This window comes from Pseudomonas sp. LS2P72, assembly GCF_054897865.1.
Genome location: NZ_CM142708.1, coordinates 5,251,000 through 5,365,645, shown reverse-complemented (window position 1 = coordinate 5,365,645; position 114,646 = coordinate 5,251,000). Strand labels below are relative to the sequence as shown.

At 59.0% G+C, this 114,646-nt stretch carries 102 protein-coding genes, 4 tRNA genes, 2 pseudogenes and 1 riboswitch (2 of these 109 running past the window's edge); of the genes and pseudogenes, 70 read left to right on the top strand and 38 right to left on the bottom strand.

Annotated elements, in window-relative coordinates; genetic code table 11:
• The 3 genes from ACYZUA_RS24675 to ACYZUA_RS24665 all read right to left on the bottom strand — a co-directional run.
• On the bottom strand, nt 1-629 hold the 5' portion of the coding sequence (locus ACYZUA_RS24675) for a ribonucleotide-diphosphate reductase subunit beta (RefSeq protein WP_008034875.1). 622 nt of this gene lie to the left of the window's left edge; 629 of the gene's 1,251 nt are visible here — the first part of the coding sequence; the start codon lies at nt 627-629; the stop codon falls past the left edge of the window.
• Nucleotides 630-1,146: 517 nt separating this feature from the next.
• Complete coding sequence (locus ACYZUA_RS24670; RefSeq protein ID WP_461960965.1) at nt 1,147-1,422, bottom strand: hypothetical protein; 276 nt, start codon at nt 1,420-1,422, stop codon at nt 1,147-1,149.
• Nucleotides 1,423-1,611: 189 nt separating this feature from the next.
• Nucleotides 1,612-1,875: a DUF2790 domain-containing protein gene (locus tag ACYZUA_RS24665; RefSeq protein WP_461960964.1), complete on the bottom strand. Its 264-nt coding sequence runs from the start codon at nt 1,873-1,875 to the stop codon at nt 1,612-1,614.
• Nucleotides 1,876-2,289: 414 nt separating this feature from the next.
• On the opposite strand from ACYZUA_RS24665, the gene acs reads away from it, so the two are divergent.
• The 7 genes from acs to argR all read left to right on the top strand — a co-directional run bounded on the left by acs (nt 2,290) and on the right by argR (nt 10,193).
• On the top strand, nt 2,290-4,245 hold the full coding sequence (gene acs, locus ACYZUA_RS24660) for an acetate--CoA ligase (protein WP_461960963.1): 1,956 nt from the start codon (nt 2,290-2,292) through the stop codon (nt 4,243-4,245).
• A gap of 698 nt (nt 4,246-4,943) precedes the next feature.
• The gene (locus tag ACYZUA_RS24655) at nt 4,944-5,717 is read left to right on the top strand and encodes an ABC transporter substrate-binding protein (RefSeq protein WP_008154331.1); all 774 of its coding nucleotides are present in this window, start codon (nt 4,944-4,946) and stop codon (nt 5,715-5,717) included.
• Nucleotides 5,718-5,808: 91 nt separating this feature from the next.
• Entirely contained in the window at nt 5,809-6,498 is a 690-nt protein-coding gene (locus ACYZUA_RS24650) for an ABC transporter permease (protein ID WP_008154330.1), read from the top strand.
• Entirely contained in the window at nt 6,495-7,193 is a 699-nt protein-coding gene (locus ACYZUA_RS24645) for an ABC transporter permease (RefSeq protein ID WP_461960962.1), read from the top strand. The genes ACYZUA_RS24650 and ACYZUA_RS24645 overlap by 4 nt, the downstream gene beginning before the upstream one ends.
• 1 nt (nt 7,194) lies before the next feature.
• Entirely contained in the window at nt 7,195-8,307 is a 1,113-nt protein-coding gene (locus ACYZUA_RS24640; RefSeq protein ID WP_461960961.1) for a M14 family metallopeptidase, read from the top strand.
• Between the two features lie 27 nt (nt 8,308-8,334).
• Complete coding sequence (locus ACYZUA_RS24635; protein WP_046042317.1) at nt 8,335-9,099, top strand: ABC transporter ATP-binding protein; 765 nt, start codon at nt 8,335-8,337, stop codon at nt 9,097-9,099.
• 113 nt (nt 9,100-9,212) lie between these two features.
• Nucleotides 9,213-10,193, top strand: coding sequence for a transcriptional regulator ArgR (gene argR, locus ACYZUA_RS24630; protein WP_033056741.1), 981 nt, complete (start codon nt 9,213-9,215; stop codon nt 10,191-10,193).
• A gap of 31 nt (nt 10,194-10,224) precedes the next feature.
• Here argR and ACYZUA_RS24625 read toward each other — a convergent pair whose 3' ends face one another.
• Nucleotides 10,225-15,090 carry a dermonecrotic toxin domain-containing protein gene (locus tag ACYZUA_RS24625; protein ID WP_461960960.1) on the bottom strand — a complete coding sequence of 1,622 codons (4,866 nt, stop codon included), beginning with the start codon at nt 15,088-15,090 and terminating at the stop codon, nt 10,225-10,227.
• Between the two features lie 287 nt (nt 15,091-15,377).
• On the opposite strand from ACYZUA_RS24625, the gene ACYZUA_RS24620 reads away from it, so the two are divergent.
• From ACYZUA_RS24620 to astE, 7 genes are all read left to right on the top strand, one after another.
• Nucleotides 15,378-16,598 carry an aspartate aminotransferase family protein gene (locus tag ACYZUA_RS24620; RefSeq protein ID WP_461960959.1) on the top strand — a complete coding sequence of 407 codons (1,221 nt, stop codon included), beginning with the start codon at nt 15,378-15,380 and terminating at the stop codon, nt 16,596-16,598.
• Between the two features lie 228 nt (nt 16,599-16,826).
• On the top strand, nt 16,827-17,846 hold the full coding sequence (aruF, locus tag ACYZUA_RS24615) for an arginine/ornithine succinyltransferase subunit alpha (protein ID WP_008154316.1): 1,020 nt from the start codon (nt 16,827-16,829) through the stop codon (nt 17,844-17,846).
• An 84-nt stretch (nt 17,847-17,930) separates the two neighbouring features.
• Entirely contained in the window at nt 17,931-18,956 is a 1,026-nt protein-coding gene (astA, locus tag ACYZUA_RS24610; protein ID WP_008154313.1) for an arginine N-succinyltransferase, read from the top strand.
• The gene (gene astD / locus ACYZUA_RS24605; RefSeq protein ID WP_461964107.1) at nt 18,953-20,422 is read left to right on the top strand and encodes a succinylglutamate-semialdehyde dehydrogenase; all 1,470 of its coding nucleotides are present in this window, start codon (nt 18,953-18,955) and stop codon (nt 20,420-20,422) included. Before astA ends, astD begins: the two co-directional genes overlap by 4 nt.
• A gap of 300 nt (nt 20,423-20,722) precedes the next feature.
• Entirely contained in the window at nt 20,723-22,069 is a 1,347-nt protein-coding gene (astB, locus tag ACYZUA_RS24600) for an N-succinylarginine dihydrolase (protein WP_461960958.1), read from the top strand.
• Between the two features lie 20 nt (nt 22,070-22,089).
• Nucleotides 22,090-22,377, top strand: a complete 288-nt coding sequence (locus tag ACYZUA_RS24595) for a topoisomerase II (RefSeq protein WP_461960957.1) — start codon at nt 22,090-22,092, stop codon at nt 22,375-22,377.
• 12 nt (nt 22,378-22,389) lie between these two features.
• Nucleotides 22,390-23,400 (top strand): succinylglutamate desuccinylase, encoded by a 1,011-nt coding sequence (astE, locus tag ACYZUA_RS24590; RefSeq protein WP_461960956.1) that lies wholly within the window; start codon nt 22,390-22,392, stop codon nt 23,398-23,400.
• A gap of 145 nt (nt 23,401-23,545) precedes the next feature.
• Here astE and ACYZUA_RS24585 read toward each other — a convergent pair whose 3' ends face one another.
• A complete protein-coding gene (locus ACYZUA_RS24585; protein WP_461960955.1) occupies nt 23,546-24,055 on the bottom strand; it encodes a 6,7-dimethyl-8-ribityllumazine synthase in 510 nt (169 codons plus the stop codon).
• Nucleotides 24,056-24,170: 115 nt separating this feature from the next.
• Nucleotides 24,171-24,341, bottom strand: a riboswitch (FMN riboswitch).
• Between the two features lie 195 nt (nt 24,342-24,536).
• Between ACYZUA_RS24585 and ltaE the strand changes: the two genes are divergently transcribed.
• From ltaE to ACYZUA_RS24550, 7 genes are all read left to right on the top strand, one after another.
• Nucleotides 24,537-25,541: a low-specificity L-threonine aldolase gene (gene ltaE / locus ACYZUA_RS24580; RefSeq protein WP_461960954.1), complete on the top strand. Its 1,005-nt coding sequence runs from the start codon at nt 24,537-24,539 to the stop codon at nt 25,539-25,541.
• 146 nt (nt 25,542-25,687) lie between these two features.
• A complete protein-coding gene (gene alaS / locus ACYZUA_RS24575) occupies nt 25,688-28,312 on the top strand; it encodes an alanine--tRNA ligase (protein WP_461960953.1) in 2,625 nt (874 codons plus the stop codon).
• 91 nt (nt 28,313-28,403) lie between these two features.
• Entirely contained in the window at nt 28,404-29,645 is a 1,242-nt protein-coding gene (locus ACYZUA_RS24570; RefSeq protein WP_461960952.1) for an aspartate kinase, read from the top strand.
• A 187-nt stretch (nt 29,646-29,832) separates the two neighbouring features.
• Nucleotides 29,833-30,021, top strand: coding sequence for a carbon storage regulator CsrA (gene csrA, locus ACYZUA_RS24565; RefSeq protein WP_002554426.1), 189 nt, complete (start codon nt 29,833-29,835; stop codon nt 30,019-30,021).
• Nucleotides 30,022-30,083: 62 nt separating this feature from the next.
• A tRNA-Ser gene (locus ACYZUA_RS24560) sits at nt 30,084-30,174 on the top strand.
• A gap of 107 nt (nt 30,175-30,281) precedes the next feature.
• Nucleotides 30,282-30,358: transfer RNA gene (locus ACYZUA_RS24555), tRNA-Arg, on the top strand.
• 71 nt (nt 30,359-30,429) lie between these two features.
• Nucleotides 30,430-30,506 (top strand) — tRNA-Arg (locus ACYZUA_RS24550).
• A 19-nt stretch (nt 30,507-30,525) separates the two neighbouring features.
• Here the strand turns inward: ACYZUA_RS24550 and ACYZUA_RS24545 are convergent.
• Entirely contained in the window at nt 30,526-31,044 is a 519-nt protein-coding gene (locus ACYZUA_RS24545) for a cell envelope protein SmpA (RefSeq protein ID WP_461960951.1), read from the bottom strand.
• Nucleotides 31,045-31,364: 320 nt separating this feature from the next.
• On the opposite strand from ACYZUA_RS24545, the gene mgtE reads away from it, so the two are divergent.
• Nucleotides 31,365-32,807, top strand: a complete 1,443-nt coding sequence (mgtE, locus tag ACYZUA_RS24540; RefSeq protein ID WP_461960950.1) for a magnesium transporter — start codon at nt 31,365-31,367, stop codon at nt 32,805-32,807.
• Nucleotides 32,808-32,912: 105 nt separating this feature from the next.
• On the opposite strand, the gene ACYZUA_RS24535 is transcribed toward mgtE, so the two are convergent.
• A complete protein-coding gene (locus ACYZUA_RS24535; RefSeq protein ID WP_003178899.1) occupies nt 32,913-33,239 on the bottom strand; it encodes an Arc family DNA-binding protein in 327 nt (108 codons plus the stop codon).
• Nucleotides 33,240-33,349: 110 nt separating this feature from the next.
• Between ACYZUA_RS24535 and ACYZUA_RS24530 the strand changes: the two genes are divergently transcribed.
• Together ACYZUA_RS24530 and phnN are read left to right on the top strand one after the other, a co-directional pair.
• Nucleotides 33,350-33,505, top strand: coding sequence for a hypothetical protein (locus ACYZUA_RS24530; protein WP_461960949.1), 156 nt, complete (start codon nt 33,350-33,352; stop codon nt 33,503-33,505).
• Nucleotides 33,506-33,625: 120 nt separating this feature from the next.
• The gene (gene phnN / locus ACYZUA_RS24525) at nt 33,626-34,198 is read left to right on the top strand and encodes a phosphonate metabolism protein/1,5-bisphosphokinase (PRPP-forming) PhnN (protein WP_461960948.1); all 573 of its coding nucleotides are present in this window, start codon (nt 33,626-33,628) and stop codon (nt 34,196-34,198) included.
• On the opposite strand, the gene ACYZUA_RS24520 is transcribed toward phnN, so the two are convergent.
• Nucleotides 34,173-34,352 carry a PA3371 family protein gene (locus tag ACYZUA_RS24520; protein ID WP_123368741.1) on the bottom strand — a complete coding sequence of 60 codons (180 nt, stop codon included), beginning with the start codon at nt 34,350-34,352 and terminating at the stop codon, nt 34,173-34,175. The two genes, phnN and ACYZUA_RS24520, sit on opposite strands and share 26 nt — an antisense overlap.
• A gap of 21 nt (nt 34,353-34,373) precedes the next feature.
• Entirely contained in the window at nt 34,374-34,607 is a 234-nt protein-coding gene (locus ACYZUA_RS24515) for a hypothetical protein (RefSeq protein WP_461960947.1), read from the bottom strand.
• Nucleotides 34,608-34,898: 291 nt separating this feature from the next.
• Here ACYZUA_RS24515 and ACYZUA_RS24510 point away from each other — a divergent pair.
• A tRNA-Arg gene (locus ACYZUA_RS24510) sits at nt 34,899-34,975 on the top strand.
• A 124-nt stretch (nt 34,976-35,099) separates the two neighbouring features.
• Here ACYZUA_RS24510 and ACYZUA_RS24505 read toward each other — a convergent pair.
• From ACYZUA_RS24505 to ACYZUA_RS24495, 3 genes and pseudogenes are all read right to left on the bottom strand, one after another.
• On the bottom strand, nt 35,100-36,464 hold the full coding sequence (locus ACYZUA_RS24505) for a lysozyme inhibitor LprI family protein (RefSeq protein ID WP_461960946.1): 1,365 nt from the start codon (nt 36,462-36,464) through the stop codon (nt 35,100-35,102).
• Between the two features lie 158 nt (nt 36,465-36,622).
• A pseudogene (locus ACYZUA_RS24500) lies at nt 36,623-36,807 on the bottom strand (hypothetical protein); the annotation flags it as partial.
• A gap of 5 nt (nt 36,808-36,812) precedes the next feature.
• Nucleotides 36,813-38,135, bottom strand: a pseudogene (locus tag ACYZUA_RS24495) (PAS domain-containing sensor histidine kinase); the annotation flags it as partial.
• Between the two features lie 207 nt (nt 38,136-38,342).
• Here ACYZUA_RS24495 and ACYZUA_RS24490 point away from each other — a divergent pair.
• The 4 genes from ACYZUA_RS24490 (at nt 38,343) to ACYZUA_RS24475 (ending at nt 43,522) form a co-directional block, all read left to right on the top strand.
• Entirely contained in the window at nt 38,343-39,947 is a 1,605-nt protein-coding gene (locus tag ACYZUA_RS24490; protein ID WP_461960945.1) for a response regulator, read from the top strand.
• On the top strand, nt 39,944-40,636 hold the full coding sequence (locus tag ACYZUA_RS24485) for a sensor histidine kinase (protein ID WP_461960944.1): 693 nt from the start codon (nt 39,944-39,946) through the stop codon (nt 40,634-40,636). The genes ACYZUA_RS24490 and ACYZUA_RS24485 overlap by 4 nt, the downstream gene beginning before the upstream one ends.
• A 202-nt stretch (nt 40,637-40,838) precedes the next feature.
• Nucleotides 40,839-42,080: a glutamine synthetase family protein gene (locus ACYZUA_RS24480; protein ID WP_461964105.1), complete on the top strand. Its 1,242-nt coding sequence runs from the start codon at nt 40,839-40,841 to the stop codon at nt 42,078-42,080.
• A gap of 71 nt (nt 42,081-42,151) precedes the next feature.
• The gene (locus ACYZUA_RS24475; RefSeq protein WP_461960943.1) at nt 42,152-43,522 is read left to right on the top strand and encodes an MFS transporter; all 1,371 of its coding nucleotides are present in this window, start codon (nt 42,152-42,154) and stop codon (nt 43,520-43,522) included.
• 71 nt (nt 43,523-43,593) lie between these two features.
• Here the strand turns inward: ACYZUA_RS24475 and ACYZUA_RS24470 are convergent, their stop codons facing one another.
• The 4 genes from ACYZUA_RS24470 to flgA form a co-directional block, all read right to left on the bottom strand.
• The gene (locus tag ACYZUA_RS24470) at nt 43,594-44,340 is read right to left on the bottom strand and encodes a flagellar brake protein (RefSeq protein ID WP_461960942.1); all 747 of its coding nucleotides are present in this window, start codon (nt 44,338-44,340) and stop codon (nt 43,594-43,596) included.
• A 91-nt stretch (nt 44,341-44,431) separates the two neighbouring features.
• A complete protein-coding gene (locus ACYZUA_RS24465; protein ID WP_123368748.1) occupies nt 44,432-44,899 on the bottom strand; it encodes a flagella synthesis protein FlgN in 468 nt (155 codons plus the stop codon).
• A 48-nt stretch (nt 44,900-44,947) separates the two neighbouring features.
• On the bottom strand, nt 44,948-45,274 hold the full coding sequence (gene flgM / locus ACYZUA_RS24460) for a flagellar biosynthesis anti-sigma factor FlgM (RefSeq protein WP_008147951.1): 327 nt from the start codon (nt 45,272-45,274) through the stop codon (nt 44,948-44,950).
• A gap of 166 nt (nt 45,275-45,440) precedes the next feature.
• Nucleotides 45,441-46,202, bottom strand: a complete 762-nt coding sequence (gene flgA / locus ACYZUA_RS24455; protein WP_461960941.1) for a flagellar basal body P-ring formation chaperone FlgA — start codon at nt 46,200-46,202, stop codon at nt 45,441-45,443.
• 82 nt (nt 46,203-46,284) lie between these two features.
• Between flgA and ACYZUA_RS24450 the strand changes: the two genes are divergently transcribed.
• The 6 genes from ACYZUA_RS24450 to flgE all read left to right on the top strand — a co-directional run bounded on the left by ACYZUA_RS24450 (nt 46,285) and on the right by flgE (nt 51,398).
• Entirely contained in the window at nt 46,285-47,217 is a 933-nt protein-coding gene (locus ACYZUA_RS24450) for a chemotaxis protein CheV (RefSeq protein ID WP_283181327.1), read from the top strand.
• A 46-nt stretch (nt 47,218-47,263) separates the two neighbouring features.
• The gene (gene cheR / locus ACYZUA_RS24445; protein ID WP_074879171.1) at nt 47,264-48,091 is read left to right on the top strand and encodes a protein-glutamate O-methyltransferase CheR; all 828 of its coding nucleotides are present in this window, start codon (nt 47,264-47,266) and stop codon (nt 48,089-48,091) included.
• 362 nt (nt 48,092-48,453) lie between these two features.
• A complete protein-coding gene (gene flgB, locus ACYZUA_RS24440; RefSeq protein WP_461960940.1) occupies nt 48,454-48,861 on the top strand; it encodes a flagellar basal body rod protein FlgB in 408 nt (135 codons plus the stop codon).
• A 3-nt stretch (nt 48,862-48,864) separates the two neighbouring features.
• Nucleotides 48,865-49,308, top strand: a complete 444-nt coding sequence (gene flgC / locus ACYZUA_RS24435) for a flagellar basal body rod protein FlgC (RefSeq protein ID WP_461960939.1) — start codon at nt 48,865-48,867, stop codon at nt 49,306-49,308.
• A gap of 16 nt (nt 49,309-49,324) precedes the next feature.
• On the top strand, nt 49,325-50,047 hold the full coding sequence (flgD, locus tag ACYZUA_RS24430) for a flagellar hook assembly protein FlgD (RefSeq protein WP_461960938.1): 723 nt from the start codon (nt 49,325-49,327) through the stop codon (nt 50,045-50,047).
• Between the two features lie 31 nt (nt 50,048-50,078).
• On the top strand, nt 50,079-51,398 hold the full coding sequence (gene flgE / locus ACYZUA_RS24425; protein ID WP_461960937.1) for a flagellar hook protein FlgE: 1,320 nt from the start codon (nt 50,079-50,081) through the stop codon (nt 51,396-51,398).
• A 244-nt stretch (nt 51,399-51,642) separates the two neighbouring features.
• On the opposite strand, the gene ACYZUA_RS24420 is transcribed toward flgE, so the two are convergent.
• Nucleotides 51,643-54,537 carry a ribonucleoside-diphosphate reductase subunit alpha gene (locus tag ACYZUA_RS24420; protein ID WP_461960936.1) on the bottom strand — a complete coding sequence of 965 codons (2,895 nt, stop codon included), beginning with the start codon at nt 54,535-54,537 and terminating at the stop codon, nt 51,643-51,645.
• Between the two features lie 739 nt (nt 54,538-55,276).
• Here ACYZUA_RS24420 and ACYZUA_RS24415 point away from each other — a divergent pair.
• Both ACYZUA_RS24415 and ACYZUA_RS24410 read left to right on the top strand, forming a co-directional pair.
• The gene (locus ACYZUA_RS24415; protein ID WP_461960935.1) at nt 55,277-55,990 is read left to right on the top strand and encodes a response regulator; all 714 of its coding nucleotides are present in this window, start codon (nt 55,277-55,279) and stop codon (nt 55,988-55,990) included.
• Entirely contained in the window at nt 55,987-57,597 is a 1,611-nt protein-coding gene (locus tag ACYZUA_RS24410; RefSeq protein ID WP_461960934.1) for an ATP-binding protein, read from the top strand. The genes ACYZUA_RS24415 and ACYZUA_RS24410 overlap by 4 nt, the downstream gene beginning before the upstream one ends.
• Nucleotides 57,598-57,738: 141 nt before the next feature.
• Here the strand turns inward: ACYZUA_RS24410 and ACYZUA_RS24405 are convergent, their stop codons facing one another.
• Together ACYZUA_RS24405 and ACYZUA_RS24400 are read right to left on the bottom strand one after the other, a co-directional pair.
• The gene (locus ACYZUA_RS24405; protein ID WP_461960933.1) at nt 57,739-58,464 is read right to left on the bottom strand and encodes a 4'-phosphopantetheinyl transferase family protein; all 726 of its coding nucleotides are present in this window, start codon (nt 58,462-58,464) and stop codon (nt 57,739-57,741) included.
• A gap of 211 nt (nt 58,465-58,675) precedes the next feature.
• Nucleotides 58,676-59,467, bottom strand: coding sequence for a dienelactone hydrolase family protein (locus ACYZUA_RS24400; protein ID WP_461960932.1), 792 nt, complete (start codon nt 59,465-59,467; stop codon nt 58,676-58,678).
• Nucleotides 59,468-59,612: 145 nt separating this feature from the next.
• On the opposite strand from ACYZUA_RS24400, the gene ACYZUA_RS24395 reads away from it, so the two are divergent.
• From ACYZUA_RS24395 to ACYZUA_RS24380, 4 genes are all read left to right on the top strand, one after another.
• The gene (locus ACYZUA_RS24395) at nt 59,613-60,215 is read left to right on the top strand and encodes a hypothetical protein (protein ID WP_461960931.1); all 603 of its coding nucleotides are present in this window, start codon (nt 59,613-59,615) and stop codon (nt 60,213-60,215) included.
• A gap of 173 nt (nt 60,216-60,388) precedes the next feature.
• Entirely contained in the window at nt 60,389-61,066 is a 678-nt protein-coding gene (locus ACYZUA_RS24390) for a response regulator (RefSeq protein WP_046046505.1), read from the top strand.
• Nucleotides 61,063-62,409: an ATP-binding protein gene (locus tag ACYZUA_RS24385; protein WP_461960930.1), complete on the top strand. Its 1,347-nt coding sequence runs from the start codon at nt 61,063-61,065 to the stop codon at nt 62,407-62,409. The genes ACYZUA_RS24390 and ACYZUA_RS24385 overlap by 4 nt, the downstream gene beginning before the upstream one ends.
• 505 nt (nt 62,410-62,914) lie before the next feature.
• Nucleotides 62,915-63,277, top strand: coding sequence for a DUF6124 family protein (locus ACYZUA_RS24380; protein ID WP_461960929.1), 363 nt, complete (start codon nt 62,915-62,917; stop codon nt 63,275-63,277).
• 227 nt (nt 63,278-63,504) lie between these two features.
• On the opposite strand, the gene ACYZUA_RS24375 is transcribed toward ACYZUA_RS24380, so the two are convergent.
• A complete protein-coding gene (locus ACYZUA_RS24375) occupies nt 63,505-64,527 on the bottom strand; it encodes an AraC family transcriptional regulator (protein WP_461960928.1) in 1,023 nt (340 codons plus the stop codon).
• Nucleotides 64,528-64,866: 339 nt separating this feature from the next.
• Between ACYZUA_RS24375 and ACYZUA_RS24370 the strand changes: the two genes are divergently transcribed.
• Both ACYZUA_RS24370 and ACYZUA_RS24365 read left to right on the top strand, forming a co-directional pair.
• A complete protein-coding gene (locus ACYZUA_RS24370; protein WP_074879147.1) occupies nt 64,867-66,201 on the top strand; it encodes a dicarboxylate/amino acid:cation symporter in 1,335 nt (444 codons plus the stop codon).
• A gap of 144 nt (nt 66,202-66,345) precedes the next feature.
• Nucleotides 66,346-67,527, top strand: a complete 1,182-nt coding sequence (locus ACYZUA_RS24365) for a CaiB/BaiF CoA transferase family protein (RefSeq protein ID WP_461960927.1) — start codon at nt 66,346-66,348, stop codon at nt 67,525-67,527.
• Nucleotides 67,528-67,666: 139 nt separating this feature from the next.
• Here ACYZUA_RS24365 and ACYZUA_RS24360 read toward each other — a convergent pair whose 3' ends face one another.
• Together ACYZUA_RS24360 and ACYZUA_RS24355 are read right to left on the bottom strand one after the other, a co-directional pair.
• Nucleotides 67,667-68,161, bottom strand: a complete 495-nt coding sequence (locus ACYZUA_RS24360; protein ID WP_033055255.1) for a SprT family zinc-dependent metalloprotease — start codon at nt 68,159-68,161, stop codon at nt 67,667-67,669.
• 159 nt (nt 68,162-68,320) lie between these two features.
• A complete protein-coding gene (locus ACYZUA_RS24355) occupies nt 68,321-68,923 on the bottom strand; it encodes a Yip1 family protein (RefSeq protein WP_095132452.1) in 603 nt (200 codons plus the stop codon).
• A 467-nt stretch (nt 68,924-69,390) separates the two neighbouring features.
• On the opposite strand from ACYZUA_RS24355, the gene ttcA reads away from it, so the two are divergent.
• Complete coding sequence (gene ttcA, locus ACYZUA_RS24350) at nt 69,391-70,215, top strand: tRNA 2-thiocytidine(32) synthetase TtcA (protein WP_461960926.1); 825 nt, start codon at nt 69,391-69,393, stop codon at nt 70,213-70,215.
• A gap of 131 nt (nt 70,216-70,346) precedes the next feature.
• Nucleotides 70,347-71,021 (top strand): DNA-3-methyladenine glycosylase I, encoded by a 675-nt coding sequence (locus ACYZUA_RS24345; protein WP_056743285.1) that lies wholly within the window; start codon nt 70,347-70,349, stop codon nt 71,019-71,021.
• 99 nt (nt 71,022-71,120) lie between these two features.
• Here ACYZUA_RS24345 and ACYZUA_RS24340 read toward each other — a convergent pair whose 3' ends face one another.
• The 3 genes from ACYZUA_RS24340 to arsC are packed head-to-tail and all read right to left on the bottom strand — an operon-like array spanning nt 71,121 to nt 72,494.
• Nucleotides 71,121-71,546, bottom strand: a complete 426-nt coding sequence (locus tag ACYZUA_RS24340) for a DUF2069 domain-containing protein (RefSeq protein ID WP_461960925.1) — start codon at nt 71,544-71,546, stop codon at nt 71,121-71,123.
• A gap of 1 nt (nt 71,547) precedes the next feature.
• On the bottom strand, nt 71,548-72,144 hold the full coding sequence (gene wrbA, locus ACYZUA_RS24335) for an NAD(P)H:quinone oxidoreductase (protein ID WP_461960924.1): 597 nt from the start codon (nt 72,142-72,144) through the stop codon (nt 71,548-71,550).
• A complete protein-coding gene (arsC, locus tag ACYZUA_RS24330) occupies nt 72,141-72,494 on the bottom strand; it encodes an arsenate reductase (glutaredoxin) (RefSeq protein WP_461960923.1) in 354 nt (117 codons plus the stop codon). Before arsC ends, wrbA begins: the two co-directional genes overlap by 4 nt.
• A 114-nt stretch (nt 72,495-72,608) precedes the next feature.
• Between arsC and ACYZUA_RS24325 the strand changes: the two genes are divergently transcribed.
• The gene (locus tag ACYZUA_RS24325; protein ID WP_461960922.1) at nt 72,609-73,076 is read left to right on the top strand and encodes a TlpA disulfide reductase family protein; all 468 of its coding nucleotides are present in this window, start codon (nt 72,609-72,611) and stop codon (nt 73,074-73,076) included.
• Nucleotides 73,077-73,306: 230 nt separating this feature from the next.
• On the opposite strand, the gene ACYZUA_RS24320 is transcribed toward ACYZUA_RS24325, so the two are convergent.
• The 3 genes from ACYZUA_RS24320 to ACYZUA_RS24310 all read right to left on the bottom strand — a co-directional run bounded on the left by ACYZUA_RS24320 (nt 73,307) and on the right by ACYZUA_RS24310 (nt 75,215).
• Nucleotides 73,307-73,711 (bottom strand): META domain-containing protein, encoded by a 405-nt coding sequence (locus ACYZUA_RS24320; RefSeq protein ID WP_046046491.1) that lies wholly within the window; start codon nt 73,709-73,711, stop codon nt 73,307-73,309.
• Nucleotides 73,711-74,145, bottom strand: a complete 435-nt coding sequence (locus ACYZUA_RS24315; protein WP_461960921.1) for a hypothetical protein — start codon at nt 74,143-74,145, stop codon at nt 73,711-73,713. Before ACYZUA_RS24315 ends, ACYZUA_RS24320 begins: the two co-directional genes overlap by 1 nt.
• Before the next feature lie 77 nt (nt 74,146-74,222).
• Complete coding sequence (locus ACYZUA_RS24310; protein ID WP_461960920.1) at nt 74,223-75,215, bottom strand: 2-hydroxyacid dehydrogenase; 993 nt, start codon at nt 75,213-75,215, stop codon at nt 74,223-74,225.
• A gap of 115 nt (nt 75,216-75,330) precedes the next feature.
• Here ACYZUA_RS24310 and ACYZUA_RS24305 point away from each other — a divergent pair, with 115 nt between their 5' ends.
• Nucleotides 75,331-76,434, top strand: coding sequence for an IS110 family RNA-guided transposase (locus ACYZUA_RS24305; protein WP_461959558.1), 1,104 nt, complete (start codon nt 75,331-75,333; stop codon nt 76,432-76,434).
• 470 nt (nt 76,435-76,904) lie between these two features.
• Here ACYZUA_RS24305 and ACYZUA_RS24300 read toward each other — a convergent pair whose 3' ends face one another.
• Nucleotides 76,905-79,658 carry a response regulator gene (locus ACYZUA_RS24300; RefSeq protein WP_461960919.1) on the bottom strand — a complete coding sequence of 918 codons (2,754 nt, stop codon included), beginning with the start codon at nt 79,656-79,658 and terminating at the stop codon, nt 76,905-76,907.
• Nucleotides 79,659-79,872: 214 nt separating this feature from the next.
• On the opposite strand from ACYZUA_RS24300, the gene ACYZUA_RS24295 reads away from it, so the two are divergent.
• The 10 genes from ACYZUA_RS24295 (at nt 79,873) to ACYZUA_RS24250 (ending at nt 90,668) form a co-directional block, all read left to right on the top strand.
• Nucleotides 79,873-80,595 carry a response regulator transcription factor gene (locus ACYZUA_RS24295; protein ID WP_461960918.1) on the top strand — a complete coding sequence of 241 codons (723 nt, stop codon included), beginning with the start codon at nt 79,873-79,875 and terminating at the stop codon, nt 80,593-80,595.
• Complete coding sequence (locus ACYZUA_RS24290) at nt 80,582-82,012, top strand: histidine kinase sensor domain-containing protein (protein ID WP_461960917.1); 1,431 nt, start codon at nt 80,582-80,584, stop codon at nt 82,010-82,012. Before ACYZUA_RS24295 ends, ACYZUA_RS24290 begins: the two co-directional genes overlap by 14 nt.
• 184 nt (nt 82,013-82,196) lie before the next feature.
• Complete coding sequence (locus tag ACYZUA_RS24285) at nt 82,197-83,219, top strand: PDDEXK nuclease domain-containing protein (protein ID WP_461960916.1); 1,023 nt, start codon at nt 82,197-82,199, stop codon at nt 83,217-83,219.
• Nucleotides 83,220-83,327: 108 nt separating this feature from the next.
• Nucleotides 83,328-84,230: a cysteine synthase CysM gene (cysM, locus tag ACYZUA_RS24280; RefSeq protein ID WP_461960915.1), complete on the top strand. Its 903-nt coding sequence runs from the start codon at nt 83,328-83,330 to the stop codon at nt 84,228-84,230.
• Nucleotides 84,230-85,582, top strand: a complete 1,353-nt coding sequence (gene rlmD / locus ACYZUA_RS24275; RefSeq protein WP_461960914.1) for a 23S rRNA (uracil(1939)-C(5))-methyltransferase RlmD — start codon at nt 84,230-84,232, stop codon at nt 85,580-85,582. The genes cysM and rlmD overlap by 1 nt, the downstream gene beginning before the upstream one ends.
• Before the next feature lie 123 nt (nt 85,583-85,705).
• Nucleotides 85,706-87,949, top strand: coding sequence for a GTP diphosphokinase (gene relA / locus ACYZUA_RS24270; RefSeq protein WP_461960913.1), 2,244 nt, complete (start codon nt 85,706-85,708; stop codon nt 87,947-87,949).
• Nucleotides 87,950-88,081: 132 nt separating this feature from the next.
• A complete protein-coding gene (gene mazG / locus ACYZUA_RS24265; protein ID WP_461960912.1) occupies nt 88,082-88,915 on the top strand; it encodes a nucleoside triphosphate pyrophosphohydrolase in 834 nt (277 codons plus the stop codon).
• 28 nt (nt 88,916-88,943) lie between these two features.
• A complete protein-coding gene (locus ACYZUA_RS24260; RefSeq protein ID WP_461960911.1) occupies nt 88,944-89,486 on the top strand; it encodes a DUF2058 domain-containing protein in 543 nt (180 codons plus the stop codon).
• A 230-nt stretch (nt 89,487-89,716) separates the two neighbouring features.
• Nucleotides 89,717-89,968 (top strand): hypothetical protein, encoded by a 252-nt coding sequence (locus ACYZUA_RS24255; RefSeq protein ID WP_461960910.1) that lies wholly within the window; start codon nt 89,717-89,719, stop codon nt 89,966-89,968.
• A gap of 58 nt (nt 89,969-90,026) precedes the next feature.
• Complete coding sequence (locus tag ACYZUA_RS24250; RefSeq protein ID WP_461960909.1) at nt 90,027-90,668, top strand: hypothetical protein; 642 nt, start codon at nt 90,027-90,029, stop codon at nt 90,666-90,668.
• 57 nt (nt 90,669-90,725) lie between these two features.
• Here ACYZUA_RS24250 and ACYZUA_RS24245 read toward each other — a convergent pair whose 3' ends face one another.
• The 7 genes from ACYZUA_RS24245 to ACYZUA_RS24215 form a co-directional block, all read right to left on the bottom strand.
• A complete protein-coding gene (locus ACYZUA_RS24245; RefSeq protein WP_461960908.1) occupies nt 90,726-90,914 on the bottom strand; it encodes a hypothetical protein in 189 nt (62 codons plus the stop codon).
• Nucleotides 90,915-90,984: 70 nt separating this feature from the next.
• Nucleotides 90,985-91,260 (bottom strand): hypothetical protein, encoded by a 276-nt coding sequence (locus ACYZUA_RS24240; protein WP_461960907.1) that lies wholly within the window; start codon nt 91,258-91,260, stop codon nt 90,985-90,987.
• Nucleotides 91,261-91,317: 57 nt separating this feature from the next.
• On the bottom strand, nt 91,318-92,538 hold the full coding sequence (gene fabB / locus ACYZUA_RS24235; RefSeq protein ID WP_150657112.1) for a beta-ketoacyl-ACP synthase I: 1,221 nt from the start codon (nt 92,536-92,538) through the stop codon (nt 91,318-91,320).
• 11 nt (nt 92,539-92,549) lie between these two features.
• Entirely contained in the window at nt 92,550-93,065 is a 516-nt protein-coding gene (fabA, locus tag ACYZUA_RS24230; RefSeq protein ID WP_008148022.1) for a 3-hydroxyacyl-[acyl-carrier-protein] dehydratase FabA, read from the bottom strand.
• Between the two features lie 247 nt (nt 93,066-93,312).
• A complete protein-coding gene (locus ACYZUA_RS24225; RefSeq protein WP_461960906.1) occupies nt 93,313-95,214 on the bottom strand; it encodes an ATP-binding protein in 1,902 nt (633 codons plus the stop codon).
• A complete protein-coding gene (locus ACYZUA_RS24220; protein ID WP_461960905.1) occupies nt 95,211-96,143 on the bottom strand; it encodes an ABC transporter substrate-binding protein in 933 nt (310 codons plus the stop codon). Before ACYZUA_RS24220 ends, ACYZUA_RS24225 begins: the two co-directional genes overlap by 4 nt.
• A 1-nt stretch (nt 96,144) precedes the next feature.
• Nucleotides 96,145-98,268, bottom strand: a complete 2,124-nt coding sequence (locus tag ACYZUA_RS24215; protein WP_461960904.1) for a TonB-dependent receptor plug domain-containing protein — start codon at nt 98,266-98,268, stop codon at nt 96,145-96,147.
• A 196-nt stretch (nt 98,269-98,464) separates the two neighbouring features.
• On the opposite strand from ACYZUA_RS24215, the gene ACYZUA_RS24210 reads away from it, so the two are divergent.
• The 5 genes from ACYZUA_RS24210 (at nt 98,465) to ACYZUA_RS24190 (ending at nt 102,676) form a co-directional block, all read left to right on the top strand.
• Nucleotides 98,465-99,490 carry an NAD(P)H-dependent glycerol-3-phosphate dehydrogenase gene (locus tag ACYZUA_RS24210; RefSeq protein ID WP_056743259.1) on the top strand — a complete coding sequence of 342 codons (1,026 nt, stop codon included), beginning with the start codon at nt 98,465-98,467 and terminating at the stop codon, nt 99,488-99,490.
• 31 nt (nt 99,491-99,521) lie between these two features.
• A complete protein-coding gene (locus ACYZUA_RS24205) occupies nt 99,522-99,869 on the top strand; it encodes a DUF4389 domain-containing protein (protein WP_461960903.1) in 348 nt (115 codons plus the stop codon).
• The gene (gene sixA, locus ACYZUA_RS24200; RefSeq protein ID WP_309676260.1) at nt 99,866-100,318 is read left to right on the top strand and encodes a phosphohistidine phosphatase SixA; all 453 of its coding nucleotides are present in this window, start codon (nt 99,866-99,868) and stop codon (nt 100,316-100,318) included. Before ACYZUA_RS24205 ends, sixA begins: the two co-directional genes overlap by 4 nt.
• A gap of 214 nt (nt 100,319-100,532) precedes the next feature.
• Nucleotides 100,533-102,200: an AMP-binding protein gene (locus ACYZUA_RS24195; RefSeq protein ID WP_461960902.1), complete on the top strand. Its 1,668-nt coding sequence runs from the start codon at nt 100,533-100,535 to the stop codon at nt 102,198-102,200.
• Between the two features lie 32 nt (nt 102,201-102,232).
• Nucleotides 102,233-102,676 (top strand): hotdog fold thioesterase, encoded by a 444-nt coding sequence (locus ACYZUA_RS24190; protein WP_461960901.1) that lies wholly within the window; start codon nt 102,233-102,235, stop codon nt 102,674-102,676.
• A 19-nt stretch (nt 102,677-102,695) separates the two neighbouring features.
• Here the strand turns inward: ACYZUA_RS24190 and ACYZUA_RS24185 are convergent, their stop codons facing one another.
• On the bottom strand, nt 102,696-105,704 hold the full coding sequence (locus tag ACYZUA_RS24185; RefSeq protein ID WP_461960900.1) for an RHS repeat-associated core domain-containing protein: 3,009 nt from the start codon (nt 105,702-105,704) through the stop codon (nt 102,696-102,698).
• A gap of 213 nt (nt 105,705-105,917) precedes the next feature.
• Between ACYZUA_RS24185 and ACYZUA_RS24180 the strand changes: the two genes are divergently transcribed.
• From ACYZUA_RS24180 to pyrF, 6 genes are all read left to right on the top strand, one after another.
• Nucleotides 105,918-106,724, top strand: a complete 807-nt coding sequence (locus ACYZUA_RS24180; RefSeq protein WP_461960899.1) for an alpha/beta fold hydrolase — start codon at nt 105,918-105,920, stop codon at nt 106,722-106,724.
• Nucleotides 106,721-107,575, top strand: a complete 855-nt coding sequence (locus ACYZUA_RS24175) for an alpha/beta hydrolase (protein ID WP_461960898.1) — start codon at nt 106,721-106,723, stop codon at nt 107,573-107,575. The genes ACYZUA_RS24180 and ACYZUA_RS24175 overlap by 4 nt, the downstream gene beginning before the upstream one ends.
• Nucleotides 107,576-107,625: 50 nt before the next feature.
• On the top strand, nt 107,626-108,285 hold the full coding sequence (locus tag ACYZUA_RS24170) for a glutathione S-transferase family protein (RefSeq protein WP_150657102.1): 660 nt from the start codon (nt 107,626-107,628) through the stop codon (nt 108,283-108,285).
• 8 nt (nt 108,286-108,293) lie between these two features.
• Nucleotides 108,294-109,100: a DUF4892 domain-containing protein gene (locus tag ACYZUA_RS24165; RefSeq protein ID WP_461960897.1), complete on the top strand. Its 807-nt coding sequence runs from the start codon at nt 108,294-108,296 to the stop codon at nt 109,098-109,100.
• 68 nt (nt 109,101-109,168) lie between these two features.
• Entirely contained in the window at nt 109,169-110,224 is a 1,056-nt protein-coding gene (locus ACYZUA_RS24160) for an AI-2E family transporter (protein ID WP_461960896.1), read from the top strand.
• Nucleotides 110,225-110,641: 417 nt separating this feature from the next.
• The gene (pyrF, locus tag ACYZUA_RS24155; RefSeq protein WP_166675900.1) at nt 110,642-111,340 is read left to right on the top strand and encodes an orotidine-5'-phosphate decarboxylase; all 699 of its coding nucleotides are present in this window, start codon (nt 110,642-110,644) and stop codon (nt 111,338-111,340) included.
• A 90-nt stretch (nt 111,341-111,430) separates the two neighbouring features.
• On the opposite strand, the gene ACYZUA_RS24150 is transcribed toward pyrF, so the two are convergent.
• The gene (locus ACYZUA_RS24150) at nt 111,431-112,447 is read right to left on the bottom strand and encodes an NADP-dependent oxidoreductase (protein ID WP_461960895.1); all 1,017 of its coding nucleotides are present in this window, start codon (nt 112,445-112,447) and stop codon (nt 111,431-111,433) included.
• 235 nt (nt 112,448-112,682) lie between these two features.
• On the opposite strand from ACYZUA_RS24150, the gene ACYZUA_RS24145 reads away from it, so the two are divergent.
• A complete protein-coding gene (locus ACYZUA_RS24145; RefSeq protein WP_150657097.1) occupies nt 112,683-113,444 on the top strand; it encodes an SDR family oxidoreductase in 762 nt (253 codons plus the stop codon).
• Between the two features lie 183 nt (nt 113,445-113,627).
• Nucleotides 113,628-114,646 carry the 5' portion of an aminotransferase-like domain-containing protein gene (locus tag ACYZUA_RS24140; RefSeq protein WP_461960894.1) on the top strand. Its footprint extends 373 nt past the window's final position, so the window shows 1,019 of its 1,392 coding nt (coding positions 1-1,019); the start codon lies at nt 113,628-113,630; the stop codon falls past the right edge of the window.

The window sequence follows — 114,646 nt, the reverse complement described above, 5'->3', positions numbered from 1 at the left end:
AAGATCTCGCCTTCATCCATGGCCAACGATTCGATGCAGTACTGGTAGGCGTGGGTGTGGATCGCCTCTTCGAACGCCTGGCGCAGGATGTACTGGCGGCATTCCGGGTTGGTGATCAGGCGGTACACGGCCAGCACCAGGTTGTTGGCAACGAGGGAGTCGGCGGTGGAGAAGAAGCCGAGGTTGCGCATGACGATGCGGCGTTCGTCGTCGGTCAGGCCTTCCGGGTCTTTCCAGAGGGCGATGTCGGCGGTCATGTTGACTTCTTGCGGCATCCAGTGGTTTGCGCAGCCGTCCAGGTACTTCTGCCAGGCCCAGTCGTACTTGAACGGGACGAGCTGGTTGAGGTCGGCGCGGCAGTTGATCATGCGCTTTTCGTCGACCGCCACACGGGCGGAGGCGCCTTCGAGTTCGGCGAGGCCTTCGGCGATGTCGAGGTTGTCCAGGGCAGCTTTTGCACGGGCGATTGCGGCGGAGTCGGACGCGGTTACAGCGCGGGCTTCTTGAGCCGCGACGCCACCAGCGGTGTCGAGGCGGTCCATGTTGGCTTCAGTTGCGTGCCCGGCGTTGGCGCCTTTTACAACGGTTTCGCCGCTGTCTTCTTTGTCGAATTCGTCCCAGCTCAGCATGACGTGTCGTCTCCTGCGTGAGGGCCAGATGCCCGTGTGAAAACTGATAGGTTGGTTTTTCACACGGCCGTACTGGCCGCGTTGGATAGCGTTTTTTGCAGCGGTACACGCAGGCAAATAAACATAAATTTGTACGGGGTTCCGAGAGCCTCTGACGGGCGCAGAAATCGGTGAGGATTTCGGCGTGGGCTTCAGACTGGCTGTTATCCCTGTAAGGGAATATTGCAGGCCCGTTAAGGCGGCATTATAGGGAAATTTTTGCAGCCGTGGTGGGGCGAATCCGCGCATGGAGCGGTCGAGAAGGAGGGTTTTTCGGTCGGAGCGAGGGTTTACAGGGCTTTGGCTGGATGTCGCGAGTGAAGATTTTTTTTCATAAATTTTAGCCAGCCATTTTTTTGTTCAAAAAACAGCCAGAAAATCGCCTTTTTCACTATATGTTGTGTTTTGAGTCACTTTTCGATGCCCCCAGACACAACTAAGCCCGGCCGAAGCCGGGCTGTAAAGTCACGCTTGATGATCAGCTGAGGCGAGCTGCACCCACGTGATCTGCACCATCAGCAGCGACTTTGGCAGCGCCGGTGCGATCAAAACCGTCAGAAGCGAGTTTGGCAGCGCCCGTGTGGTCGGAGCCATCGGAGGCGAAAGACGCCGAACCGGTATGGTCGTAACCGTCAGAAGCGACAGCCGCTTGCGTGGTGTAAGCAGCCGAGCCAGTGCGGTCGTAGCCGTCAGCGGCGAAGGTGTTAGCGGCCAGGACAGAGAGGGTCAGGGCGAGGATCAGTTTGGTTTTCATGGTAGTAGCTCCAGATTCGTTGGCGTTTTGTGCCTTGGGTGTGGAATTGATACTACGCCAGATAATTTGATTAAAAAGCGCAAATAAACGCTCAAACTAATCGAGTAAATCGATATGTAAGGTTCGGCGCTTCACCTGCCTTAAATAGCGGGCGGGTGGGTCGAACCTTGGGAGGGTGAGAGCGGGTGATTAGCCGTTAGAGCAGCCATTACCCATGATGCTGTAGCGAAGAATGTGGCGTTGGCCTTTGGAGTCGTCGTATTCCATTTTCGCCGGAACAACTTCGCAGACGTTCGGAATTTCGCTCATGGAGACAACTTTGGCGATGTCCAGGTGAGTGGAGTAAGTGTATTCCTCGATAGCGGGTTGCTGCTGCGCGACATCAGTCGGAACCTCGTCTGCCATGGCGGTTGCGCACAGGCTGCTGAGGGCCAGAACTAATAAAGCTTTCATTTCAGATTTACCTTTTAGAGGTCGAGTGGGGTCGCGCAACCTTTTTGGGGTTGCGTGTAGAACTTAAGTACTGGGTTTTGGATTAACTGCCTTCGTGGGGGCTGCAACTTGGTTAATCACGTTGCCTGGTTGGCGAGGCTGATTTTAGGCGTGGGGTTTACATTCATATAGGCGTGCTTTTGATAAACACTATTGGCAGATCCTGTAACAATCCCCGAAAAGCGACCTTTGGCTCGCTGATGAAGCCAATATCCTAAATGCTCAAAGCCCCTGAAATCACCGGCCTTGAGCGCCTCGGCGGGGTATAGCCACATTTTGTAGGGGCTTGTTACTACCATCGTCGAATGGTTCTATAGGCCCGGCCCGGCTACAACTGGGTCATACAAAAACAACTATTCCACCGAGGTAACAAAGATGAGTGCGGCTTCCCTGTATCCCGTTCGTCCCGAGGTTGCGGCCAATACGCTGACTGATGAGGCGACCTACAAGGCCATGTACCAGCAGTCCGTCGTTAACCCGGACGGCTTCTGGCGCGAGCAAGCCAAGCGCCTCGACTGGATCAAGCCTTTCACCACGGTGAAACAGACTTCTTTCGACGATCACCATGTCGACATCAAATGGTTCGCCGACGGCACCCTGAACGTTTCCTACAACTGCCTCGACCGTCATCTGGCCGAGCGCGGCGATCAAGTCGCGATCATTTGGGAAGGGGATGACCCTGCCGAAAGCCGCAACATCACCTATCGCGAGCTGCACGAACAAGTCTGCAAGTTCGCCAACGCCCTGCGTGGCCAGGATGTGCACCGCGGCGACGTGGTGACTATCTATATGCCGATGATCCCCGAAGCCGTGGTCGCCATGCTGGCGTGTACCCGGATCGGCGCGATTCACTCGGTGGTGTTCGGTGGTTTCTCGCCGGAAGCACTGGCGGGTCGGATCATCGACTGCAAATCCAAAGTAGTGATCACTGCCGACGAAGGTATTCGTGCCGGCAAGAAGATCCCGCTCAAGTCCAACGTCGACGACGCGCTGACTAACCCGGAAACCAGCAGCATTCAGAAAGTCATTGTGTGCAAGCGCACCGGTGGCGACATCAAGTGGAACCCGCATCGCGACATCTGGTTCGAAGACCTGATGAAGGTGGCAGGCAGTGTCTGCGCGCCGAAAGAGATGGGCGCTGAAGAAGCGCTGTTCATCCTTTATACCTCCGGTTCCACCGGTAAGCCGAAGGGCGTGCAACACACCACCGGCGGTTATCTGCTGTACGCGGCGATGACCCACGAGCGTGTGTTCGACTACCGCCCGGGCGAAATCTACTGGTGCACCGCCGACGTCGGCTGGGTCACGGGTCACACCTACATCGTTTATGGCCCGCTGGCCAATGGCGCGACCACGCTGTTGTTTGAAGGCGTGCCGAACTATCCGGATATCACCCGGGTGGCGAAGATCGTCGACAAGCACAAGGTCAATATCCTCTACACCGCTCCGACCGCGATCCGCGCGATGATGGCGTCGGGCAAGGCCGCCGTTGAAGGCGCCGATGGCAGCAGCCTGCGCTTGTTGGGTTCGGTCGGTGAGCCAATTAACCCGGAAGCGTGGGATTGGTACTACAAGAACGTCGGCCAATCCCGTTGCCCGATCGTCGACACCTGGTGGCAGACCGAAACCGGCGGCAACATGATGAGCCCGCTGCCGGGCGCTCACGGTCTCAAGCCGGGTTCGGCGGCACGTCCGTTCTTCGGTGTAGTGCCGGCGTTGGTGGACAACCTGGGCAACATCCTCGAAGGCGTGGCCGAGGGCAACCTGGTGATTCTCGATTCGTGGCCGGGCCAGGCGCGCACGCTGTATGGCGACCATGACCGCTTCGTCGATACCTACTTCAAGACCTTCCGCGGCATGTACTTCACCGGTGACGGTGCGCGTCGTGACGAAGATGGTTATTACTGGATTACCGGTCGCGTGGATGACGTGCTCAACGTGTCCGGCCACCGCATGGGCACCGCCGAGATCGAAAGCGCGATGGTCGCCCACCCGAAAGTCGCCGAAGCCGCCGTGGTCGGCGTGCCGCACGACATCAAGGGGCAGGGCATCTATGTCTATGTCACGTTGATCGGTGGCGAAGAGCCGAGCGAGCAGCTGCGACTTGAGCTGAAAAACTGGGTCCGTAAAGAGATTGGCCCGATTGCCTCGCCGGATGTCATCCAGTGGGCGCCGGGCTTACCGAAAACCCGTTCGGGCAAAATCATGCGCCGGATTCTGCGCAAGATTGCTACGGCTGAATATGAGGGGTTGGGGGATATCTCCACCCTGGCGGATCCGGGTGTGGTGCAGCATTTGATTGATGAACACAAGATCATGAACGTCGCGTAAGCAGCGTTCCGCATCATCCAAATCCCTCCAGGTGTTGAGCCTGGTGGGGTTTTTTTGTGGTCGTCGGTCGGTATCTTCGGTGTTATTGCGGGCCTCATCGCGGGCAAGCCTTGCTCCTACGGGCTGAGTCGTTCGCAATGTGGTAATCAGCCCAAACCCTGTAGGAACAAGGCTTGCCCGCGATGACGATCTGTACGGCGCCACATCAACAACGGCCAATAATTATCGGCTACTTCCGTAGGTTATTTCCCACTGTTACCCATCACCCTTCAAGTTACTGAATGTGTAACCGCTCGCGCCGATACGGGGCATTGGGAAACGTGAAGCCCCGTCATCGGGACCTCTCAGCCCCTGAAACAAATAAGACACAACGCTACGCTTGCCGGATTAGAAGGGTTTGCCAATAATAGGCCCGCAATTTGCAGCATAGATCGGTTCACTGTCTTTTGCTCTTGCATGAATTTGCAAGGCTGTCAACGCGCCCAGGCGGCTTTCTCGGTGCTTCTGTAATTAGTTGTCGCATTGAAGAAATATCGGCTTCGGGCCTGTCGTTAGAATGCCGATCACTCGCTCGTTGTTGCTCGCGTTGAAAAAGCGCGAGATTCCTACAACGCAGCACCGCTTTGCGGTTCCACTCATTCGCATATTGGGCTGTCGCTCACTCTGCCGTTTTAGCCCTTTACCGATGGAGTCCCAAGATGAAGAAACTCGTGCTGCTTGGCGCCCTGGCACTGTCCGTGCTGTCCCTGCCGACTTTCGCCGATGAAAAGCCTCTGAAAATTGGTATCGAAGCGGCTTACCCTCCGTTCGCTTCCAAAGCGCCGGACGGCAGCATCGTTGGTTTCGACTACGACATCGGCAACGCTCTGTGCGAAGAGATGAAGGTCAAGTGCGTTTGGGTCGAGCAAGAGTTCGACGGTCTGATCCCGGCACTCAAAGTGCGCAAGATCGACGCGATCCTGTCGTCCATGTCGATCACTGAAGACCGCAAGAAGTCCGTGGACTTCACCAACAAGTACTACAACACCCCGGCTCGCCTGGTCATGAAGGCCGGCACTCCAGTCAGCGACAGCCTGGCTGAGCTCAAGGGCAAGAACATCGGCGTGCAACGTGGTTCGATCCACGAGCGTTTCGCCCGTGAAGTCCTGGCCCCGCTGGGTGCCGAGATCAAGCCTTACGGTTCGCAGAACGAAATTTACCTCGACGTGGCCGCTGGTCGCCTCGACGGCACCGTGGCAGACGCTACGCTGCTGGATGACGGTTTCCTGAAAACCGACGCCGGCAAAGGTTTCGCCTTCGTTGGCCCGGCCTTCACCGACGTCAAATACTTCGGCGACGGCGTAGGTATCGCAGTTCGCAAGGGTGACGCGCTGAAAGACAAGATCAACACCGCGATCACCGCCATTCGCGAGAACGGCAAGTACAAGCAAATCCAGGACAAATACTTCGCCTTCGATATCTACGGCAAATAACACGTCCCGGCGACAAGTCCGAAATGGCGCAAGCAACAGGATCTCTGAGGTTTGCGCCATTTTTTCATCCCCCTTTTCGAGGACCTGAATCATGTTGAAAGGCTACGGGGCTGTCATCCTCGATGGCGCATGGCTGACGCTTCAGCTCGCCTTGTCGTCCATGGTCTTGGCCATTGTTCTGGGTCTGATCGGCGTTGCGCTGCGTCTGTCCCCGATTCGCTGGCTGGCCTGGTTGGGCGACCTGTATTCCACGGTGATCCGCGGGATTCCCGATCTGGTGCTGATCCTGCTGATTTTCTACGGTGGTCAGGACCTGCTCAACCGCGTCGCGCCGATGCTCGGTTTTGACGACTACATCGACCTGAACCCGTTGGCCGCCGGTATCGGCACCTTGGGCTTCATCTTCGGTGCGTACTTGTCGGAAACCTTCCGTGGTGCCTTCATGGCGATCCCGAAAGGTCAGGCAGAAGCCGGCATGGCGTACGGCATGAGCAGTTTTCAGGTGTTCTTCCGGGTGTTGGTGCCGCAGATGATTCGCCTGGCGATTCCGGGTTTCACCAACAACTGGCTGGTCCTGACCAAGGCCACCGCGCTGATTTCGGTGGTGGGCCTGCAAGACATGATGTTCAAGGCCAAGCAGGCGGCAGATGCCACCCGCGAGCCTTTCACCTTCTTCCTCGCAGTGGCGGCGATGTACCTGGTGATCACCAGCGTCTCGTTGCTGGCATTGCGTCACCTTGAGAAGCGCTACTCGGTAGGCGTAAGGGCGGCTGATCTATGATCTTCGACTACAACGTCATTTGGGAGGCCATGCCGCTGTACTTCGGCGGCCTGGTGACTACCCTCAAATTGCTCGCGCTGTCGCTGTTTTTCGGCCTGCTGTGCGCCTTGCCGCTGGGCTTGATGCGCGTCTCGAAAAACGCGGCCGTCAACATGAGCGCCTGGCTCTTCACCTATGTGATCCGCGGCACACCGATGCTGGTGCAGCTGTTTTTGATCTACTACGGTCTGGCGCAATTCGAAGCGGTACGTGAAAGCTTCCTCTGGCCGTGGCTGTCCAGTGCGACGTTCTGTGCGTGCCTGGCCTTCGCGATCAACACCAGCGCTTACACCGCCGAAATCATCGCCGGCAGCCTGCGGGCCACGCCGAATGGTGAGATCGAAGCGGCCAAGGCGATGGGCATGTCGCGCTACAAAATGTACAAGCGCATCTTGCTGCCATCGGCCCTGCGCCGGGCGCTGCCGCAGTACAGCAACGAAGTGATCATGATGCTGCAGACCACCAGTCTGGCTTCCATCGTGACCCTGATCGACATCACCGGTGCCGCACGCACGGTCAACGCGCAGTTCTACCTGCCGTTCGAAGCCTACATCACCGCCGGCGTGTTCTACCTGTGCCTGACGTTCATTCTGGTGAAGATGTTCAAACTGGCCGAGCGCCGCTGGCTGGGCTATCTGGCCCCGCGGAAGCACTGATATGGAACGCATCGATCATTCATTGCCGTGGAGCCACTTGGGCAGCGAGCGCCAGATTTCGGTGTTCCGCTTCGGCAGTGGCGAGCGCAAGGCTTACATCCAGGCCAGCCTGCACGCCGATGAACTGCCGGGCATGCGCACGGCCTGGGAGCTGAAAAAGCGCCTGACCGAACTCGAAGCCCAAGGCTTGCTCAATGGTGTGATCGAATTGGTACCAGTGGCCAATCCACTGGGCCTCGGTCAACTGCTGCAAGGCAGTCATCAAGGGCGTTTCGAGGCGGGCAGCGGCAAGAACTTCAACCGGGATTTCGTCGAGCTGAGCGCGCCAGTCGCCGCTGAGCTGAAAGGACACCTGGGCGATGATCCGCACGCCAATATTCAGCTGATCCGTCAGGCCATGAGCGATGTGCTCGCCGCATTGCCGCCAGCTACAAGTCAGTTGCAAGGCATGCAGCGCATTTTGCTCAGTCATGCCTGCACCGCTGACGTGGTGCTGGATCTGCATTGCGATGCCGAAGCGGCGCTGCACATGTACGCCTTGCCGCAACACTGGCCGCAATGGCGTTCGTTGGCTGCGCATCTGGACGTGAAAGTGGGTCTGCTGGCGGAAGATTCCGGTGGCAGTTCCTTCGACGAAGCCTGTTCGCTGCCGTGGTTGCGTCTGTCGCGTCTGTTTCCTGATGCGCAGATTCCCCTGGCCTGCCTGGCGACGACTATTGAATTAGGCGGTCAGGCCGATACCGGTCGCGCTGAAGCCTGCGCTTACGCCGAAGGCATTCTGGCGTTTCTCGCCGAGCAAGGCTTGATCAGCGGCGAGTGGCCGAAGCCTGCGCAGGACGCGTGCGAAGGCATGCCGTTCGAAGGCACCGAGTTACTGTTTGCGCCACACCCTGGCGTGATCAGTTTCTTGCGTAAACCCGGTGAATGGATTGAAGCCGGCGATGAGATTTTCGAAGTGATCGATCCGTTATCGGATCGGGTCAGCACGGTGTGTGCTGGTACGTCCGGGGTGCTGTTTGCCATTGAACGGCTGCGTTATGCCCAACCCGGTTTCTGGCTGGCCAAGGTGGCGGGGCGCGAAGCGCTGCGTCACGGGCGCTTGCTCAACGACTGACTGACTGTTTTTGTGAGAACCGACCGCATGTACAAACTTGAAGTCCAAGACCTGCATAAACGCTATGGCAGTCACGAAGTGCTCAAGGGCGTGTCCCTGAAAGCGGCGGCTGGCGATGTGATCAGCATCATCGGCTCCAGTGGCTCCGGCAAAAGTACCTTCCTGCGCTGCATCAACCTGCTGGAGCAGCCGCACGCGGGCAAGATTCTGCTCAACAACGAAGAGCTGAAACTGGTCGCCAACAAGGACGGCGCGCTGAAGGCGGCCGACCCGAAACAGCTGCAACGCATGCGTTCGCGCCTGTCGATGGTGTTCCAGCATTTCAATTTGTGGTCGCACATGACCGCGCTGGAAAACATCATGGAAGCGCCGGTCCACGTGCTTGGCATGTCCAAGGCTGAAGCCCGCGAGAAGGCCGAGCACTACCTGAACAAGGTCGGTGTGGCCCATCGTAAAGATGCTTACCCTGGCCACATGTCCGGCGGCGAGCAGCAGCGTGTGGCGATCGCCCGTGCGCTGGCGATGGAACCTGAGGTGATGTTGTTCGACGAACCGACGTCAGCGCTCGACCCGGAACTGGTCGGCGACGTGCTGAAAGTCATGCAGGCCCTGGCGCAGGAAGGCCGGACCATGGTGGTGGTGACGCACGAAATGGGCTTCGCCCGTGAAGTGTCGAACCAGTTGGTGTTCCTGCACAAAGGTGTCGTCGAAGAAAGCGGCAACCCGCGTGAGGTGCTGGTCAATCCACAGTCCGAACGTCTGCAACAATTCCTCTCGGGCAGCCTCAAGTAATCGCTCCCGTTACGCACCAAATTAGGTCATGCTGCGCACCGCGCGCCAGATGGTCTAATTTGGTTGCAGCCGCTTTCGGCTTCTAACAGTGTTTTCGTTTCGGATTGCCCGCCATGACTGCCCATCGAATTGGTTTCCTGATTTGGCCCAGCACTAAAGCACTGACGCTTGCGCTGGCTGAGGAGGCCTTGCGTGTTGCCCAGCGTGTGCATCCGGACGTTGTCTACGAACTGTCGTTTTTGCAGGCCGAACCGCCGACCGAAGGCGCCTGGCAATTGCCGGGTGAGCCGTGGGCCGGCAAGCTCGAAAACTTCCAGAAATTGTTTTTGCTCGCCGATGAGCCGCCGACCACACTCGCGCCGGCGCTCAGTAGTTCGCTGAAACAACTGGTGCGTGCTGGCTGCGTGATCGGTGGTTTGTCTGCCGGTGTTTACCCGTTGGCGCAATTGGGTTTGCTCGACGGTTACCGCGCTGCCGTGCATTGGCGCTGGCAGGACGATTTCACCGAACGCTTCCCGAAAGTCATCGCCACCAGTCATCTGTTCGACTGGGATCGCGATCGTCTGACCGCGTGCGGCGGCCTTTCGGTACTCGACTTGCTGCTGGCCGTGCTGGCCCGTGATCATGGCGCTGAGCTGGCCGGTGCGGTGTCGGAAGAATTGGTGGTCGAGCGCATCCGCGAGGGCGGCGAGCGCCAACGCATTCCGCTGCAGAACCGTCTCGGTTCCAGCCATCCGAAGCTCACGCAAGCCGTGTTGCTGATGGAAGCCAACATCGAAGAGCCATTGACCACCGACGAAATCGCCCAGCATGTGTGCGTGTCCCGTCGGCAGCTGGAGCGGATCTTCAAGCAATACCTCAACCGTGTGCCGAGCCAGTATTACCTGGAACTGCGCCTGAACAAGGCCCGGCAGATGTTGATGCAAACCAGCAAGTCGATCATCCAGATCGGCCTATCGTGTGGCTTCTCCTCGGGGCCGCATTTCTCCAGCGCCTACCGCAACTTCTTCGGTGCCACGCCGCGGGAAGATCGCAACCAGCGGCGCAGCAGCAGCCCGTTCGAATTGTCGTCGGTGCCCTCGGAGCGTGGGTGACAGAGCAGCCACGCCACCTGCTCAGGCTGATTTACTCCTCCATGTCGGAACCTTCAGAAGTCGAGATACCCATCTCTCCTCGATTGATCAGCTCTTCCACTCCAAAGTCCATGCCCGTTCGTTCGAAGTAATCGATCAGCCGTAGCAGGCTCTCCCCGGAAAACCGATTCCCTCGAAAACTGATGTTTTCAGCGATTTCCACCGGCAGTTCCAGCACGTCGCTGGGGACTTCGGTGATGGCGTTGCCACTGAGGTCGGCCCAGTCCAGCTCTGTCACTTGCAGCAGGCCGTGCGGTATTTCGGTGATACCGGTGTCATTCAGCAGTACGGTCGCGAGCTCCGTCATCTGACTCAGGTCAGGCGTTTGCCCCAGAGGGTTGTGGGCCAGATCGAGATAATCGAGGTGTTCCATTCCCGCCAGCGCACTTGCCGATTCCGCTGACAATCTGACGCGGCATTCAGGGAGTGACAGCGACCGCAGTTGACCCATCTTGAACACCGCATCGGGAATGTTGCCCAGATTACAGTCGCGCATTCTGAGGCTTTTGAGTTTGGGGAAAGAGTCCAGAAAATGCCCGGCGCGGGTCGTTCCGCCGGCGTTGCGTAACTCCAGCGATGTCACATGACTGAAGTCGGCGTTCAGGGTGGGCAGGTCGCCGTTGATGTGGGATTCGAAAACGAGTTCATAGGTGGGCTCCAGCGCCTCATTGAAATCATCGTGTTCGCTTTCATGCCGCCAGCACTGCTCCAGTGTCTGTTTGAACTGGTCGCGGTTCATGTGCTCGACAAGCTGTTGTTGGGCGGTGAACGGTTCGCCCGTCAACGGGTGTTGGGCCGGAAGGTCGGCAGTCCATACCGCCAGGTCGTTGCTCAGTTGTGCCAACTCCGCTTCAAGGTTTGTCAGCTCGATCCGGCCGTCTGCCAGTGTGCCTGCCAGTTCATAGACAAACTCGCTCGCCTGTTCGACCTCCAGGTTCGGGTACAGCGCCCTGACTCGGTTGATGTCCGCCTCTGGGGCATAGACACCCAAATCGTATGAGCTGTCGAAGTAGTGATGCTTGATCAGTTGTCGGGCGCTATCAGAAAGCGGATTGTGCGTCAGGTGTATTGCTTGTTTGGTGTACACCGGGCTTTCGAATAATTGCGAAGGCAGCTCACTGATCCTGTTGTGTAGCAGCTTGGCGGTATCAAGTCTGGGGTGGCGAATTACGCTGTCGGGAATGTCGGTCAGGCCGGTACGGCTCAGGTCCAGGTGAACAAGCTCAGGCATGGATTCGACACTGGGCACCATGGTGAACGGGTTCTGGTACAGATCCAGCATGACCAGCTTGTTCAATGAAGACAGTTTCGCCCAGTTGGCTGCATCGAACCTGATTCCGCAATCGCTTAACACCAGCGCATCAAGGTCCGTCATTCGAGGAATGGCTTCGGGGAGGGCGGTCAGGGAAAAGCGTTTCAAATCGAGGCGGCGCAAGCTGGTGAAGCGCTGAAGAAACTCGGGAACACCCTGCACAGCATGACTGCCTTCAAGGGACAGCAATGACACATGGGGGAAATCGGCCGTCAGCGTCGGTAGATCGCCAAGAATCGGCTGGGCAAATCTGAGTGCATAGCGTGGCGTGTCATCCGGACCATTGAAGTCCCGCTCTGATTGTCGGCGCCAGCTGCGCTGGATTTCCTGGGCCAGCAGCCTGCGATTGTGTCGAGCGGCCTGTCGTTCCAGTTCGCTCAGAGGGACCCGGGTTTGCGGGTGAATAGCGGGCGAATCATTTATCCAGATGTTCAGGTCCTGATTCAGTCGCGAGAGTTCGCTGGACAGGCGTGAGAGCTCCATGCGAGCGCCGTCGGGATGCGTTTGTAACTGTAGAACAACAAACTGGAGTTCCTCTGCGGAAAGGCTGGGATAAACCTCGCGAACACGGTCGTTGAGGGACGGCGTCGGGAAGTAACTGCGTCGGTATCCATCCGAGCCGCCAGGCAAGCGCATGGTCGTCGGATCGTAGAACGGTTTTCGATTGGGATTTTTTGCGAACAGCTTGCGTAGTGCCGGTTGGTTCAATGCATGTTCGGCGATGTGTAGCCTGAGTGACTGAGCATTTGCGATAGATGGGCTCAACGCATTGCGCTGTGCTTGCGGCAGCGCCTGAAAAAGTCCCTGATAAAAATCACCGGGCATCGATGCGCTGTCTTGATAAACCTGGTAAGTGCCGACTTCGGCGCGCACCAGTGTTTTCACGATCGGTGCATCGGGCGGACCAATGCTGTCGCGCACAAGTCCGTCATGGGCGTAATCCCTCACTTCAATACGCAGCTCGGCGGGAAAACCGGGCAGCGAACTCAGGCTATGTAAGGCCAGTCGATGGGTGTCGGTGTTGTCCAGAATGTCGGAATAAAGGCCTTCACAGGCTCGGGTTGCGCGCACGGCCTCCATGGCTTTTAGTGCTGCTTCCTTGAGCCGTTGGGGCGCGCGACCGTTGTGCAGCTGGCGTAACTCGGTCCCGGTTGCATTGCTTACCAGCTCTTGCGCGATATCGGTCGGCAATCCATGCACGTCGTCGAGCAGTCGCTGGACCTGCACGTTGTCGGTTTTCTCCTGCGCGCGATAGCGTGTATCGAACAGCGATTTGTGATGCTTCAGGGCAAGTTCGGCCGTTTGTTTTCTGAAGGCTTTCGTTTGGGTTTCCGGTGCCGGCATTGGCGTGTCGACAGGCCAATCGTCGTAGCTGGTCAGTAATTGATGTTGCAGGATCAGATCGGCCTTGCGATAGCGCTCGGGCTGGTCGCTGCCGATCTGTTCGATAAAAGTTTCAATGTCCCGGTTGATCCTGAAACGCTTGATCGTGTCTGTCAGCAGAGAAGGCGGACGATAATGTTCGACATGCATTTCGCGCACTACGTCGTCGTGGTAACCGCTGAACCGCAGGATCTGTTCGCGCTCGGCGCTGGTGAACGACTCGACACCATGGCCGAGGCGGCGCAGGACCTTTTCCCGGTCCCAGTCCAGCGGTTGCTCCAGTTCTGTTTGCCAGGCGCCGTGGTTGTTATGCAGTAGAGGCGGCTGATAGGCATCAGTTCGTTTCGGATGCTCAATCTGAAACGTGCCTGGCACGCGGTCGGGCTTCACGGCATACAGTTTTTCCTCCAGTGGCAGCAGCGTCTTGCCCTCGTATTGATAGAGGCCGAGATGATCGGGTTTTGCTCCTTCGGGCAAAATGAGTGCTTGTTCGTAAGGCTTGAGATCCGGCTTCCAGTAGCGGGTTTTTCCTTCGGGCGTTGTGACGGGTTTGAGTGGGTCGACAAGCGCAATAGCTTCACGAGAGAGCAGACCTCTGAGGGTCCTGGCAGCGATGGCGCCGCCCACCGCAAATGTTCCCACCTGAACCACCGTTTCGACGAACGTCATCAGATGCCCGAACGCTTCTGTTTTCAGCCCTTCAGCCAGGTCCACTATGCCTTCGAAGGTTTCGTCGAGTAATTGGTAGGCCATGTAGCCCAGCATCAATTCGCCGAGAAACGGGACGAAAGGCAGCGCAACGAACGTCGCGATTTCAAGGATTGTCGAGGCCACTTTGCTGAAGGCATTCCACAATGCCCATCGCGCGTTGCTGTCGGCAGTGGCGGTGGAGACGGCGAGCGTGCTTGCATCGTTGAGGATCTTGTTCAGCTGTCGCTGATAGAGATGGTTCCACAGGTCCGCTCTGAACGGGATCGCCGAAAACCGCAAATCAGGCTTGTCGATGGACGTTGCGCGCCAGCTCGGCAGTGGTTCGCCCTGTCGGTGTTGATGCCAGGTCACGCTCTGGAGGCGACGGTTGAGGTCCGCGAAAAAGTGTCCTCTTTCCTTGTGGTCGACGAAGCGACTGAAGAACGTTTGATAAGCGGGCGAGCGCAGTTTGCGGGTCAGTTCGGCCATGAACGCCAATGTATTCGGGTATTCCTTGAGAGGATGCTCAGGATCATCGGGAATGTAGGCAATGATCCGTGTTGCCGTGCGTGCGCGCTCCAGGCTCGCCGCGAAAATGACAATGCCGGTCAGCGAGGAGGACATCATTGTCAGGTCGTGACCCTGCAGCGGCTGCCCATCCAGTCGAGCACCCGAACGCCCTTCCATAATGCGCTGGATCGAGAGATGGGCATCCGCTGGAATATCCTTTCGGATTTGCGCCATCTGCAGCGCAGATTTGAGTGCTGTTTTGTGCGAGCCGATCACCTTCGATTTCAACACCGCACCGGCCACCGGGTTGGACAACCCCAGATTGTCTTTGAGGTAAACGTTGTACCGGGCGCCGATATCCAGTTCCCGACATAACCGGGCAAAGGCCGGAATAGTGAGCTTTTGCTTGACCGCCGGCAGCGTATCGAACTGCCCTGTGGGCGAAGGTTTGGTGATGAACGTCGAGGCCGGCTCATAAGCCCCTGCCGCTGTTTCCGATTCCTCAAAGTTATGCAGGGCGGCATCCAGCATCGACACGGTCCAGGTGCGCGCGGCGCCCGTCTTGATTCCGAAAAGCGGTGCGGTTTGAGGGATGTACAGGCGCAGGAAGGTGGTTTTGACGTCCAGATCCAGGTTGAACCGGGTTTTCAGCGCGTCGCTCAGCAACGGTTCGGCGAAGGCTTGCGCGCTTCGCAGCTTTGACAGCATTGAGTCCAGACGATTTCGATGGGTCCAGTGTTCCTGACTGATCTTTTTCAGCGATTGGTGCTGCAGCGGTGTTGCGGTGCCATGCCAGTCCGGCGTCATAAACGTGGTGTTCTTGAGAGCTCGGTGTGTACTGGACGATGCTTCTAATACCCAGACTGGCAGATTGTTGAACAGGTGATGGTAGTGATCGTCCGGCTGCGCAGCGGACTCACTGCCTCCAGTGGTGGAAGGGCGATCGTTCTCGTATCGGCTCATGCGCTATTCCCTTAGCGTTTTGAATGAACCGCCAGCAAAACAGACGATGATCGGTTCCGTGCGGTACATATTTACCGCACCGCTCGACAACCCTGCCTATAACCTGTGCCGGCGGTTTAAACTGCGCCTTTGCGACCCTATATGTCGCATTGCCGTAAACCCGGTTGAAACCGGGGTTTGCGCTATAAGAAGTTGTCGCTTGGCGGCAAGGCCGGGCTGAAAACTGTCCTTACAATCCCCCCATCGCTCGCCAGTTTCAGGCGAGTGTTCCTCATCAGGAGACTCCGATGTCCGTTGAGCACGCTGCGGTACAACGCGCCGATTTCGACCAGGTAATGGTTCCCAACTACGCGCCTGCCGCTTTCATTCCTGTTCGTGGCGCCGGTTCCCGCGTCTGGGACCAGTCTGGCCGCGAGCTGATCGACTTCGCCGGCGGGATTGCGGTTAACGTATTGGGCCATGCGCACCCGGCGCTGGTCGCTGCCTTGACCGAGCAGGCGAACAAGCTGTGGCACGTGTCCAACGTCTTTACCAATGAGCCGGCCTTGCGCCTGGCCCATAAGCTGATCGACGCCACGTTTGCCGAGCGCGCGTTCTTCTGCAACTCCGGCGCCGAAGCCAACGAGGCCGCCTTCAAGCTGGCCCGTCGCGTCGGTTTCGATCGTTTCGGCAGCGAGAAGTACGAAATCATCGCCGCGCTCAACAGCTTCCACGGTCGTACCCTGTTCACCGTGAACGTCGGTGGCCAGTCGAAGTATTCCGATGGCTTCGGTCCGAAGATCACCGGTATCACCCACGTGCCGTACAACGATCTGGCTGCGCTGAAAGCCGCCATTTCCGACAAGACGTGCGCTGTGGTTCTGGAACCGATCCAGGGCGAGAGCGGCGTGATCCCGGCCGAACTCGAGTACCTGCAAGGCGCCCGTGAACTGTGCACCGCACACAACGCGCTGCTGATTTTCGACGAAGTGCAAACCGGCATGGGCCGCAGCGGCAAGCTGTTCGCCTACCAGCATTACGGCGTGACCCCGGACATCCTGACCAGCGCCAAGAGCCTGGGCGGTGGTTTCCCGATCGCCGCGATGCTGACCACCGAAGACTTGGCCAAACACTTGGTCGTCGGCACTCACGGCACCACTTACGGCGGTAACCCGCTGGCGTGCGCTGTCGCTGAAGCCGTGATCGACGTGGTTAATACTCCTGAAGTACTGGCCGGCGTCAACGCCAAGCACGACAAGTTCAAGGCTCGCCTGGAACAGATCGGCGAGAAGTACGGCCTGTTCACCCAGGTCCGTGGTATGGGCCTGTTGATTGGTTGTGTGCTGAACGATGCCTGGAAAGGCAAGGCCAAGGACATCTTCAACGCCGCTGAAAAAGAAGGCCTGATGATTCTGCAAGCCGGCCCGGACGTGGTTCGTTTCGCGCCAAGCCTGGTGGTTGAAGACGCCGATATCGATGCCGGTCTGGATCGTTTCGAGCGCGCCGCAGCCAAACTGACTCAAGCCTGATAGACCCTTCGGCGCCTGATCATTCAGGCGTCGAACCCAATTTTTGTTTCGGGCTGGATCAAAAGTGTGGGAGCTAGCCTGCTAGCGATGAGGGCCTGATAGCCAACATCATTGTTGCCTGACAGGACGATATCGCTAGCAGGCTAGCTCCCACAGTTGACTCTGAGTTGTTTCAGGGATGGCCCGGGATTTTTTCTTCTGTAAGTTCTGAGATTAAGGAGTGACACCATGCTGGTGATGCGCCCCGCGCAAATGGCTGATCTGGGCGAGGTACAGCGTCTGGCTGCGGACAGCCCGATTGGTGTCACTTCCTTGCCGGATGACGTTGAACGTCTGAGCGACAAGATCGCGGCAAGCGAAGCCTCGTTCGCCGCCGAAGTCAGCTTCAATGGTGAAGAGAGCTATTTCTTCGTCCTCGAAGACACCGCCACCGGCAAACTGGTGGGCTGCTCGGCCATCGTTGCGTCGGCCGGTTATTCCGAGCCGTTCTACAGCTTCCGTAATGAAACCTTTGTGCACGCCTCCCGCGAGCTGAAGATTCACAACAAGATCCACGTGCTCTCCCAGTGCCACGACCTGACCGGCAACAGCTTGCTGACCAGTTTCTACGTGCTGCCGGAGCTGGTGGGTTCGGCCTGGTCGGAGCTCAACTCCCGGGGTCGCTTGCTGTTCGTAGCCAGCCATCCGGAGCGCTTCGCCGATTCGGTGGTGACCGAGATCGTCGGTTACAGCGATGAAAATGGTGATTCGCCGTTCTGGGATGCCATCGGTCGTAATTTCTTCGACCTCAACTACGCCGCTGCCGAGCGTCTGTGCGGTCTGAAGAGCCGGACGTTCCTGGCTGAGCTGATGCCGCATTACCCGATCTATGTGCCGTTGCTGCCGGACTCCGCTCAAGAAGCGATGGGCCAGGTGCACCCACGGGCGCAGATCACCTTCGACATCCTGATGCGCGAGGGCTTCGAAACCGATCATTACATCGACATTTTCGACGGCGGGCCGACCCTGCACGCCCGTGTCTCGGGGATCCGTTCGATCGCCCAGAGCCGAGTCGTCCCGGTGAAAATTGGCGAGCCGGTCAAAGGGGCCGGTCGTCAGTATCTGGTGGCCAACGCCCAGTTGCAGGATTACCGCGCCGTTTTGCTTGAGCTCGATTACGCGCCGGGCAAACCTGTGACCCTGGATCTTGAAGCGGCCGAAGCCCTGGGTGTCGGTGAAGGTGCCAGCGTGCGCCTGGTGGCGGTTTAACGCCGGCTTTGATTTCCAGCGAGAAATACCTGGAAAGCAGCGAAATTTCACGGGTGGCGCAAGCGGCCCGTTTGAGGAGATAGCATGATCGTTCGTCCCGTACGCAGCAGCGATTTACCCGCTCTGATCGACCTGGCCCGCAGCACCGGCACCGGCCTGACCACCTTGCCGGCCAACGAAGAACGTCTGGCCCATCGGGTCGGCTGGGCCGAGAAGACCTTCCGCGGCGAAGCCGGGCGGGGCGATGCGGACTACCTGTTCGTGCTCGAAGATGATGACGGCCGCGTGGTGGGTATTTCCGCCATTGCCGGTGCCGTCGGTCTGCGTGAGCCTTGGTACAACTTCCGGGTTGGCTTGACCGTCAGCGCGTCGCAAGAGTTGAACATCTACCGCGAAATTCCAACGCTGTTCCTGGCTAACGACCTGACCGGTAACTCCGAGCTGTGCTCGCTGTTCCTGCACGCCGACTACCGCACTGGCCTCAACGGTCGCATGCTGGCCAAGGCGCGGATGCTGTTCATCGCCGAGTTCCCGCAGTTGTTCGGCAACAAGATCATCGCCGAGATGCGCGGCATGTCCGACGAAGCCGGGCGTTCGCCGTTCTGGGAAAGCCTGGGTCGGCACTTCTTCAAAATGGAATTCAGCCAGGCTGACTACCTGACAGGCGTGGGCAACAAGGCGTTCATCGCCGAACTGATGCCGAAATTCCCTCTATATACCTGCTTCCTGTCGGAAGATGCACGCAACGTGATCGGCCAGGTTCATCCGGACACCGAGCCGGCGTTGGCCATGCTCAAAAGCGAAGGCTTCAGCTATCAAGGCTACGTCGACATCTTCGACGCCGGTCCTGCTGTTGAGTGTGAAACCGGCAAGATCCGCGCAGTGCGCGACAGCCAGGCGCTGGTGCTGGCCATCGGCACGCCAGGTGACGACGCCACTCCGTTCCTGATTCATAACCGCAAGCGCGAAGACTGCCGGATCACTGCTGCTCCTGCACGTTTCGCCGCCGGTACGCTGGTGGTCGATCCGCTGACCGCCAAACGTCTTCAACTCAACGCCGGCGATCAAGTGCGCGCCGTTCCGTTGTCCGCTGCCAGGGAGTCGAAATAATGAATTCGCTATACATCGCAGGTGAATGGCTGGCCGGCCAGGGTGAAGCCTTTCAGTCGCTGAACCCGGTAACCCAACAAGTGCTGTGGGCCGGCGAAGGCGCTACCACTGCTCAGGTTGAATCGGCCGTGCAAGCCGCACGCCAGGCATTCCCGAGCTGGGCCCGACGTACCCTGGAAGAGCGCATTACAGTGCTGGAGGCCTTTGCCGCCGCGCTGAAGAACAATGCTGACGAATTGGCTCGCACCATCGGTGAGGAAACCGGCAAACCTTTGTGGGAAGCGGCGACCGAAGTCACCAGCATGGTCAACAAGATTGCGATCTCGGTGCAGAGCTACCGCGAACGTACCGGCGAGAAGAGCGGCCCGTTGGGCGACGCCACCGCCGTGTTGCGCCACAAGCCACATGGCGTGGTTGCGGTGTTCGGGCCTTACAACTTCCCGGGTCACTTGCCGAACGGTCATATCGTACCGGCGCTGCTGGCCGGTAATAGCGTGCTGTTCAAACCCAGCGAGCTGACGCCGAAAGTCGCCGAACTGACGGTCAAATGCTGGATCGAAGCCGGTCTGCCGGCAGGCGTGTTGAACCTGCTGCAAGGCGCTCGCGAAACCGGTATCGCCCTGGCGGCGAACCCGGGCATCGATGGCTTGTTCTTCACCGGCTCCAGCCGCACCGGCAATCACCTGCACCAGCAGTTTGCCGGTCGTCCGGACAAGATCCTCGCGCTGGAAATGGGCGGTAACAACCCGCTGGTCGTTGATCAGGTCGCAGACCTCGATGCTGCCGTTTACACCATCATCCAGTCGGCGTTCATTTCTGCCGGTCAGCGTTGCACCTGCGCCCGCCGCTTACTGGTGCCGCAGGGCGCCTGGGGCGACACACTGCTGGCGCGTCTGGTGGCGGTCAGCCGTACGATTGAAGTCGGCGCGTTTGATCAGCAACCGGCACCGTTCATGGGCTCGGTGATTTCCCTCGGCGCTGCGAAAGCACTGATGGACGCGCAGGAACATCTGCTGGGTAACGGCGCAGTCGCGCTGCTGGAAATGACTCAGCCACAAGCTCAAGCTGCTTTGCTGACCCCAGGCATTCTGGACGTCACGGCAGTGGCTGATCGCCCTGACGAAGAGCTGTTCGGCCCGTTGCTGCAAGTGATCCGCTACGCTGATTTTGAGGCGGCGATCGCTGAAGCCAACGACACCGACTATGGTCTGGCGGCCGGTCTGCTGTCGGATTCCGAAGCACGTTATCAGCAGTTCTGGCTGGAAAGCCGTGCGGGCATCGTCAACTGGAACAAACAGCTGACCGGTGCTGCGAGCAGCGCGCCATTCGGCGGGGTCGGCGCTTCGGGTAACCACCGCGCCAGCGCCTACTACGCGGCAGATTACTGCGCGTACCCGGTCGCTTCGCTGGAAACGCCGAGCCTGACCTTGCCGGCGACTCTCACGCCTGGCGTGAAAATGGCGTGATGCCCATCGCCAGCAGGCTGGCTCCCACAGGTTCGATGGTGTTCGCACATTTTGTGTACGACGCAATCACTGTGAGAGCCAGCCAGTTGGCTCTCACAGGTTCGGTGGTGTTCGCACATTTTGTGTACGACGCAATCACTGTGAGATCCAGCCAGCTGGCTCCCACAGGTTCGATGGTGTTCGCACATTTTGTGTACGACGCAATCACTGTGAGAGCCAGCCTGCTGGCGATGGCCGCGCCTCGGTCTCAAAGAATAGTTACTGATGCCTATAACAACAGATTCTCGTGGAGCCTCGCTGATGAAATCCTATGAAGTCAATTTTGACGGTCTAGTGGGGCCGACCCATAACTACGGCGGTTTGTCCTACGGCAACGTCGCGTCCCAGAGCAACAGCCAGCAGTCTTCGAACCCGAAGGAAGCCGCGCTGCAAGGCTTGGCGAAAATGAAATCGCTGATGGAAATGGGCTTTCAACAGGGTGTGCTGGCACCACAGGAACGCCCGGACGTGGCAGCCCTGCGTCGTTTGGGTTTCAGCGGCACCGACGCTCAGGTGATCGAGCAGGCGGCTAAAGATGCGATGCCGTTGCTGGTGGCCAGTTGCTCGGCGTCGAGCATGTGGGTGGCCAACGCCGCCACTGTCAGCCCGAGCGCCGACACCGCGGATGGCCGTGTGCATTTCACCGCGGCCAACCTGAACTGCAAATATCACCGCAGCATCGAACACCCGACCACCAGTCGCGTGCTGGGGGCGATGTTCGCTGACCAGAAACACTTCGCTCACCACGCTGCATTGCCAGCCGTGGCGCAGTTCGGGGACGAAGGCGCAGCCAACCACACGCGTTTCTGCCGTGAATATGGCGAAGCGGGTGTCGAGTTCTTCGTGTTCGGTCGCAGCGCGTTCGACACCCGTTACCCGGCACCGCAGAAATACCCGGCCCGCCAGACCCTCGAAGCCTCCCAGGCGGTTGCCCGCCTGCACGGCTTGAGCGATGACGGCGTGGTCTACGCTCAGCAGAACCCTTCGGTGATCGATCAGGGCGTGTTCCACAACGATGTGATCGCGGTGGGTAATGGCGAGGTGCTGTTCTATCACGAGGACGCGTTCCTCGACACCGAGCAGATGCTGGCCGAATTGCAGAGCAAACTCGCCAAAGTCGGTGGGAAATTTCAGTCGATCTGCGTACCGCGTTCCGCGGTCACCGTGGAAGACGCCGTTCGTTCCTACCTGTTCAATAGCCAACTGCTGTCGCGTCCGGACGGCTCGATGCTGTTGATCGTGCCGGAAGAATGCCGTGGCAACGAACGTGTCTGGCAGTACCTGCAAAGTTTGACCAGCTCCGGCGGCCTGATCCGCGAAGTGAAAGTGTTCGATCTGAAGCAGAGCATGCAGAACGGCGGTGGCCCGGCTTGCCTGCGACTGCGCGTCGCGCTCAACGAAACCGAGCTGGCGGCCGTCAACCCAGGAGTTATCATGACGGCACCGTTGTACGGCACGCTGACCGAATGGGTCGACAAGCACTACCGCGACCGCATGACCGAAAACGATCTCGCGGACCCGCAATTGCTGCTTGAGTGCCGGACGGCACTGGATGAACTGACGCAAATCCTTAAACTGGGCGCGGTTTATCCATTCCAGATCAATTGAACGTCGAGAGCGTAAAAAACATGAGCGATACCCTGCAGCTGATCCTTGAAGACACCGACGGCACGCAACTGGAAACTACCTGCACCCGCGTCGCGGTCATGTGGCAAGGCAAAGAGCTGTGGATTCAGCAGGACGGCCGCGGCCAGTTGCTGATCGGCGTGGACGTCGAAGAAGGTGACGCTGAATACGCAAACCTGCTGCTGCGCCCATTGGCGACTAATCTGGTAAGTCTGCAACTGGAAATGGAACCGGCTGAAGTCGGTGACGAAGACCACGTGCACGGCCCGGATTGCGCACACGACCACTAAGGAAACCGCTCTATGCTCGCCCTCGGCAAACTGCTTGAACTGACCCTCGCCGGCCGCGAACCGGCGGAGAAGACTCAACTGACTGTCGAAGGCGTGCGCATGCGCTGGTTGAGTGAAGGTGCGCTGGAAGTCCGGCCACCCGAAGCTCGCGACAATGGCCTGGACCTGCTGCTTTCGGCTGGCATCCACGGCAATGAAACAGCGCCGATCGAGTTGCTCGATCGCCTGTTGCATGACATCGCCCGCGGCGACTTGAAACCGCGCGCACGTATTCTGTTCTTGTTCGGCAACCCGGACGCAATTCGCAAAGGCGAGCGTTTCATCGAGCAGGACGTCAATCGGCTGTTCAACGGCCGTCACGAACAAAGCAGCGGCTCCGAAGCCCTGCGCGCGTGTGAGCTGGAGCGGCTGGCGGCGAGTTTCTTCAGCCTGCCGGATCGCAACCGTCTGCACTACGACCTTCACACCGCGATTCGTGGCTCGAAAATCGAACAGTTCGCGCTGTATCCCTGGAAAGAAGGCCGTCAGCATTCACGCCTGGAACTGGCGCGCCTGCGTGCCGCCGGCATGGAAGCGGTGCTGCTGCAAAACAAGCCGTCCATCGTTTTCAGCTCCTACACCTACGACAAGCTAGGTGCGGAGGCTTTTACCCTCGAGTTGGGCAAGGCGCGACCATTCGGGCAGAACGATGGGGTCAACGTCGATCTGTTGGAGGCCCGCCTCAAACAGATTATCGAAGGTAACGAGCCGGCCCAGACCGAAGTGGCGCTGGACGGTCTGCAACTGTTTAGCGTGGCGCGAGAAATCATCAAGCACAGTGATAGCTTCCGCTTGAACCTGCCAGCGGATGTCGAGAACTTTTCGGAGTTGGAAGTGGGTTACCTGCTGGCCGAAGACATCGCCCAGACCCGGTGGATCATTGAGGAGGAGGGTGCCCGGATCATCTTCCCGAACCCCAAGGTCAAGAACGGCCTGCGCGCCGGCATCCTGATTGTGCCGACTACCGACGAAAACCTCGCCTGACCCAATCTCGGGCAGAACAAACCCATGTGGGAGCGAGCCGGCTCCGGGCGGCGTTCCGACGATAGCGGTGTATCAGTCAATATAGTCGTCGACTGACAGTCCGCCATCGCGAGCAGGCTCGCTCCTACAGGGATGGTGTTGTGCTTTAAACGGCTACCGCACGTGGCTCACTACGACGCAACGCACGCATCTTGTGCAGCGTATCCGCGCACGTCTTCGCTGCTTCCTGGCCTTTATGCATGAAATGCTCGAAGAAGAATTTCTGATGTTCTTCGCCGGAATGAAAATGGTGCGGAGTCAAAACCACCGAAAACACCGGTACTTCGGTTTCCAGCTGAACCTGCATCAGCCCGCTGATCACCGACTGGGCGACAAATTCGTGGCGGTAGATCCCGCCGTCGACCACCAGGCCCGCCGCGACGATGCCGGCATAACGACCGGACTTGGCGAGCAGCTTGGCGTGCAGCGGAATTTCAAAGGCGCCGCCGACTTCGAAGAAATCGATTTCCGATTCCTGATAACCCTGAGCAATCATTTCGGCCACAAAGCCTTTACGGCTCTGATCGACGATTTCCTTGTGCCAGCAGGCCTGGATGAACGCAACGCGCTCGCCCTGATGGTTTTTGCTTTTGCTATCGATTGCGGTGGGTTGCATGTTCTGACTCCTGTTTGTGTAAAAAACAGGGCGTTATGAATCGAATGGGATTTAAGGGTACGCAGGCACAAATGCCTACGGACGGCGCTTTGGTATAGAACCTGGGCGGCGCCAATCCCGTTCTCTCTTCATCCGGACTATGACCGTCGGCCCCGGGATCACACCGGGTCTGCTGACCTTGTCGCCATCACAGCCATTGCCGTGTCTGTCGCCAAGCGCTCGCGGGCTATGCGCATTGCACGCAATTACCGCCGGTGGGGAGTTGCACCCCGCCCTGAGAACGTTTTGCCGCCAGATTGTTTGGCGGCGAAGCGTTTTTAACACATATTTCTTACCTGTGCATTGCTGCTATCTGATGATTGCTATCGACTTTTTCGACGGTTCAGGATGCCTTTTCCTACCCAAGGGTTGATTATTCGTCGACATGACCGCAGTAACTCCTGACTGAAAGGGATTTTCCCTGCTTACCGAGGCCAGATTCATGAGCGTTATTGATCTTCGTAGCGACACCGTCACCCAACCGTCCGCCGGAATGCTCGACGCGATGGCCACAGCGGCCACCGGTGACGACGTTTACGGCGAAGATCCGACGGTCAATCGTCTGGAAGCAGAGCTTGCGAATCAGTTGGGTTTTGCTGCGGCGCTGTTTGTTCCGACGGGCACCATGAGCAATCTGCTGGGCTTGATGGCCCACTGCGAACGCGGTGACGAATACATCGTCGGCCAGCAGGCTCACACCTATAAGTACGAAGGCGGCGGCGCGGCGGTGCTCGGTTCGATCCAGCCTCAACCGCTGGAAGTGCAGGCCGACGGCTCGCTGGACCTGACGCACGTCGCGGCGGCGATCAAACCGGATGACTTCCACTTCGCCCGCACCCGATTGCTGGCGCTGGAAAACACCATGCAGGGCAAGGTGTTGCCACTGGAATATCTGGCGCGGGCTCGAAGCTTTACCCGTGAACATGGGTTGCAGCTGCACCTGGACGGCGCGCGGCTATACAACGCGGCGGTCAAATTGGGTGTCGATGCCCGGGAAATCGCTCAGCACTTTGATTCTGTCTCGGTCTGCCTGTCCAAAGGCCTGGGCGCGCCGATCGGTTCGGTGCTGTGCGGCTCGGTCGAATTGATCGCCAAGGCGCGACGCTTGCGCAAGATGGTCGGCGGCGGCATGCGCCAGGCCGGGATCCTGGCGGCGGCGGGTTTGTATGCGCTGGATAATAATGTTCAGCGTCTGGCTGATGACCATGCCAATGCGCAGTTGCTGGCCGAAGGCTTGCGAGCGGCGGGTTACGAGGTCGAGCCGGTGCAGACCAACATGGTTTACGTGCAGATGGGCGACAAGGCCAAGGCCATCAAGGCGTTTGCCGCCGAACGCGGGATCAAGCTGAGCGCTGCCGGACGTCTGCGCATGGTCACGCACATGGACGTCAGCCGCGCTCAAATCGAGCAGGTCGTCGCGACATTCGTCGAGTTTTCGCGCAACTGATAGCGTTAGCGGTCCAATTGACCGTTTCTATCGTATAAACACGCTGTACCCCGCGCGCAGGGCCGATATAATGCGGCCCTTTGCCGTCGCTTCGTCTGTTGACGTTTCGCACAGGCCTTTGGCCGCAGCCTCCGTGGAAGAACCTAATGAAAAGCGCAGAAATCCGTGAAGCCTTCCTTCGCTTCTTCGAAGAGCAAGGCCACACCCGTGTAGCCTCCAGCTCTTTGATTCCGGGCAACGACCCAACCCTGCTGTTCACTAACGCGGGGATGAACCAGTTCAAGGACTGTTTCCTGGGCCAGGAAAAGCGCGCGTACACCCGCGCGGTCAGCAGCCAGAAATGCGTGCGCGCCGGCGGCAAGCACAACGACCTGGAAAACGTCGGTTATACCGCCCGTCACCACACATTCTTCGAAATGCTGGGTAACTTCAGCTTCGGTGATTACTTCAAGCGCGACGCGATCACCTACGCCTGGAACTTCCTGACGTCCGAACAGTGGCTGAACCTGCCGAAAGAAAAGCTCTGGGTCACCGTCTACGCCAGCGATGACGAGGCGTACGACATCTGGACCAAGGAAATCGGTGTTCCGGCTGAACGCATGGTTCGAATCGGCGATAACAAAGGCGCGCCGTACGCGTCCGACAACTTCTGGACCATGGGCGATACCGGCCCGTGCGGTCCTTGCACCGAGATTTTCTACGATCACGGCGCCGACATCTGGGGCGGCCCACCGGGCTCGCCGGAAGAAGATGGCGACCGTTACATTGAAATCTGGAACAACGTATTCATGCAGTTCAACCGCACCGCCGATGGCGTGTTGCACCCGCTGCCAGCGCCGTCGGTCGATACCGGCATGGGCCTGGAGCGGATCAGTGCCGTGCTGCAGCACGTTCACTCGAACTATGAAATCGACCTGTTCCAGAGCCTGCTGAGCGCATCGGCCAAGGCCATCGGCTGCACCAACGACGCTCAGGCTTCGCTGAAAGTCGTGGCTGACCACATTCGCTCGTGCGGCTTCCTGATTGCCGACGGCGTGCTGCCGTCCAACGAAGGTCGCGGCTACGTGCTGCGCCGGATCATTCGTCGCGCCTGCCGTCACGGCAACAAGCTGGGCGCCAAGGGCAGCTTCTTCTACCAGATCGTTGCGGCCCTGGTCGCCGAGATGGGCGAAGCCTTCCCTGAGCTGAAATCCCAGCAAGCGCACATCGAGCGCGTACTGAAAGCTGAAGAAGAGCAGTTCGCCAAGACCCTGGAGCAGGGCCTGAAAATCCTGGAGCAGGATCTGGCCGAGCTCAAAGGCGACGTGGTGCCGGGCGACGTAGTGTTCAAGTTGTACGACACCTACGGTTTCCCGATGGACCTGACCGGCGACATCGCTCGCGAACGCAGCCTGACCATCGACGAAGCAGGCTTCGAGCGCGAAATGGAAGCCCAGCGCGTCCGTGCCCGCTCCGCCAGCTCCTTCGGCATGGACTACAACAGCCTGGTCAAGGTTGATGTGGCCACCGAATTCACCGGCTATGAAGCGACCAAAGGTTCGGCGAAAGTCGTTGGCCTCTATAAAGATGGCCAGTCGGTGGACGTGCTCAGTGAAGGCGAAGAGGGTGTTGTCGTACTGAACCAGACGCCGTTCTACGCTGAATCCGGCGGTCAGATCGGCGACTGCGGTTTCCTTCAGGTCGGTAATGCGCGCTTTGACGTACGCGATACCACCAAAACCGGTGGCGCCTTCCTGCATCACGGCGTGCTGGCGTCAGGCAGCCTGACCATCGGCGCACCGGTAGAAACTCATGTTGATGCTGAAGTGCGTCACGCGACTTCGCTGAACCACTCGGCGACTCACTTGCTGCACGCCGCATTGCGTCAGGTGCTGGGCGATCACGTGCAGCAGAAAGGCTCGTTGGTCGACAGTCAGCGCCTGCGCTTTGACTTCAGCCACTTCGAAGCCATCAAACCTGAGCAGTTGAAGGCGCTGGAAGACATCGTCAACGCCGAGATTCGCAAGAACTCCGAAGTTGAAACCGAAGAAACCGATATCGAAACCGCCAAGCAGAAGGGCGCCATGGCGCTGTTCGGCGAGAAGTACGGCGACAATGTGCGCGTACTCAGCATGGGTGGTAGTTTCTCCGTCGAGCTGTGCGGCGGTATCCACGCCAACCGTACCGGCGACATCGGCCTGCTGAAAATTATCAGCGAAGGCGGTGTGGCCTCCGGCGTGCGTCGTATCGAAGCAGTCACCGGCGCCGCGGCGCTGGCATACTTGAACGCGGCTGAAGAACAACTCAAGGAAGCGGCCAACCTGGTCAAGGGTAGCCGCGACAACCTGATCGACAAGCTGTCGGCTGTGCTGGAGCGCAACCGTCTGCTGGAGAAGCAACTCGAGCAGTTGCAGGCCAAGGCTGCCAGCGCGGCGGGCGACGATCTGTCGGCCTCTGCCCTGGATGTCAAAGGCGTGAAGGTGCTGGCCGTGCGTCTGGACGGTCAGGACGGCAAGGCGCTGCTGGCGCTGGTCGATCAACTGAAAAACAAACTCGGCCGCGCAGTGATCCTGCTCGGCAGTGTCCATGAGGAAAAGGTCGTTCTGGTTGCAGGCGTAACCAAAGACCTGACTGGCCAACTCAAAGCCGGTGATTTGATGAAGCAAGCCGCTGCGGCAGTGGGCGGGAAGGGCGGTGGTCGTCCAGACATGGCGCAAGGCGGTGGTACTGACGCTGGCGCACTGGATGCGGCATTGGCACTGACTGTTCCATTTGTAGAGCAGGGTTTATAAGGCCGTGTGTCCGGCCCGCAGTCTAGTGGCGGGTCGGAACGCTGTTTGAGTGATTATTTGGGCGCCCTTCATGGGCAGAGGCGGCTTTGAAATGGCTTTGATCGTACAGAAATTTGGAGGCACCTCGGTCGGCACTGTCGAGAGAATCGAGCAGGTCGCCGACAAGGTTAAGAAATTCCGCGAAGCCGGCGATGACCTGGTGGTTGTGCTGTCTGCAATGAGCGGCGAAACCAACCGTCTGATCGATCTGGCCAAGCAAATCAGTGGCGACGGCCAACCGGTTCCTCGTGAGCTGGACGTGATCGTCTCCACTGGTGAGCAGGTGACGATTGCGCTGTTGGCCATGGCGCTGATCAAGCGTGGCGTGCCAGCGGTGTCCTACACCGGCAACCAGGTGCGGATTCTGACGGACAGTGCGCACAATAAAGCGCGTATCTTGCAGATTGATGACCAGAAGATTCGCGGTGATCTGAAGGCGGGTCGTGTGGTTGTTGTCGCCGGTTTCCAGGGCGTCGACGAGCACGGCAACATCACCACCCTCGGTCGTGGCGGTTCCGACACCACCGGCGTGGCGCTGGCGGCAGCCTTGAAGGCTGATGAATGCCAGATCTACACCGATGTCGACGGCGTCTACACCACCGACCCGCGCGTGGTGTCCGTGGCTCAGCGCCTGGACAAGATTACCTTCGAAGAGATGCTGGAAATGGCCAGCCTCGGTTCCAAGGTGTTGCAGATCCGTGCGGTGGAATTCGCCGGCAAGTACAACGTTCCGCTGCGCGTACTGCACAGCTTCAAGGAGGGTCCGGGCACCCTCATTACTATTGATGAAGAGGAAACCATGGAACAGCCGATCATTTCCGGCATCGCTTTCAACCGCGATGAAGCCAAGCTGACCATCCGTGGCGTGCCAGACACCCCGGGCGTTGCATTCAAGATTCTCGGCCCGATCAGCGCCGCGAACATCGAAGTCGACATGATCGTGCAGAACGTTGCGCACGATAACACCACCGACTTCACCTTCACCGTGCATCGCAATGACTTCCAGGCCGCGCAAACCGTGCTGGAAAACACCGCTCGCGAGATCGGTGCCCGTGAAGTCGTTGGCGACATCAAGATTGCCAAGGTGTCGATCGTCGGTGTCGGCATGCGCTCCCACGCGGGCGTGGCCAGCCGCATGTTCGAATCGTTGGCGAAAGAAAGCATCAATATCCAGATGATCTCGACTTCGGAAATCAAAGTCTCCGTAGTGATCGAAGAGAAGTACCTGGAACTGGCTGTGCGCGCGCTGCACACGGCTTTCGAACTGGACGCACCGGTCCGTCAGGGCGAGTGATGCGTTAACCGAAGGGCGCGGTCTGACCGCGCCCTTTTGTTTTTTTGAATGGCGCGACCCGAGGCTGTTCTTTTGCTCGCGCTAGTCAATACTCAGGCATGTAGGGCTGCGATCGCTCAGGTTGTAGGTCGAGTGCCTTTTTTTTGCAGACTGTTGTCCCTGAAATGAAATGCGTGAGGAGAAAGGTATGCTGATTCTGACTCGTCGGTGCGCAGAAAGCCTGATTATTGGTGATGGCGAAATCACCGTGACCGTGCTCGGCGTCAAAGGAAATCAAGTGCGTATCGGTGTCAACGCCCCGAAAGAGGTTGCGGTCCACCGTGAGGAAATTTACCTGCGTATAAAGAAAGAGAAGGACGAAGAACCAAGCCATTAATTTTTATCGTTTTTTATGTTTGCAAACGGGGAAGAAGCTGGTTAATATACGCCCCGTGTTGCGGAGAGCTGGCCGAGTGGCCGAAGGCGCTCCCCTGCTAAGGGAGTACACCTCAAAAGGGTGTCGGGGGTTCGAATCCCCCGTTCTCCGCCATTATTTGCGTAGTACGTTGTAATCTGGCTTCTTCGGTAAGTGTTTGAAATTACTAGAAAAAGTGTTTGACATAGAGATTAGACGGCCTATAATGCGCGGCAACAAATGCACTCGTAGCTCAGCTGGATAGAGTACTCGGCTACGAACCGAGCGGTCACAGGTTCGAATCCTGTCGAGTGCACCATTTAAGAGTCATCTGCAGTAATGTGAATGACTTGGCTTCAACCAGTTGTGATCTGGTATAAAAACACAAATGCACTCGTAGCTCAGCTGGATAGAGTACTCGGCTACGAACCGAGCGGTCACAGGTTCGAATCCTGTCGAGTGCACCAAACACCAAAAAGCCCGCGTTTAACGCGGGCTTTTTGCCGTCTGGGATTTGGCTTTTCCTTTGGTGCATCCTCTCTCATCGAACTCGACGTGTGCGCTACGACCTCGCTGGGTGTCGTAACGGTAGCTCGTGGCCGAATTGCGAATACTGATCTTGTCTGGCTTACCTAGCGCGCTCTCGACGTCCTGCTGGCTCATGCCGGCAACAACCCGCTGATTGATGATCGCTTCGCGGCGTTCTTTGGCGCTGATCAGGTTTCCACATTTGTCCTCGGTCTTGCCAACGACGGTCGGATCTCTCCTTTTGATTTTCATACCTGATGTTTCGCGATTCTCGGCTTCCGGCATGAGAGCGGTCACGCTGCCGGGGGTGAAGGTGTGTACATCCTGATGCGAAAGGCTCTCTCCGGCCTTACAGCTCAACGTCGTGAAGGTGATGCGCCCGTTGGCCGCCTCGCAGCGGTGAACGGTCGTCGCAAGCGCCCAGGGCGACGGGCAGAGCAGGGTGATCAACAAAAAACAATATGCATTCGATGGCATCAAACGTCCTCCATGACGGTCCATCTCAAGGGTAGTCGTTACATTTTTCGGCTGTGGTGTGTTTTCTTTTCGGGATGAGTCGTCGCAATTTGATGGATCAGGGCGGTGCTCAGGTTTGTCTTGCAAGCGCTTGTTTCAGCCACGATTTTTTAACGTTTAAAACCGTCGGGCGGTGTATCATTGCGCCCGTCAGCCCCGCCGGGGCTTGTGGAATACCTCCATGGACTTACCCAGTAGTTACTCAGTACCCCGTTTTTCCAATCATGAATTGACTGATTGATCCTTCCGGCGTGCCCCGCTGCTGGGAGTGGAGTTCGCCTATGTCTGAAGTTGAAGTAAAGAAAACGCAGGAAAGCTTGCAGGACCGCCTCGCTCAAGTCGTTGAGCTGCTGCAGCGTCAGCGGGTGGTCGAAGACCTGACTCACCGCCAGGAAGGTCCGCATCACGACCGGGTCGAGAACCTGGTTCACCGGCAAAACCTCGTCGAGTTGCAACGCAAGCTCGATGATTTGCACTCCGCTGACGTCGCCTACATCCTTGAAGCCTTGCCGCTGGACGATCGTCTGACGCTCTGGCAATTGGTCAAGGCCGATCGCGACGGCGACATTCTGCTCGAAGTATCCGATTCGGTTCGTGAAACGCTGATCGCCGACATGGACGATCACGAGCTCCTGGCTGCGGCCAAGGACATGGACGCCGACGAACTGGCTGACCTGGCCTCCGAGCTGCCGCGAGACGTCGTCCACGAGCTGATGGAAACCCTCGATGGTCAGCAGCGTGAGCGCGTCCGCTCTGCATTGTCCTACGACGAGGAGCAGGTCGGTGCGTTGATGGACTTCGAGATGGTGACGATCCGTGAGGATGTCAGTCTCGAAGTGGTTTTGCGTTACCTGCGACGCCTCAAGGAGTTGCCCGGCCACACGGACAAACTGTTCGTGGTCGATTACGACGGCGTGCTCAAGGGCGTGCTGCCAATCAAGCGTTTGCTGGTCAATGACCCGGAAAAGCAGGTTTCGGAAGTCATGGCCAGTGACCCGGTGAGTTTTCATCCGGACGAAGACGCCTATGACGCTGCTCAGGCGTTCGAGCGTTACGACTTGATCTCGGCGCCTGTGGTCGACAAGAACGGCAAGCTGATCGGCCGTCTGACCATCGATGAAATGGTCGACCTGATCCGTGAAGAGAGCGAGAACGAAGTTCTCAACATGGCGGGTCTGCGTGAAGAGGAAGATATTTTTGCGTCAGTCTGGAAATCCCTGCGTAACCGTTGGGCCTGGCTGGCAGTTAACCTGATCACCGCGTTCATCGCATCCCGGGTGATCGGTCTTTTCGAAGGCTCCATCGAGAAGCTGGTGGCGTTGGCGGCACTGATGCCGATCGTCGCGGGTATCGGTGGCAACTCGGGTAATCAGACGATCACCATGATCGTTCGGGCCATGGCGCTGGATCAGGTCAGCACCGGCAATACTTCGCGCCTGATGCGCAAGGAGTTGGCGGTAGGTTTGATCAATGGTCTGGTCTGGGGTGGTGTGATCGGCGTCGTCGCCTATCTGCTGTATGGCAGTTGGTCTCTGGGGGTGGTGATGACCGCTGCCATGACGCTCAATCTGTTGCTGGCGGCATTGGCGGGGGTGTTGATACCCATGACCCTGGCGCGGCTTGGGCGCGATCCAGCGATGGGCGCCAGTGTGATGATCACCGCCATGACGGACAGTGGCGGGTTCTTCATATTTCTCGGGCTGGCGACGATCTTCTTGCTCTGACTTATCGACATTAAAAACCCGCCAATCAATCGGCGGGTTTTTTTTGGCCCGATTTTGAGGCAAAAAAAAGCCAGCGATTAAGCTGGCTTGAACTTTCGGATGAAATCAGGAAGCGTCTGCGGCCATTTCGGCATCATGCGCAATCAGCGAAACAAGAGCGTTCTGCTGGCGGTGGGAGAGTTGGCGGAAGCGTTGCAGCAGTTCGCGTTCGTGCAATGACAGCTCCGGGCTGTCCAGGCGCATGCTCAATTCTTCGCCCAACGCGCCTTCCTGAATAAGGCTCTGTTCAAGGCGCGCGATGATTTCGGAGTTCATGCTGCGATGATGATTGCGAGCCACCTCGGCAATGCGTTCACGCATTCCGTCTGGCAGACGTACGACGAACTTGTCAGCCGTACGGCTGGAATAAATTGCCTGTTTCAATGGGCGCATATATTTAACCGGTTAGTTCAGGGGAGCGGTTCTCGGGATTGGCCGCAGGATGTCTGATAGGACAAGCGGTCTGGCCAAATGTTCAACCTGAATTGATAAAGGCTCGCATCATGCCTCAAAGCAGCCAGTTCATTGGCGTCAATTCTGTGACAAATATTGAACTGGATAAAGGCGTTATGCCAGCACCAATTATCAGAAATGCGGACTGGTTTGAAAAGCTTGCCCTGGTCCGTATTACTGACCGCAACCTCTTGCCCTACAGGTGATGTCCTGGGACGCCTGAAGGTGCATGCTGTGCTGATTCGATCAGTGTTCCTTACTTGTACAGGATAGTGGCAATTGGCCGATTTACTAGGGGAAGACGTGCAGTGGGAGGTGATTTCAAGATGGATGGCAGGCTGATTTACTTGATGGGGCCTTCTGGGGCCGGCAAGGACAGCCTAATCGAAGCCGCCCGAGAGCCGTTGCAGACGCTCAATTGTGAAGTGGTGCGTCGGGTCATCACGCGTTCGGCCGAATCAGTCGGTGAGGATGCGATTGGCGTTACCCGGGAAGAGTTCGAGCAACACAGAGTCGAGGGCGATTTCGCGCTGTGCTGGAATGCCAATGGCCTGGATTACGGTATTCCGATCGAAATAGATCAATGGCTCAATGACGGTCGGCATGTCTTGGTCAACGGCTCCCGCGGCCATCTCACTCAGGCGCTGCATCGGTATCCAACGCTATTGCCGGTTCTTTTGACGGTCAAGGATGAAGTCCTGCGAGAGCGTCTGCTGCGCCGTGGTCGCGAGAGTTTTGCGGAGATTGAAGCAAGGCTGCATCGCAATGGGTTGTTCGCGGCAGAGGAATCAAATGCACACGCGCGGATCCATCGACTCGACAACTCAGGTGAATTGTCCACCACAGTTGCCAATTTGCTGCACCTGCTGAAGATCAACGCAGTATCGGATCGAACTTGATCTTGCGCCCGGCAATCAGCGCCAGCACAAACAGCGCACCGAATACGCCACTGGCGATCAAAGGCAGGGTGACGACTGTATCCTGGACCACTGAAAGATGAAGAATGCCGCTCAGTAAGGCGAGGATAAAAAACCCTGCGGCTGATTTGGACATGCGGTGCTCCTGATGGGTGATTCAAAATACCAAACGTTCTGAAGACTGAGCCGGCAGCAGAATGCCTTCCTGGCTCACCTCTTGGCTGACAAAGCTGCGCTGATCGTTCATAACCGCCAGTTGAGGTGCTCTTTGCACCTGAAGGTAATGCGGCATGCGTTGAGCAACCGGCTCAACACCGCTCTCGGGGACAAAATGAATGCCCAACAGAATCGCCAGAGCGATAGCGTTCGAGAGTAAAAGGGTGCTGTTCATGAGGCTTGCCTCCGATGTTCTTCGAGAACAGCTGAAGCAGCCCGCATGCCAAGAGTCTAACGGTAATTAAATCCTTTAAAAACAATGATTTAATGTATTTCATCGAAGTATCTGCATTGCATTTTGCAATGATGGCTTTTTACGGTGATGCATTTTGCACGGTAAACAAAGCCACGCTCCTGCGAGGCGTCTGCCTACACTTAAAAAGCCCACGGACGACATGACAAAAGCAGGCATGCCCGTTAACATGCACGCCGTCCATCGCACCGCGTTTCTTCGTGGTCGATCTGTGTCTCAGTAGCTCAATTGGATAGAGCATCCCCCTCCTAAGGGGAAGGTTGGCAGTTCGAACCTGCCCTGGGACACCATTAATTCGTACCTCTTCGGTCGCCTTCCGACAGGCATATTCTCCTCGTCAGCAGGTAGCTCCAAGAGGCAAAAAGCCCCGCCGGGCAGTTCGCCGGCGGGGCTTTTTTGATTCTGTTATCGCGGCTACTCGAGATTGTCCCCTTCGACTTTGCCAATCGAAATACTTGCCTCGGTCATACGTCTTCGTCCATTGACCTGATAACTGCGTTCGACTCCGTCGAGATCCGGTTTGCGCAGCACAAATTGCGCAATTAGCCCATGCTTGGCGCTGTAGCCTCCAAACCAATCCACCATTCTCCCGATAAAGCACTCGTTATCGATCACGACACCTGTGTCACCGACGATTTCGAACGTGTAGTGTCCCGGGCCGAAACCGTAATAAGCACCTTCGCCTTCTCCGGTCGGGGGGATGGGGCAAAGGGGTTGGCGTTGCTCGCCAATGTCTTTGGCTTCGGTTTTGCTCACGTTGCTCAAGGCTTGAGTGAGCGTTTTGTGCAGGGCAGGGCTCAAGGTAGTGGTAGCACCACTGGCTTCATCTTTTTGTGTTTTGGGGATAGACAACTGATAGCGGTAGTTAACGGTCACCGAGGGGACTACGTCGTTAACGTCCAGCGGATTGAGGAGAAAGAGGTGGTCCTCACCGTAGTAGCTGTTTCGGTAGGCCGCATAAACGTTGCCACGCACTTTTATCCAGTCGATTGATTGGTTCGCGCCGCGACCATTGATAGAGAAAAGAGCGCTACCAGAGCTTGTTTCAGGGTCGAAAGCAGCCGTCCTTCTGACAAAAATTTCCCCAGTGCGGCGATACGTTTCCACATAAGAAAACAACCCCGTGCCACCGGCGTAAGTATCGACTACAAGATCTCGCAGTTCATCGCCGTCCAGGTCCATCAAGGTGTACGAGCTGTTTCCGGACTCGCCAGCCGCCTCAATTTTAGAAGCGCTCAAAGCTCGCCATTCGTCCTGTGTGACACCCTTTGGGGTGGTCTTGGGAAAGCGGGTTTCGTCGGAGGAACTGTCGTCATCCGCGACGTCTGAAAAGGTGCTGGCGCCCGTTTTGATCGCGAGGGCGTCGAGGACTTTCTCTAACGGAAACTCTGCATCGCCATGACTGGCTGCTTGAATGGATTGTCGTAGGTCTTCCAGCACCGGTTTATAGGCGACTGCCACACTGCGTTGTGTTTGTAACGACTGCAGGCGCTCGCGATAGCTCTGGTCGAGGCACACTATGTTTTCTGCGCACTGATCGCGGTTTTTCAGCCAGATGCGCTGCGCTTTGCGAAATTCGGATTGTGCCTGGGGGATGGCGTCGATCAACTCGCGGTAAGTCGATCCCATTTGGGTATCCAGCCCGTACAGACCTGTATTCGCACAAAGGGTCTTTTCAACGGGACTTGCTGCTTTTGTACAGTCCATTCCAGTCGCCAGTGCCTGTTGGGTCAATAGCAGGGCACAAGCGGACAACATGTAGCGTCCTTTGATGTACACAGTAGAAGAGCCTTGAATTTATGGGATTAGTGCAATCGCAATGGTAGCCGCCGCAGCTTCAGGAGTGCGACATCGAAATCGTTTGAGGCATGAAATAGCCCCGCCAGACATTGTCTGTCCTGCGGGGCTTTTTTTTACGTGTAGTCACCTGACGATCTCCGCCGCAGGGCCAGTTCCGGCTCATCGGTAATCACCGGACTCAAGGTCAACTGCACCCGATGCGGCGCGACGAACTCCAGGGTGTCTGCGACAATCTCCCTCGCCCGCTGAGCGCCCCATTTCAACGCCGCCAATAATGCTCACCGGCGTGCCGGTCATGAACCTCCTCGCCAACCGCCCAGCCACTGGGGAATCGTCGACCAGCAGGATCGTCAAACCGCTGGGCCTGCCAGAGGATTCTTCGACCTGAGTCGGGGATTGCGGCTCATCTTTGGTGTTGGCCAAGGGCAGGTAAACCGTGAAGGTACACCCTGTTCCCACCCCGGCAGAGCTCACCTCAACCGTTCCCCGTTGGGCCTCGGTCAATTGGCGGACCAATGACAAGCCGATCCCCAGCCCTTCACGGTTGTGGCTGACGTGCTGCTTTTCAGCCTGGCCGAACAGGTCGAACACGTGATCGAGGTTCTCGGGTGCGATGCCTGCACCGTTGTCTTTGGCGTCCAGCCGCGCCATGTTTCCAACCTGGCTGGCGATCAATTGCACGTGGCCGTTGGAGGGGGTGAATTTCAGCGCGTTATTCACCAGGTTCCAGATAATTTGCTCCAGGCGTGTCGGGTCGGCATGGACCATCAAGGGGATTAAAGGCACGAGCAGTTCGACGGTAGCGTCGTGTCGGTCGCTGAGCACGACGGCATGGATATCGCGCAATACACTGGCCAGATCTACGGCGATGGGTTTCAGTTTGAGTTTGCCGGTGCGGACCTGGGCAACATCCAGCAGATCATCGATGATCCGTGCCTGGCTGTTGACGGCGTCGCAGATGGTGTTGACGACCTTGGCGGCCGGCGCCACCGACTTGGTCACCGGCAAGCGACGCAGCAGTTCTGCATTGAGCTGAATCAGGTTCAACGGATGCTTGAGTTCGTGGGACATGACCGCGAAGAACTCATCCTTGAGGTAATTGGTGTTGCGCGTTTCGGCCAGTTGTCCGGACGCGCGATCTTCAGGCGAGAAAATGAAGTCGTAATAGGCGCCCTCGGCCTCGGCCTTGCTGTAGCCGAAGATCAATTCGGCACCTTTGTTCCAGGTGGTGATCAGGCCCTGCTCATCGAGGGTGATGATGGCGTAGTCGCGAGTGCTTTCGGCGACGAGACGCATGCGTTCTTCACCCAGTCGCAGCTCTTCTTCGGCCGCCCGACGTTTGGTGATGTCGATGAACGTCAGCACGGTGCCGTCGATGTGGTCTTCGCTGGAGCGATAGGGCAGCAGGCGAGCGATGTTGCGGATTTTCAGGCGCAGTTCCGGAAGAATCAGCGTCAGCAAGTTACGCGACAATTCGCCGCCAACATGACGCAGGAAGCGAGCGGCACTCTCGCTCATGTGCAGGATGTCGGCATTGGCGTCGACGATCACACTCGGTGGTGCGGACTGTTCAAGGGCGCGTTGATGGATTTCGGCGAATGACAGTTTGCGCGGCGCGCTACTTTGCGGGACCTGTTGGGACGTGTTGGTCCCAAGTGACAGGAAGCGCAATTCAATAATTCAGGATAATCCCGTGTTCAATAACTCCTTCAAATATTTAGCTTGCTTTGGGAGGTCTTTATGCATTCTTTGACAGGCAAATGAGCGATTGCACTCCCTTTACTTCAAGTGAATGCCTGTTCTGGCCGATAACCCGAACAGTCATGGTCTTCTTCTTAAATTGCCTGGAAATCTTCGATGCTGTCGTATCACCAAAAGCGCTTTTTGATCGTCGATGATTTCTCGGATTTCCGCAGTTCCGTCAGGTCCATGCTGCGCGAGCTGGGCGTCAAGGATGTCGATACCGCCGACTCCGGTGAACAGGCGCTGCGCATGTGTTCGCAGAAGGCCTACGATTTCATCCTGCAGGACTTTCACCTGGGCGATGGCAAGAAGAACGGCCAGCAGGTGCTTGAAGACCTGATGATCGAAAAGCTGATCAGCCATGAAGCCGTGTTCGTCATGGTCACCGCCGAGACCAGTCAGGCGATGGTGCTCAGTGCGTTGGAACACGAACCCGATGCGTACCTGACCAAACCGTTCAACCGTTCCGGCCTGGCTCAACGCCTGGAGCGGCTGGAGCAACGCAAGACCTTGCTCAAGCCGATTCTGCAGGCCCTTGACCGGGGCAAACCGGTTGAAGTGCTCAATGCCTGCATCGCCCTGTGCAAGCAAGACATCCGCTACTCGCCGTTGTGCCTGCGCTACCGCGCCGATGCCTTGCGCGACCTGAATCAGAACGAGGCGCTGGAGCGTCTTTACGACAGCATCATTGCTGATCGGCCTTTGCCGTGGGCGTTTGCCGGGCTGGGCAAATTGCTGTTCAAACGTGGCCAAGTCGCTCAGGCCAAAGGCGTGTATGAAAAAGCCCTGAAAGTGTTCCCGATGATGCCGTCGCTCTACGACGGCATGGCCGATGTGCTGGTCGCAGAAGGCGACACCAAGGCGGCCCAGCGTGTGCTGGAAGAGGCGATCCGCTTGTCGCCGCTGGCGGTGCGCCGGCAAGCGTTGCTGGGCAAGTTGGCGATGACCAACGAAGATTTTGACACCGCCTCCAAAGCCTATCGTCAGGCGGTGGCGCAGGGCGCGCAGTCACGTTTCAAGGATGCGGAGAGCAACCTTGGTCTGGCGCACGCCTTGATCAGCAAAGGCAGCGAAAAAGGCCTGGATACCCGGACTCGACTGGAAATCAACACGACGCTGAGTGCGGTGGCCAAGGAAAACCCTTCCGACCCGGGTTTGCAGATCCGTGCGCGATTGATGAAAGCTACCAGCCTGTTGCTCAACGATGCCGAAACTGCCGAGAAGCTCACCGAGCAGGCAATGATGCGCCTCGATGGCATGGAACAGTTCATGAGCGCCGAAGCGGCGCTGCTGGTGGCCAAACAACTGCAGATGCTCGGCCAGGCCAGCGCCGGTGCCTCGATGCTGAAAAACTGCGCGGAAATCTACGGCGACGACCCGACGGTGATGAAGGGCATCGCCAAGTTGACCGACGATCCGACCATCCTCAACTCAGGCAACGCCGCTGCCGACCTCAACCGTCAGGGCGTGAGGGTGTACAAGACCGGCAACCTGGTGGAGGCGCGGCAGGTTTTCCGCAAAGCCCTGGCGCTGCAACCCAAGAACATCAGTATCGCGCTGAACATGGCCCAGTCACTGCTGCACGGCACCGACACCAGTGTCCCTTCGGCGGAGCTGGAAGAATGTCGGACGTGCCTGACAATGGTCGGCCTGATGCCCGACACCGATGCGCGTTTTCCCCGTTATCAGAAGTTGCGAAGCAAGGCGTTTGGCGAATGAACAACAGCGAACAGGCACTCGATTTTTCCACGGTGATTGCCTCCACCGTGCACGACATGAAGAACTCCCTGGCGATGCTGATGCAGGCCCACAGCCAATGGCTGGCACGCTTGCCGGATCCGCAGCAGCACACCCCGGAGCAGGGCGTGATCGAATTCGAATTCGCGCATCTCAATGGCATGCTCGTGCAGTTGCTGGGGCTGTACAAACTCGGGGTCAACCAGATGCCGTTGCAACCGGCCTACCATGAACTGGATGACTTCATTGAAGCGCAATTGGCCTGCCACCAGGATGTGTTTGCCAGTCGCGGGATCATGGCGACCTACGAAGTGGACCCGTTGAGCCCTCTGGGTTTCTTCGACCGGGAACTGATTGCTTCGGTGCTGGGCAACAACATCAACAACGCCATTCGTTACGCCCGTCACGCGGTGTTGATCAGTGTCAGCGATGAAGCGGGGCAACTGGTGCTGACCGTCAACGACGATGGCGAGGGTTATCCACCCGAAATGATCGAGCGTCAGGCCGATTACGTGCAGGGCATCAACCACAGCAGCGGAAGCACTGGTCTGGGCCTGTACTTTGCCGGCCGGATTGCCGCATTGCATCAGCGTAACGGCGTGGGCGGACGCACTGAAATCAGCAATGGCGGCCCGCTGGGTGGCGGCGTGTTCAGCCTCTATCTGCCCTGAGCGGTTCTTTTTGTTGGCCGCTGCTTGATATTCCGAACAGGCGGCGCCTATTTTGTACGGGTCGCCGTTCGCGGCTCGCACAACAACAAAGGATTGCGTCATGACAACCGATGGCCATCGCTCACTCGCACAGCGATTGACGGGCATTGATGAGATTGAATGTGTCACGCCGGATTTGAACGGCGTACCCCGTGGCAAGGTAATGACCGCCGAAGGCTTTCTCGAGGGCCGGCGTTTGCAGATGGCGCGGGGAGTGCTGCTGCAATGCATCATGGGCGGATATCCGCCAGCGCGCTTTTACGGCAGCGATGATGGCGACCTGGCGCTGGTGCCCGACCTTGCACAGATCCATCGCTTGCCGTGGAGCACGCAGCCGCGAGCCTTGGCCATTTGCGATGCGGACGAGCTGACCGGCGAAAGCTCGTCTTTGTCGACCCGCGGCCAACTCAAAGCCGTGATCGCGCGTTACGCGGCCCTCGGCCTGGCGCCGGTGGTGGCGACCGAGCTGGAATTTTTTGTCTTTGCACCCAACACCGACCCGACTCAACCGTTCCAGCCACCGCTGGGCCTGGACGGTCGTCGCGAGGACGGTCAATCGGCGTTCAGTATCAGTTCCAATAATGGTTTGCGGCCGTTCTTCAGCGAAGTCTACGCCTGCATGGCGGCCCTGGGCTTGCCGCGCGATACCTTCATGCATGAGATGGGCGTCAGCCAGTTCGAGATCAACCTGCTGCACGGCGATCCGCTGCTGTTGGCCGACCAGACACTCCTGTTCAAACATCTGCTCAAAGAAGTCGCGCTCAAGCATGGCCTGACCGTGGTTTGCATGGCCAAGCCGCTGGCGCACACGCCGGGCAGTTCGATGCATATTCACCAGAGCATCATCGAGATCGGCAGCGGGCGTAACGTGTTCAGCGATAAGGCGGGTGAGCCGACCGCGACCTTCCGTCATTTCATCGCGGGTCAGCAGGCCGGCATGGCGGATTTCACCGCGTTGTTCGCACCGAACGTGAACTCGTATCAGCGCTTGTGCCATCCCTTCGCATCACCGAATAATGCCTGCTGGTCCCACGACAACCGTGCGGCCGGATTGCGTATTCCAGCCAGTTCGCCCGCCGCTCGTCGGGTCGAGAACCGCTTGCCGGGGGCTGATGCAAATCCTTATCTGGCGATCGCCGCCAGCCTTGCCGCAGGGTTGTATGGCATTGAACACAAACTGGAGCCGAGCGAGCCGATCCAGGGTGAGTTCGAAGTGCCGGACAATCTTTCGTTGCCGTGTACCTTGCATGCGGCTCTTGAACGTCTGAAACGTAGCCAATTGGCGAAGGAACTGTTTGGCAAGGAGTTCATCGAAGGCTACATCGCCTCGAAGACCATGGAGTTGACCAGCTTCTTTGATGAAATTACTCCCTGGGAACGGCGTGTTTTAGCGGCCCAGGCCTGACGACCCGTCGACATCAGGCTATCGTTTGTCGGTAGCCTGAAACTCACTGCAAGGAGCCGCTCGGAACGCCGATGCGCCAAATCTGGAAACCCTTTCGAGCGCTTTATTTTGCCTCGCTGATGATGTTGATCGGCTCTGGCCTGTTGAGTACTTACCTGGCCTTGCGCCTGGCTGCCGACCACGTCGACAGCCTGTGGGTCGGTGCGTTGATGGCCGCCAACTATTGCGGCCTGGTGCTGGGTGGCAAGATCGGCCACCGGCTGATTGCCCGGGTCGGGCATATTCGCGCCTATTCAGCTTGCGCCGGGATTGTCGGTGCGGCGGTGCTGGGCCATGGCCTGGTGGACTGGTTGCCTGCCTGGATCTTCCTGCGGGTCATCGTCGGCCTCGGCATGATGTGCCAATACATGGTCATCGAAAGCTGGCTCAATGAGCAGGCCGAAGCCTCGCAGCGCGGCACGGTATTCAGCGGCTACATGATTGCCTCGTACCTGGGGCTGGTGCTGGGTCAGTTGATTCTGGTCATGCACCCGAGCCTGGGCCTTGAACTGCTGATGCTGGTCGCCTTGTGCTTCGCGCTGTGCCTGGTGCCGGTGGCCCTGACCCGTCGGATTCACCCGGCACCGTTGCACCCGGCACCGATGGAGCCGCGGTTCTTCATCAAGCGCGTGCCGCAGTCGTTGAGCACGGTGCTGGGGGCGGGGCTGATCATCGGTTCGTTCTACGGTCTGGCACCGCTGTATGCCTCGCAGCAGGGGTTGTCCACGGAGCAGGTCGGTCTGTTCATGGGTAGCTGCATTTTTGCGGGCTTGCTGGTGCAATGGCCGTTGGGCTGGCTGTCCGACCGTTATGACCGGGCGCTGTTGATCCGTTGTTTTGCCATGGTCCTGGCGCTGACCGCGTTGCCGCTGGCAATCATGCAGCAGGTACCGCTGGAGATTTTGTTTATCACCGGGTTCTTCTGTTCGCTGGTGATGTTCTGCCTGTATCCGCTGGCGGTGGCGTTCTCCAACGACCACGTCGAGGGAGATCGCCGGGTGTCCCTGACAGCGATGCTGTTGGTGACCTACGGTGTCGGCGCCAGTATCGGGCCGCTGGTGGCAGGGGTGCTGATGAAGCTGTTCGGCAGCCACATGCTCTATGCCTTTTTCAGTTTCTTCGCGTTGGTGCTGGTGTGGCGGATTCGCCCGAAAGCGGTAACCAACCTGCATCAGGTCGACGATGCACCGCTGCATCACGTCGCCATGCCGGACAGTATGTCGAGTTCGCCGTTGGTGGCTTGCCTTGACCCGCGGGTCGATGAGCAGGTGGTTCAGGAACAGATGCAGAACCCGATCAACCCTGAGCCGGACGCGGAACCCGAATCAGAGCCCGAAACCGATCCAACTCCCGAAGACCCTGATGCACCTCGCGAGCAAAGTTTTACCGAGGCCAGGCCTTAAGCATAAAAACAACGCATAAAAAAACGGGCAGTCACCGCAAGGGGCTGCCCGTTTTCTATTGAAGCGTCTTATTACATGTCGTCTTTGTCGAAGCGTCGCGCTTCGCGCTGAAGCTGATAGACGAACCGCTCGACCTGCCGCTGCACCAGCCCGCTCATGTTGTGAAAGCGTACGCCGGCGAAGGTGGTGGAGATTCTTTCTTCGAAGTGCAGGTAACGCAGCTCGACGGGTGCCGTCATGTTGCCAAAGGGCAGGGCGGCGATGAAGCGGTCATAGACCTGGCCCAGTTGCAGGCTGCCCGTGATGTCACCTTCGAAGCGTAACTTGCAGCCGGTGGCGGAGATGTCCAGTAGCTTGCCGCTGATCGGCGATTTGAGCTTTTCACCGCCCAGATCGACGTTGACCAGTTGTGCCAGCTTCAATGCTGCGCGGAATGCATTACGACGCTGGTGGTAAACCACCTCGGCGGGCAGGGCGCCACGGTAGCAGCGACCGCCACCGGATTCGTCGATGGTCAACGGGCCGTTGCTTTCCCAGGCAATACGTACGCCGTCGTGAAAGCCTTCGACCTTGAACGGTTCGCCGGCGAGCAGGTAGCGTTCACCATCGCGGGGAATCATTTCGTCCAGGGCAATCATGTTGCTGTCACGGTCAATGTCCACCAGATAGCTCTGGAAGCGCTGGCTGCGCTCATGGAACGTGATGATCAGCGGATCATGGCTGTCTTGCAGCTGGCGCAGGTTGCCGGAGATCTCCAACGGCGTGGTGAGCACCTTGGGTGGCTGCGGAGCATCTTCCGCGCTTAAGGCATTGAACACGGTTCATCAATCTCCAGACAAATATGACTACGGCTGGCCAGCATATTGCCAGCATGTTGCGCGTCTTGATAGTGCGCGCTTTTCAGCAGGCTCAAGCCTGACTGAGCGGGCGTGGCTTCGCAAGCATGGAGGTTGATCCGCGTGCATCATAGAGCGCTGGCGGTTCGCCGCCGTTGAGGATTTTCAGCTGATTGGCCGTCGCGGCCTGTTGGACCAGGATCGACTGGCCATTCTTGACGTTGGCCGCCTGGCACTGAGCCAGAAGATCGGTCAATACATCGCTCTGTTCCAGCAGCTGGTCGCCAATGCTCGAATGGCTGGCAAGTTGCTCCAGGCCGTTGCGGTTGGTCGGCAGGTTGAGGCTGGCGAGGATTTCACTGCGCTTGCGGCCATGCTGATCGAGCAAAATGATCAATGCCTGTTTCTGCGCCAGAATCTCTTCGAGCAGTGGCATGTCGCGACCGTGCAAGGCGAGGGACTCGGTTTGCAGTAACTCCAGCAAGTGCTGTGCTGGAGCGAAATCGTCGGTGATCAGTTGCAGTAAATTAGTGTCGTGCATGGCTGGCCTTGGGTTTTAAGCGTCCAAAAGCCTGGCGCAGGCCTTGGCCTAGCGCTGGGCTTCGAAGTTGAGCAGTTTGCTGGCTACACGGTTGCTGTCGACTTTGTAGCTGCCATCGGCAATCGCTGCTTTCAACTCGGCCACGCGGGCGTTGTCGACGGCAGGCTGATCGCGCAGCTTGTCAGTGACCTTCTGCAACTGTTGAGCCTCATTGCTGAGATGTACCGATTCCCCGCTTTTGACGGTACTGGCCTGTTCGGCCGGGGTATTCAGCGGTGCGGGTTTGCCGGCTTCGGCGGTTTCCTTCGCGGTGCTGGTACGTGTACTACCGGTAAGTGACGAGGAACTGTTTAAACGGCTGAAATCGATGACCATGACAAAAAACCTCTGGGTATTTGGACGCTTGCCATGTTTTCGGCCATACCCGGAAAAACTTTAGGCCCAATTATCAATGAGCTTGCGCGCGTCAGCGCTTGCCCTGCATAGGGCACAGTCTAGGGAACAGTCGAGTGGCGCGCCACATCTTCACAAACAGAGAGTTCTACATGGCCACTTCCACCTGACCGGGCGCGATGACTTGCGCCTTGATGACCCGCTGCGAGTTGAGGTTTTTCACCCGGATCTGTTCGCGCAAGCCGCCATTGGACAGCGCTTCACCCGGCATGCGCACGCTGAGCGTTCCACTGCGGGCGGTAATCACCACCTGGTCGCCCTTGGTGATGACTTCTGCCTGTTCCATGTGCACCAGGGTCATGACCTGGTCGGCAACCATTGGTCGGGTAAGTTTCTGCCCGATCGCCTGGTCGACGGAAGTCAGGTAACCCTGGCTGATCAGGCTGATGTCACGCTCGCGCAGGGTCACATCCTGGGGCTCGACGATACCGGCGCGTCGTAGCGGTCGGGTGGTAGTCACAATGTCGCGAAACAGGCGCACTTGAGCGGGTACGAATACCGTCCAGGGTGACGCGCCCTCGCAGCGCACCTTGACCGTAACACGCCCCAGCGGTGTGGCCGGGCTCTCCAGGGACGCTGTCAATTCCTTGTCGCACATGGGCATGCGCAGCCGTGGGTCGAGCTGCTTGACCTCGATCTCGTAGCGGCCTTCCGTTTGACTGGTGGCCAGATAGTCTTCTACGGTGAATTCAAGAAAGCCCTGGGTGACGCCGATAAGCATGTCAGGCAAGGTAACCGCGTCAGCAAGGGCAGGGCAGCCAGCGTTGAACAGGCAGACGGCCGACACCGCGCAAAGCAATTTGCGGGCGTTTGATGTCAGGCGTCGGAAAAATGTCGGTTCTGTGTTCATAAGAGTTAAAAAGCAAGCGCCGTGCCGTTTAGTGATGAATGCGCGTCGCAACACACTTAAGCGTTGGTGTAGGAGTCTATGCATGGCTGGTGTAATGGATGCGGTAAACCAGCGCACGCAACTGGTAGGGCAGAATCGCCTTGAGCTGTTGTTGTTCCGTCTCGACGGCCAGCAGCTGTATGGGATCAACGTGTTCAAGGTTCGGGAGGTGCTGCAATGCCCCAAACTGACGCTGATGCCAAAATCCAGTCCTGTCGTGTGCGGTGTGGCGAGTATTCGGGGGGCGACCATTCCGATACTTGATCTGGCCATGGCGACCGGTTCCGGTGCGCTGAAAGATCAAAGCAATCCCTTCGTGATCATCACGGAGTACAACACCAAGACCCAGGGTTTCCTGGTGCGGTCAGTGGAACGCATCGTCAACATGAATTGGGAGGAGATTCATCCGCCACCCAAGGGCACGGGACGCGATCATTACCTGACGGCTGTGACTCGGGTCGACAATCAGTTAGTCGAAATCATCGACGTCGAGAAAGTGCTGGCAGAAGTGGCGCCGACCCCGGAAGCGATTTCCGTTGGCGTGGTGGATGTCGAAACCCAGCACAAGGCGCTCTCTTTGCGAGTACTGACGGTCGATGACTCGTCGGTGGCGCGCAAGCAGGTGACCCGTTGCCTGCAGACGGTCGGTGTCGAAGTGGTGGCGTTGAACGACGGTCGGCAAGCGCTGGATTACCTGCGCAAGCTGGTCGACGAGGGCAAGAAGCCGGAAGAAGAGTTCCTGATGATGATTTCCGACATCGAGATGCCGGAGATGGACGGGTACACCCTCACGGCCGCGATCCGCAGCGACCCTCGCATGCAAAAGCTTCACATCATCCTGCATACTTCGTTGTCGGGTGTATTCAATCAGGCGATGGTCAAGAAAGTCGGTGCCGATGACTTCCTTGCCAAATTCCGTCCTGATGACCTGGCATCCCGGGTAGTCAACCGGATCAAAGCAGCAGACATCAGCTAGGGGCCTTTTGCCCCTAACGGTTAATACGATTTAAGAGGCGGCATCTTTGTCTACGGGTAATTTGGATTTCGAACAGTTCCGGGTCTTCCTGGAAAAAGCCTGTGGCATTTTGCTCGGTGAAAACAAGCAATACCTGGTCTCGAGCCGTCTCAACAAACTGATGGAACAGCAAGGCATCAAGTCCCTGGGTGAGCTGGTCCAGCGCATCCAGACCCAGCCGCGCAGCGGTTTGCGCGAGATGGTGGTGGATGCCATGACCACCAACGAAACCCTGTGGTTTCGTGATACCTATCCGTTTGAAGTCTTGAAGAACAAGGTGCTGCCGGCAGCGATCAAGGCCGCTCCTGGCCAGCGTCTGCGGATCTGGTCGGCGGCCTGTTCGTCGGGTCAGGAACCGTATTCGCTGTCGATGTCGATCGATGAGTTCGAGCGCGTGAACATGGGCCAGCTGAAGATGGGCGTGCAGATCGTTGCCACCGACCTGTCCGGTACCATGCTGACCAACTGCAAGACCGGGGAGTACGACAGCCTGGCCATCGGCCGTGGCCTGTCGCCCGAGCGCCTTCAACGTTACTTCGACCCGAAAGGGCCGGGGCGCTGGGCAATCAAGGCACCGATCAAGAGCCGGGTGGAGTTTCGCTCGTTCAACCTGCTGGACAGCTACGCGGCGCTGGGCAAGTTTGACATCGTGTTCTGCCGCAACGTGCTGATCTACTTCTCCGCCGAGGTGAAGAAGGACATCCTGTTGCGCATTCACAGCACGTTGAAGCCAGGCGGTTATCTGTTCCTCGGTGCTTCCGAGGCGCTGAACGGTTTGCCGGACCATTACCAGATGGTCCAGTGCAGCCCGGGGATCATCTACCAGGCGAAGTGATTCGTTGGCGTCATCAAAAAAAACGGGAGTCCTCAGGGGCTCCCGTTTTTTTTTGCCTGCTCATTCCTCATAGACGCTGCAACACCTGTAGGAGCATGGCTTGCCCGCGATGGCGGTGTGTCAGTCAATGATGATGTTGTCTGACACACCGCCTTCGCGGGCAAGCCATGCTCCTACAGGGGATAGGTGTTGCCCATGGGAAAGCGGCAGAAAAGCGGCAGGCGGCGGAAATCGGTTGCCGCTTTTCTGGCATTGCCACGTTGCCACTGCCCGCAAAGCCCCGGTTTACGGGCTTTTTTCGATTGGCACGACGCTTGCTTTGTCCATGTTACGAAAAATCAGGTCACCCGAAGGTTTCCGACATGAGCATCAGCTTCGATAAAGCGCTCGGTATTCACGAACAAGCTTTGGGCTTCCGCGCTCAGCGTGCCGAAGTCCTGGCCAACAACATCGCCAACGCCGACACCCCGAACTACAAGGCTCGGGATCTGGACTTCTCGAAAGTGCTCGCCGAGCAGAACGAGAAGAGCAGAAGCGGCACTTTCGCCCTGAACAAGACCAACAGCCGTCATATCGAAGCCGAAGGCCTGGGCAATGGCGACGAGTCGCTGCTGTATCGCACGCCGATGCAACCATCGATCGACCAGAACACCGTGGACGCCCAACTGGAACAGTCGAACTACGCGGAAAACGCGGTCAACTTCCAGGCCAGCTTCACCCTGCTCAACAGCAAATTCAAAGGGCTGGTGTCAGCCCTTCGTGGAGAGTAAGTCATGTCTCTAGCCAGTGTTTTCAACATCGCCGGTAGCGGCATGAGTGCCCAGACCACTCGCTTGAACACCGTCGCCTCGAACATCGCCAACGCCGAGACCGTCTCGTCGAGCATCGACCAGACCTACCGTGCACGGCACCCGGTATTCGCCACCATGTTCCAGGGCAGCCAGAGCGGCGGCAGCGATTCGCTGTTCCAGAACCAGGACGCGGCCGGTCAAGGCGTGCAAGTGCTGGGCGTGGTCGAAGACCAGAGCAACCTGGACGCGCGCTACGAGCCGAACCATCCGGCGGCCGACGCCAAAGGCTACGTCTACTACCCGAACGTCAACGTGGTGGAAGAAATGGCTGACATGATTTCCGCGAGCCGTTCGTTCCAGACCAATGCCGAAATGATGAATACCGCCAAAACCATGATGCAGAAGGTCCTGACCCTCGGTCAGTGATAAAGGGGCGACTCAGATGAGTGTTACCGATACCACCAGTGGCATTAGCCTCAAGGACATCCTGGCCAACTCCTCGATCAAGACCAACACCAGTGCCGACGGCCTGGCGGCGGCAACGAACAGCGCCACCGGCAAAAAGGCCCTGGGCAAGGACGCGTTCCTGCAGTTGCTGGTAACGCAACTGAAAAACCAGAACCCGCTGGAACCGCAGGACAACGGCGAGTTCGTCGCCCAGTTGGCCCAGTTCAGTAGCCTGGAAGGCATCACCACGCTCAACACCACCGTGAGTGGCCTGGCGAGCAATTACAACTCGTCCCAGGCATTGCAGGCGTCGTCGCTGGTCGGGCGTTCGGTTATTGCGCCGGCCGACAAGGCGGTGGTCGATACCTCCAAGAGTTTCACCGGCACCATGGCCGTACCGGCGTCGGTAGACCCGGTCAAGGTCAAGATCACCGATGCCGATGGCAAGGTTGTCCGCACCATCGACCTGGGCAGCCAGAAAGCCGGTACTTCCAGTTTCATCTGGGATGGCAAAAACGATGCAGGCGAAGTGGCCAAGGCGGGCACCTATACCTTCGGCGCTACGGCGACCTACGACGGCAAGGCGACCTCGCTGGTGACGTACCTGCCGGCCACCGTCAACAGCGTGACCATCAGCCAGACCGGCGGTGAGTTGATGCTCAACCTGGCCGGGGCGGGCAGCATCGCCCTGTCCAAAGTTCAAACTATTGGTATGTAGAGCCGACTAACACGGCACAAAGGAGTGGAATATGTCTTTCAATATCGGCCTTAGCGGTCTCTATGCAGCCAACAAACAACTGGACGTGACCGGCAACAACATCGCCAACGTCGCGACCACCGGTTTCAAATCGTCCCGTGCGGAATTCGAAGACGTTTACTCGGCCACCAAGCTGGGTTCCGGCAGCAAGACCATCGGTAACGGCGTGCGCCTGGCCAACGTTTCCCAGCAGTTCACCCAGGGCGACGTCAATAACACCGGCAACGTGCTGGACATGGGCATCAACGGTTCCGGTTTCTTCGTGCTGAGCGAGAACGGTTCGATGTCCTACACCCGTGCCGGTACGTTCAAGGTCGACAAGGACGGTTACGTCACCAATAGCGATGGTTCTGCGCGTCTGCAGGGTTATGGCGTGGATGCCAATGGCAAGATCCTCAATGGCGTTTTGACTGACCTGCGCGTCGATACGTCGAACCTGGCGCCAAAAAACACCTCCACGGTTTCGTCGACGATCAACCTGAACTCCACCGCTCCCATCATCAACCAGACGACCAATCCGTTTGATCCGTCCAAGGAAGCGTCCTTCACCAAGCAGTTCAGTACCCCGATTTACGATACTCAGGGTAACAAGCACATCATGGATCAATACATGGTCAAGACGGGTGACAACACCTGGAAGACCTACACCCTGATCGAGGGTCGCAACCCGGATGGCAGCGACCCTACCGTTACTCCTCCTGTCGCTTCGACCATGAACTTCGACAGCTCCGGCAAGCTGACTTCGGTCACCACGCCGGTTGTTCCAGCGACCATTCCGCCATCCGTGGTAACCAGCCCTGACCTGAAGGTCACCGGCTGGATTCCGGGTACCGTGACCAATGGCACGTGGACAGCCAACGGCGCTGCCTCCGGCGTCGTTACGGTCTCCATGGACAAAACCACGCAGTACAACGCTGACACTGCACGTTCGATTCCTTCGCAGAACGGCTACGCCACCGGCCAGATCACCAACCTGACCATCGACACCAGCGGTGTGATGCTCGCCAACTTCAGCAACAGCCAGACCAAGCCCATCGGCCAGATCTCGCTCGCCAGCTTCACCAACGAGCAAGGTTTGCAGCCTGTAGGCGGCACCAGTTGGAAAGAAACCTATTCGTCGGGTATCCCGGGCTACGATGCGCCGAACACCGGTACCTTGGGCGAGATCCACTCCAACTCTCTGGAAGAGTCCAACGTCAACCTGACCAATGAACTGGTCGACCTGATCAAGGCGCAGAGCAACTACCAGGCGAACGCCAAGACCATCTCGACTCAGAGCACCATCATGCAGACCATTATTCAGATGACCTGATGCGGGTTGGCTGAAAGCGCTGCACAAAGAGCCCCTCGAAAGAGGGGCTTTTTTGTGACCGACACAAACCTGTAGGAGCAAAGCTTGCTCGCGATGAGCGGTGACGCGGTATACCTGACAAATCGTGCTATCCCTATCGCGAGCAAGCTTTGCTCCTACAGGAATCAGGCAAAAGAAAACCCCCGACAAACCAGAGGCCTGTCGGGGGTTCGAGTAAGCGCCTTTCAGCGCTCACCGGCTCAGCTTATTGGCAAGCTTCGCAATCCGGTTCGTCGATGGCGCAAGCCTTCGGTACTGGAGCAGGGCCGGCAGGCGCTGCCAGGACCGAATCTTCACCGTGGTTGCCGCCGCTGGAAACAGCGTTCAGCTTGCCGGTGTTGATGGTCGACTTCTCGGTGCTGGTCGCGGCCAGGGCACGGAGGTAGTAAGTGGTTTTCAGACCACGGTACCAGGCCATGCGGTAGGTCACGTCCAGCTTCTTGCCCGATGCGCCTGCGATGTACAGGTTCAGCGATTGAGCCTGGTCGATCCACTTCTGACGACGGCTTGCCGCGTCAACGATCCACTTGGTGTCCACTTCGAAGGCAGTTGCGTAGAGCTCTTTGAGTTCCTGCGGGATGCGCTCGATCTGTTGCACCGAACCGTCGTAGTACTTCAGGTCGTTGATCATGACCGAGTCCCACAGACCGCGAGCCTTGAGGTCGCGAACCAGGTACGGGTTGATCACGGTGAATTCGCCCGACAGGTTCGATTTCACGTAGAGGTTCTGGTAGGTCGGTTCGATCGACTGCGATACGCCAGTGATGTTGGCGATGGTCGCGGTCGGTGCGATGGCCATGATGTTGGAGTTACGAATGCCTTTCTGAACGCGGGCACGAACCGGTGCCCAGTCCAGGGATTCGTTCAGGTCAACGTCGATGTACTTCTGGCCACGTTGCTCGATCAGGATCTGTTGCGAGTCCAGCGGCAGGATGCCTTTGGACCACAGCGAACCCTGGAACGTCTCGTAGGCGCCGCGCTCGTCGGCCAGGTCGCAGGACGCCTGGATCGCGTAGTAGCTGACCGCTTCCATCGACTTGTCGGCGAACTCGACGGCAGCGTCGGAACCGTAAGGAATGTGCTGCAGGTACAAAGCGTCCTGGAAGCCCATGATGCCCAGACCGACCGGACGGTGCTTGAAGTTGGAGTTCTTCGCTTGCGGCACCGAGTAGTAGTTGATGTCGATAACGTTATCGAGCATGCGAACGGCGGTGTTCACGGTGCGTTCCAGCTTGGCGGTGTCCAGCTTGCCGTTGGTGATGTGGTTCGGCAGGTTGATCGAGCCCAGGTTGCAAACGGCGATCTCGTCCTTGTTGGTGTTCAAGGTGATCTCGGTGCACAGGTTCGAGCTGTGAACCACGCCGACGTGCTGCTGCGGGCTGCGCAGGTTGCACGGGTCTTTGAAGGTCAGCCATGGGTGGCCGGTTTCAAACAGCATGGACAGCATTTTGCGCCACAGGTCTTTGGCCTGGATGGTCTTGAACAGCTTGATCTTGCCCGGATACTCGGACAGGGCTTCGTAGTACTCGTAACGCTCTTCGAAGGCCTTGCCGGTCAGGTCGTGCAGGTCCGGCACTTCGGACGGCGAGAACAGGGTCCACTTGCCGTCATCGAAGACGCGCTTCATGAACAGGTCAGGGATCCAGTTGGCCGTGTTCATGTCGTGGGTACGACGACGATCATCACCGGTGTTCTTGCGCAGTTCGATGAACTCTTCGATGTCCATGTGCCAGGTTTCCAGGTAGGCACAGACAGCGCCTTTGCGCTTGCCACCCTGGTTAACGGCGACGGCGGTGTCGTTCACTACTTTCAGGAACGGAACAACGCCCTGGGATTTGCCGTTGGTGCCCTTGATGTACGAACCGAGTGCACGAACCGGGGTCCAGTCGTTGCCCAGGCCGCCCGCGAATTTCGACAACATGGCGTTGTCGTGGATCGCGTGGTAGATGCCCGACAGGTCATCCGGCACGGTGGTCAGGTAGCAGCTCGACAGCTGTGGACGCAGGGTACCGGCGTTGAACAGGGTCGGAGTCGACGACATGTAGTCGAAGGACGACAACAGGTTGTAGAACTCGATCGCACGGTCTTCTTTGTTCTTCTCTTCGATCGCCAGGCCCATGGCCACGCGCATGAAGAAGATTTGCGGCAGTTCGAAGCGGATACCGTCCTTGTGGATGAAGTAACGGTCGTACAGGGTTTGCAGGCCCAGGTACGTGAACTGTTGATCGCGCTCGTGGTTGATCGCCTTGCCGAGTTTTGCCAGGTCGAAGGTGGCCAGGATCGGGTTCAGCAGTTCGAATTCGATGCCTTTGGCGATATAGGCTGGAAGCGCCTTGGCGTACAGGTCGACCATTTCGTGGTGGGTCGCGCTTTCAGCGACTTCGAGGAAGCTCAGGCCTTCGGCACGCAGGGTGTCCATCAGCAGGCGGGCGGTCACGAACGAGTAGTTCGGCTCACGCTCAACCAGGGTACGGGCGGTCATCACCAGCGCGGTGTTGACGTCGGTCAGGGCCACGCCGTCGTACAGGTTTTTCAGGGTTTCGCGCTGGATCAGGTCGCCGTCGACTTCTGCCAGGCCTTCGCACGCTTCGGTGACGATGGTGTTCAGGCGGCCCATGTCCAGAGGAGCAAAGGTGCCATCGGCGCGGGTGATGCGGATCGACGGGTGAGCGTTGACCGCTTCTTCGGCCGGCGCGTGGGCGGCGCGTTCTTTCGAACGACCGTCACGGTAGATCACGTAGTCGCGGGCCACTTTCTGCTCGCCGGCACGCATCAGGGCCAGTTCGACCTGGTCCTGGATTTCTTCGATGTGGATGGTGCCGCCCGAAGGCATGCGACGCTTGAAGGTCGCGGTGACTTGTTCGGTCAGACGGGCAACGGTGTCGTGGATTCGCGACGAAGCGGCAGCGGTGCCGCCCTCAACTGCGAGAAACGCTTTGGTGATAGCGACGGTGATCTTGTCATCGGTGTAAGGAACGACAGTGCCGTTACGCTTGATCACGCGCAGTTGACCTGGCGCGGTGGCGGACAGATCCGAAGTCGAATCTGCGGCCTGCGGCAAGGTGCCCTGCGGGTTCTCGCGAGTTGTGTCGGTTTGCATGGGGGGTTGTCTCCACATTCTCTATGTTTGTTTGGGCACCATCACGGTGCCCACCGTTCCGTCCTGAAGCACTACAACCGGCGAGTGGCCGGGCATACCAACTTCGGGACAGATCAGGAAGGGGCAATTGGGGCGCCGCTTCCATGCCGAAGTCTTTGGTCCCAGGCCTTGAACCTGAAACCGGGATCCTTTTGGGTGACAGTAATTGACTGCAACACCCGTACCGTTAACGCCGTTTTCGGCTCAAAAACAGTAGCCATCCGCACGCGCGGTTTGGTCTTTCAAAAATACGTTTGGTTCAACCGGAAAGAGGCGATAAAAGCGCTTGAAATCGGTGTCCGGTTTGTGTTTGGTTTTTGGCGTAAAACCCTACATGTAGGGTTTTTTTCGCGACGGGGTACAAGATAATGCGTTTTTGGGGGTGTTGCAACGTACTACCTGTGGATAAACCTGTGCGTAAATTGTGTGTGAAACGTGGAACGGGCGTGTAGGCCGCGACCTAGCTGGAGCGGACCGTTTTTCACTGATTTTCAATGATTGAAAACGGTCATTTGGATTTTTAGGGGCGCGAACCCTATCACAAAAAACCGGGTTGTCCGAACGCATTTACCGGCTTGTGTTCTTGGCGAGCGGCGTTTATACAATCGGCCAGTGCGTACGCATTCTTATCCTCCCCAATCATTACAAAAAGACGGGCGGATCCTTCCTTATTAAGTGTTGTTGGCAAGCAGAGGTCACCGTGGAGCAAGAAGCCTGGCAGGTATTGATTGTGGAGGACGACCAGCGTCTGGCCGAACTGACCCGCGACTACCTGGAAGCCAATGGTCTGCGCGTATCGATCGAGGGCAACGGCGCCTTGGCCGCGGCACGGATCATCAAGGAGAAACCGGACCTGGTGATCCTCGACCTGATGTTGCCGGGCGAAGATGGGCTGAGCATCTGCCGCAAGGTTCGCGACAAGTATGACGGCCCGATCCTGATGCTCACCGCCCGCACCGACGACACCGATCAGATTCTTGGGCTGGACCTGGGCGCCGACGACTACGTGTGCAAACCGGTTCGCCCACGTCTGCTGCTGGCGCGTATCCAGGCCTTGTTGCGACGCAGTGAAACCTCTGAAGTGGCGCCGGAAAAACAACGGCGCCTGCAGTTCGGTCCGTTAGTGGTCGACAACGCATTGCGCGAAGCCTGGCTGAACGACAACGGCATCGAACTGACCAGCGCCGAGTTCGACCTGCTCTGGCTGCTGGTGGCCAACGCCGGGCGCATTCTGTCCCGGGAAGAGATTTTCACTGCATTGCGCGGCATCGGCTATGACGGCCAGGACCGTTCCATCGACGTGCGCATCTCGCGCATTCGCCCGAAAATCGGCGATGACCCGGAGCATCCGCGGCTGATCAAGACCATCCGCAGCAAAGGTTATCTGTTCGTTCCGGAAGCCTGCACGCTGTGAACTCGATCTTCCTGCGCATTTACGGCGGCATGTGCGCGGCGCTGATTCTGGTGGCGGTACTCGGCGTGCTGGCCTTGCACCTGCTCAACCAGGTGCGCGGCGAGCAATACCGCGAACGCCTGGCCCACGGCACGTTCTCGCTGATGGCCGACAATCTGAACCCGATGAACGAAACCGAGCGCCACCGTGCCTTGCTGGTGTGGGAGCGGTTGCTGGGGATTCCTCTGGCGCTGAAAACCTTCACTCAAACCGACCTCGACCTCACCCAGCGCACCCGCGTGCTGCGCGGTCAGGCGCTGGTCGAACAGACCGGTCCGCATGCGGCGAAGGTTTACCGGTTGGTCAGCGACAAGGAACAGTTGGTGCTGACCGGCGAAGTCCAGCAGATCAGCGAACAACTGGCCCGGGCGACTATTTACCTGCTGGCCGATGAACTGGTGCGCTACCCGGTGGCCGAGCAACCCGAGCGCCTGGCGCAGTTGAAGCGCGATAAAGGGTTTGGTTTCGACTTGCGGCTGGTGACGATCGAACAGGCGGACATGGACGAGGACCAGAGTCGCCGGGTGTCCGAGGGCGACACGGTGATGGCGCTGGGCAAGGGCGGTGATTCGATCCGGGTGTTTGCCGGCATGGTCGGTACGCCGTGGGTCCTTGAAATCGGCCCGTTGTATCAGATGAATCCTTATCCGCCGGAATGGCTGGTACTGATCGCCGCCCTGGGTTTGAGCCTGATCGGTTTGATCGTCTATTTGTTGGTACGGCAACTTGAGCGCCGCTTGCGTGGCCTGGAAGCGGCCGCCACGCGCATCGCCAAGGGCAGCCTGGAAACCCGCGTGCCGGCACGCGGCGCGGACTCGGTGGGACGGCTGGCATCGGCGTTCAACGGCATGGCCGAGCACTTGCAGCAGTTGCTGGCGATCCAGCGTGAGCTGGTGCGCGCCGTGTCTCATGAGCTGCGCACACCCGTGGCGCGGTTGCGTTTTGGCCTGGAAATGATCAGCACGGCCACCACGCCGCAGGCGTTGGAAAAATACTGTGAAGGCATGGACCACGACATCGAGGATCTCGATCGACTGGTGGACGAGATGCTCACTTACGCACGACTGGAACAGGGTTCACCGGCGCTGAATTTTCAGCGGATCGATCTGGATGCATTGGTCAATCAGGTGATCGAAGAACTGGCGCCGTTACGCGCCGAGGTCACCGTGCAGCGCGGTTTGTGTCTGTCCGCCGCTGACAACGACGACGCGTGGGTCGAGGCCGAACCGCGTTACCTGCACCGGGCGTTGCAGAACCTGGTGAGCAACGCCATGCGCCACGCCCAATCACGGGTGACCGTCAGCTATCAGGTCGGGCAGCAGCGCTGTCGAGTGGATGTCGAGGATGACGGCCCGGGCGTGCCGGAAACGGCGTGGGAGAAGATCTTCACACCATTCCTGCGCCTCGATGACAGCCGCACCCGCGCTTCGGGCGGGCATGGGTTGGGGTTGTCCATCGTGCGGCGAATCATCCATTGGCATGATGGCCGGGCGTTGATCAGCAAGAGCAAAAGCCTGGGCGGGGCGTGTTTCAGCCTGAGCTGGCCGCGGAATCAGGAGAAGCGGTGAGATCTTGGTTGTCTGTGAGGGCCTCATCGCGAGCAAGCTTTGCTCCTACGGGTTTTGTGTCGAGTTCGAAATTGACGAACGCCCCCGGTCCGTAGGAGCAAGGCTTGCCCGCGATGGCGTCATTGGAGACGCTAAAAGCCTTCAGGCCTTGATGCTGACCAGACTCAACAACTGCCCATCCACCACCCCGAACTGCGCCTCCAGCTCAGTGCCATTGCGCCACTCGCTGGACAGATCTGTCAGCAACCGCAGCCGCACTTCACCGCTCTCGCTCCACTCCAGCACTTCAGCGTGCTCGAAATAGAAGCGCTGCTGAACAATCGGATAAAGCGCCTTGAACAGGCTTTCCTTCACCGAAAACGTCAGGGTCACCAGCATCGCCAGTTGATCGCGAGGGCCAGCGATCATGCGTTGCAACTCGGGCGGGGTGAGGATTTCCCCGGCCAGTCGCTCGGCCCGTTCAGGGTCGAGCAGATTTTCCAGGTCCATCCCCAGGCCGCGCCAGTGGGTTTTCTTCGCGACAATCGCCGAGGCCCGGCCGGTGCTGTGGGTGATTGAGCCCGTGATGTGCGTCGGCCACACCGGTGCCCGGTCCTCGCCGATGGCCGGGATAAAGTTCAGCCCTTCCAACTGTTGTAACGCCGCCCGAGCGCAAACCCGCCCGGCGAGGAACTCCGCCTGACGCTTGGCGACCGAACGCTGGATGGTGGGCGGCGGCTCGATGGCGCTGCGCTGGAAATCATCGCTGGCCAGTTGCGAGGTATCGAAGCGAGTGCTCAACAGCACCGTATCGGGCAGCGCAAACGGCAGCGGCCAATGGGCATCGAGTGGGGTACAGCAGACGGGGAGGGCGGGGGCGCGATTCATGTCGGGCATTTTGCCGGGTTGCTCTCAGGCTGGGTAGTAGCAACCGCTTTTGTGGCGAGGGGATTTATCCCCGTTGGGCTGCGAAGCGGCCCCCATAACTGCAACCGCATTTCAGCAGGGAAACAGCGATTGCCGGGTTTACGACTGCTGCGCAGCCGAACGGGGATAAATCCCCTCGCCACAAAAACCCCTCATCACAGGGTTTACTTGTTCAGCCAAAAATCTTCTTGAAAAACGCCTGCATGTCCGCCCAGGACTTTTCATCCGCCGCTTTGCTATAGCCAATGTCCGGCCCGGCATGATCGCCATGGCTCAGACGATCCGCATCAGGATTACTGAACCCATGCTTGGCGCCTTCAAGGCTGACAAATTTATAGTCAGCCCCAGCCTTGTCCATCTCAGCCTTGAACGCCGCCACGTTTTCCGGCGTGATCATGCTGTCCATCGCCCCATGTTCAACAAGGATTTTCGCTTTCACACTACCCGGCGCCGCAGGGGTCTTGGTCGCCAGCGCGCCGTGAAAACTCACTACGCCCGCCAGCGGCAAACCCTGACGTGCCGCATTCAGCACCACGCCACCGCCGAAGCAATACCCGATCGCGGCGATTTTGTCCGGATCGGTTTGCGGCTGTTTCTTCAGGAGATCGAGCCCGGCCTGAAAGCGCGCACTGGATGCGGCACTGTCTTTCAACGCAGCTTGCATAAACGCCATGGCGTCCTTGGGATGCTCGGTGTTCTTGCCGTCGCCATACATGTCGATGGCCAGCGCGCTGTAACCCAGATTGGCGAGATCACGGGCGCGGCGCTTGGTGTACTCGTTGAGCCCCCACCATTCGTGCACCACCACAATGCCAGGGCGTGCACCTTTGATGGCGTCGTCATAGGCGAAGTAGCCGATCATCTTGGTGCCGTCAGTACTTTGATAGGGGATTTCCTGAGTCTTGATCGCGGCTTGGCTGAGCCCGCTCAAGGCCAGTAATACGAGGGCGAGGAAAATGCGCATCGTCGGGTCTCCTGCAAAGAATCATCAAAACAGCCGAGTCGATTTGATTCAGCTCAGGTTCAGCGTGCGTTCAGGGGGAGTTCAGGGCCGGGTGAGTAACCTTGCCCCGTACCCAAATAGCACATAGCGCATAAGGAACTCCCCTATGACTGGTTTCAAAAAACTGCTTCTGGCTTTCGCTGTCCTGAGCGCGAGTACCGCGGCTTTCGCTTCCGACGACAATTTCGCCAGCCTTACTTTTGGACAGACCAGCAACAAGGTCAAAAAGTCCCACGCCCTGAACGACAACCTCAACAGCCCGAACGCCGACGGCGTGATCGGCAAGGACAACACCTGGGGTGTGCGTCTGGGCCAGCAAAACAGCCAGGGCCGCTACTACGCCACTTACGACAACGTGTCGGGCTCGCACAATGGCATTAAACTGCGCCAGGAAAACCTTCTGGGCAGCTACGATCTGTTCTACCCGGTGGGCGGCAGCACCAAGCTGTTCGGTGGCGCCACCGCCGGTTTGACCAAAATGACTCAGGAGTCGCCAGGCTTCAGCCGCGACAGCGACATCGGTTATGCCATCGGCGGCCAGTTGGGTGTGCTGCAACAGGTTTCGCAAAACACCTCGGTGGAACTGGGTTACCGTTACCTGCGCAGCAACGCCAGCACTGAGATGAGCGAGCGCGGTGGCAGCAAACAGGGGTCGCTGGACCTGACCAGCAGCGCCCAGACCTACCTGTCGGCGAACTACGCTTTCTAAGAAGTAAGCACAATCCCTGTGGGAGTGAGCCTGCTCGCGATGGGGCCAGCACTTTTGACATTGTTGTCGGCTGACACACCGCTATCGCCGGCAAGCCGGTCTCACTCCCATAGGTTCTTCGACCTGACTGAAAACCGTGCTGCTGGAGATAATGATTTGCGTAGGAGAGCATTATGAAACTGCTGGTCGTCGAAGATGAAGCGCTGTTGCGCCATCACCTGCAAACCCGCCTGACGGACAGCGGCCACGTGGTCGAGTCCGTGGCCAATGCCGAAGAGGCGCTGTACCAGACCGAGCAGTACAACCATGACCTGGCGGTGATCGACCTCGGCCTGCCGGGCATGGGCGGGCTCGACCTGATCCGTCAACTGCGCTCGCGCGGCAAGACCTTCCCGATCCTGATCCTCACCGCGCGCGGCAACTGGCAGGACAAGGTCGAAGGCCTCGCCGCCGGCGCCGACGATTACGTGGTCAAGCCGTTCCAGTTCGAAGAACTCGACGCGCGCCTGAATGCCTTGCTGCGCCGCTCCAGCGGTTTCACCCAGTCGACCATCGTCGCCGGGCCGTTGCTGCTGGACCTCAATCGCAAACAGGCGTCCCTCGATGAACAGCCGCTGGCGCTGACGGCGTACGAGTACCGGATCCTCGAATACCTGATGCGGCATCACCAGCAAGTGGTGGCCAAGGACCGCTTGATGGAGCAGCTCTACCCGGACGACGACGAGCGCGATCCGAACGTGATCGAAGTGTTGGTCGGCCGTCTGCGCCGCAAGCTTGAAGGCCCGGCCGGTTTCAAACCGATCGATACCGTGCGTGGCCTTGGCTACCTGTTCAATGAGCGCTGCACTTGATTCGTTCCCTTCGTGTCCGTTTGATGCTCGCCGCCACGATCCTGGCGGTGTTGTTCATGCTGGCGTTGCTGCCGGCGATGCAGGGCGCGTTCAGCCTGGCGTTGCAGGACTCGATCGAACAACGCCTGGCGTCGGACGTCACCACGCTGATCTCCGCCGCCCGGGTGGAGAACAACCGCTTGCAGATGCCGGCGCAGTTGCCCGATGAGCGTTTCAACCTGACTGACGGCCGTTTGCTTGGCTACATCTATGACCGCGAAGGGCATCTGGTCTGGCGCTCGAAGGGCACCCAGGAAGAGCACATCAACTACAAACCGCGTTACGACGGACGCGGTAACGAGTTCGCGAGAATCAGCGAAGCCAACGGCCAGGAATTCTTCGTCTATGACGTCGAGGTCAAACTGCTCGGCGGCAAGAGCGCGGCGTTCAGCATCGTCGCGCTGCAACCGGTGCGTGAATACGAAGCCACTCTCGAAGGCCTGCGGGAAAACCTCTACCTCGGATTCGGTGCCGCCCTGCTGGTCTTGCTCGCGCTGCTGTGGATCGGCCTGACCTGGGGCTTGCAGGCATTGCGCCGGCTCAGTCAGGAACTGGACGAAATCGAAAGCGGCACCCGCGAAAGCCTCAGCGAACAACACCCTCGCGAACTGCTGCGCCTGACCGGCTCCCTCAACCGCTTGCTGCACAGCGAGCGCGAACAACGCAGCCGCTATCGCGACTCCCTCGACGACCTGGCCCACAGCCTGAAAACCCCGCTGACCGTGCTGCAAGGCGTCAGCGAAGACATGGCCCAGCGCCCGGCCGATCGCGATCAGGCCTGGGTGCTGCAAACCCAGATCGAACGCATGAGCCAGCAAATCAGCTATCAACTGCAACGCGCCAGCCTGCGCAAAAGCGGTCTGGTGCGCCATCAGGTCCGCCTGCGCCCGGTGCTGCAAAGCCTGTGCGACACCCTGGACAAGGTCTACCGCGACAAACGCGTGCGGGTCGCCTTCGATCTGCCGGAGCAGTGTTACGTGCCGATCGAGGAGGGCGCCCTGCTGGAAATGATGGGCAATCTGCTGGAAAACGCCTATCGCCTGTGCCTCGGTGAAGTACGCATCAGCGTGCGTGAAAGCCTTGGCGGGGTTGAGTTGTGTGTCGAGGATGATGGACCGGGCGTGCCAGCGGATCAGCGGGCGCGGATTCTGCAAAGGGGAGAGCGGCTGGATCGGCAGCATCCGGGGCAGGGGATTGGTCTTGCGGTGGTGAAGGACATTATCGAAAGCTACAGCGCGAAGCTGACGCTGGGGGATTCGCCGATGGGTGGGGCGGCGTTCAGGATTCATTTTTCGGTGGTTTAGTGATTGGCTGGGCTGGCCTCATCGCGAGCAGGCTCGCTCCCACGTTGGATTTGTGGCGTTCACAAATACCCTATTCACAGCCAATCCCTGTGGGAGCGAGCCTGCTCGCGATGAGGCAGGTTCAGCCACCACAAGGCTCATGTCAGACCGCTAAACATGCACTGTTTAAACGACACTTCCAGATACTCTCTCAGGCTACACATCCTTGCGCCGCTGCCTACGACTACGCCAGAATCCGCCGGCTTGTGCGCCTAAGGGCCGGGCTCTATCGTTTGCCGGTCGCTGAAAAACAGCGATCGGGTTTGGTAGCCCGGTTCAATCTGGCGCATTGCGCAACCTGATGCAGGGACTTTTTTCGTCTTCTGTTTTTATGGTGGCCATGCGTAGGGCGCCCTCGGGCGCGCCGGGTTGCCAGATGACCGGCCTACCAACCTTCGTATGGCCGCCACCCATTCGTTTGGTAGCGAGGGTGATGGCTCCACTTTTATTATCTGGAGTTCCATCTATGTTCAAGATCACACCCAACCCGCCAGAAACCGATGACGTTTCCCCGCACGAAACCCCCGATTCCAAAAAACTCCCCGAAGCCGCCGACCGCGCCCTTGATCATTACCTCAACCCGGCCACCCACATCAAAGCCACTTCGCGCACACCCAGCACCATGTTCATCGTCAACCCGGAGCTCGATACCGAAACCCTGCTGGCCCACGCTTGCGAGTCGTTGGCCTCGGCCAATGTCATGGCCATGGATTTGGTGGACCATTTGGAGGGGTCGAGTCGCAATTCGCTGTTGGGGATTGCGCAGATCATCATGCTGGGGGAGCTGGCGGTGAATCGGGCGCTGGATAATATTGATCCGCGAGACTAGCGGAGGGCTGGTGGTGGGTGGGTAAGTGTGGTGTCTGACAAGTATCGCCTGGCTCGAGATCCCCCCTCACCCTAACCCTCTCCCTGGGGGAGAGGGGACTGATCGGGGGATATTTGGCCTATCCTGCGACCTGAAAGTCCTGCATTGAATCCATAATCGACGGGGTCTTTCAGGTCGCAGAATTTCTTAAAACAACTCGGTCAGTCCCCTCTACCTCTGGGAGAGGGTTAGGGTGAGGGCTGCTCCTGGGCGCGGTAAGCGCCCGGCGTCAACCCGGTCCACTTCTTGAACGCCCGGTGAAACGCGGAAGGCTCGGAAAACCCCAGTTGCTCAGCAATCTGCTGCAACGACAAATCCGCACGCCCCAAGTGATAAATCGCAATGTCCCTTCGTAGCTGATCCTTCAATTCCTGAAAACTCGACCCTTCTTCACGCAAATGCCGCCGCAACGTCTGCGGGCTGATGTGCAGATGTGCAGCCACCTCTTCCAGGTCCGGCCAGCGTGAACTGTCGCGGCTGAGCAATCGGCGCAACTGGCTGCTCAAACTGTCGCCGCCGTCCGGGCGCGACAACAGGTCGGCGGGGGAGCGTTCGAGGAAATGTTTGAGTGTCCGTTCGTCCTGCAACAGCGGCATGTTCAGGTAGCGACTGTGAAACAGCAGGCTGCTCTGAGCCGTGGTGCTCTTTGTTGTGGAAAAGCCCAGCGGACAGGAAAACAGCAAATCGTATTCGGCGCCGTGCTCGGGTTTCGGGTAGCTGAACGTCGCCTGTTCCAGCCGAATGCGCTGGCCGATCAGCCAGCTGCCGAGCCGATGCCACACCATCAACTGGCTCTCGGTAAGGAAATGGTCCGGGTCGCGGAACTGCGAATCGTCGAGGCTGAGGCGGATCATATCGTCTTCGCGGGTCAGGGTCAGACGCGGGCTGTCGGGGAACAAGCTGTAAAACAATAGGCCGCGGCGGAGTGCTTTCTCCAGATTGCGGCAGTGGATCACCGCATGGCACATCATCGCGAAGCTGCCGGGTTTGCTCGGCACCGGTCCGAAGCCCAGGTATTCGTCGTCCAGGGCCAGCCACAGTCCCTGGATCAATCGAGTGAACTGCTCGGGTGCGATTCGGGCGCGCGGCTCCTCAAGCAGCTCGGGGCTGATCCCCAGTTGCTGCAACAGATTTGAATAGTCGTAACCCAGCCGGCGTGCGCCACCGAGGGCGGCGCGGGCGAAATGGCTGGCGATGGTGCGTTCGCGCATAGAGGCAGGTCCGTCCACTGAGCAATGGATGGTAGCGGTGCCCGTCGAGGATGAACAAGGCGGATATCCGCCAAATTGCAGGACGAGGTTTGGCGGGTGGGCGGAAATCCGCCACATCGGTGGAGCGGGTGAGTGACCCAAAAAAACCTGTAGCCCTTGATGCCACAAGGCTGGCAGGTTTTTTTTCGAAGGTGGCACGGGGCTTGCGATACAAGCCGCAGAGGTCTGCCATCGCGCAGCTCGACAAAACAAATCCCTCCAGTGCAGGAGGGTTCGCAATTGAGGTGTCAGGGACAACAGATGGATGTTGTTACTGGGGCACTCTTGAGGAACTTTGCAATGACGACTCGTCAGCCACTGTATAAATCCCTGTACTTCCAGGTGATCGTTGCCATCGCTATCGGCATCCTGCTCGGTCACTTCTACCCGCAGACCGGTGTAGCCCTCAAGCCGCTGGGTGACGGGTTCATCAAACTGATCAAAATGGTCATCGCGCCGATCATCTTCTGTACCGTCGTCAGTGGTATCGCTGGCATGCAGAACATGAAATCGGTCGGCAAGACCGGCGGCTATGCGCTGCTGTACTTCGAAATCGTTTCCACCATTGCCTTGCTGATCGGTCTGGTCGTGGTCAACGTCGTGCAACCGGGCGCCGGCATGCACATCGACGTAACCACTCTGGATACCAGCAAAATCGCTGGCTTCATCTCGGCCGGTAAAGACCAGAGCATCATCGCTTTTGTCCTCAACGTGATCCCCAACACCATCGTCGGCGCCTTCGCCAACGGCGACATCCTGCAAGTGCTGATGTTCTCGGTGATCTTCGGTTTCGCCCTGCATCGCCTGGGTGCCTACGGCAAACCGGTGCTGGACTTCATCGATCGCTTCGCGCACGTGATGTTCAACATCATCAACATGATCATGAAGCTCGCTCCAGTCGGCGCGTTCGGTGCGATGGCCTTCACCATCGGTGCCTACGGTGTCGGTTCGCTGGTGCAACTCGGTCAGCTGATGATCTGCTTCTACATCACCTGCATCCTGTTTGTGGTTCTGGTACTGGGCGCCATCTGCCGCGCGCACGGTTTCAGCGTACTCAAGCTGATCCGCTACATCCGTGAAGAACTGCTGATCGTGCTGGGCACTTCCTCTTCGGAATCGGCTCTGCCACGCATGCTGATCAAAATGGAACGCCTGGGTGCGGATAAATCGGTTGTGGGTCTGGTGATCCCGACCGGTTACTCCTTCAACCTCGACGGTACTTCGATCTACCTGACCATGGCGGCTGTGTTTATCGCTCAGGCGACTGATACGCCGATGGACCTCACTCACCAGATCACCTTGCTGCTGGTGCTGCTGTTGTCCTCCAAAGGTGCGGCAGGTGTGACCGGTAGTGGTTTCATCGTGCTGGCAGCTACTCTGTCGGCCGTGGGTACTTTGCCGGTGGCCGGCCTGGCGCTGATCCTCGGTATCGACCGCTTCATGTCCGAAGCCCGTGCGCTGACCAACCTTGTTGGTAACGCTGTGGCCACCCTCGTGGTCGCCAAGTGGGTGAAAGAGCTGGACGAAGACAAGCTGCAAGTCGAGCTGGCTTCCGGCGGTCGCGGTATCTCCGACGAGCGTGAAGTAGACGACCTGGGCGTGGCCGAAGGCCCAACCCCAAGCAACGTCAAGTAAGACGGCTGCACTGAAAAAACCCGCTTCGGCGGGTTTTTTCATGCCTGCGATTTGAGCGTAACGGTCAGCGCATCTGACGCATAAGGTGATTGCTGCAATGCCGTCGGCTGCCTAGTCTGGGAACATCGTTTACGGAGAACGCCCATGCTCGGTCCACTGGCATCACTCAAGGTTCTGGATTTCTCGACACTGCTGCCGGGGCCGTTCGCCTCGTTGTTGCTGGCAGACATGGGCGCCGAGGTGCTGCGCATCGAATCGCCAACGCGCATGGACCTGCTGCGAGTATTGCCGCCTCACGATCAGGGCGTCTCCGCCAGCCACGCCTACCTCAATCGCAACAAGCGCAGCCTGGCGCTGGACCTCAAGAAGCCTGAGGCGCTGGAGGTGATCAAGCAGTTGCTGCAGGACTACGACATCGTGCTGGAGCAGTTCCGCCCCGGCGTGATGGAACGATTGGGCCTGGGTTATGAAGCCTTGAAGGCGATCAATCCAAAACTGATCTACGTGTCGATCACCGGTTACGGCCAGACCGGCCCCTACAAGGACCGCGCCGGCCACGACATCAATTACCTGGCGCTGGCGGGGTTGGCGAGCTACACCGGCCACGCCGACAGCGGGCCGCTGCCGTTGGGCATGCAAGTGGCGGATATCGCCGGTGGCTCGTTGCACGGGGTGATCGGGCTGCTGGCTGCGGTTATCGCCCGGCAACAAACCGGGCAGGGGCAGCATCTGGATGTGAGCATGACCGACTGCGTGTTCAGCCTGAACGCCATGGCCGGCGCCGGGTATCTGGCCTGTGGCGTGGAGCCGGGAAGGGAGAATCAGATGCTCAACGGTGGCAGTTTTTATGACTATTACCGTTCCCGCGATGGGCGCTGGTTCTCGGTGGGTAGTCTGGAGCCGGCGTTCATGAAACAACTGTGTGCGGCGCTGGGGCTGGAGGAACTGGAAACCTTGGGCTTATCGCCGGAACCGGCCTTGCAAAAGGCGCTGAAGAACGCGCTGAGGATTGAGTTCGAGACCCATGATTTCGCCGAGTTGTGCGCGCTGTTTGCCAAGTTGGATGCGTGTGTCGAGCCGGTGTTGAGCTTGGGCGAAGCGGTGCGGCATCCGCAGTTGAAGGCTCGGGCGCTGGTGACCGAAGTGCCACGTGGTGACGGGACGACTCAGGCGCAGATGGCGTGTCCGTTGAAGTTTTCGCAAGGGTTGCCTGAACCGCGGCATATCGGTGCGGCCATAGGGCAGCATACGGATCAGGTGTTGGGGGAGTTGGGGTTTAGCGCTGAGCGGATCAAGGAATTGCGCCGTGCCAGGGTGGTTGTGTAGTGACTGGTTAGACGCCATCGCGAGCAGGCTCGCTCCCACAGGGGGGATTTGTTGTGAACACATTATTTGCGAACGCCGCAGATCAAATGTGGGAGCGAGCCTGCTCGCGATAGCGTCGGCACGCACACCACAAATCTTGCTACTCGACGCGCATTTCCCCACTGAATACCAACGTGCTCCGGCATCGCCGACACAAATACCGCCGTCCTTGCCGCACCAAACCATGGCGCTGGGCGGAAAACGGGAAGTCACTGTCCGCACACGGGCATTTATAGATATAGCGGGTCACGCTGCGGCGTTTGACGTCATAAGTGTGGCAGCGATTGGGCGGCAGCTCGTACACGCCACGCATGATCAGTTGCCACTCTTCGCCATGCGGCTGGATGCGGTCGCCGAACAGTTGATGGGCGATCAGGTGCGCAACCTCGTGGGCCACGGTTTGTTTGAGGAAGTCTTCGGTGTTTTCCCGGTACAGCTGCGGATTGAAGCGCAGCAGGTTCTCGTGCAAATGCGCGACACCGGCTTTTTGTCCGCGCAGCTTGAGGCTCACCACGGGGCGTTTGAAAGGTCGTTTGAAAAAGGATTCAGCTAGTTGGTAACAGTCTTCGACGCGGGTATTGAGTTGCTCGGGCATGCTTGAAGGATCTCCAGAGACGTCGAGTATGCCGCAACCCTTGGGACTTGCGAATCGCCGAAGCGCCGAATGGTCGTCACCGTTTTCTATCCTTGAGCATTAGAAGGCCGCCTTGCGGCGGCCTGTGTTGGCAGATCTTGTTTTTGGGTGAAAGTGTTGCTAGTTCGTGTAGACCGGCCCCACGCCGAGTCCCCAGACAATTACTGTGAACGCCATGATGGCCACCAGCACCACCAGGCCTACAGCAAGCACCGAACTTGAAAACAGAAATCCCTCGTCTGATGGAATGTTCATGAAAGTGGGTAGCCCCACATACAGCAGGTACACCGTGTAGCAGATGGCCGCGGTGCCGACGATCATGCCAAGCCACATGTGTGGGTACAGCGCCGCCAGACCGCCGATAAACAGCGGTGTCGCGGTATAGGTCGCAAATGCAACGCAGCGTGCCAGACTCGGATTGGCGTCATAGGTACGAGCCATCCAGTGGATGAACGCGCCCATTACCGCCACACCGCCGAGCATCGCCAGGTACGACATGACCGTCATCCATATCGCGCTCTCCACCGTCAGCATCACCGGTGCGCGACTGCCAATGACCCAGCCGACCTGAGTGGTGCCGATAAACGCGGATATCGCGGGGATCGCCGCCAGTATCAGGGTATGAGTGAGATACATGTGGCTGATGCTTTCCTCCTGGTCGCCACGAATCTCTTTCCATTCTTGGTCAGGGTGGGTGAAGAGCCCCACTACGTGATGGATCATGCCAGTCACTCCTCTTGTTTTTACCGTCGCCCCCCAGTGGAGCGCCTACGGGCCAAAGTGGCCGAGTAAGGAAAGGTCTGGATATGTGTGCGACCTTATGTCGCAGTATAGAAAGGTCTTAACGGCGCAGGTTGCAGGGCTTTAGAGCAAATTGCGCTGTAAAAACGCCTGTTAATCGCCGCAGGGTCTGTTGGAACGGTTTGAGGACGTAACGCAACTTGTAGCAGCTGGCGAAGCCTGCGTTCGGCGGCGCAGCCGTCGTAAACCAGCCACCTCGGTGTGTCAGGTAAACCGCATAGGTCGGATTGACGACGGCTTCGCCGCCGAACGCAGGCTTCGCCAGCTGCTACGAAGGATGCGTCGGCGCATAATTTTTTTGGGAAATCCGGCATTCATCGGGCTCTTCGCCGACGACGCGTTTTTGCGTAAAATGCTGGCCTTTCGTCACACCTCACGGATTTCGCGTCATGGGCACTCTTACGGTCAACCAGAACAAGCTGCAAAAGCGCCTTCGCCGCCAGGCCGGTGAGGCTGTTGCCGATTTCAACATGATTGAAGACGGCGACAAGGTCATGGTCTGCCTGTCCGGTGGCAAGGACAGCTACACCATGCTCGACGTGCTGATGCACTTTCAGAAGGTCGCCCCGATCAAGTTCGAGATCGTGGCCGTGAACATGGACCAGAAGCAGCCGGGTTTTCCTGAGCATGTGCTGCCGGCCTACCTCAAAGCGCTGGGGATCGAGTACCACATCGTCGAGAAAGACACCTATTCGGTGGTCAAGGAGCTGATCCCGGAAGGTAAAACCACCTGTTCGCTGTGCTCGCGTCTGCGTCGCGGCACGCTCTACACCTTTGCCGACCAAATCGGCGCGACCAAGATGGCCCTCGGTCATCACCGCGACGACATCGTCGAGACCTTTTTCCTCAACATGTTCTTCAACGGTTCGCTCAAAGCCATGCCGCCGAAGTTGCGCGCCGATGATGGCCGCAACGTGGTGATCCGCCCGCTGGCCTACTGCAACGAAAAAGACATCCAGGCCTACGCGGACTTCAAGCAATTCCCGATCATCCCGTGCAACCTCTGTGGTTCCCAGGAAAACCTGCAACGCCAGGTGGTCAAGGACATGCTTCAGGAGTGGGAATTCAAGACGCCGGGCCGCACCGAAAGCATTTTCAGAAGCCTGCAGAACGTGATCCCGTCGCAATTGGCGGACCGCAACCTGTTCGACTTCACCAGCCTGCGCATCGATGAAACCGCCGCGTCGCGATTCGTCAACGTAGTAAACCTCTAAACACAATCACTGTGGGAGCCAGCCTGCTGGCGATAGCGGTGGGTCAGGCACATCATTGTTGACTGACCCACCGCTATTGCCAGCAGGCTGGCTCCCACATGAGTCTATTCACTTACTCATCAGGAGAGGGCATGCGCGATTACAAGTGGCTGCACGAATACTGTCTGAACCGCTTCGGTTCAGCGGCTGAACTGGAAGCCCATCTGCCCGTTCCGAAAACCCCGGCGCAACTGCGCAAGATCAGCGACGACCGCTACCTCTCGACCATGGCGCTGCGCGTCTTCCGCGCCGGGCTCAAGCACAGTCTGGTGGACGCCAAATGGCCGGCGTTCGAAGAGGTGTTCTTCAAGTTCGACCCTGAGAAAGTCGTGCTGATGAGTGCCGAGCACCTTGAGCGTTTGATGCAGGACGCGCGGATCATTCGTCACCTGGGCAAACTCAAGAGCGTGCCGCGCAACGCGCAGTTCATTCTGGATGTGGCGCATGAGAAGGGCAGCTTCGGCGCGTTGATCGCCGATTGGCCGGTCACGGATATCGTTGGGTTGTGGACCTACCTGAAAAAACGCGGTCATCAATTGGGCGGGTTGTCGGCGCCGCGGTTCTTGCGCATGGTCGGCAAGGATACGTTTGTGCCGAGCTACGACGTGGTCGCGGCGTTGAATGCGCAGAAGATCGTCGACAAGGTGCCGACTAGCCTGCGGGATCTGGCGTTGGTACAGGATGTGTTTAACCAGTGGCATGAACAGAGTGGCGGGCGAGCGATGAGCCAGATTTCGATGATGCTGGCCTACACCGTGAACCATTAAGACCTAGTCGCGGCAATCGCCAGCAGGCTGGCTCCCACAGGGGTTTTGTGAACGACCCAGATCCAATGTGGGAGCTAGCCTGCTAGCGATTGCAATCGGTCAGGCGACGGAAATCTCACCTTCACCCGCCAGTTTTCGGTTCAACTGAAACCGCCACCGCACATACAGCAGCGCCGAGCAGAACACCGCCAGGCTCGCGCCCATTTCCAGCAAACCAAACAGCTGCCGGTTCGGGTCATACGCTGCCAGTGCGCCCTTGATGAAATACAGGTTCACCACAAAGCACATCCATGAATGCCCGCGGGCGCTGCCGGTGATCATCCCCGGCGCCAACAACAGCAGCGGCACCAGTTCGATCAACAGAATCACCCACGGCCGGGCGCCGTGCAGGTCGGCGATCACCAGGTAGTAAGCGCACAGCAAGCCCACCAAACCGAAGTAACACAGCAGGCTGATGACGCGCATCGCTCGGACCCGGGGTTCGAGCCATTCGATGGAGGGCAAAATCTTCGGCTTTTTGGCCACGTCAGTTCCCCAGTTTCTGTGCAGTCTTCGCCAAGCGCAGGCCCAAGGCCCGGCACAGCGCGACTTCATGTTCATTCAAGCCGCTTTTGCCATCGGCCCCGGCGTGATGACTGGCGCCGTAAGGCGTGCCGCCGCCACGGGTTTCCAGCAGGGCCGATTCGCTGTAAGGCAGGCCGGTGATCAGCATGCCGTGGTGCAGCAATGGCAACATCATCGACAGCAGTGTGGTTTCCTGGCCGCCATGCAGGCTCGCGGTGGAGGTGAAAACGCCAGCCGGTTTGCCCACCAGCGCGCCGGTCAGCCACAGGTTGCTGGTGCCGTCGAGGAAGTACTTGAGCGGCGCCGCCATGTTGCCGAACCGGGTCGGGCTGCCCATGGCCAGGCCCGCGCAGTTCTTCAGGTCGTCGAGGCTGGCGTACAGCGCACCTTCGTCCGGAATATCGGCTGAAACGGCTTCGCACTCGGTGGAAATCGGCGGCACCGTGCGCAGGCGCGCTTCCATCCCTGACTGCTCGACGCCACGGGCAATCTGCCGGGCCATTTCATTGGTCGAGCCGCTGCGGCTGTAATACAGAACCAGAATGTACGGCGCACTCACGGCAGCAACTCCAGCACATTCTCCGGCGGACGGCCGATGATGGCTTTGTCACCGACTTCCAGAATCGGTCGCTCCATGAGTTTCGGGTTGGCGGCGATGGCGGCAATCAATTGCGCCTCGCTCAGGCTGCTGTCGGCCAGGTTGAGGGTTTTGTATTCGTCCTCACCGGTGCGCAGCAGTCGCCGGGCGCTGATGCCGAGCTTTTTCAGCAGGCCGTGGATTTGCGCGGTGTCCAGCGGTGTTTCCAGATAGCGGACCACCGTCGGGGTCAGGCCACGGGCTTCGAGCAGTTCGAGCGCACCGCGGGATTTCGAGCAGCGCGGGTTGTGATAAAGCGTCAGATCGGTCATGTGCGGTTCGCATCTTGCGTAAGGTGACGGCTATTCTAACTGTGCAGCGCGTAATCCAGAACCTTGGGAGGCGATGGGTCGCAGGTGCATTCAATTTTGAACAAGGAATACGACATGACTAGGCGACTGGCAGCGGCATTGGCGATCATCGGTACGTTATTGCTGGGGGGCTGTGGTAACGACTATGGCACTGACCAGAGCGGCCAGAAAGTCGCCGCCGAACGTCTGGACAAACAATGGCTGGTGCTCAATTACTGGGCTGAATGGTGCGGGCCGTGCAGGACCGAGATCCCGGAATTGAACGCCTTGGCTGATCAGCTAAAGGCCAAGAACATTGGTGTGTTCGGGGTCAACTTCGACAATGTGCAGGGTGAAGAGCTGAAAAGCGCCAGCGAGAAGTTGGGCATCAAGTTCACCGTGCTGGCCTCTGATCCGGCCGATCTTTTTGAGTTGCCACGCAGCGAGGCGTTGCCGGTGACTTACATCATCGATAACAAGGGCAAGGTACGGGAGCAGCTGATGGGGGAGCAGACGGCGGCGGGGGTGATGGCGAAGTTGGAGGCGTTGCAGGCGAAGAATTGAAGGGGAAGGGGATCTGAGTTCTGTGTTGAGCTTCAGATCCACCCCTCACCCCAGCCCTCTCCCCACGGGGGAGAGGGGGAAAGGGAGCCGATCGAGGCCTTTTCAAAACCTGAGTTCGACTCGATTGTCCCGGTCGCAGAATGTATAAAAAACCACTCGCTCAGTTCCCTCTACCTCTGGGCGGTCCGACGTTTCGGGAGGGCTAGGGTGAGGGCTGGCGATCTAACGGATCAACCCTCTTCAAGCCACCAACGCAACGGCTTGCCTTCCGCCGGCCAGAAGCGCATCTGGTCGATCGGCGAGATGTCCCAGCGCTGAACGTTTTCCAACGCCTGGAGGAAACGCTTTTCCTGCTCCATCAATGCCGGCGCACACAGTTTACGGGTGCTGCCGACCTTGCCGAAGCTCAGCTTGTCGCCTTCCAGGGTGTACGGCGCGAACCAGTGGTTGCAGCCGCCGTTGCCGTAGGCCCGACCGTCTTCACCGAGGGTGACGGTCAAGTGGCTGTAATCCATCAACGGACGTTCGCCGATCCACTCCAGAATGTAGCTGCGATTGTGTTCAAGTTGCACCGGCTCGGCGGCGCAGCCCAGCAGGCTGGCGCCAACCATCGCGGTCAGAGCGAGGCGTTTCATCACGCGGGCTCCCGGCATTTCGGGCACAGGTGCTTCTCGCCAACCGCGGTCCAGCCCAGTTCGGCGATCCGAGCAGTGGCAGCAGGCTTTTCAGCCTTGTTGCCCAGCTTGGCGTCGACCGCGAACTCGAAGCTCAGCTCTTTGGCGCAGCTGTCGCAGTTGACTTTCCAGGTATGGATCGCCAGTTCGCCGAACACCGGACCACTGGCCACCGCGACCCATTGGCCTGGCGGATTGATCAAGTGGCGAACCGTTTCGACGGTCAGGCGCATGGACAAGTCCTTGGCGCCTTTGAGGGTCACTACCAACACGTCGTTGTTACGAATCGAGCCGCCGTTGCCGGTGACTTGATAACGCCCCGGCACAAGGGCGCGGCATTCGGTGAGGGTGTGTTGCGGGTTCATCAGGCTATAGCGGAAATCGTGTTCGACCATGGGTCCTCCAAATATGCGCGGCATGCTAGCACGGACATCAGCGCAGCATTGCGCGGCCGTATGACCTTCGATCTGGTTCAGTCACCCTTTACCAGATTCGCTGGCGCGCCTGCCGCCCAGGCGGCGATGTTCTGCAGGGTGGTCGCGGCAATCGCGCCCAAGGCCTCGCGGGTCAGGAAGGCCTGGTGAGCGGTGATGATCACGTTCGGAAAGGTCAGCAGCCGCGCCAGCACATCGTCCTGCAGCGGCAGGTCGGAACGGTCCTCGAAGAACAGCTGCGCCTCCTCTTCATACACATCCAGCCCCAGATAACCCAGCTGACCGTCCTTCAACGCATCGATCAGCGCCGGCGTGTCCACCAGACCACCTCGTCCGGTGTTGATCAGCATCGCACCCACTTGCATGTGTGCCAGGGACTCGCGATTGATCAAATGTTTGCTTTGTTCGTTGAGCGGGCAGTGCAGGCTGATGATCTGCGACTCGGCCAGCAGTTGCGGCAGGCTCAGGTAACGGGCACCGAGGGCTTCGACTTGCGGGTTGGGGAAGGGGTCGTACGCCAACAATTGGCAGCCAAAGCCGTTCATGATGTTCGCGAAGGTCGCGCCGATCTGCCCGGTGCCGACCACGCCGACGGTCTTGCCCACCAGGTCGAAGCCGGTCAGCCCGTGCAGGCTGAAATCCCCTTCGCGCGTGCGGTTGTAGGCGCGGTGCAGGCGTCGGTTGAGCGCCAGGATCAGCGCCACGGCATGTTCCGCCACCGCGTGGGGCGAGTAGGCGGGGACCCGCGCAATCGCCAGTCCCAGACGCTTCGCCACCGCCAGATCGACATGGTTGTAACCGGCCGAGCGCAGGGCGATCAGGCGCGTGCCGCCCGCGACCAGGCGTTCGAGCACCGGCGCGCTGAGGTCATCATTAATGAAGGCACAGACCACTTCGTGATGCTCGGCCAGCGCCACCGTATCAAGGCTCAGTCGCGCCGATTGGAAGTGCAGTTCAATGCCGGCCGGTAGCTCGGCACTGAGAAAACTGTCGCGGTCGTAGGTCTGGCTGCTGAAAAGAATCGTGCGCATGCGGTCCTCCATTTGACTCGGTCACGCTTTATGTAATTGAATGGACTCGCCCACGCCGAGGCGTCAATGCGCCACGGTGGCAGTCTAAACAGCCAACGACAGCGAGGGCGAGTCCATGAAAAAGCATACTTCGATTGATCAATCCTTGTCTTCTGCCGATTTATCGGCCTGCACTACCGTGGCGGTCGACCTGGCCAAGCATGTTTTCCAGCTCGCCGGCGAAGACGCCCTCGGCAAGGTGCATTATGAGCAGCGGATCAAGTCGCGCGAGGCGTTCTATGAGTTTCTCCGCCAGCTGCCGCCTCATGTCGTGGTCCTGATGGAGACCGGCCCGGGCGCTCAAGCTTGGGCCCGGCAGCTGCAGGATCAAGGCAACCTGGCGCGGATCCTTCCTGCCGGTCTGGTGGCCAAGCATCGCAGCGGCCCTAAAAATGATCGTAACGATGCGCTGGCAATCCTGCGTGCCGGTCGCGACGAAAAGATCTGCGCAGTGCCGGTCAAAAGTGTCGCAGCGCTGGCCATGCAGGCACTGCATCGCGCTCGTCAAGGTTACGTGCGTCGCCGCACCGCCGTGAGTAATCAGATGCGCGGCCTGCTGCTGGAGCACGGGATTGCGCTGGCACAGGGCGACGTCGCGATCAGCCAGAGAATCCCGCGGATATTGGAGGATGCCACCCAGCCGGTGCCTGCCCTGTTGCGCGAGCTGATCGACGAACTGCTGGCCGAGTGGCGCCATTTGGGCGAGCGCATCAACGTCCTGACGGGACGCCTGGAAGTGGCCGCGAACGCCGACAATACAGCCAAACGGTTGATGACCGTGCGCGGTATCGGCCCCATCACCGCTACGGCGCTGGTGGCCAAGGAAACCAAGCCGGAGCGCTTTGCCGATGCTCGCATGTTCGCCGCGTACTTCGGCATGGTCCCTGATCAGCACAGCAGCGGGAAGACGATTCAACTGGGGGACATGACCAAGCGAGGCGATAGCTATTTGCGCAGCCTGATGATCCAGGGTGCCCACGCGGTATTGCAGCAGTTGCGACCTGATTCCCAACAGCCCGACGACCGCCGTTTGTTGCGCTGGATGAGCCGATTGGGCCGCAAGGACGCGGCGGTCAGGTTGGCCAATCGCAACCTGCGCATCGTCTGGGTGCTGTTACAGAATGACCAGACTTATCGTCGCCAGCCCGCCGACGGCCAGCAAGCGACGATGAGCCACTGATCCACCGAGTTCTGCCACCGAGGTACCTACTGACCAACCTGTTGCTGAAAAAACATTGACCCCTGGTAAGACCGGCGTGGATAGATGCCTAAGCTGCTAGTGGCCTTCGAGGCCTGACTGTAATCGGCATGCCACGAGCTCTTCCAATTTTGGCCAGAAGCCGACGACGGCTTCCTCGAGTAGGCCTAATACATAGATGCAACGGGGCGGCAGTTTTTTTAAAAGCGGGTAGACAGTGGGGGCGAGTCCATACATAGCAGCTGGCGAAGCCTGCGTTAGGTTCGGGCCGCGTTCGGCTGCGAAGCAGTCGTAAACCCGGTGTGCACGGTTTTCCTGAAACACCGTGGTTGAATGGTTTCACGACTGCTGCGCAGCCGAACGGGGATAAATCCCCTCGCCACAGGGCTTCGTCAGCGGCTACAGAGTCCGGTGAGCTTAGCGCGATGGTGTTTCGGCGCCGTTGCGCTGCATCAAGCGTTGATACGGGCATGGGCGGCCAGGCGATTGATGGCCCGGTCAAGGTCTTCCAGTGCGCTGGGGGCTTTGGGGTCCTGTTGCTTGAGCAGGGTTTCGCTGCGCTGGCAGGCTGCGCGCAGTTGCGGGACACCGCAATAACGGGTCGCGCCATGCAGGCGATGGACGCGCTCGATCAGGGCGTTGTGGTCGTTGTTTTCTCGGGCGAAGCGAATCGCCTCGCGGTCGGCTTCCAGCGATGCCAGCAGCATTGCCAGCATGTCCGCCGCCAGATCAGCCTTGCCGGCGGCCAGACGCAAACCTTCTTCGTGATCGAGCACCTGCAACTCAAGACCGCCACCGTGGCTGTCGCTGGAGCGTTCGGGCCCATGATTGCGCAGCGCCAGGCCGGTCCACTTCAGCACCACTTGGGCCAGTTGCCGTTCGCTGATCGGTTTGGTCAGGTAGTCGTCCATGCCGCTTTGCAGCAGCGCACGCTTTTCGTTGGCCATGGCGTGAGCGGTGAGGGCAACGATCGGCAGCGGCGTGCAATGCCGTTCACTTTCCCACTGGCGAATCGCTTCAGTACTTTGCCGCCCGTCCATGCCGGGCATCTGAACGTCCATCAGCACCAGGTCGAAGGTTTCGGTCTGCACTGCCTTGACCGCCGCGTAACCGCTTTCCACCGCGAGGACTTTGGCGCCCATGTCTTCGAGCAGGGTTTGCACCAGCAGCAGGTTCGCCGGATTGTCGTCGACACACAGCACTTTTGGCGCACGGCTGGACACCGGTTCGCCGGGTTCGCTGCGTTGCTGACGCGGGTTGACCAGGTCGGACAAGGCCCGCCGCAGCTTGCGGGTGCAGGCCGGTTTGGCCTGGAGCTGGCTGTGCGGGTTGGGCACCGAGAGGTGGAACAGCGTCTGTTCGGTGGTCGGGCACAACACCAGCACCTTGCAGCCCAGGTGTTCGAGGTCCCAGATGTGCTGATTGAGGCGCTCTGGCGGCATGTCGTTGCTGGTGATGCCGAGCACCGCCAGGTCGATCGCCTGATCGGTTTGATGCGCGCCGGTCACGCCATTGGTCAGGCTTTCCAGCGTATTGAACGGGGTGACTTCGAGGCCGCAGTCTTCCAGTTGATGCTGCAATGCCTGACGGGCCAGTTCGTGGTTTTCCAGCACTGCCACCCGACGTCCGAGCAACGGCGGACCGGGCAGGTCTTCGGCATCGTCGCGGGTTTTGGGCAGGCTCAGGCTGATCCAGAATTCCGAGCCTTCGCCGGGTGTACTGTCGACGCCAATTTCGCCGCCCATCTGTTCGATCAGACGTTTGGAAATCACCAACCCCAGACCGGTGCCGCCCGGTTGCCGGGATAGCGAATTGTCAGCCTGGCTGAAGGCCTGGAACAAGGCGCGCACGTCCTGGTTCGACAGCCCGATGCCGGTGTCCTGAATGCTGATGCGCAGTTGCACGCTGTCTTCGTGCTCTTCCTCGAGCATGGCCCGGGCGACAATGGTGCCTTCGCGGGTGAACTTGATCGCGTTGCTGACCAGGTTGGTGAGGATCTGCTTGAGCCGCAGCGGATCACCCACCAGCGACAGCGGCGTATCGCGGTAAACCAGGCTCACCAGCTCCAACTGTTTGGCGTGGGCGGCCGGGGCGAGGATGGTCAGCGTGTCCTGGAGCAGGTCGCGCAAGTTGAACGGAATATTGTCGAGCACCAGTTTGCCGGCCTCGATTTTCGAGAAGTCGAGAATCTCGTTGATGATTCCCAGCAGGCTGTCGGCGGATTTTTCGATGGTGCCCAGATAGTCGAGCTGGCGTGGGGTCAGCTCGCTTTTTTGCAGCAGATGCGTGAAGCCGAGAATGCCGTTGAGCGGCGTGCGGATTTCATGGCTCATGTTGGCCAGGAACTCGGATTTGATCCGGCTGGCTTCAAGGGCTTCCTTGCGCGCCAGGTCCAGTTCGATGTTCTGGATTTCGATGGTTTCCAGGTTCTGACGCACGTCTTCGGTGGCCTGGTCGATGCTGTGCTGCAATTCTTCCTGCGCGTTCTGCAGGGTGCCGGCCATGCGGTTGATGCCGGACGCCAGTGTGTCCAGCTCCTGGCTGCCGAGGGGCGGCAGGCGGGTTTCCAGATGTCCGTCCTTGAGCTGCGCCACCGCTTGCTTGATCTGACTCAGCGGCCGATTGATGCTCCGACCCATGCGCAACGCCAGCAACGCCGCACCGGCCAGGCCTGCGCCGATCAGCAACAGGCTGGCGAACAGGCTGCGATAACCGCGCAGCAGCATGCCGTTGTGGGACAGTTCAAGTTCGACCCAGCCCAGCAGGCGGTCGGCTTCGTCCGGAATCAACTCGCCGGCCAGATTGCGGTGCTTGCCGAACACCGGCAGCAAGTAACGCGTCGCGTCATTGCCGCTGCGGCGCAGCATCTGCGAAGTGTTGCCGATCGGCGCCTGATTGAGCATGGTCGGGCCGGCATGGGCCAACAGGGAACGGTCGGGCGCGAGGAATGACACGGCGCGAACGTCCGGTTGTTCGAGGGATTGGGTGGCAATGCGTTCCAAAAGCTCGGTGTTCTTGTGGCCCATGGCCGGGGCCACCAGGGGCGCCAGCTGTTCGGCGATCATCTCGCCACGCTGCATGAGCTGGGTTTGCAGGTCGGATTGCTGCATCCAGGTGAAATAGCCGCCCAGAACCAAGGCCATCAGGCTGGTCGGCAACAGGGTCAGTAATAACACGCGGCCTTTAATTCCCAGTTTCTTGAGCACGCATCTCTCCTGCATCCAGCGATTTAATGACCTGCACGTACGTCCAGCACGCGCCACCTGCGCAGTGTAGCGATTTGCAGGCGGGCCATCTTCGTAAAATTGATGTCGGCATTCGTCGGCCGAATCGCCACTTTTACCTCACGGGCAAACCTTGTGTTGCCCGCAGCGAGGCAATCTTGAATAATCGCCAACTGAGAATTATTTGCAGATAGTCATGACTCCCATCACTGCTGGCCATCCTCGTATCCTTTCTATAGAAGACGACCTCGTACTCGGTGCTTATGTTCATGAGCACCTGGGACGCTGCGGTTTTCAGGTGACCTGGTGCCAGAACGGGCTGGAAGGCTTGACCATCGCCCGCCAGCAAGCCTTCGATGTGGTGCTGATGGATATTCTGCTGCCGGGCCTGGACGGGCTGAATGTGCTGACACAGTTGCGCCAGAGCCATTCCACCCCGGTGGTGCTGATGTCGGCGCTCGGTGCCGAGGCGGATCGCATCAGTGGTTTTCGGCTGGGCGCCGATGATTACCTGCCCAAACCTTTCAGCGTGGTCGAGTTGCGGGTGCGCATCGAAGCCATCCTGCGGCGTGTCGCGCTCGACCGCCGGCCAGCGCCGGCACCGATTGCCCCTTCGGCGGACAGCCTGCGTTTCGACGATGAGTGCTGTGATGTCTTTTATGGCAAACATGCGGCCGGCCTGACCCGCAGCGAATACCGCTTGCTGGAAACGCTGAATCGCAATGGCGATGAAGTGCTGAGCAAAGCCTTCCTGTATCAGCATGTATTGCAGCGCGGTTATGCGCCCCATGACCGCAGCCTCGACATGCACATAAGCCAGATCCGTCGCAAGCTCAAGGCCGTCGGTTACTTCGAGCGCGAAGTGCGCACGGTGTGGGGCAAGGGTTACGTATTGAGTGCTGTCGATGAAGTGGACTGATTTGCCGGGCAGGCATTCGCTGTTCTGGAAACTGGCGTGTTTATTGGTGGCGTTCTGTCTGCTGATGATCTGGCTCAGTTGGTCCTGGGGGCGCTACATGGAACAGAAAAACCTGTTCCTGTCCGATGAGGCCCGGGGCACGTTGACGCGCTACGCCGCCGAGGCCGAGCAGGCGTGGAATCAGCGCCAGAGAGCAGGCGTCGATGCCTGGCTGCAGAGCGTTAGCCAGCGCGAGTCGACATGGGTCGGTGTGATTGGCGGCGATTTGCAGTCATTGAGCCGTTACCCGCTGACGGAAAAAGAAACCCGGCGTCTGACCTTTTTACGCGGTCTGGATTGGCCGACGAGTCGCCACACCAAAGGCCTGCCGTGGTTGAGGGTGCCTTTTCCCAACGATCCGTCCGTTGGCAGTCTGGTGATCGAACTGCCCCAGCGTTTCGTGCCCGGCCGTTACCGGGTGTTCTGGCGAGTGATCACCAACGGGGTGATTCCCGGGCTGTTCACCTTGCTGCTGTGCGTCGGTCTGTATCGGTTGCTGGTCGTGCCTTTGAACAGTCTGCGCGAACAGGCCAATGCCTGGCGTGCCGACCAATTGAACGTGCGGTTGTCGAGCCGCATCACCAACCGCCCGGATGAGCTGGGTGAACTGGGCCGGGCCTTCGATCACATGTCCGAGCGCCTGCAAAGCACGGTGGCCCTGCAACAACAACTGCTGCGCGACCTGTCCCACGAATTGCGCACGCCACTGAGTCGCCTGCGGGTGGCCAGCGAAAGCGAGCAGGGGTTGACGCAATTGCGCGAGCGCATTGGTCGAGAAGTCGATGGCATGCAGCGTCTGGTGGAAGACACTCTGCAACTGGCGTGGCTTGACACCGAGCGCGCGCCGCTGCCCGACGAATCAATCCAGATTCAGGCGTTATGGGAAATGCTCACGGAAAATGCCTGCTATGAAAGTGGCTGGCCGGCGAGCCAGTTGCAGTGTGCGGTGGAATCGTCCTGCTGGGTGCGCGGCCATCTCAATACGTTGGCTCAAGCGCTGGAAAACATCCTGCGCAATGCCATTCGTCATTCACCGCAGGGCGGCGTTGTACGCCTTGGGGGGCAGCGCGATGGCGACTTCTGGCATGTGTGGCTGGAAGATGAGGGCGGCGGGGTGGCTGAGGCGGATCTTGAGCGGATCTTCTCGCCGTTCATTCGACTCGATGGCTCGCGGCCGGGGGATGGTGGGTTCGGGTTGGGGTTGAGCATTGCGAGGAATGCGGTGCAGCGGCAGGGCGGGAGTTTGTGGGCTGAGAACACTGAGACCGGGTTGCGGCTGAATATGCGGTTGGTCGCAGAGGTCGATGGCGTGAGTGACGACGCTATCGCGAGCAGGCTCGCTCCCACAGGGAATGTGTGTCGGTCACAAATGGCGTGATCAATACCGTTCCCCATGTGGGAGCGAGCCTGCTCGCGATAGCGTCGTCACTGACACCACCATTCTGATTTTGCCGGAGCGTTCCCGTTATTTTGTACGACCTTTCCTAAAGGGTATTGCCGACACCTTAAGCCTGACTTGACGGAATAGACTCGCGTTTTTCCTCGGCCTCCAGGAGTTCGGCATGAATGCATCCAGCGTCCCCGGCAACGCAGCCGACGACCGTTTCAATGAAGTGCTTGCGCTGATTCACAGTGCCAAGCAGCAGGCCATGCAGGCGGTGAATACCCAGTTGATCGAGCTGTATTGGCAGGTGGGTGCTTACATCAGTCGCAAGCTGGAACAGGCTGAGTGGGGCGATTCTGTGGTCAGCCAACTGGCTGAGCATCTGGCTCACACTCAACCTGGGTTGCGCGGGTTTACCCGGTCGAACTTGTTTCGTATGCGCCAGTTCTATGAGACTTATCACGCTGAAGAGAAAGTCGCACCACTGGTGCGACAATTGTCCTGGTCGCACAACCTGATCATTTTCAGCCAGAGTAAACGGCCGGAAGAGCGGGAGTTCTACGTCCGTTTGGCCGTTCAGGAAAAATGGTCGAAGCGCGAACTGGAGCGTCAGTTCAAGACCGCACTGTTCGAACGAAGCGTGACCCAACCAGCAAAAATCTCAGCAGTGCTGAGACAAGCCCACCCGGCAGCGCTTGAGATATTCCGCGACGCCTACATGCTCGAATTTCTCGACCTGCCGGGTGGCCATGCCGAAACTGATCTGCATAAAGGGTTGATGGCGCGCCTCAAAGAATTCCTGAGCGAGCTCGGCCGCGATTTCTGCTTTATCGGTTCTGAGTATCCGCTTCAAGTGGGTGGGTGTGATTTTGCCCTGGATCTGCTGTTCTTCCACCGTGGCCTTAATTGTCTTGTAGCCATTGAGCTGAAGGTCGGTCGTTTTAAACCGGAGTATTTGGGCAAGCTGAACTTCTATTTGGAAGCGCTGGATCGCAAGGAGCGCAAACCCCACGAAAACCCGGCCATTGGTGTATTGCTTTGCGCCAGCAAGGATAACGAGGTGGTCGAGTACGCCCTTAACCGCAGCCTGTCGCCAGCGTTGATCGCTGAATACCAGGTCCAGCTACCGGACAAACAGTTGTTACAGGCCAAGTTGCATGAGTTCTATGCATTGAATGTCAGGCAAGGCGAAGAGTATTGATCCAGCCCCTTATTCCCATAAACCATAAGCACCATACTTTGCGTGATATGGCCTTCGAAGGTTTGCCGGTATGATAAGCGCCCCCGCAGTCTGGATTGCGAATACGCCATGACCTTGCAGTACCCAACCATTGCCGATTGCGTCGGCAACACTCCGCTGGTCCGTTTGCAGCGTCTGCCTGGCGCCACCAGCAATACCCTTTTGCTCAAGCTTGAAGGGAATAACCCGGCGGGTTCGGTCAAGGACCGTCCGGCGCTGTCGATGATCACCCGCGCTGAATTGCGCGGGCAGATCCACGTCGGCGATACGCTGATCGAAGCGACCTCGGGTAACACCGGGATCGCCCTGGCGATGGCCGCCGCGATCAAGGGTTACAAGATGATCCTGATCATGCCGGACAACTCCAGCGCCGAACGTAAAGCCGCCATGACGGCGTATGGCGCCGAGCTGATTCTGGTCACCCAGGAAGAGGGCATGGAAGGCGCCCGCGACCTCGCCCAGCGAATGGAAGCCGAAGGCCGCGGCAAGGTGCTGGATCAGTTCGCCAACGGCGACAACCCGCAAGCGCACTACGCCACCACCGGCCCGGAAATCTGGCGTCAGACCGAAGGCACCATCACCCATTTCGTCAGCTCCATGGGCACCACCGGTACCATCATGGGCGTCTCGCGCTACTTGAAAGAGCAGAACGAGAACGTGCAGATCATCGGTCTGCAACCGATGGAAGGCTCGGCGATTCCGGGCATCCGTCGCTGGCCGCAGGAATACCTGCCGAAGATCTACCAGGCCGAGCGCGTGGACCGGATCGTCGACATGGCGCAAAGCGAAGCCGAAGACGTGACCCGTCGTCTGGCCCGCGAAGAAGGCATCTTCTGCGGCGTGTCCTCGGGCGGTGCGGTGGCAGCGATGCTGCGTCTGTCCAAAGAAGTTGAAAACGCGGTGATCGTCGCGATCATCTGCGACCGTGGCGACCGTTACTTGTCGACCGGCATTTTCGACGCGGCCAACTGATGGCCAAGCAAGAGAGAGGCCTGCGCTTCCAGCCCACCGGCGGCAGCAAGGCCCCGCAAATTCCGACCGGCAAAAAGCAGCGCTTGAGTATCGAGCGCCTGGCTAATGACGGTCGCGGTATCGCGTTTTTTGAAGGTCGCACCTGGTTCGTCATCGGCGCATTGGCCGGTGAAGAAGTCGAAGCACGTGTGTTGGGTGCCCACGGCAAAGTGGTCGAGGCGCGCACCGAACGGGTGTTCCAGGCCAGCGAACTGCGCCGCCCGGCACCGTGTCCGCATGCCGGTCGCTGTGGCGGTTGCAGCGTGCAACATCTGCCGCACAACGAACAACTCGCCCTGAAACAGCGCATGCTCGCCGAACAATTGTCGAAGGTCGCCGGTGTCGAACCCGAAGAATGGGCCGCGCCGTTGAGCGGTCCGGAATTCGGTTACCGGCGTCGTGCCCGGGTAGCGGTGCGCTGGGACATGAAGGCGAAAAAACTCGAAGTCGGTTTCCGCGCGGCTGGCAGTCAGGACATCGTTGCGATCAACGAATGCACGGTGCTGGTACAGCCCTTGCAGCCGATCATGACCCGCTTGCCGGAGATGTTGCGGCGCTTGAGCAAACCTCAGGCGCTGGGGCATGTGGAATTGTTCAGCGGTTCGTCGTTGGCGGTGTTGTTGCGGCACATGGCGCCGCTGTCCGACGCCGACATGACGATCCTCAAGGATTTCTGCGCCTTCCATGAAGCCCAATTGTGGTTGCATGGTAACGGCGAACCGCAACCGGTCGAGGCTGACCAGTCGTTGGGTTATCGACTTGAACAGTGGGATTTGAACCTGGCGTACCGTCCGGGGGATTTCATCCAGGTCAACGCCGGGGTCAACGAAGCGATGATCGCTCAAGCGCTGGAGTGGCTGAAGCCGACAGCGGATGAGCGAGTTCTCGATCTATTCTGTGGTTTGGGTAACTTTGCCTTGCCGCTGGCCAAGGTCGTTCGTGAAGTGGTGGCGGTGGAAGGTGTGCAGGCGATGGTCGAGCGGGCAGCCGCGAACGCTGCTAGCAACAATCTTCATAATGCGAAGTTTTTTCAGGCCGATTTATCCCAGCCTTTGGCCGATGCCGAATGGGCGCGTGAAGGCTTTTGTGCGGTACTCTTGGACCCACCGCGTGACGGTGCTTTCGAGGCAGTGCGCAAGCTTGCGTCCCTGGGCGCCAAACGGTTGGTGTATGTGTCGTGCAATCCGGCAACGCTGGCGCGCGATACGGTCGAATTGATCAAGCAGGGCTACCGGTTAAAACGTGCCGGGATTCTCGATATGTTTCCTCAGACGGCACATGTCGAGGCCATGGCGTTATTTGAAGCGAGCTAGGACGGCTCGTCTGGTCCGACTGGCCCGCCCGTGCAGCCGCGTACCGGCCCTGATGTGGGCGCACGGGCAACGAAGGTCAGCGATTTGACGCATTGAATTTGCGTCGTAGGGAAGGTAAGCAAGATGGTACAGGTGAGAGCACACCAGCCGATCAACACCGACGGCAGTATCAATCTCGAGGCTTGGCTCGATCACGCGGTCAGTGTCGATCCGGCACTGGATCGCGAAGCCTTGAAGGAAGCCTGCGAGTTCGCTCGACAGGCCGAACAACAAGCCAATGCGGCAAAAAACCTGTGGTCCGAAGGGACTTCCAGTTTCCGCACGGGCCTTGAGATCGCCGAGATTCTCGCCGACCTCAAACTCGATCAGGATTCGTTGGTTGCCGCGATCCTGTATCGCGGCGTGCGCGAAGGCCAGATTGAATTGCCGGCGATCAGTCAGCGCTTCGGTCCGGTGGTCGCCAAACTCATCGACGGCGTGTTGCGCATGGCGGCGATCAGCGCCAGCCTCAGCCCCCGTCAATCCCTGGTGCTGGGCACGCAGGGCCAGGTCGAAAACCTGCGCAAGATGCTGGTCGCCATGGTCGACGACGTTCGCGTTGCGCTGATCAAACTGGCCGAACGCACCTGTGCGATTCGTGCGGTAAAAACCGCCGATGACGAAAAACGCAACCGCGTCGCCCGTGAAGTCTTCGACATCTACGCGCCTTTGGCTCACCGTCTCGGTATCGGTCATATCAAGTGGGAACTGGAGGACTTGTCCTTCCGTTACCTTGAGCCCGATCAGTACAAGCAGATTGCCAAGTTGCTGCATGAGCGGCGTCTGGATCGCGAGCGTTTCATCGCTGACGTGATGAGCCAACTGAAGAATGAGCTGACCGCGACCGGCGTCGATGCCGACATCAGCGGCCGTGCCAAACACATCTATTCGATCTGGCGCAAAATGCAGCGCAAGGGTCTGGAGTTCAGCCAGATCTACGACGTGCGCGCGGTTCGCGTGCTGGTGCCGGAAATGCGCGACTGCTACACCGCGCTCGGTATCGTCCACACCCTGTGGCGGCACATCCCGAAAGAGTTCGACGACTACATCGCCAACCCGAAAGAGAACGGCTACCGCTCGCTGCACACCGCGGTGATCGGCCCCGAGGGCAAGGTGCTGGAAGTGCAGATCCGCACCCATGCGATGCACGAAGAAGCCGAGCTGGGGGTTTGCGCGCACTGGAAGTACAAAGGCACCGACGTCAAATCCGGCTCCAACCACTACGAAGAGAAAATCTCCTGGCTGCGTCAGGTTCTCGAGTGGCATGAAGAGCTGGGCGATATTGGTGGCCTGGCCGAACAGCTGCGGGTCGATATCGAGCCGGACCGGGTCTACATCTTCACCCCGGACGGTCACGCCATCGACTTGCCGAAGGGCGCGACACCGCTGGACTTCGCCTACCGCGTGCACACCGAAATCGGTCACAACTGCCGTGGCGCGAAGATCAACGGGCGCATCGTTCCGCTCAACTACAGCCTGCAAACCGGTGAACAGGTCGAGATCATCACCAGCAAACACGGCACCCCGAGCCGCGACTGGCTGAACCCGAACCTGGGTTACATCACCACCTCGCGGGCGCGGGCGAAGATCGTTCACTGGTTCAAATTGCAGGCGCGCGATCAGAACGTCGCCGCCGGTAAAACCTTGCTGGAGCGCGAACTCAACCGCCTCGGTCTGCCAGCGGTAGATTTCGACAAGTTGGCCGAGAAGGCCAACATGAAAATCGCCGAAGACATGTTCGCCGCGTTGGGCGCAGGCGATTTGCGTCTGGCACAGCTGGTGAACCTGGCGCAGCAACTGGTTGAACCGGAGCGCGGCAACGAACAGCTGGAACTGATTCCACGCAAGGCCACCGGTTACAAACCGGGCAAGCGCGGCGACATACAGATTCAGGGCGTCGGTAACCTGATGACCCAGATGGCCGGCTGCTGCCAGCCGCTGCCGGGGGATGCGATCGTCGGTTACATCACCGTGGGCCGCGGCGTGAGTATTCACCGTCAGGACTGCGCCTCGGTGCTGCAACTGGGCGGGCGCGAGCCCGAGCGGATCATCCAGGTCAGCTGGGGCCCGGTGCCGGTGCTCACCTATCCGGTGGACATCATCATCCGTGCCTACGACCGGTCCGGTTTGCTGCGTGACGTTTCGCAAGTGCTGCTCAACGAGCGGATCAACGTGCTGGCGGTCAACACCCGCTCGAACAAAGAGGACAACACCGCGTTGATGTCCCTGACCATCGAGATTCCGGGACTGGATGCGCTGGGGCGGTTGCTGGGGCGGATTTCCCAGTTGCCTAACATCATCGAAACCCGCCGAAACCGGACGCCGTGAAGCCGATCCCTGTAGGAGCCGAGCTTGCTCGCGATGGCGATTTACCTGACACACAGCCATCGCGAGCAAGCTCAGCTCCTACAGGTTTGTGGTTTGCCTGACGGACCACGTTACAGATGTAGAGACTGATTGATGTATTCACTTGAAGATTTGCTGCACCTGATGAGCCGTCTGCGCGACCCGCAGTTCGGCTGCCCGTGGGACATCAAGCAAACCTACGAAACCATCGTCCCTCACACGCTGGAAGAAGCCTATGAAGTCGCCGACGCCATCGAGCGCGGTGACTTCGATCACTTGCAAGGTGAGTTGGGGGATTTGCTGTTCCAGGTGGTTTATTACAGCCAACTGGCACGCGAAGAAGGGCGCTTCGAATTCGCCGGTGTCATCGACAGCATCACTCGCAAGCTGATCCGCCGTCATCCTCACGTGTTTCCCACTGGTGATTTGTACGCACCGCTGGATGTTCCGCGCCTGAAGGAAGATCAGGTCAAGCAGCGCTGGGAAGAGATCAAGGCTGAAGAGCGCGCCGAGAAATCATCTACGCCAACGCAGCTGTCCTTGCTCGACGACGTACCCGCCGCACTGCCGGCATTGTCCCGTTCGGCGAAGTTGCAGAAGCGTGCAGGGCAGGTCGGGTTCGACTGGCCTGACGCCTTGCCGGTGCTCGACAAAGTGCGCGAAGAACTTGATGAAGTGCTCGAAGCCATGGCCGACAATGACTCGGCAGCGATTGCCGATGAAGTCGGTGATCTGTTGTTTTCCGTGGTCAATCTGGCGCGCCATCTCAAGGTCGATCCCGAAACTGCACTGCGTGGCGCCAACAGCAAGTTCGAAAGACGCTTCCGTTTTATCGAACAGGCATTGCGCGATACCCACCGTCCCATAGAAGATTGCACCCTCGAAGAGTTGGACGCCTTGTGGGGCGAAGCCAAACGTCAGGAAAAGAATTTGCCCAGCTGCGGTTGAGCAGTTGCCTAAGTGAGTAATAAGCACCATGAGCATTTCCCTTCGCGACCAGTTGCTCAAAGCAGGGCTGGTCAACCAGAAGCAGGCCAAACAGGTCGGCAAAGACAAACAGAAACAGCAGCGTCTGGCCCACAAAGGTCAGATCGAACTCGATGACTCGCAGCAGCGGGCGGCTCAGGAAGCCATGGCCGAGAAGGTCAAGCGCGATCAGGAGCTGAACCGTCAGCAACAGGAGAAGGCCGAAGCCAAGGCTCGCGCGGCTCAGGTCAAGCAGTTGATCGAAGTCTCGCGTCTGCCGAAGCTGACCACCGAGGACTACTACAACTTCGTCGACGACAAGAAGGTCAAGCGCATCTCGGTCAACACGCTGATGCGTAACCAGCTCAGCAATGGCTTCCTGGCGATCGTGCACCACGCCGGCGGTTACGAAGTGATCCCGCGTGAGGCGGCCCTGAAGATTCAGGAGCGCGATCCGCAGCGCATTGTGCAACTGAACGTCAAGACCGAAGAAGTCGCAGTAGAGGATGATCCGTACGCGGCCTATCAGATTCCTGATGATTTAATGTGGTAGTCAGCTGAGATGTAGTTACTTGTAACTACACATGCGTTAGTACTTGGATATATAAAAAGCCTTGAGCCCGAAAGAGTGGTTGGATACTCTCTTTCGGGTTTTTCTTTATGGGCGTATTAAATATCAAGGATGTGTTCGGTTTCGGTTTTAGTCCGGCGTCTGTTATTTCATCCCGTATTCAATTGTTCATTAAGAGGAGGTTCATTAATTAATTACGCTAGAGGTTTTTGATGTTAGTTACTATTGCGTCTTTGCAACAACCCACCTTTTATTCCGAGTTTTCCTTGCAGCGCAAGCCAGACCAGTCCATGACGGAATATGTGAGCCAGGAACTCTACAGAAGAATGAAGTTTGTCAGCGACAGGCTCAAAGTGGCCGCCAAGGCCGCCATTGTTCAGCGTCCGGACAGCGAATGCCTGTTCTTCACCCTTGCCCGAGTTCTTCTGGAACGTTCCATGGAACAGCGCACAGCACGAGGATGATCTATTGGAGCATGGCATGGCGTGCATGGACAGAATGCCTGAGTGCATGGAGATGCTGATGAATGGGCTTCCGGCGGATCAATATGGGAAAGTAATATTGCTGGCAGGCACCTGTGCCACGTTGATCCAAGTAGGAGAAGGGCAGGCAGCTTACTTTGATGTGATCAACTATGTGATGACCACCAGTAACTTCAAGGTGCTCAGTAACGGAACACCGGAGATGTCAATGTGGCCAAAACGTTATGTGTCCGGTATTGATTTCGGGCAGTACATTGATAGTGTCGCTGGGTATTGGTTCTTTAAACTGTCGGATAACTTGAAAGTCAAGGTCAAGGGTGTCAGTTCTACCGTGGCTGAACACAACTCCCCGGACGGTTATGGCCCGGTGTTTTCAAATACGTTAATCGCGCAATGCCCGTTCAGCATTAATGTGTGCCTGAACTATGCCGTTCTGGAGAATGGTCAGCGAGATGATGAGTTGGAGAAAATCGATTCGAAAATTGATTTCCTTATTGCCTGCGGAATGTCTTTCGAAGAGGGCAAACGCTATCCGGACAGTGTCAGGTTTGCGGTCAGAAATGACGGGATGGGTTCAGGTCGATGCCAGTTCGCCGAAGTGAAGTCCGGCAAGATCACTCGCCTGGTGCCTTCGGTGATTGTCGAGGACACGCTGCACCTTGCAACGCTGGACCTGGGCTAATCAAAAGTCGCCTGCCTCGGCTAAGGGCCGGGCAGGCGCTTCACTCGTCGCGCAGGCTCAGCCGGCCGAAGCTTCGCGCTTCTGTTCCAGTGTTTCCAGTTCGGCCTTGTAGCTATGGGCATCGGTTTCGGAGTGGAACATCCCCACCAGCATGTCTTGTTGGTGCACGTCCCAGATCCGGATACCGGCGGCTACGCCTTCGTGGGACTTATGTGAATCGTCGCGTTCAGTTACTTTTACAGTCATCTGCTAGCTCCAATCTCTGTTATCTGCAGCAAGGCGTGTGCAGGACTCCGTTATATGTTTGGTTAGCCGGCTAAGTAAACGACTGAGTTTGGTAACGGACTTTTGCAAAATTAGAGAAAACCCTGCAGACCTTGAAGCACGCGGCATTTGGTCGCAGGCCGCTGAGTTTCATGACAAAAGCTTCATGTTCGCGAAGAACAAAACCTCGATTGAGGCCGAAGGTAAAAACCCTGTAGGAACCGAGCTTGCTCGCGATGAGGCCATTACATTCACCATCATCATTGACTGTGAAGCCGCCATCGCGAGCAAGCTCGGCTCCTACAGATATTTGCGTTTTTTCAGGCACAAAAAAAACGCCCCGAACCAGTCGGGGCGTTTTTTTGTGCAGCGAAACGGGGAGGTATTACTTACCTGCCCAGCGCTTCAGTACCAGCGTGGCGTTGGTGCCACCGAAGCCGAAGCTGTTGCTCATCACGGTGTTGATGGTGGCGTCTTCACGAGTCTTGGTCAGGATCGGCATGTCAGCCACTTCCGGGTCCAGTTCCTCGATGTTGGCGGAACCCGCCATGAAGTTGCCTTCCATCATCAGCAGGCAGTAGATCGCTTCGTGAACGCCAGCGGCGCCCAGGGAGTGACCCGACAGGCTCTTGGTGGAGCTGATGGCCGGTGCCTTGTCGCCGAACACTGCACGCACGCCTTCCATTTCCTTGGAATCGCCGACCGGAGTCGAGGTGCCGTGGGTGTTCAGGTAGTCGATCGGAGTGTCGACGGTGGACATGGCCATCTGCATGCAGCGGATGGCGCCTTCGCCGCTTGGAGCGACCATGTCGTAGCCGTCGGAGGTCGCGCCGTAGCCAACGATTTCCGCGTAGATCTTCGCGCCGCGGGCCAGAGCGTGTTCCAGCTCTTCGACCACGACCATGCCGCCACCGCCAGCGATGACGAAACCATCACGGTTTTTGTCATAGGCACGCGAGGCTTTTTCCGGGGTTTCGTTGTACTGGCTGGACAGGGCGCCCATGGCGTCGAACAGGAACGATTGGCTCCAATGCTCTTCTTCACCGCCGCCGGCGAAGACGATGTCCTGCTTGCCCAACTGGATCTGTTCCACAGCGGTACCGATGCAGTGAGCACTGGTGGCGCAGGCGGAAGAGATCGAGTAGTTCACGCCTTTGATTTTGAACGGCGTGGCCAGGCAGGCGGAAACCGTGCTGCCCATGGTCCGCGTGACGCGGTATGGACCGACGCGCTTGACGCCTTTCTCACGCAGGATATCCAGCGCTTCCATCTGGTTCAGCGTGGACGCGCCACCGGAACCGGCGATCAGGCCGGTACGCACGTTGGAGACTTGCTCATCGGTCAGACCGGAGTCGGCGATGGCGTCTTTCATGGCCAGGTAGGCGTAAGCCGCCGCGTGGCCGACGAAGCGAAAGATCTTGCGATCGATCAGCTCTTCGAGGGGAAGGTCAATGGAGCCGGAAACCTGGCTACGCAGACCCATTTCGGCATATTCCGGGTTGAACCGGATGCCAGGGCGGCTTGCACGCAGGTTAGCGGAGACGGTCTCTTTGTCATTGCCCAGGCACGAAACGATGCCCAGACCAGTGATAACGACGCGGCGCATGCGGATAACCCTTAGAAGTTGTCAGTGGAGGTGAAAACGCCGACCCGAAGGCCTTCGGCGGTGTAGATCTCGCGGCCGTCGACGCTGACCGAACCATCGGCGATGGCCAGGTTCAGCTTGCCTTTCAGGACGCGCTTGATCTGAATGTTATAGGTTACTTTCTTGGCGGTCGGCAGAACCTGACCAAAGAATTTCACTTCGCCCGAACCCAGGGCGCGACCGCGGCCCGGCAGACCTTGCCAGCCGAGGAAGAAACCGACCAGTTGCCACATGGCGTCGAGGCCCAGGCAGCCCGGCATTACCGGATCACCTTCGAAGTGGCAGGCGAAGAACCACAGGTCCGGAGTGATATCCAGCTCGGCGACCAATTCACCCTTGCCGTACTTGCCACCCTCGGCGCTGATATGGGTGATGCGATCCACCATCAACATGTTCGGGGCGGGCAGTTGTGCGTTACCTGGGCCGAACAGCTCACCGCGACTGCAGCGCAGCAGGTCTTCCCGAGTAAAGGCGTTTTGTTGGGTCATGCGAGCTCCTCAATAGTCCCATGCGGCAGGTGGGGCAAATCTTCCCGGCCGATCGAAGCGTTCATGCCTCGAGTCAGCAGCCTACTCATAGACTATTGCGTTGTGGTGAAAGTCACAGCACCAAGGACATGAATGTACACTTGTGCACTGAAATTATTATTCAAGCCCCTTTTCGGGCCTGTTCGGGTGCCTAAGACTGCCGCACTTTCGCCTTTCACGCCAGTCGCAGATAGCCGAAAGGCCTGCACTACTGCACCCAGCGCTGCAGAATTTGCTGCAAATCCGTGCGTTTGAAGGGCTTGGCCAGGTAATCGTTCATCCCCGCCGATAAACAGGCTTCGCGGTCACCCTGCAAGGCGTTGGCGGTCAGTGCGATGATCGGCAAGTCTGTGCAGCCGGGCAATTGGCGAATCTGTCGGGTGGCCTCGTAGCCGTCGATGATCGGTAGCCTGCAGTCCATCAGAATCGCTTCGAAAATCAGACTCTCGGCACTGCGTACTGCCTGGGCGCCATCGGTGACGACGCTGACAGTAAAGCCCAGACTGCGCAACATTGCTTCGATGACCGTCTGATTGACCGGATTGTCTTCCACCAGCAACACGTTGCGCCCTTCGCCATCACCGCTGCCGGTGAGTATGCGCGGTGCCCGCACCGGCAGCGTCTGTTTATAGAGTGCCAGCGGGATTTCCAGGGTGAACACCGAACCGCGACCTTCCTCGCTTTGGGCACGCAACGTGCCGCCCATGCGTTCAGCCAGTGTGCGAGCAATCGGCAGGCCCAGCCCGGTGCCGCCATAACGTCTCGAAATAGAACTGTCGGCCTGCTGGAAAGCGTTGAACATCAATTCGAGGCTTTCAGCCGAGATACCAATCCCGCTGTCGCGCACGGTGCAGGTGAACCACAGCAGTTCGTGATCCAGCGACTGCCATTGCGGTTCGATGCTGACACGGCCCTGTTCGGTGAATTTCAGCGCATTGCCGATCAGGTTGACCAGGATCTGCCGGATCCGCGTCGGGTCGCCCTGGACCTGCAACGCGCGCATGTCGTCCGGAATCGACAGCGCCAGGTCGAGCCCGCGTTGCATGGCGCTGTGCGAGAACGACTGGGCGCAACTGCCGATCAGGTCCGCGAGGTTGAACGGAATGTGCTCCAGCTCCAGTTCCGATCGCTCGATGCGCGAGAAGTCGAGAATGTCGTTGATGACTTTGAGCAGGTGTTCGGTGGACTCCGAGGCGAGCGCCGCGTATTCGACCTGCTCCTCGGTCATCTCGGTGGTTTCCAGCAGTTGCAGCATACCCAGCACGCCATTCATCGGGGTGCGCAGTTCGTGGCTCATCATCGCGAGGAAATCGGATTTGGCGTTGTTGGCCTTTTCCGCTTCCTCGCGTGTCTGAATCAACTGCGCCATCGCTTGATGCTGTTCGCGACTGGCATGTTCGAGCCCGTTGGCGAGGTTGTTGATGTGTTGCGACAGCGCGCCCAGTTCGGTGTCGTCGACAATCGGCAGCGGCGTTTTGTAGTCGCCGTCCTGAATCGCCTTGACCGCGTTGCCGATGTCGCGGATCGGTTGCGACAGGCTGCCGGCCAGGCGCCGGGCGAGCAGAAAAGTAAACAGCAGGGCGAACAGCGCCAGGATCCCGGCCTTGAGCAGGATTTCCTGCTGACGCTGGCTGAAGGCGTCATTGGACAGGCCGACGATCACCCGACCCAGATAATCCTCGCCGGGTGCCGTGTTGGCGGCGCGGCTGCCTTGCAGGAAGTCATTGTGCAGCTGGATTCGTTGCAGCCGCACCGGGGCCTGGAACACTTCGACCTGGTGTGAGCGGTTGTGGGTTTCCGACGGTTGCTCGACGTACACCAGAATCCGGTTGGCGCTGTCCTGGACTTCCAGAAAGCGCACATTGGGCGTGGCCAGGGTCGCCTTGAGCAAACTGTCGAGCACCTCGTTGTTGCCCGAGATCACTCCGTATTCGGTGGCCGGCGCCAGTTGGTTGGCGATCAGTTGCCCAGTGCGATTGAGCTCCTGACGCAGGTCCTGGATCCGCACGAAGGTGAAGAAGCTGATCAACAGCAACGTCAGCAACAGGGCAGGGCCGAGGCTGATGATCTGTGTGCGGGTGTTGATGTCCCAACGGCGACGGAAGGTCATGGGCGATTTTCTCCTTCGGCCAACTGTGTTGCGACAGACGCTTCGTTCATCTGTTCAATACCTAATGAACGAGCCACTTGCGGGTTGCTTAAGACTTTGAAGCGTTGCGGGTAGTGCGTGCGTGGCCACGTGGCCGGTGGCCGGTCGAGCAGTTCGTCGAGTATCGCCAGCCAATCGCTCTGATCGCTGTAGGTGCTGGCCAGGCTCCCGGCCCTGACGAAGCCGGCGTTAGGGCCGATCAGCGCCAATTGCCGTGCATAGCTGCTGAGTAACAGGTTTTTCGCGGTTTTCGGGTTGTACAGATCGGGGTCGTCGAGGCCCAGCAACACGTCGCTGTTTTTCAGCAACGCCTGCAACGGCCGGCTGTCGTTGGTGTTATCCCAGCGCTCGGTGACAACTTCAAGGCCCAGGGCGTGGGCGGCCTGATGCAGTTCTTTCAAGAGGAATTCGCTGTGGCTGTCAAAGAGCACGCCGACCCGTTTGGCCTGCGGCAGCAGCAACCGGGTCAGGCGCAATTGTCGGTCCAGGGGCGGATCGCTCCAGAGCAGGCTGAGGCGCGGGGGCAGGGTGGCCCCCAGACGCTGACGGGCTTGCAGGCGGCTGATGCGCAGCACTAGCGTCGCCGGGCCTTGGGTGTCTTTCAGGCGCCAGTCGAGGCTCGGCAGGTCGAGCAGAATCAATCGGGTGCCGGCGGGCAGTTTGCCTGGCGCCGGCAGACTGGCCAGCGGCTGGAAGTGCACGTTATCGGCAGGCCGCAAAGCGCTCAGGGCCTGAGTGAAGGATTGCATGCCCGGGCTGTCCTCGGCGCCGGTCAGCAAAATGTCCGCGGCGCTGGCCTCCAGGCTGCTCAGCAGCCCGGCAAACATCAGGCACAACCCGGCCAGCAGGCGGCCAAGGATTGGCGTCTTGCGTGACGGGCGATACAGCATCTTAAAACGTCAGCTCCGCGCTGAAGTAAAGCACCCGGCGCTCGTCGTAGTTGTTGTCGACGAAGGTTGTGGGCTGGCTGTCGAGGCGTTGCTGGAGCACGCCGGCCAGTTCCAGGCTGGCCTTGCCCAGGCCCATGCGTTTGGCGATGCGCGTGTCGACCCGTTCGAAGCGGTAGCCGTTCAGGGCATCGTCACCATAGTAGAAGAGCGCGCTGTTCCAGCCATGGCCCCAGTTGCGCAGCCAACCGGCGGAACCGCTGTTTCTGGCAGTTTGTTGTGCATCCAGTGGGTTGCTCGCCTCGGCATCGACGTAGGCATACGTCAGGCGCAGGCGATCGGCGCTGCTGATTCGCCAGTCGAGCTGGGTTTCTGCCCCGGTGAAGCGCACGCTGTTTGAGTTGCTGGCGATGTACTGATTGTTGCGCAGCGGTTCGCTGATCATCCCGGTGATTTCGTCGTAGAACAGCTTCACATCGACCGCCAGCCCGACTTCGGCAAAGTAGCCGTTGTAGCCCAGCTCCCGGGAGCGCATGTGTTCCTGTTCGAGGTCGCCGGGGCCACGGGTCTTGACGAAATAACGGGCACTGGACTGGCCATAGGCGCTGGGCCGCAGGTTCTTTACCTGATAGCTCCAGTTGACGTTGTTCTCGAACATGTCCGGCGAGCGGATGGCTTCCGAGTACACCGCCCGCAGGCCATGGCGCGGGTTGATCAGGTAGTTGACCGCCACCCGCGGGGTGAGCGAACTGCCGATCAATTGCGTGTCTTCGAACATCGCGCCGCCCTGCAGCAACCAGTGCTCGGTGGCGCGCCACTCGAGTTGGCCGAACGCCCGCCAGGTGGTGTCGTCGAGGGTGCCATTGAAGTAGGTCTCGGAATCTGCCCGGTCGTAACGATAGTTCATGCCGCTGACCAGTCGCAGACTGTCGGACAGGCTGAGGGTGTCTTGCAATTCAAGGTCGTAGCGCGATTCCCGGGTACTCTGGTCAATATCGCCACAGAGGGTTTGCCGGGCGCCGTTTCGCCATTGGTCCAGCACTTGATTGGCCAATGCACGTTGCGCCGGGTCACCTGCTGGCGCGCCGGGGCCGGTGTAGCGCTCCATGTTGCGCGCCAGGCGTTCGGTGTAATTCGGGTTGAGTTGCCAGAGTTCGGTCAACTGCGGGCTGAACGAAACCTCGGCATCGCAGGCACGCCAGGTCTGCTGACGATCCCAGTGTTGCGCCGAGCCCTGGATGTAAAGGCTGTGATCGGGATTGATATCGAGGTTCCAGCGTAGCGAGCCGGCGTAGTCCTTGGCGATGACGTCGGAATTGTTCCCGGCATCGGTAATCCCCGAGAAGACCGGGCGGTAGGTATACGGCCGCTGGTTGCTCCCGTCCTTGGCATTCAATTGCCAGTCGATGCTCTGGTTTTCAGTGAGCGTCTGGCTGACGGCGAGGTTGAAGCGGTTCAAGCGGCGGCTGTCGCGGTAATCGGCGCCGTTACGGTCCGAGTCGAAGCCGTCGTCTTGCTGGCCGGAGAGTGACAGGCGCAGGTCGCCGCCGTCCCAGCCCACGCCCTGGCTGGCGTAAAAGTCGTCGATGCCGCGCTGCCCACGGGTGACTTTCATCCGCGTGCCATGGCTGTCGGCCGGGTTGCGCGTGATGATGTTGACCACCGCCATCAGCGCATTGGCGCCATAGCTGACGGTGTTCGGGCCGCGAAAAACCTCGATGCGCTCGATGTCTTCCAGGGCTACCAGAATGTCACTCCAGTCCACCGTGGACAGGCCTGCGCGGTACACCGAACGGCCGTCGATCAACACTTGCATGCGTCGCGCTTCGGTCGCATTGGTGCCGTGATAGTTCACCGCCGCCTGGTTCCCGTTGATGTTGCCGACCATCATTCCCGGCACCAGTCGCAGCAACTCACTGATGTCCCGGGCGCCACTGGCGTTGATCAGTTCGCTGTCGATCACCGTCATGCTCCCCGGTACCGCGGCCGGCGACTGCTTGAGTCGCGTCGCGGTCAATACTTGCGGCAGCGGCTCGCTGTCGAGGAACAAGTCGTCGGCGAGCAATGGCGAGCTGAAAATCAGCGCCAGTACCAGCGGCGAGCGAGGTGAAGGAGAGCCAAACGACACAACACATCCTTGATAGCGAACAATTGGCGCGCATGTTAACCGAGCGCAATGACTTTTCCAGTCACGTTGTGGGCATTTTCCTCGGTTTTCTTGGTCTTCTTCCTACAAGTGTCGGTAATTGATGCGGGGGCTGGCCGCCACTGGGCCGCTCCGTATAATGCCGTCATCGCCACTGGTATGGATTAACGGATTGCATATGACTGAACAGCGCCCAATTGCGGTCCTGGGAGGCGGAAGTTTTGGTACCGCCGTGGCTAATCTGCTGGCCGAAAACGGGCATCAGGTCCGGCTGTGGATGCGTGACCCCGAGCAGGCCGAGGCCATTCGGGTCAATCGCGAGAACCCGCGTTACCTCAAAGGCATCAAGATTCTGCCGGCCGTGGAAGCGGTCACCGACCTGCTGGCCACTCTGCAAGCCTGCGACCTGTGCTTCGTCGCACTGCCGTCCAGCGCGCTGCGCTCGGTATTGATGCCGCACGCCGAACGTTTGAGCGGCAAGTTGCTGGTGAGCCTGACCAAAGGCATCGAAGCCCACACTTTCAAACTGATGAGCGAAATCCTCGAAGAGATCGCCCCGCAAGCGCGCATCGGCGTGCTGTCCGGGCCGAACCTGGCCCGTGAAATCGCCGAACACGCGCTGACCGCCACGGTGGTCGCCAGCGAAGACGAAGAGCTCTGCCAGCGGGTCCAGGAGGCGTTGCACGGCCGGACCTTTCGCGTGTACGCCAGCGCCGACCGCTTCGGCGTGGAGTTGGGCGGGGCGCTGAAAAACGTCTACGCAATCATCGCCGGCATGGCGGTGGCGTTGGGCATGGGCGAAAACACCAAGAGCATGCTGATCACCCGGGCGCTGGCGGAAATGACCCGCTTTGCGGTGAATCAGGGCGCCAACCCGATGACCTTCCTCGGTTTGGCGGGCGTCGGCGATTTGATCGTCACCTGTTCGTCGCCGAAAAGCCGTAACTACCAGGTCGGATTCGCCCTCGGTCAGGGCTTGAGCCTGGAAGATGCAGTGACGCGCCTGGGCGAAGTCGCCGAAGGGGTGAACACCCTCAAGGTGCTCAAGACCAAGGCCCAGGAGGTGGGCGTGTACATGCCGCTGGTCGCCGGGCTGCATGCCATTTTGTTCGAAGGGCGCACGCTGGAGCAGGTAATCGGTCTATTGATGCGTGCCGAGCCGAAAACCGACGTCGACTTTATTTCCACCAGCGGTTTCAACTGAGCACTCAATTGACAGGGGCAGGGAGCGAGACATGAACGATCCGAAAGTAGAAGCAAAGTACGAATCCATCCTGCTGCGCGTGTTGTGGATGATCGTCTACGTGCTGGTCTGGCAAGTGGCGCAATTCATCCTCGGCGCCGTGGTGTTGGTTCAACTGATCTATCGTTTGATATATGGCGCCCCGAGCGCCAGCCTGATGAACTTCGGCGACAGCCTGAGCCAGTTCCTGGCGCAGATCGGTCGTTTCGGCAGCTTCCACAGCGACCAGAAACCGTGGCCGTTCGCCGACTGGCCGACGCCGCGTACACCGGAAGGTGAAGCACCGCACGCTGTGGCGCCGGCACCACACCCGGTCCGAGATGAGGAGCCCAAGCTATGAAACTCTGGATACTGCGTCATGGTGAAGCCGAGCCACACGGCAAGCGTCCTGATTCGGAACGGGCCCTGACGGCCCATGGTCGTGAAGAAGTGCTGCGCACTGCCGCCGAGTTGGCCGGCAAGCCGCTGACCGCGATCTATGCCAGTCCTTACCTGCGAGCGCAGGAGACCGCAGAAATTGTGCGTACAGCGCTGAATTTCGCGCCGGAGATTCGCACCGTCGACTGGCTGACCCCCGACAACCGCCCGCAAGCGGTGGCGGAGCAGTTGGTGTCTGTGGATCACGCGTTGCTGATCAGTCATAACCCGCTGGTGGGCAACCTGTTGGGTTACTTGCAGCACGGCCATGTACAAGACCCGGAAGCGGTGAAAACCGCCGGCCTTGCAGAACTTGAAGGGGATTTGCCGCTGGCCGGCGCGATGAAGCTCAAAGGCATCAAGCACCCGTAACCCGCTTTTGCCTTTGCCTTTGCTTTTGCTTTTGCTTTTGCTTTTGTAGGAGCAAGGCTTGCCCGCGAAGCTTTTGCGTTTTCGAAGGCCTCATCGCGGGCAAGCCTTGCTCCTACAGGGGTGTGTGACTCCTGATTTTTGTGTGAAATAGTCAACCGAGCAACTGCTTGGTTGACTACGCTTGCTCCAGACCAAAAATAAAGGAGCGAGTCGCATGCCTGCTGCTTTCCGTTTGCCGCTGGACGTCTTCTACGAGCGTGAGGCCCGTCATCCCCGCCAGCGCTTTCTGGTCCAGCCCGTGGGTGGCGGGCAAGTCGAGACCCTGAGCTGGGCCGACGTCGGTCATCAGGCGCGTTGCGCCGCGCATTGGTTGCGCGCGCGCGAACTGCCCCAAGGCAGCCACATCGCTCTGATCTCGAAAAACTGCGCGCACTGGATCATCGCCGACCTGGCGATCTGGATGGCCGGCCACGTGTCGGTGCCGCTCTACCCGAACCTCACCGCCGAGACCGTGGCCCAAGTCCTTGAACACTCCGAAGCGGCGCTGGCGTTCATCGGCAAACTCGATGACTGGCCAGGCATGTCTCGCGGGGTCAGCGCCGATCTGCCGACGATCAGCCTGCCGTTGCATCCACCTGGCACGTTCGATTTCAGCTGGGCCGACCTGCAAAAGAGCTCACCGATCCAGGACGATCCCAAGCCGTCCGCCGACCAGTTGGCGACCATCATTTACACCTCCGGCACCACCGGCATGCCCAAAGGCGTGATGCACAGCTTCGCCAACCTGGGGTTTGCCACCACTCACGGCACGCAGTTGTTTGACTTGAATGAGTCGGATCGACTGCTGTCCTACCTGCCGCTGTGCCATGTCGCCGAGCGGATGTTCGTCGAGCTGGCGTCGATCTACACGGGGCAAACGGTGTTTTTTGCCGAGAGCCTCGACACCTTCCTGACCGATTTGCGCCGTGCACGTCCGACCGCGCTGTTCGGCGTGCCGAGGATCTGGACCAAATTCCAGATGGGCGTGTACAGCAAGATCCCGGCAAAGCGCCTCGACTTCCTGCTCGGTCTGCCGATCATCGGCAAGCGGGTCGGCCACAAAGTCCTGGCCGGGCTCGGGCTGGACGCCTTGCGCATCGCCTTGTCCGGCGCCGCGCCCGTGCCGCGGACCTTACTGCTGTGGTACCGCAAACTGGGGCTGGATGTGCTGGAGGTCTACGGCATGACCGAAAGCTGCGGTTATTCGCACGTTTGCCGGCCGGGCCAGAACAAACCCGGCTGGATCGGCAAACCCTGCCCGGAGGTCGAGGTGCGGATCGCCGAGTCGGGCGAGGTCATGGTGCGCAGCGGCGCGACCATGCTCGGGTATTTCAAGGAGCCTGAGAAAACCGCCGAAACCATCACCGAGGACGGCTTCCTGCGCACTGGCGACAAGGGCGAGGAGGACGCCGAAGGCAACCTGCGCCTGACCGGGCGACTGAAGGAAATATTCAAGACCAGCAAAGGCAAATACGTCGCCCCGGCACCGATCGAAAATCGTCTGGCGGAGCATTCGCGGATCGAGCAGGTGTGCGTGGTGGGCGATGGCCTGAGTGCGCCGCTGGGGTTGTGCGTGCTCTCGGCAGTCGGTCAGCAGGACGCCAGCGGAACGGCGAGGGCGGGCCTGCATTCAAGCCTGGAAAAACTCCTGGAAGAGGTCAACGGCGTCCTCGACAAACACGAACGCTTGCGTCGATTGGTGGTGGTCAAGGACAGTTGGGCGGTGGAAAACGGCTTCCTGACGCCGACCCTGAAGATCAAGCGCAATATGATCGAAGCCGCCTACGGTGCCCGTTTCGAAGAATGGAGCGAGCGCAGCGAAGCGGTGCTGTGGCAGGATTGAGTCACGAATAAAACCAACAAAGGATGTCAGCAATGAGCTTGTGGCGTACCGATCCCAACATTGAACAGTTGAACGCAATCCAGAAAAACACCATCGGCGAAGTACTGGATATTCGCTTCGAAGCCTTCGACGAAGCGTCTCTGACCGCGAGCATGGTCATCGACCATCGCACTCACCAGCCTTACGGCTTGCTGCACGGCGGCGCCTCGGTGGTGCTGGCCGAAACGGTCGGTTCGATGGCCAGTTACCTGTGCATCGACGCCAGCAAGTTCTACTGCGTGGGCCTGGAAATCAACGCCAACCATTTGCGCGGCTTGCGCAGCGGGCGTGTCACGGCGGTGGCCAAGCCGATTCACATTGGCCGCACGACGCATGTCTGGGATATCCGTTTGACCAGCGATGAGGGGAAGGCGAGTTGTGTGTCGAGGTTGACCATGGCGGTTGTTCCGTTGGGGGAACAACCGCCGTCTCGTTGATGGCGTCAAGCCGTTCCGTTTACATGTGCGTCATCACATGGTGCAGATTGGATCGTGAATAGCTGCGCTGCCTGCGTGTTGTTTCGCTGGTTATGTAGAAGATTTCGGTGCCTGCCGGGTCAGCAGCCACAGGCACACTTTCCCGGGTGATGCCGGTGCCGACCGTGTTCTTTTCCAGATCCCAGGACGTTCGGCCCAGCTCTGCACTCAAGCCGGGTGTTGCAGCAGTCACAAAGGTCGATCGCAAGTCGCCGATGGCATTGCCGACCGCCCGCGTCACCGCAGCTTGAGTGTTTGCGTCCAATTTGCTGTATCCGGGTATCTGTGCGACGGCCCGATTGGCTAACTGGCCCAAGGAGGCAAAGAAGTGCCGACTGCTGTATCCGACGACAGCTTTGGACGAGTCGAATGTCGGCCCACTGCCTTTGGACGGCTTGATTGGCGTTCCACGCAACCCCCTCACGGCAGAGGCGCCGGCCGCACCGGCCGCCGTCGCCGTAGAGGCTGCGAGGATGGACTGCAGACCTTTACCCGCAGGCTCAGCCCCGAACAACACCGAGCCACCAAAGCCCACGGCACCTCCAACGGCACCCACGGTGCCCATGCTGGCAAGTCCGGTTGTGAAGTCTGCACGGCCGACGGAGGGATTACTCGGGCCGGCATCGGCAAAGAATTGGGAGGTCAGTTCGCGAAACGCTGTTCCGAAAGCGCTGCCGATTTGAGTGACGGCTGCCGTATTACCTTTTGGATCGAGGATTCCGAGCAAGGATGGTGCAGCCCCTAGTGCTGCACCAACAATAGCGCCACTGGTTTTCGCGAGCAGAGGCCCCCAACTGCCGGGATCATCGACGGAAATTGCGGACTGGGCCCAGTTGGCGCTCGCATAACCGCTAATGCCACCGGTAATTGCGCCCACTGCGGCGCCAGCAATAGTGACTCCCACGCTCATGGGCGACAGGAACGCCGTTACGGCATATTGCGTGGCGGCGGCAATCAAGGCACTTGGAAGTTCTCGCGCCGCCGTCGCTCCCACCGCCATGACGGTGTCGACCCCCGCCAGTCCTTGCAGATCGACAAACCTGACCGGATTGCCATGTACCATGGCAAACAGGTTCAAGCCATCGGCACTACCTGCCGGGTCGGCATTGAGCCAGCGTTCCAGCCAGGGAGCGTAGTAACGTTGTCCGTAGTAATACAGGCCTGTGGCATCACGTTCCTGGCCTGAGTATCGCCGGGTTCTATAGCTCGCTTGCACTTTGTCGCGGCCAGCCCACCACGAAGTGCCGCCATAGGGGTAGTACCTTTCCTCGCTGATCAGTTCGGCCTGTTGACCGAGTTCCAATGTACTGGAGCCCAAGTGATTGCTCAGGCTGTAACGATACTGATCGGCATTGCCACTGCCCGGCTCCCAATGCAGAACCTGTACTGTGCAGCGTCCGGCCTGCACCGAAATGACATGTAGAACTTCTTCGGGAGATGTGCGGATTTCCAGCCCTGGCAAATACCGCACTTCGTGCGTTCGCGTTGAGGACCTGCTGAGTGTGAGGCGAATTTTTCGCTTGCGCTGACCAGACTCGTCGTAAAGGTAGATTTCGCTGTCATTGGGTGCGTTCTCGCGCACCACTTGATCGACCTGCCGCAGACGGTTGTTCGGGCTCCAGGTCAGATCCTGACTCGCCATCAATTGCCTTTTGTTGCCGTTGGCATCGAATCCGGCGTCGATTTCACTCTGGTCGGGCAGCTCGCCGTCAGCCTTCTGCGCCAGTCCCCGATTGCTGTATTTCGAAATCGCCGTCTGTTGTGTCCAGCTGTGGCTGGCAGCGCTATGAACCAGTGTCGTGAGGTTGCCTGCCCAATCGTAGCTATAAGTCTGTCGGTAGTTTTCCAGTTGCCCCGGGTCGGGAGGGGAAACAAAGACCGGCTCCTGGGGGCCGTTCTGGCTATCGACCCGCTGCCAGCCGTTTGCCTCTGTCAGTTCATACAAACTGTTGTAGGTGAAAGTGTTGGTCGGTTCGATTTTCTGGTTGCGAAAAAAACGGGTGCGCTGAGTCGCATCTTTGATGCTGAGGATATTGCCTACCCGATCATAGCCGTACACCAGGTGTTGAAGCGGTGGCTGGTTTGGAAGTCCGGCCTGGAGTTCCAGCAATCGGCCGTCCTGTGGGTCGTATCGGGCTTCGCTGATCACGCCATTGCCGGCGGTCTGGCATTCGATGTTGCCAAAGGTGTTGTAGTGGATGTCGCTCAGTAGCGATATGGCTTGTGATTGCCCGGCGAGTTTCAAGCGAACCTGGCCGAGTTGGCCGGCGATGTTCAGATCCGAGAACTGGATGTTGCCTTGCGCATCTTCCTGACTGACCGTGAGCCCCAAAGCGTTGTAGAGGGTGCGGGTGGTCGCGCCTTCGCCGGATTCGTTCAACCGGTTTCTTTCAGCTTCATCAATGGGCCAGTCCGGTTCGTCCAGCTTTTCGAGAAAGTGTCGAGTCTGTGAGCTGACTCCCCCCGTCAGCGCGAAGTCAGTGAAGTGCGCAGTGCCAGCACTGTCGTCATGACGGATCAACTGACCGCATTGATTGTGCGAGGCAGATTCCGGGGTATTGTCACCATAGGTGTAAAACGAACGGTTTCTTGCGGGCGTGCCTTGAGCCTGCTCGACGGTTTTGACCGGGCGCAGTAACAGGTCGTATTCAGTTCGAACCTGAGTGAGCAGACTGTCCCAGCCGATGAGGTTTTGACCGGACACACCGGACAGGGTCAGCCGGCTTCCCGCATCCACGCCGTCACTGTAGAGGGGCGTCCCCGTGAGGCTGAAAACTCTCATCAGGTTTGGCCGGGCATCCGGCTCGGTCTCAAGCAGCTTGAACAGACGAGGGTCGCGGCTGATCGTCGGGAGACCTGCGGCATTATAAGATTGGCGGTAAATCCGAGGCTCTGCTGTCTTGCCGGGTGTGTCACGGTAGTAGGACACAGTGGCGACGCTGAGCCCTCGCGGATCCTTCACGAGTACTGTCGGGGTTTTTGTGTGCATGGAAGCAGCCTCCTGGAAGAGCTTCGAGTCGGGCGTAGTTACTCGCGGTTGCTCCCTAAGTGTCAACTGTCATAAATGACAGGTGCGACGAATGCCCGGATTGTTTTTCATCGACGAAACGACGCTGTCATCATTCCTGGCACTTACGGTCATTGCTGTAGGCCCCAGTCTTACGGACAATCAACCCCCTGTTCTAGCTCATGGATCACCGGTATGTCGCAACAGATATTTTTCGCCCACGCCAACGGTTTCCCCTCGGGCACCTACGGCAAGTTGTTCGCGGCGCTGGCGCCCGAGTATCAGGTGACGCATCTGCAGCAGCACGCCCACGACCCGCGTTTTCCGGCGGATGACAACTGGTACAACCTGGTCGACGAGCTGATTCATCACCTCAAGCAGCAATCGGAACCGGTGTGGGGCGTCGGCCATTCCTTCGGAGGCGTGCTGCATCTGCACGCGGCGTTGCGGTGCCCCGAGCTCTATCGCGGCGTGGTGATGCTTGATTCGCCGGTGCTGACCCGCGCCGATCAATGGGTGATCCGCGCCGCCAAACGCTTCGGTTTCATCGATCGCCTGACCCCGGCCGGCCGTACGTTGGGACGTCGGGAAGAGTTCGCCGATCTGGAAGCGGCCCGACTCTATTTCGCTGGCAAAACCCTGTTCCGCAGTTTCGATCCGGAATGCTTCGACGCTTACCTGCAACACGGCTTGCACAAGGTGGGCGACAAGCTGCGCCTGCGCTTCGACCCGGCCACGGAAATCAGTATTTACCGTGGCGTGCCGCACACCAGTCCCGGCCGCACACGGCAACTGAAAGTGCCGCTGGCGGTGGTTCGCGGGCACAAGAGCCGGGTGGTGATGCGTCATCACGCAAGCCTCGTGGGGCGCTTGCCGCAGGGCGAATCCCTGACGATGCCGGGCGGCCACATGTTTCCCCTCGAACGTCCCCAGGACACGGCCACGCTGCTGAAGAACCTGTTCAGTCGTTGGGAAGGTCGCCGCCAACAGGATTGCGCATGAGCAACGTCGTTGAAGAAGTTCGCCTGAGCCTGCCGCACATCGAGTTGGCAGCGCACTTGTTCGGCCCTGAAGACGGCATGCCGGTGATCGCCTTGCATGGCTGGCTGGACAACGCCAACAGCTTCGCGCGGCTGGCACCGAAGCTCAAAGGCTTGCGCATTATCGCGCTGGACATGGCCGGTCACGGTCATTCCGGGCATCGGCCGAACGGCGCCGGTTACGCACTGTGGGACTACGCCCATGACGTGCTGCAAGTGGCCGAGCAATTGGGCTGGAAGCGCTTTGGCCTGCTCGGGCATTCCATGGGCGCGATCGTTTCGTTGGTGCTGGCCGGTTCGTTGCCGGAGCGCGTGACCCATCTGGCGTTGATCGACGGCGTCATTCCTCCTACAGACAAAGGCGAAAACGCTGCCGAACGAATGGGCATGGCCCTGCAAGCGCAGCTGGATTTGCGGGAGAAGCGCAAACCGGTCTACAACACGCTCGACCGGGCTATCGAGGCGCGCATGAAAGGCTTGGTCGCTGTCAGTCGCGAAGCCGCAGAACTGCTGGCCCAGCGTGGATTGATGCCGGTGCCGGGTGGTTATACCTGGCGCACCGATAACCGCCTGACGTTACCGTCGCCGCTGCGTCTGACCACCGAACAGGCGATGGCCTTCGTCCTGCGGGTCAGTTGTCCTGCAAAACTGGTGGTGGCTGCCGACGGCATGCTCGCCAAACATCCCGAGTTGCTGGAGCGTCTACCCTTTAGCCGTGAACAGCTGCCTGGCGGTCATCATTTGCATCTGAATGACGAACCCGGCGCCGACCTTGTCGCAGACTGTTTCAATCGGTTCTTCGCCGTTCCTTGACTTGCGCCGGGCAACTGTCGAGGCTGGGCGGGTTGAAATGGGAGACAACCATGATAGATCTCTACACCGCTGCGACCCCGAATGGCCACAAGGTCTCTATCGTGCTCGAGGAACTCGGCCTGCCCTACACGGTGCACGCCTTGAGTTTCGACAAAAAGGAACAGAAGTCCGAGGGTTTCCTCAAGATCAATCCCAATGGCCGGATTCCGGCGATTGTCGACCGCGCCAACGGCGATTTCGCCGTGTTTGAATCCGGCGCAATCCTGATTTACCTGGCTGAACTGAGCGGCAAACTGCTGCCAAAAGACCCCAAGGGGCGTTCAGTGGTCCTGCAATGGCTGATGTTCCAGATGGGTGGAATCGGCCCGATGCAGGGTCAGGCCAACGTGTTTTTCCGTTATTTCCCGGAGAAACTCCAAGGCGCCATCGACCGCTATCAACATGAAACCCGCCGCCTCTATGAAGTACTCGACACGCGCCTGCAAGCCGTGGAGTTTCTGGCCGGTGAGTACAGCATTGCCGACATCGCCACTTTTCCGTGGGTTCGTGGCCATGAGTGGTCGGGTGTCGAGGTCGATGGTTTGCCGGCCTTGCAGCGCTGGATGGCAACCATGGAGGCGCGTCCGGCGGTACAACGTGGTTTGTTGGTGCCTGAGCGCATCGATGACGCCAGTATCATCAAGGGTGCCCAGGCCATGCTGATCCGATGAGTCTATCCATGCGTTCACTCAGTCTGCTGGCGCTGTGTTGTTTCAGTCCGCTTTTATTTGCCGCTGATGTTCCGGGCAGTCAGGATCTGCCGATCGTGCCGCGTATGGCCGATGCGCAGATCGTTGACTATCGTCCGGTCGCCGAACTTGAGCGGATCTATCCACTGGGCTCGATCCGCAAAATCAGTGGCCAGTTGCGCTTTGACGGCCAGGTCGCTGCCCGGGGGCAAACCACGTCGGTGACCTACGAGTTGCCACCGGAGCATTCCTCCACCGCAGCCTTCACCGCCGCTCGTGAAGCCTTGCAGAAGCAGGACGCCGAGTTGCTGTTCTGGTGCCAGGCCCGTGATTGCGGCGAAAGCAGCCTGTGGGCCAATGATGTCTTTGGCAATGCCAAGCTTTATGGCGCTGATGAGCAGCAAGCGTACTTGCTGTTGCGCCTCGCGGCCCCACAGGAAAACACGCTGGTGGCGCTTTACAGCATCACGCGCGGCAATCGCAAAGCGTATCTGCACGTCGAACAGTTCGATGCCGCTGCGCCGTTGGGTGATTTGCTGCCGACATCTGCCACCTTGCTTCGAGAGCTCAAAAGCACCGGTGAGCTCGATTTCCCCAAGCTGACCGGCGATCCTGACGATACCTGGCTGCGCCTGATCTCTCGTGGGCTGAATCTGGACACTACGTTACGGGTCAGTGTTTCCGGGCCGAAGGCCGAAGCCTGGCGTCAGGCACTGATCGGGCAGGGTGTGCGTACCGCCAGGATGGAAGCCGGCAGCGTCGAGGGCGCTGGCTTGCACATCGAACTGTTGCGGTAAGCTTTATCAGGCGAACGCAGACACTGCGTTCGCCTACTCTTTTGCGGACTGACTTTTTCGAGATTTAGATGATCAATAACGATCGGCTGTTGGTGCAGATCCTGCTCCTGGTGCTGTTTGGCGCGAGCTTCTGGGTGATGGCGCCGTTCTGGTCGGCGCTGTTCTGGGGCGCGGTGCTGGCGTTTGCCAGTTGGCCGCTGATGCGTTTGCTGACGCGTTTGCTCAATGGTCGCGAATCTCTGGCGGCGGCAGTGCTGACGCTGGGCTGGATGTTGCTGGTGGCGTTGCCGTTGGTCTGGCTGGGGTTCAACCTCGCGGACCATGTGCGCGATGCCACGGCGTTCATCAAGGATGTGCAGGTCGACGGGCTGCCGGAAGCGCCAACCTGGCTGGGCAGTATTCCCTTGGTGGGCGAGCGACTGTTGGGAGTCTGGAACAGCATCGATCAGCAGGGCGCGGCAATGATGCTGGCGGTCAAACCTTACCTGGGCCAGGTCGGCAATTGGTTGCTGGCGCGCAGCGCGCAGATTGGCGGCGGGATACTTGAGCTGACGTTGAGTATCGTCTTCGTGTTCTTTTTCTACCGTGACGGGCCGCGTCTGGCGGCGTTTGTTCACGGGTTGCTGGAACGTCTGATTGGTGACCGTGCCGGGTATTACATTGAATTGGTGGCGGGCACGGTGCAGCGGGTGGTGAACGGCGTGATCGGGACGGCGGCGGCCCAGGCGGTTCTGGCGTTGATCGGGTTTTTGATTGCCGGGGTGCCCGGGGCGCTGGTACTGGGGATCGTCACGTTTTTGTTGAGCCTGATTCCGATGGGGCCGCCGCTGGTGTGGATTCCGGCCACGGCCTGGCTGGCCTGGAAGGGCGAGTACGGGATGGCGGTGTTTCTCGGAATTTGGGGGATGTTCATCATCAGTGGCGTCGATAACGTGCTCAAACCGTACCTGATCAGCCGTGGCGGGAATTTGCCGCTGGTGATTGTCCTGCTCGGGGTGTTTGGCGGGTTGATTGCCTTCGGGTTTATTGGCTTGTTCATCGGCCCGACGTTGTTGGCGGTGGCCTACAGCCTGCTGAACGACTGGAGCAAGAGTCAGGCTCGGGTTGAGGATCGCCGGCCCTGAGTCGGCCTGAACGCGAGATGACCAAAAGCCCACTGAACCTGAGACGGTCAGTGGGCTTTTGGTTCGGGCTTAGGGGCTCTTGGCGGGTAAAGACTCAGGTCGCGTCGTCGGTTTTCTGCGATAGGGCGCTCTTGAGTTCATCCTGATCCACCGCGCCGTCGCTGTTGCTGTCGAGCTTGACGAGTAGATCTTCTGAAACTGCCTGACTGCAAGGCCTCACTGTTGCGCTGCTCGTGCAGGTAGAAGGTAACGTTGAAGGGTATTGCAGGCATGTCATGTGTGTATCTGACTCGACACAATTAACGCAAGGGCTAGTCTTGCTTGAGCCGCCTCGACGAATTACCGATCATCGGGTCCCGCAGAGGCGCTGGTTCCGCTACAATGCGCGCCGATTTCGACCTGCCTGAGAGCCCACTCATGTCCGCCTGCCAGACTCCTATCATCGTCGCCCTGGATTTCCCCACCCGTGACGCCGCACTGAAGCTGGCCGATCAGTTGGACCCGAAGCTGTGCCGGGTCAAAGTCGGTAAAGAACTGTTCACCAGCTGCGCTTCGGAAATCGTTGGCACCCTGCGTGACAAGGGTTTCGAAGTGTTCCTGGACCTCAAGTTCCATGACATCCCGAACACCACCGCCATGGCCGTCAAGGCGGCTGCGGAAATGGGCGTGTGGATGGTCAATGTGCACTGTTCCGGTGGTTTGCGCATGATGGCCGCGTGCCGCGAAGTGCTTGACCAGCGCACCGGTCCGAAACCACTGCTGATCGGCGTGACCGTGCTGACCAGCATGGAGCGTGAAGACCTGGCGGGTATCGGTCTGGATATCGAGCCGCAGGAGCAAGTGTTGCGCCTGGCCGCGTTGGCGGAAAAAGCCGGGATGGACGGTCTGGTGTGCTCGGCCCTGGAAGCCCAGGCCCTGAAATCGGCGCACCCGTCGCTGCAACTGGTGACCCCGGGGATTCGTCCGGCGGGAAGCGCCCAGGACGATCAGCGCCGCATTCTGACCCCGCGTCAGGCGCTGGATGCCGGTTCGGATTATCTGGTGATTGGCCGTCCGATCAGCCAGGCCGCGGATCCGGCCAAGGCGTTGGCAGCCGTAGTCGCCGAAATCGCTTAAGCGGCGCCTGCTAAAACCATTCGCGGGCAAGCCATGCTCCTACAGATTTCACCGCCTGTAGGAGCATGGCTTGCCCGCGATGCTTTTCAGCTAGTTGTGATCATCAACCTTCAGAACCAACTTCCCGAAATTCTCGCCGCTGAACAATTTCATCAGCGTCTCCGGGAAGGTCTCCAGTCCTTCAACAATATCTTCCTTGCTTTTGAGCTGCCCCTTGGCCATCCAGCCGGCCATTTCCTGCCCGGCGGCGGCGAACTGTGCGGCATAGTCCATCACCACAAAACCTTCCATCCGTGCGCGGTTGACCAGTAGCGACAGGTAGTTGGCCGGACCTTTGACCGCTTCCTTGTTGTTGTACTGGCTGATGGCGCCACAGATCACCACCCGTGCTTTCATGGCCAGGCGACTCAACACCGCGTCGAGGATATCGCCGCCAACGTTATCGAAATACACATCGACGCCTTTCGGACATTCGCGCTTGAGGCCGGCGTGGACGTCTTCATTTTTGTAATCGATGGCACCGTCAAAACCCAGTTCGTCGATCAGGAACTGGCACTTGTCCGCGCCTCCGGCAATGCCGATGACGCGGCAACCTTTGATCTTGGCGATTTGCCCGGCAATGCTGCCCACCGCACCGGCCGCGCCAGAAAGCACCACAGTGTCGCCAGCCTTTGGCGCGCCGACATCGAGCAGGGCGAAATAAGCGGTCATCCCGGTCATGCCCAGCGCCGACAGATAGCGCGGCAGAGGCGCCAGTTTCGGATCGACTTTGTAGAAACCTCGTGGCTCGCCGAGGAAGTAATCCTGCACACCCAAGGCACCGTTGACGTAGTCCCCGACCGCGAAGCCCGGATTATTCGAGGCAACGACTTTGCCTACGCCCAATGCGCGCATCACTTCGCCGATACCGACCGGTGGGATGTAGGACTTGCCCTCGTTCATCCAGCCACGCATGGCCGGGTCCAGGGACAGGTATTCGTTTTTGACCAGGATCTGACCCGCAGCCGGCTCGCCGACCGGTACTTCTTGATAGGTGAAGGTTTCGCGGGTCGCCGCGCCCACCGGACGTTTGGCGAGCAGGAACTGGCGATTGGTCTGGGTAGTCATGACAGGCACTCAAGATGAATGAAGACTTGTTGATAGACCTTCGTGAACGATGCCGCAAGTTTGGCTGATGCGGCGAATGCACATCGATCCAGTGCAGTGATAGTCGAGCGGGCGGTTTTATCACTGTCACTCATGGGTGCCCAACCGGCCTTCTGATAGTGCTGCCGCGCCGCAGGCCCTTGTGGCTAGATTGCGACCACGCGATACCCCGCATCTTCTCTTCGAGGACATAACAATGAGCATGACGTTTTCTGGCCAGGTCGCCGTTGTAACGGGCGCCGCCAATGGCATTGGCCGCGCGACCGCCCAGGCGTTCGCCGCTGAAGGCTTGAAAGTGGTAGTGGCTGACCTGGACGCAGCGGGTGGTGAGGACACGGTGGCGCTGATTCGTACCGCTGGCGGCGAAGCCACCTTCGTGCGTTGCAACGTCACGCTGGAAAGCGATGTAAAAAATCTGATGGACGAAGTGGTCAATACCTACGGCCGTCTCGACTATGCCTTCAACAACGCGGGCATCGAGATCGAGAAAGGCAAGTTGGCCGAAGGCACGGTCGATGAGTTCGACGCGATCATGGGCGTCAACGTCAAAGGCGTCTGGTTGTGCATGAAGTACCAGTTGCCATTGCTGTTGGCCCAGGGCGGCGGTGCAATCGTCAACACCGCATCGGTAGCCGGCCTCGGGGCTGCGCCGAAGATGAGTATTTACGCGGCGTCGAAACATGCGGTGATCGGCCTGACCAAATCGGCAGCCATCGAATACGCCAAGAAAAAGATTCGGGTGAATGCCGTGTGTCCGGCGGTGATCGACACTGACATGTTCCGCCGCGCCTATGAAGCCGACCCGAAGAAAGGCGAGTTCGCCAATGCCATGCACCCGGTCGGACGCATCGGCAAGGTCGAGGAAATCGCCAGTGCGGTGCTGTACCTGTGCAGCGACGGCGCGGCGTTCACCACGGGGCATTCACTGGCGGTGGACGGCGGCGTTACGGCGTTTTGAAACAGGCACTGCAACGTAGGAAAAAACCCGCAATTGTGCGGGTTTTTTTTCGGTTCCTTAAAGGTGCCGGACAAAGTGTTTCAAATGGTTAGAACCGATGGTTTTAGCGGTGTTGTCGCACAGCTGATCGAGCGCTCCTGTGATTAACTGTTCCCCGCAAAACGGACAGGAGTTTGCTTGCTCATGGAGTTGAGAATCGATCGACAGGCAATGGTGCCGGTCGTACAGCAAATCGTCGACGCATTAGCCTGCTGGCTGTGCCGTGGCGAGGTGCCGCCGGGGACGCGTTTGCCTTCCGTACGGCAAATCGCCCGGATCAATTTGCTCAGTCAGTCCAGCGTCTTTGAAGCCTGTGAGCGTCTGGTGGCTCAAGGGGTGCTGGCGTCGCGTCATGGCGCCGGATTCATTGTCGCCACGCCAGCGCTGGCCGCACAGGGGCAACAGGATTGTCCCCGGTTCGAGGGGGCAGAAACGAAGCGGGGCGGCACTTCGGGCGAACTCAAACTGGGGTGTGTCGGACTGCCCGAGAGCTGGCGCGAAACTGACGACTTGAGCTACGCGATCCGCCAGGTCAGTCGCACCGACATGGCCGGCCTGTTCAACTACAGCACGCCGCTGGGCCTGCCAGCCTTGCGCCAGCAGATCAACAAACGGCTGAAACAGCTCGATATCCTGGTGGAAGAAAGCCGGATCCTGACAACGGCGGGGGCCAGTCAGGGGCTGGACCTGATCGTGCGGACCTTATTCAAGCCGGGTGATTGCGTGGTGGTGGAGAATCCCGGTTATTCCTTGCTGTTCGATCTGCTCAGGTTGCACGGTGTCAGCATGATCGAAGTGCCGCGAACCCCGCACGGACCGGACATCGAAGCGCTTGAGGCACTGTTGGTTAAGTACAGGCCCTGCGGGATCTTTATCAATAGCTTCTTTCACAATCCCACTGGCAGCAGCCTGGCGCCGGCGGTGGCGCAGCGGGTTGTGCAACTGGCCAAAACCTATGGCCTTCTGGTCATCGAGGATGACGTCTATGCGGATTTGTACAGCGGCCCCGGTACGCGCCTCGCTGCGTTGGGTATCGATGACAACGTGATCTACGTCGGCAGCTACTCCAAGACCCTCAGCAGTTCGTTGCGGGTCGGTTTTGTAGTGGGCAGCGCCGGGGTTATTTCGCGGCTGGCCGAGGTCAAGATGATCAGCAGCATGGG

Bases quoted from the DNA above. Each gene is read 5' to 3' on its own strand.
- ACYZUA_RS24670 (WP_461960965.1), bottom strand. From the start codon at position 1,422: ATGAAAACCAAACTGATCCTCGCCCTGACCCTCTCTGTCCTGGCCGCT.
- ACYZUA_RS24665 (WP_461960964.1), bottom strand. From the start codon at position 1,875: ATGAAAGCTTTATTAGTTCTGGCCCTCAGCAGCCTGTGCGCAACCGCC.
- acs (WP_461960963.1), top strand. From the start codon at position 2,290: ATGAGTGCGGCTTCCCTGTATCCCGTTCGTCCCGAGGTTGCGGCCAAT.
- ACYZUA_RS24655 (WP_008154331.1), top strand. From the start codon at position 4,944: ATGAAGAAACTCGTGCTGCTTGGCGCCCTGGCACTGTCCGTGCTGTCC.
- ACYZUA_RS24650 (WP_008154330.1), top strand. From the start codon at position 5,809: ATGTTGAAAGGCTACGGGGCTGTCATCCTCGATGGCGCATGGCTGACG.
- ACYZUA_RS24645 (WP_461960962.1), top strand. From the start codon at position 6,495: ATGATCTTCGACTACAACGTCATTTGGGAGGCCATGCCGCTGTACTTC.
- ACYZUA_RS24640 (WP_461960961.1), top strand. From the start codon at position 7,195: ATGGAACGCATCGATCATTCATTGCCGTGGAGCCACTTGGGCAGCGAG.
- ACYZUA_RS24635 (WP_046042317.1), top strand. From the start codon at position 8,335: ATGTACAAACTTGAAGTCCAAGACCTGCATAAACGCTATGGCAGTCAC.
- argR (WP_033056741.1), top strand. From the start codon at position 9,213: ATGACTGCCCATCGAATTGGTTTCCTGATTTGGCCCAGCACTAAAGCA.
- ACYZUA_RS24625 (WP_461960960.1), bottom strand. From the start codon at position 15,090: ATGAGCCGATACGAGAACGATCGCCCTTCCACCACTGGAGGCAGTGAG.
- ACYZUA_RS24620 (WP_461960959.1), top strand. From the start codon at position 15,378: ATGTCCGTTGAGCACGCTGCGGTACAACGCGCCGATTTCGACCAGGTA.
- aruF (WP_008154316.1), top strand. From the start codon at position 16,827: ATGCTGGTGATGCGCCCCGCGCAAATGGCTGATCTGGGCGAGGTACAG.
- astA (WP_008154313.1), top strand. From the start codon at position 17,931: ATGATCGTTCGTCCCGTACGCAGCAGCGATTTACCCGCTCTGATCGAC.
- astB (WP_461960958.1), top strand. From the start codon at position 20,723: ATGAAATCCTATGAAGTCAATTTTGACGGTCTAGTGGGGCCGACCCAT.
- ACYZUA_RS24595 (WP_461960957.1), top strand. From the start codon at position 22,090: ATGAGCGATACCCTGCAGCTGATCCTTGAAGACACCGACGGCACGCAA.
- astE (WP_461960956.1), top strand. From the start codon at position 22,390: ATGCTCGCCCTCGGCAAACTGCTTGAACTGACCCTCGCCGGCCGCGAA.
- ACYZUA_RS24585 (WP_461960955.1), bottom strand. From the start codon at position 24,055: ATGCAACCCACCGCAATCGATAGCAAAAGCAAAAACCATCAGGGCGAG.
- ltaE (WP_461960954.1), top strand. From the start codon at position 24,537: ATGAGCGTTATTGATCTTCGTAGCGACACCGTCACCCAACCGTCCGCC.
- alaS (WP_461960953.1), top strand. From the start codon at position 25,688: ATGAAAAGCGCAGAAATCCGTGAAGCCTTCCTTCGCTTCTTCGAAGAG.
- ACYZUA_RS24570 (WP_461960952.1), top strand. From the start codon at position 28,404: ATGGCTTTGATCGTACAGAAATTTGGAGGCACCTCGGTCGGCACTGTC.
- csrA (WP_002554426.1), top strand. From the start codon at position 29,833: ATGCTGATTCTGACTCGTCGGTGCGCAGAAAGCCTGATTATTGGTGAT.
- ACYZUA_RS24545 (WP_461960951.1), bottom strand. From the start codon at position 31,044: ATGCCATCGAATGCATATTGTTTTTTGTTGATCACCCTGCTCTGCCCG.
- mgtE (WP_461960950.1), top strand. From the start codon at position 31,365: ATGTCTGAAGTTGAAGTAAAGAAAACGCAGGAAAGCTTGCAGGACCGC.
- ACYZUA_RS24535 (WP_003178899.1), bottom strand. From the start codon at position 33,239: ATGCGCCCATTGAAACAGGCAATTTATTCCAGCCGTACGGCTGACAAG.
- ACYZUA_RS24530 (WP_461960949.1), top strand. From the start codon at position 33,350: ATGCCTCAAAGCAGCCAGTTCATTGGCGTCAATTCTGTGACAAATATT.
- phnN (WP_461960948.1), top strand. From the start codon at position 33,626: ATGGATGGCAGGCTGATTTACTTGATGGGGCCTTCTGGGGCCGGCAAG.
- ACYZUA_RS24520 (WP_123368741.1), bottom strand. From the start codon at position 34,352: ATGTCCAAATCAGCCGCAGGGTTTTTTATCCTCGCCTTACTGAGCGGC.
- ACYZUA_RS24515 (WP_461960947.1), bottom strand. From the start codon at position 34,607: ATGAACAGCACCCTTTTACTCTCGAACGCTATCGCTCTGGCGATTCTG.
- ACYZUA_RS24490 (WP_461960945.1), top strand. From the start codon at position 38,343: ATGCTGTCGTATCACCAAAAGCGCTTTTTGATCGTCGATGATTTCTCG.
- ACYZUA_RS24485 (WP_461960944.1), top strand. From the start codon at position 39,944: ATGAACAACAGCGAACAGGCACTCGATTTTTCCACGGTGATTGCCTCC.
- ACYZUA_RS24480 (WP_461964105.1), top strand. From the start codon at position 40,839: ATGACCGCCGAAGGCTTTCTCGAGGGCCGGCGTTTGCAGATGGCGCGG.
- ACYZUA_RS24475 (WP_461960943.1), top strand. From the start codon at position 42,152: ATGCGCCAAATCTGGAAACCCTTTCGAGCGCTTTATTTTGCCTCGCTG.
- ACYZUA_RS24465 (WP_123368748.1), bottom strand. From the start codon at position 44,899: ATGCACGACACTAATTTACTGCAACTGATCACCGACGATTTCGCTCCA.
- flgM (WP_008147951.1), bottom strand. From the start codon at position 45,274: ATGGTCATCGATTTCAGCCGTTTAAACAGTTCCTCGTCACTTACCGGT.
- flgA (WP_461960941.1), bottom strand. From the start codon at position 46,202: ATGAACACAGAACCGACATTTTTCCGACGCCTGACATCAAACGCCCGC.
- ACYZUA_RS24450 (WP_283181327.1), top strand. From the start codon at position 46,285: ATGGCTGGTGTAATGGATGCGGTAAACCAGCGCACGCAACTGGTAGGG.
- flgB (WP_461960940.1), top strand. From the start codon at position 48,454: ATGAGCATCAGCTTCGATAAAGCGCTCGGTATTCACGAACAAGCTTTG.
- flgC (WP_461960939.1), top strand. From the start codon at position 48,865: ATGTCTCTAGCCAGTGTTTTCAACATCGCCGGTAGCGGCATGAGTGCC.
- flgD (WP_461960938.1), top strand. From the start codon at position 49,325: ATGAGTGTTACCGATACCACCAGTGGCATTAGCCTCAAGGACATCCTG.
- flgE (WP_461960937.1), top strand. From the start codon at position 50,079: ATGTCTTTCAATATCGGCCTTAGCGGTCTCTATGCAGCCAACAAACAA.
- ACYZUA_RS24420 (WP_461960936.1), bottom strand. From the start codon at position 54,537: ATGCAAACCGACACAACTCGCGAGAACCCGCAGGGCACCTTGCCGCAG.
- ACYZUA_RS24405 (WP_461960933.1), bottom strand. From the start codon at position 58,464: ATGAATCGCGCCCCCGCCCTCCCCGTCTGCTGTACCCCACTCGATGCC.
- ACYZUA_RS24400 (WP_461960932.1), bottom strand. From the start codon at position 59,467: ATGCGCATTTTCCTCGCCCTCGTATTACTGGCCTTGAGCGGGCTCAGC.
- ACYZUA_RS24395 (WP_461960931.1), top strand. From the start codon at position 59,613: ATGACTGGTTTCAAAAAACTGCTTCTGGCTTTCGCTGTCCTGAGCGCG.
- ACYZUA_RS24390 (WP_046046505.1), top strand. From the start codon at position 60,389: ATGAAACTGCTGGTCGTCGAAGATGAAGCGCTGTTGCGCCATCACCTG.
- ACYZUA_RS24380 (WP_461960929.1), top strand. From the start codon at position 62,915: ATGTTCAAGATCACACCCAACCCGCCAGAAACCGATGACGTTTCCCCG.
- ACYZUA_RS24375 (WP_461960928.1), bottom strand. From the start codon at position 64,527: ATGCGCGAACGCACCATCGCCAGCCATTTCGCCCGCGCCGCCCTCGGT.
- ACYZUA_RS24370 (WP_074879147.1), top strand. From the start codon at position 64,867: ATGACGACTCGTCAGCCACTGTATAAATCCCTGTACTTCCAGGTGATC.
- ACYZUA_RS24365 (WP_461960927.1), top strand. From the start codon at position 66,346: ATGCTCGGTCCACTGGCATCACTCAAGGTTCTGGATTTCTCGACACTG.
- ACYZUA_RS24360 (WP_033055255.1), bottom strand. From the start codon at position 68,161: ATGCCCGAGCAACTCAATACCCGCGTCGAAGACTGTTACCAACTAGCT.
- ACYZUA_RS24355 (WP_095132452.1), bottom strand. From the start codon at position 68,923: ATGATCCATCACGTAGTGGGGCTCTTCACCCACCCTGACCAAGAATGG.
- ttcA (WP_461960926.1), top strand. From the start codon at position 69,391: ATGGGCACTCTTACGGTCAACCAGAACAAGCTGCAAAAGCGCCTTCGC.
- ACYZUA_RS24345 (WP_056743285.1), top strand. From the start codon at position 70,347: ATGCGCGATTACAAGTGGCTGCACGAATACTGTCTGAACCGCTTCGGT.
- arsC (WP_461960923.1), bottom strand. From the start codon at position 72,494: ATGACCGATCTGACGCTTTATCACAACCCGCGCTGCTCGAAATCCCGC.
- ACYZUA_RS24325 (WP_461960922.1), top strand. From the start codon at position 72,609: ATGACTAGGCGACTGGCAGCGGCATTGGCGATCATCGGTACGTTATTG.
- ACYZUA_RS24320 (WP_046046491.1), bottom strand. From the start codon at position 73,711: ATGAAACGCCTCGCTCTGACCGCGATGGTTGGCGCCAGCCTGCTGGGC.
- ACYZUA_RS24315 (WP_461960921.1), bottom strand. From the start codon at position 74,145: ATGGTCGAACACGATTTCCGCTATAGCCTGATGAACCCGCAACACACC.
- ACYZUA_RS24310 (WP_461960920.1), bottom strand. From the start codon at position 75,215: ATGCGCACGATTCTTTTCAGCAGCCAGACCTACGACCGCGACAGTTTT.
- ACYZUA_RS24305 (WP_461959558.1), top strand. From the start codon at position 75,331: ATGAAAAAGCATACTTCGATTGATCAATCCTTGTCTTCTGCCGATTTA.
- ACYZUA_RS24295 (WP_461960918.1), top strand. From the start codon at position 79,873: ATGACTCCCATCACTGCTGGCCATCCTCGTATCCTTTCTATAGAAGAC.
- ACYZUA_RS24290 (WP_461960917.1), top strand. From the start codon at position 80,582: ATGAAGTGGACTGATTTGCCGGGCAGGCATTCGCTGTTCTGGAAACTG.
- ACYZUA_RS24285 (WP_461960916.1), top strand. From the start codon at position 82,197: ATGAATGCATCCAGCGTCCCCGGCAACGCAGCCGACGACCGTTTCAAT.
- cysM (WP_461960915.1), top strand. From the start codon at position 83,328: ATGACCTTGCAGTACCCAACCATTGCCGATTGCGTCGGCAACACTCCG.
- rlmD (WP_461960914.1), top strand. From the start codon at position 84,230: ATGGCCAAGCAAGAGAGAGGCCTGCGCTTCCAGCCCACCGGCGGCAGC.
- relA (WP_461960913.1), top strand. From the start codon at position 85,706: ATGGTACAGGTGAGAGCACACCAGCCGATCAACACCGACGGCAGTATC.
- mazG (WP_461960912.1), top strand. From the start codon at position 88,082: ATGTATTCACTTGAAGATTTGCTGCACCTGATGAGCCGTCTGCGCGAC.
- ACYZUA_RS24260 (WP_461960911.1), top strand. From the start codon at position 88,944: ATGAGCATTTCCCTTCGCGACCAGTTGCTCAAAGCAGGGCTGGTCAAC.
- ACYZUA_RS24255 (WP_461960910.1), top strand. From the start codon at position 89,717: ATGTTAGTTACTATTGCGTCTTTGCAACAACCCACCTTTTATTCCGAG.
- ACYZUA_RS24250 (WP_461960909.1), top strand. From the start codon at position 90,027: ATGAATGGGCTTCCGGCGGATCAATATGGGAAAGTAATATTGCTGGCA.
- ACYZUA_RS24245 (WP_461960908.1), bottom strand. From the start codon at position 90,914: ATGACTGTAAAAGTAACTGAACGCGACGATTCACATAAGTCCCACGAA.
- fabB (WP_150657112.1), bottom strand. From the start codon at position 92,538: ATGCGCCGCGTCGTTATCACTGGTCTGGGCATCGTTTCGTGCCTGGGC.
- fabA (WP_008148022.1), bottom strand. From the start codon at position 93,065: ATGACCCAACAAAACGCCTTTACTCGGGAAGACCTGCTGCGCTGCAGT.
- ACYZUA_RS24225 (WP_461960906.1), bottom strand. From the start codon at position 95,214: ATGACCTTCCGTCGCCGTTGGGACATCAACACCCGCACACAGATCATC.
- ACYZUA_RS24220 (WP_461960905.1), bottom strand. From the start codon at position 96,143: ATGCTGTATCGCCCGTCACGCAAGACGCCAATCCTTGGCCGCCTGCTG.
- ACYZUA_RS24210 (WP_056743259.1), top strand. From the start codon at position 98,465: ATGACTGAACAGCGCCCAATTGCGGTCCTGGGAGGCGGAAGTTTTGGT.
- ACYZUA_RS24205 (WP_461960903.1), top strand. From the start codon at position 99,522: ATGAACGATCCGAAAGTAGAAGCAAAGTACGAATCCATCCTGCTGCGC.
- sixA (WP_309676260.1), top strand. From the start codon at position 99,866: ATGAAACTCTGGATACTGCGTCATGGTGAAGCCGAGCCACACGGCAAG.
- ACYZUA_RS24195 (WP_461960902.1), top strand. From the start codon at position 100,533: ATGCCTGCTGCTTTCCGTTTGCCGCTGGACGTCTTCTACGAGCGTGAG.
- ACYZUA_RS24190 (WP_461960901.1), top strand. From the start codon at position 102,233: ATGAGCTTGTGGCGTACCGATCCCAACATTGAACAGTTGAACGCAATC.
- ACYZUA_RS24185 (WP_461960900.1), bottom strand. From the start codon at position 105,704: ATGCACACAAAAACCCCGACAGTACTCGTGAAGGATCCGCGAGGGCTC.
- ACYZUA_RS24180 (WP_461960899.1), top strand. From the start codon at position 105,918: ATGTCGCAACAGATATTTTTCGCCCACGCCAACGGTTTCCCCTCGGGC.
- ACYZUA_RS24175 (WP_461960898.1), top strand. From the start codon at position 106,721: ATGAGCAACGTCGTTGAAGAAGTTCGCCTGAGCCTGCCGCACATCGAG.
- ACYZUA_RS24170 (WP_150657102.1), top strand. From the start codon at position 107,626: ATGATAGATCTCTACACCGCTGCGACCCCGAATGGCCACAAGGTCTCT.
- ACYZUA_RS24165 (WP_461960897.1), top strand. From the start codon at position 108,294: ATGCGTTCACTCAGTCTGCTGGCGCTGTGTTGTTTCAGTCCGCTTTTA.
- ACYZUA_RS24160 (WP_461960896.1), top strand. From the start codon at position 109,169: ATGATCAATAACGATCGGCTGTTGGTGCAGATCCTGCTCCTGGTGCTG.
- pyrF (WP_166675900.1), top strand. From the start codon at position 110,642: ATGTCCGCCTGCCAGACTCCTATCATCGTCGCCCTGGATTTCCCCACC.
- ACYZUA_RS24150 (WP_461960895.1), bottom strand. From the start codon at position 112,447: ATGACTACCCAGACCAATCGCCAGTTCCTGCTCGCCAAACGTCCGGTG.
- ACYZUA_RS24145 (WP_150657097.1), top strand. From the start codon at position 112,683: ATGAGCATGACGTTTTCTGGCCAGGTCGCCGTTGTAACGGGCGCCGCC.